Origin of the sequence: Micromonospora echinospora (genome assembly GCF_014203425.1) — a bacterium.
Taxonomy (GTDB): domain Bacteria; phylum Actinomycetota; class Actinomycetes; order Mycobacteriales; family Micromonosporaceae; genus Micromonospora; species Micromonospora echinospora_A.
On record NZ_JACHJC010000001.1, the window covers coordinates 6,217,501 to 6,328,030 of the forward strand.

Genomic DNA, 110,530 nt, shown 5'->3' on the forward strand with positions numbered 1-110,530 from the left:
CCCGGCGTGGTCCCTCCCGGATGACCACCGCCCTGCTGGTCACGGCGGGGGCGATCGCCGGGATAGCCGCGCTGGGCCTGCTCTTCGGGAGCTGACCTCGGTCAGAGCCGGCGGTTGGCCAGGCTGGGCAGCTCGGCGCGGATGGTCTGCAGCTGCTCCAGGTCGATGTCGGTGACCGCCAGTCCCGGGCCGTCGGCGACCTGGCTCAGCACCGTCCCCCACGGATCCACCACCATGCTGCGGCCGAAGCACGTCCGGCCCGGGTCGTGGTCGCCGGTCTGACCCGCCGCCGCCACGAAGCACTGGTTCTCGATCGCCCGCGCCCGCAGCAGCACCTCCCAGTGGTCCCGCCCGGTGTGCATCATGAAGGCCGCCGGCACGACAAGCAGTTCGGCGCCGCCGTCGGTCGCGAGCTGCCGATACAACTCGGGGAACCGCAGGTCGTAACAGATGGACAGGCCCACCCGGAGTCCTTCGACGTCGACCACCACCGGCTTCTCCCCGGGCGCGACCGTTGCCGACTCCCGGTAGGAGACGCGGCCGGGGATCTCCACGTCGTACAGATGGATCTTCCGGTAGGCGGCGGCGAGCGCGCCTTCGCGGTCGAAGACCAGCGAGGTGTTCCAGGTGTGCGCGGGGTCCGGCCCGGCCTCGTGGAACGAGCCGGCGATCACCCACATGCCCAGCCGCCGGGCGGCCTCGGCGAAGAACCGTCCCACCTCGCCGTCGACCGGCTCCGCCGGGGGCATCCGGTCGGCGGGACCGAGGTAGTCGACGTACTCCGGGAGGAGGGCGAGGTCGGCGCCGGCCGCCGCGGCCCTGACCAGCAGGGCCTCGGCGGCGGCGAGGTTCGCCGCCCGGTCGTCGCGGGCGTTGAGCTGGCAGACGGCGACGCGCATGACCCGAGGGTACGGGGCGGAAGCGGGCGGACGACAGGGCTCAGACGCTGGACAGCACGAGCGCGGCGGCGGCGAAGCCGAGTCCGGCCAGTTGCACCGGCCGGAGCCGTTCCCGGTCGACGGCGAGCGCGAGCAGGACGGTGCTCGCCGGGTAGAGCGAGGCGATGGCGGCGACCACGCTCAGGTGACCGCGCCCGGCGGCGGCGAGGAAGAGCGCGTTCGCTGCCGAGTCGAGCAGTCCGGCGGCCGCGGCCCAGCCGAGCACCCGCCGCCCGAGGCGCAGGCGCGTGCCGGTACGCGCGGCGAGCGCGAGGCCGAACGCGACGGAGCTGACGCGTACCGCCAGCACGGGCCACATGCCGGCGCTCTCGTCGGCCTGGCCGAGCAGGGCGAAGAAGACGCCGAAGAGCAGTCCCGCGGCGAGTGCCATGGCCAGGACGCGGCCGGAGACGCGGCGCGCGGCGCCGCGCTCCCCGAGGCTGACCAGCGCGATGGCGACCACGGCGAGCCCGGCGCCGCCCAGCGCCACGGCGCCGGGGGAATGGGCGAGGATCAGGCCGGCGACGATCGGCACGATCGCCGCGGTGATCGCGGTGACCGGCGCGACGACGGCCATGACGCCGGTGGCCAGCGCGCGGTAGAGCAGCATGACGCCGCCCGCGCCCGCCACCCCGGCCAGCAGTCCCCAGCCCAGGTCGAGCGCGCTCGGGGTGCCGGGCACGACGAGTACGAGCACGACCAGCAGTGGAAGGCTGAGCATCTGCGACACGACGGTGACAGCGATCGGGTCGGCCCATCGGGACGCCTTGCCGCCGGAGAAGTCGGCCGTGCCGAACGCGAGCGCCGAGACGGCGGCGAGGACAATGGGGAGCACCCCGCAGTCGTACCACAATAGTGACCGTGAAGGACAGTGTGATGACCGACGCAAGCGGCCGGGTCGGCGCGGTGACCTCAGCGGTCGCCCGCCAGGTACGTGAGTTGCGAGCCGCCCGCGGCTGGTCCTTCGAGGAACTGGCCGGCCGGTCCGGCGTCAGCAAGGGCATGCTCGTGCAGATCGAGGGTGCCCGCACCAACCCGAGCATCGGGACGCTCTGCCGGGTCGCCGACGCGTTCGGCGTCAGCATCGCCCGGCTGCTGGAGCCGGCCGAGGAGAGCACGGTACGGATCAGCGCGGCCGATGACGCGCCGGTGCTGTGGCGCGGCCCGCACGGCGGCCTGGCGCGGCTGCTCAGTGGTCTCGGCGAACCCGACCTGGTCGAGCTGTGGGACTGGCGGATGGAACCCGGCGAGGTGCTGCGCTCCCCCGACCACGCCCACGGCACCCGGGAGATCCTGCACGTGCTCGACGGCGCCGCGACCGTCACCGTCGACGGCGTCGACCACGGGGTACGCACCGGCGAGACTGTCGAGTTCCACGCCGACCGGGAGCACGGCTACCGCACGGCCGGCGACGAGCCGGTACGCCTGATGATGGTGGTGGTCACCCCGTCGGGCGAGTGGGACCGGCGGACCCGCTCACGCGGACCGCGCCCGAGCTGACCCGGGCGCGGTCGCGACGTCGGTCAGGCCGACTTCTCCTCGCGGTCCCGCCGGCGCCGGCCGGTGAACTCGCGGGGCACGATCGTCGGGTTGACGTTCTCCAGCACGACCTCGCGGGTGATCAGCACCCGTGCGGCGTCGGGGTTGCTCGGCACCTCGTACATCACGGAGAGGAGAACCTCTTCCATGATCGCCCGCAGCCCACGGGCGCCGGTGCCGCGGAGCATGGCCTGATCGGCGATGGCCTCCAGCGCGGGCTGCTCGAACTCCAGCTCCACGCCGTCCAGCTCGAACAGGCGCTGGTACTGCCGGACCAGCGCGTTGCGCGGCTCGGTGAGGATCCGCACCAGGGCCGACCGGTCCAGGCTGCGCACGTTGGTGATCACCGGAAGCCGGCCGATGAACTCGGGGATCAGCCCGAACTTCAGCATGTCCTCCGGCATGACCTGGCTGAAGATGTCGTCGGTCGACCGCTCGGAGACCGACCGGAGCCGGGCGCCGAAGCCGGTGCCGCCGGAGCCGGTGCGGGCCTCGATGATCTGATCCAGCCCGGCGAACGCGCCACCGCAGATGAACAGCACGTTCGTGGTGTCGATCTGGATGAACTCCTGGTGCGGGTGCTTGCGCCCGCCCTGCGGCGGCACGTTGGCGACACTGCCTTCGAGCATCTTCAGCAGCGCCTGCTGCACGCCCTCCCCGGAGACGTCACGGGTGATCGAGGGGTTCTCCGACTTACGGGCGATCTTGTCGACCTCGTCGATGTAGATGATGCCCGTCTCGGCGCGCTTGATGTCGTAGTCGGCGGCCTGGATCAGCTTCAGCAGGATGTTCTCGACGTCCTCGCCGACGTAGCCCGCCTCGGTGAGCGCGGTGGCGTCCGCGATCGCGAACGGGACGTTGAGCATCCGGGCGAGCGTCTGCGCCAGGTGGGTCTTGCCGCAGCCGGTCGGGCCGAGCAGCAGGATGTTGGACTTGGCCAGCTCCACCCCGTCGGTGCCGGAGCCCGGGGCGCCGGCGGCCTCGGCCTGGATCCGCTTGTAGTGGTTGTAGACCGCGACGGCGAGCGCCTTCTTGGCCTGCTCCTGACCGACCACGTAGTTGTCGAGGAACTGGCAGATCTCCATCGGCTTGGGAAGCTCTTCCCACTTCACCTCGCCGGACTCGGCCAGCTCCTCTTCGATGATCTCGTTGCAGAGATCGATGCACTCGTCGCAGATGTAGACGCCAGGGCCCGCGATGAGCTTCTTGACCTGCTTCTGCGACTTGCCGCAGAACGAGCATTTCAGTAGGTCGCCGCCGTCACCGATCCGTGCCACCTACGTTCTCCCTGCACTCGTCGGCCGGAACGCCGGCCCTGACCTGCGGACGCCGGAGCGCCCGTCCGTCCTGTCGTTCCACCATGCTGTCGGATCCACCCGATCCGACCGGCGGAGCGGTACAGACCCGACGTTACCCGGTGGCCGGGTTTTCTCCGACCCCCAAAACCGGTGTGTCAGAGGTCGACCGGGAACGATACCCCGACCGACCTCCGACCACACGTGACTCAGCCCGCGGCGTGCGACGCCAGCAGACCCTTCTTACGGCTGGTCAGGATGGTGTCGACCAGCCCGTACTCCTTGGACTCCTCGGCCGTCATGATCTTGTCACGGTCGATGTCCTTGCGGACCTGCTCGATCGGGCGGTTGCAGTGCCGGGACAGCATGTCCTCCAGCTGCGTCCGCATCCGCAGGATCTCCCGCGCCTGGATCTCGATGTCCGAGCCCTGGCCGTAGCCGCCCTCGGTGGCCGGCTGGTGGATGATGATCCGGGAGTTGGGCAGCGCCATCCGCTTACCAGGGGTGCCCGCGGAGAGCAGCACCGCCGCCGCGCTCGCCGCCTGCCCGAGGCAGACGGTCTGGATGTCCGGGCGGACGTACTGCATGGTGTCGTAGATCGCCGTCATGGCGGTGAAGGAGCCACCGGGCGAGTTGATGTACATGATGATGTCGCGGTCCGGGTCGGTGCCCTCCAGCGTCAGCAGCTGGGCCATCACGTCGTTGGCCGACGCGTCGTCCACCTGGACGCCGAGGAAGATGATCCGGTCCTCGAAGAGCTTGTTGTACGGGTTGGACTCCTTCATCCCGTACGACGTGCGCTCGACGAACGACGGCAGGACGTAGCGGTTGTGCACGGCCGCGAACTGGGGCGGCAGGCTCAGGTCGGTCATCGTCAGCTCCTCGGTCAGCTCAGGGTCCCGGCGCCATCCGGAACCTGGGCGGCCCCGATGATCACCTTGTCGATGAAGCCGTAGTCCATGGCCTCCTGGGCGGTGAACCAGCGGTCACGGTCCGAGTCCGCCTCGATCTGGGCCTGGGTCTGGCCGGTGTGGAACGCGACCCGCTCCTGGAACATCCGCTTGGTGTAGAGCATCTGCTCGGCCTGGATCGCGATGTCCGACGCGGTGCCGCCGAGGCCACCCGACGGCTGGTGCATCATGATCCGCGCGTGCGGCAGGGCGTACCGCTTGCCCTTGGTGCCGGCACAGAGCAGCAGCTGGCCCATGGAGGCCGCCATGCCCATCGCCACGGTCGAGACGTCGTTGTCGATGTACTGCATCGTGTCGTAGATCGCCATGCCGGAGTAGACCGAGCCACCCGGCGAGTTGATCCAGAGGAAGATGTCGCGGTCCGGGTCCTCCGCCGCGAGCAGCAGCAGCTGCGCGCAGATGCGGTTGGCCACCTGGTCGTTCACCTCACTGCCCAGGAAGATGATCCGTTCCTTGAGCAACCGGTTGTAGACCGAGTCGTCGAGGTTGCCAATGGAGTCGCCACCGCGGGCCTCGTTCACCCGGAGCGACTTCTTGGGGATGTGCATGTCGGTCATGGCAGCCCTTCGCTCTCCGTACCGTCCTACCCGACACTAACCGCTCAGCCGGGAGGCGTACTCCCGGTCGGGGCACTGTTCGCTCTCAGCGCAGTCACCCGCACGGCGTACCCCGGAAAGGGTTTCGGCCGCCTCCCGGCGCGCAACGCGGGACGGCGGCCGACACCCCCGACGGTCAGTGCTGGTGGTCGTGCTCGGCCTCGTTCTGGGCCCGCAGCGCGTCGAGGGAGACCTCGTTGCCCGCCGAGTCCTTGATCTTGATCTTCTCCATCACCGCGGCGAGCGCCTTGCCCCGGCGGACGTCGCCGAAGACGGCCGCGGCGGCGCCGGAGCGGACCAGCTGGTCGTAGTACTGCTGCGGGGCCATGCCGGCACGCTGCGCGCGGTGCACGATCTCGTGACCGAACTCGTCGTCGGAGACCTGCACGTCCTCGGCGTCGGCGAGGGTGTCCAGCAGGAGCTGAATCTTGACGCCGTCGGTGGCCGCCTCGGTCAGCTCGGTGTCGATCTGCTCCTCGGTCTTCTCCTCCGCCGCGAGGTATTCCTCCAGGGAGGCGCCGATGCGCTCGAGCTGGTCGACCATCGCGGCCTTGCGGCTCTCGACCTCCTCCTTGACGACACCCTCGGGCGCCGGCACCTCGGCGGTGGCCACCATCTGCTCCAGGGCCTTGTCGCGGGCGGCGTAGATCTGCTCGACCTGCTTGTTCCGGGTCACCCGCTCACGCAGGTCGGCGCGCAGCTCGTCGATGGTGTCGAACTCGCTGGCCATCTGCGCGAAGTCGTCGTTGAGCTCGGGGAGCTCCTTCTCCTTGACCGTGCGGACGGTCACCGCCACGTCGGCGTCGCGGCCGGCGTAGTCGCCGCCGACGAGCTGCGTGGTGAAGGTGGTGTCGTCGCCGGCGGCCAGGCCGACGAGCGCCTCGTCCAGACCCGGCAGGAGCTGCTTGCTGCCCACCTCGTGCGAGATGTTGCTCGCCGAGCCGCCCGGGACCTCCTCGCCGTCGACAGTGGCGTTGAGGTCGATCTGCACGAAGTCGCCCTCCTGGGCGGCCCGCTCGACGGTCTTCAGCGTCGCGAACCGCTCGCGCAGGCTGTTGATCTGCTCGTCGATCTCGCTGTCGGCGATCTCGATCTCGTCGACGGTCACCTCGATGGTGGCCGGGTCCGGCAGGGTGATCTCCGGACGGACGTCCACCTCGGCGGTGAAGTTGAGCGAGTCGCCGTCGGCAAACTCGGTGATCTCGACCTCGGGACGGCCGAGCGTCTTCAGGTCGTGCTCCCGGACCGCGGCGAGGATGTTCTGCGGGATGGCCTCCTGCACCGCCTCGTTGAGCACGGTGCCCCGGCCGACCCGCTGGTCGATGACGGCAGCGGGGATCTTGCCCCGGCGGAAGCCGGGAACCTGGACCTGCTGGCCGATCTCCCGGTACGCCTTCTTGAGGCTCGGCTCGAGCTCGACGAACGGCACCTCGATGGCGAGCCGCACGCGCGTCGGGCTCAGAGTCTCGACGGTGCTCTTCACAGGCGTACTCCTTGACGGATCTGGGTGTTGGTTCTGGGGCGTGATTGCGCGCATCGAGTGTAGGCGAGCCGGCCGACGGCATCGGCAGGGCCCGGGCACCGCGCGGAAAAACCGGCGGTTCCCGGGACGACCCGGTCGCGAACGACAGTCGGGGTGGCGGGATTTGAACCCACGGCCCCTCGCTCCCAAAGCGAGTGCGCTACCAAGCTGCGCCACACCCCGTGGCGACGAAGAGTGTATGCCGTCCGGTCCCCCGCGCGGGTGACCGGGGCGCGGCGCGGCGGCCGCCGGGCGGTGGGTGTCGGGCGCCAGTTCGGGGAAGTGGCTGGGTCCGAGGGCCCGGGAAGGCGCCACTTCCCCGAAGTAGTGGCGATCTTGACGGTCGGCGGCGACCGCGGGGTATGCGCTTCGCGACGTCTACCGGGATTGGGTACGCTGTCGGCGCGCCCTGCCGTGGTGGGGCGCACGCGGGCGTAGCTCAATGGTAGAGCTTCAGTCTTCCAAACTGACGGTGCGGGTTCGATTCCCGTCGCCCGCTCCAACAGCCTCCGGCCCAGGTCAGAGGCTGCTTCCCCTGATCCTGGGCCGGTCACTCCCCCCGGGCCATCCGCGGGTCATCAGCTGCTCTGGCCGCATCAGCTCGCGGGTACTCGCGCCAAAGGCTGCGGCGAGGGTGTCGCCGGTGTGCTTGGCGCCTCACCTGTGGGTGTCAGGCGCGGCAGAGGATCTCGCCGTGCAGGATGACGAACCAGCCGTCGTCCGCCGCGGCCCACTCCTGCCAGCCCAGGGAGACGCGGCGCAGATCCTCCTCGGTGGCCATGTCCGAGCTCACGAGCTGCCGGGCCAGGTCTGAGTGCAGGATCCGCTCTGCCCACATTCCGCCCCACCATCGGCGGTCCTCGGGGGTGGCGAAGCACCAGGTACTCGCGGTGGCGGTGACGTGGTCGAAGCCGGCGGCGCGGGCCCAGGAGAGTAGGCGCCGGCCGGCGTCCGGCTCGCCGCGGTTGGCGCGGGCGGCGCGTTGGTACAGGGCCAGCCATTCGTCCAGCACGGGGAGGCTCGGGAACCAGGTGAACGCCGAGTAGTCGCTGTCCCGGGCGGCTACGAGGCCGCCGGGGCGGCAGACCCGCCGCATCTCGCGCAGCGCCTGCACCGGATCGGCCACGTGTTGGAGTACCTGGTGGGCGTGGACGACGTCGAAGGTGTCGTCGTCGAAGTCGAGGGAGTGCACGTCGGCGACCGCGAAGTCGATGTTGTCCTGGCCGCGTGCGGCGGCCTCGGCCTGGGCGAGCTGCAGCGCCTCGGCGCTCATCTCGACGGCGGTGACACGGCCGGGCGTCACCCGGGCGGCGAGGTCGGCGGTGATGGTGCCCGGACCGCAGCCGACGTCGAGTAGTGACGCGCCAGAGGCGAGGTGGGGTAAAAGGTAGGCGGCCGAGTTCTCCGCGGTCCGCCAGCGATGCGACCGCAGCACCGACTCGTGATGCCCGTGTGTATAGACGTTTTCGGCACTCACCATTGCAGCCCAGCCTCCCGGACGACTTCCTGACGGCCCGTTGAGCATAGCTCCATTGTCTCGAAGTATAGGACGATCATCTTGAATAATGGGATGCGGTCGCATCCACTAGCCTGTCGCTGTGGGAACCGACATCTATGGCTTCGTCGAGGTCCGGCACCCCTTCGCGGATGAGGACTGGTACGAGTGGGAGCCGTGGGTGTGCCTGATGCCGATCTCCCCGCTCTACCTGAACGACGACGACGATGCCTTCGCCTGCCTCTTCGGCGTACGGAACTGGCTCCGCTGGGAGCCGGTCGCAGCTGAGCGTGGCCTCCCGGCGGACGTGTCGAGCGCGGTACGTGGCAGCCATGAGAAGGACGGGCGACTGGACTCGGCCGTTCATGGCGCGAGCTGGGTGTCCTGGGCCGAGTTGCGCGACCTCGACATGTCGGTCGTGCCCCTTGCTCGCGGGCTCCTGCGAGTGGAGGATCCGCCGCTGCTGCGCAGGTTCCGGGTGGACGACGAATGGCCCGGCGCGTTCGTCGAGAAGTACGGCGTTCCCCCTGTCGGCGCGTCGCCCGTCGAGGCGTCGCCGGGTCGCTGGGACGCGGGCGGGGTCACCGTCGAGTACGGACCGGTGACGACCCGGCACGACGTGCTCGGGCCGGGCACCGGATGGGAGCACGTGTTCGCCGTCATGCGCGCGCTCGGGCAGCGTTTCGGCGATGACGGCGTGCGCCTGGTGGTGTGGTTCGACTAGGGCCTGTGTCGAAGTCGGTGCCAGGGCTTGAGCCGGCTTGAGGATCTTCGGCGTGTCGGAGATCGAAAGTAGGCGAGGTCTCCGGTAGATGGTTCAGCGACCAAGCAGAACCTGAAAACCGGAGACCTCGTGGACACCCTAGCGGTGACGAGGCGGTTCGACCTGACCGACGTGCAGTGGGCGGTGCTGGAGCCGTTGCTGCCGACGCCGAAGCGGCCGGGTCGACCGTCGTCGTGGAGTAGGCGGCAGTTGATCGATGGGATCCGGTGGCGGATCCGGGTGGGTGCCCCGTGGCGGGACGTGCCACCGCAGTACGGGTCCTGGTCGGCGGTGTATGCCCTGTTCCGACGGTGGCAGCGCGATGGGACCTGGAAGAAGCTGCTCACCGCGTTGCAGACCCTCGCTGATGCGGCCGGGCGGATCACCTGGGACGTGTCCGTGGACTCCACCATCACTCGGGCCCATCAGCACGCTGCCGGAGCGCGGAAAAGGGGGATCTGCAGGTCGAACCGCCTGGCGGGGTCAGCGTCGAGCCGGCAGACCACGCGCTCGGACGGTCCCGCGGTGGGTTGACCACGAAGCTGCATCTGGGCTGCGAGCAGGGACAGAAACCCCTCGCCATCGTGCTGACTGCCGGGCAGCGCGGCGACAGCCCGCAGTTCATCCCGGTCCTGACCGCCATCCGCGTTCCCCGCCTGATCCCCGGCCGGCCGAGAACACGACCGGACCGGGTCCTGGCCGACAAGGCGTACACCTCGAAGGCCAACCGGGCTTACCTGCGCCGGCGGGGCATCGCCGCGACCATCCCGAGCAAGGCCGACCAGGACGCGAACCGGCGGGCAAAGGGATCCAAAGGCGGCCGGCCACCGGCCTTCGACCCGCACATCTACCAGCAACGTCACGCCGTGGAGTGCGGCATCAACCGCCTCAAACGCAACCGAGCCGTGGCCACCCGCTTCGACAAACTCGCCGTCCGCTACGAGGCCACCATCCACCTCGCCGCCATCAACGAGTGGCTGTGACCGACTTCGACACAGGCCCTAGAGCCACAGTGGTTCGACTAGAGCCACCCGCCTGGAGCGACCTGGTCCTCTGCCTGCTCCAGCCAACGCCGGTACCAGCGGGCGAAGCCGAGCGGCCTGCCGTCGTGGTCGTGGAGCGGCCGGAAACCACTGCCCTCGGCGGTGTCGTCCGCCCACATCTGACCCCGAGCCGGGCCGGTCAGGACAAGTGCCTCCCGCAGCGCACAGCCGAGGTGACACAGGTACAGCAGGCCGACCGAGTGTTCCGGCGCGAAGACGACGACGTCGTGCTGTTCCCAGTAGGCGTCCTCGGCCGCGTTGAACTCCTCCTCCGAGGAGTAGTAGTCCTCGTCCGGCGGATCGGGCAGGCCGTCGGCCGGGTTGAACGGCTCGACATGCGGAAAGGGCCGGCCGAGCGTGCTCCGGTCGGTGAGGTCGGCGCCGTCGCCCTCCCACTGCCACAGTCCGTCGAGCCGGCGCATCGGAAAGAGCCCGTAGGCGGGCCCCGCGCCGCCTCGCCCCGCCGCCAGCAGGAAGGACCGGTACTCGCCGGGCAGTTCCACCCCGAGTCGGGTCTCGGCTTCGGCCAGCTCCTCGGCGCTCAGCGGCGGTTCGAGCCGCCAGCAGTGACTCGTGGCGCCGAAGACCTCGCTGGCGCCGGGCGCGGCGGCCAGTCGTGCCAGCCGCTCGCGTACGTCGGACCAGTCAGCGCTCGTCACGCGCGGCACGATACCGGCCCCGCGGTGCCGTCAGCCGGCACCCGGGCTGCCCGCCCGCGCGGCAGGCTTCGCGTCGGCAGCGGGCACGGCCGGCGTCTGTCGCTTCGCGAGAACGATCACGAGCACCAGAAGGAGCACGAGCGAGGCCGGCACCAGTACGGGCGCCAGCGACTGCCAGAGCGGCCACACCGGCTCGGCGAGACCGTCCGTGGCCAGGTCCGTCCAGGTCATCGCGGCGCCCGGGAGCAGGGCGACCGTCACCAGCACGCCCACCAGCCGGGGTACGCGCGGCCGTCGCCGCGCCAACAGCCAGAACAGGGCCGCGCCGGCGGCGGCGCCGAGCAGGGTGCCGGTGATCGTGGCGGCGAGGAACCCGCGGGGCGCGGCCGGTTCCATGCTCAGCCTCGGCCCGTACGCCAGATGGGTGAGCGTGAGCGACATTCCGTCTCTCTCGGCCCGCCAGCCGTCACACGGGGAACCCGGCACGTCCCGGAACTCCTGCCACCCCCGCGTCTCGGCGGCGACCCGCAGCCGCTCGGACAGCGCGCAGTCCGCACCGCCGCCGTACTGGAGTTCGACCTGACTGCTGCCGAGGTCGTCGGGAGCCAGAGCGACGCCGTACCGGTAGCCGAGCGCGGTGATCGAGCCGATCGGCTCGGTCCCGGGGAGCAGTTCCTGGGCCGCGCTCAGCGCCTTGTCGAGGCTGACCGGTACGGCGCCCCGGCCGCCGTACCAGGACCCGGCGGCCAGACCGACAGTGCCGAGCAGCACCGCGCCGAGCAGGACCACCGCGACGTGCCGCAGCCGATGCCGCACCGGCCCACCCCCTGAAGTAGTGCGGCACAGCGTAGCCATCACGCGCCATCCCCGGTGCCCGTCGCGACGAGCGGACGCGCCTCCTAGTAGTGGTCCTCGATCGGCCGGCGCGCCTCGTCGAACAGCGCCGGTCCGTCGTACCGCACCGGGCGCGGCGCCGGGGTGGCCGGCTTGACCTGCTCGAACTGCTCGGTGGACAGCGCGTACACGACCCGGCCGAGGCCGGACGCGTTGATCGCGACTGTGCACATCGGGCAGGGCTGGCAGCTGGTGTACATGGTGGTGGCGACCGCGGCCTCGGGGGCGAGCTGCCGGGCGGCCCAGCGGGCCAGCTTCAGCTCCGGGTGCGCTGTGACGTCCCGTTCGGAGACCACCGTGTTGTGGTCCTCGATCAGGACGGTGCCGTCCGCGCCGACCAGCAGCGACGCGAACGGCCGCTCGCCGGACGCGCCGGCCCGGTCGGCGAGTTCCACGGCACGGCGCAGGAACGCTTCGTCGTCGGGGGTCATCGGATCTCCAGGTGGTCAGTCGGCGGCGATCTGCTCGACGGATCGGGCGGCGACGGCGAGCAGGACCGGGTCGCCGCTGCGGGCGTACGCATCGCTCAGGGTGTCGGTGAATTTGATCGCGTGCGCGTCCCCGGTGTCCAGCGCCCGCGCCATGACCTCGCCGGGTTCCGGCCCGGCGGCCGGCGGGAGGGCACGAGCCTCGGCCGGTGCGTAGGCGGCGGTGACGGCGGCGGTCGCCGCCCAGGCGGCGGCCAGGCTCGGCTGCCACAGCGGCGGCGGCAGGGCCGGCAGGGCACGCAGCACGGCGTTCGGCGCGGTCGCCGCGTGCACGAGCATGACCGGGGCGGCGTACCCGTGCGTGCCGTGCCGGAGCACTGCGGCGTCGACGACCGCCGCGAGCCGGGTGGGCGCGTCGTCGGCCGCGTCGCCGGGCACCGCCGCCGCCACGGCCGGCCACCGGGTCAGGTCGGCCAGTTGCGCCAGGCGGGACCGGATGCCGAACCGCTGATCGGGTACGCGGGGCACCGCGTCGAGCGCGGACCGCGCGTCGGTCGCGGGATACGGCCCGGCGCCCGGCGGCGCGAGCGGCTGCCAGCGGGCGGCCCAGTAGGCGAGCCCGTTGCCGAGTTCGGCCACCCGTGGTCCGGTCTCGGCGTCCAGCAGGGCGCGTACGGCGTGGCCGACCCGGATGACGCCGTGGGTGGCGCCGGCGGCGATGCCCGGCAGCAGTCGTGGCCACCACCGGGCCAGCACGTCGCGCCACGGTTCGCCGGCCAGCTCGCGGTCGAAGAAGTGGAGCCAGTCGCCGGTACGCACCGGGTCGCCGAGCGGGTCGCGCCACTCGGCGGCGGCGATGCGCCGGATGCCACGTGGACGTTCCTCCAGCCGGTCGGCGTACGCGTCGATCCAGCGGTGCACCGCCCGCCCGTGACCGTGGCGGACCAGCGCCTCGGCGGCCATCGGCACGTGGTTGGACAGCCACCCGTCGCGCTCGGGACCGGTGTGGCGTACCCGCTCGTACGCCTCGTCGAGAACAGAGTTCGGCACACCCGGAAGCGTCCGACCTGAAGTCCGGTTGACGTCAAGCGGTGCGGAACCCGAGCGGATCGGACGACGTCGAAGCGGTCATGAGACTTCGTGCCCTGCTTGTCGTCGCACTGGCAGCTCTCGGCCTCGTCGTGGTCATGTCACCGGCCGAACCCGCCTGGGCGTGCTCGTGCGCCGGGTCCACCACCGAACAGGACGACCGCGCCGACAGCACCGTCGTCGGCACCGTCTCGCAGGTGACCGACCGCGGGGTCGGGCTCACCGTCGAGTCCGTCGAGAAGGGCGGCGCCCAGGTCGGGCACACCCTCGCGCTGAGCGTCCGGCCCGGCAGCGCCTCCTGCGGCTACGACTTCCGCCTCGACACCCGGTACCGGGTGAACTCGACGGGCGGCGCCACCGGCCTGTGCGCCGGAATCCGCGAGGTGTCGGCCCCCACGTCGGCCACCACGTCGTCCGTGGCCTCGGCGGAGCGGACGCGGGTCGCCGGCCGGCATGTCCCCGCCACCTGGTGGATCGTCGGCGGCGTGACGGTGGCGGCGCTCGCCGCCGCCGGGCTGGTGGTGGCGGCCAGGCGGCGGACCGGACGCGGACACCCCTGACGGCCGGTCAGGCCAGGCGGCGGCGGATCCGCGCCATGTCCTCCTCGGGCAGCGCGTCGGCCACCAGCAGCCGGGGCAGCAGCTCCGTCTCCAGCGTCGTGGCCCGGAACACCAGCGCCACCGTCACGTCGTGGTCGGGCCGGTGCACGACCTCCACCGGGTCTCCGGCCCCGACGCTGCCCGGCGTGACCACCCGCAGGTACGCCCCGGGCCGTACCTGCTCGGTGAACCGCTTCATCCAGCCGCGCTCGCCCAGCCACCCCTGGAACGTGCCGCAGGGGATGCGCGGGCAGGTGACCTCCAGCACCAGCTCCGGCCCGATCCGCCACCGCTCGCCGATCAGCGCGCCGTTGACGTCCAGCCCGGTGGTGGTCAGGTTCTCGCCGAAGCAGCCGTCGGCGAGCGGTCGGCCCAGCTCGGCCTCCCAGTGGTCCAGGTCCTCCCGCGCGTACGCGTAGACCGCCTGGTCGGTGCCGCCGTGGTGGGCGACGTCGTAGACCCGGTCGCCGGCGAGCCCGACATCGCCGGTGCCCTTCGGTCCGGGCGCGGTGACGGCGACCCGGCCGTCCACGGGCCGCTTGTCGATGCCGGTGGCCCCGATGCCCTTCCACGGGTTCGGTTGCGGTCGGCCCACGTTGACGGAGATCACCCTCATGACGGCGACGGTATGCGGCGCAGGGCCGGACGGGCCAGTCCATTCCCCCGGGCCGGGTGAACGGCGAGGCGGCGTGGCCTGCGTACGATGCGGGCCGGACATCCTCGTCGGGTGGTGGAGGTAGCCGCGAATGGCAGGCCAGCAGGACGGTTTCGCCCTCGGCGTGGACCTCGGCACCTCGAACACGGTTGCGGTGCTGCGCTGGCCGGACGGGCGGACCCGGCCGGTGCTCGTCGACGGCCATCCGATCCTGCCCTCCGGCGTGTACGCCGACGCGGCCGGTCACCTGCACGTCGGGCGGGACGCGCAGCGCCTGGCCCAGGCCGACCCGGCCGCCTACGAGCCGAACCCGAAGCGCCGGGTCGACGAGGAGACCGTCGATCTGGGCGGGCGGGCGTACCGGCCGGCGGAGCTGCTGGCCGCGACGTTGCGCGCGGTCGCGGACGCGGCGGTGGCGGCGGTCGGGATGCTGCCCCCGGCGGTGGTCACGCACCCGGCGGCCTGGACGCCGGCCCGCCGTCGGGTGCTGCACGACGCGCTGGAACTCGCCGGCTGGCCGGCCGCGGCCGAGCACACGCTCGCCGGGCCGATCGCGCCCGGCACCCGCCTGCTGCGCGAGCCGGTGGCCGCGGCGCGTTACTTCACGCAGGTGCTGCGCCGGCCGGTGCCGGTGGGCGGTTCGGTGGCGGTGTTCGACTTCGGCGGCGGCACGCTCGACGTGGCGGTGCTGCGCAACGAGGGCGCCGACCCGTGGGGCGACTCCGGCTTCCAGTTGATCGCCACCGGCGGGATCCCCGACCTCGGCGGGCTCGACCTGGACGCGGCCCTGCTCGGCCGGCTCGGCGAGCTGGTCGGCCCGGCCCATCCGGGCGAGTGGGCCCGGCTGACCGATCCGACGACCACCGCCGAGCGGCGGGACCGCCAGCAGCTGTGGGACAACGTGCGCGGCGCGAAGGAGATGCTGTCCCGGGCCATGGTGGCGCCGGTGGCCGTACCGGGGGTGGAGGCGGCGGTGCCGCTGACCCGGGAGGACTTCGAACGCCTGGCCGCGCCGCTGCTGGCCCGGGCGGTGACGGAGACCCGCGAGGTGACCGCCGCCGCCGGGGTGCGCCCGGAACAACTCAGCGGCCTGTTCCTGGTCGGCGGGTCGACCCGGGTGCCGTTGGTGGCCCGGCTGCTGCACGCCGAGCTGGGCATCGCGCCGACGGTGCTGGAGCAGCCGGAGATGCCGGTCGCCGAGGGCGCGCTCACCGACCTGCCGCTGCCCCGGCGGTCCGGGCGCCCCGCCGTGCCCGCCCAGCTCGCGTCGACCCCACCCGCGCCGGGCGAGGTGGACGCCGCCGACGCGGCCACGGTCCCCGCCGGTCCGCACGGCACGCTGGTCGCCGACGGCCCCGTGCCACAGCCCCCCGCCACCAGGTACGACGGCACGCCACTCGCCGGCCCGGTTCCGCCCCAGCCCACGAGGTACGACCACATGCCGGCCGCCCACGGCCCGGTTCCGCCGTACCCGGGTTACGGCGTACCCGGGCCGTCCGCTCCCCCGCCCGGCGGCGGCCGGCCGTCCGGCGTACCCGGGGCGCCCTTCTCCCCCGCGCCGAACGGTGTCCGGCCCGGCGACGGCCGGCCACGGCGCGGCCGGTGGATCGCGCTCGGCGCGGGTCTCGTGGTCGTCGCCGTGGCGGCGGCGGTGCTGCTCTGGGTGTTCCGGGACCGGCACCCGGCGCTGGACTTCCACACCGCCGAGTTGGTGAAGACGGTGCCCGCCGGTGACACGCGGCCGGGCCAGATGTTCACCGCGACGCTCGGGGAGCGCTCCTACCTGGCCCGTTCGCTGCCCGACGGCCACCTCCACGTGACAGCCGTCGAGGCGGCCACCGGCAGGACGGTCTGGGAGAAGCAGACCGACGCGACCGCGCAGCGGTGGTCGGGGGTCCGGGCGCTGCCCGACGGGCTGCTCGTCCTCGGCGACGCCACCGGCAGCACCCCACGTGTGGTGGCGGTGCTCGACGGCGATTCCGGCACGCAGCGGTGGCGGACCGAGATCGGCCGCGACGACGCGCTGCACCTCGGGCCCGACACGGTGGTCCGGCTGGACCGGGACGGCGAGCGCCTGGTCGGGCTGCGGCTGGACGACGGCCGACAGCGGTGGGAGCGGCGCAACCCGCGCACCGAGTACGGCGACGCGCGCACGAAGGTGTTGCCGGTCGGCACCGGCGCGGCACTGGACGGGCCCGGGAACGCCGAGGGCTCGCCGCTCGTCCCGTGGGCGGGGAAGGCGGACCGGCTCGTGCAGGTCGGCGCGGACCGCTCGGTCCGGGTCCTGGACATGCGTAGCGGCAAGATCCTCAAGGACCGGGGCAACGTGGCCGGCCTCAACGATCCGATGGCCGCCCGCGACGACCGGCTGTACGTGGCGGAGGGCGATCGTGGCCTGCGGCTGATCTCCTACGACCTGGGCAGTCTCGGCACGCCCAGCGTGCTGTACGAGGCGCCGGAGCAGGGCGGCCGGGTGAAGGATCTGGTCACCTGCGGGGAACGTCGCGTGTGCCTGCTGGAGACGCCGGCCGGCGGCGCCGACGGCACCCGGGTGGTGGCGGCGACCGAGGGTGAGGGCACCCGGCAGTGGGCGGCGCCGCGCGCCGAGTCGCTGGTGCCGGTCGGTCAGCACGTGCTGGCCGGGCAGGGCTCGCCGGACGTGGTGACGCTGTTCGCGCCGGACGGCACCGCGGTGCTGCGAAACCGTGACGGGTTCGCGGTCCGGCTGGACGCCGGCAACCTGCTGATCTTCTCCGAGGCGCCGAGCCCGTACGAGGACGACCGGGTCCTCGCCGGGACGGCGGTGGACGGCAAGCCGGTCGAGATGGGGCAGTTGAAGCAGATCCGCAGCGAGTCCTGCTCGTGGAACACCGAGATGCTGGTGTGCGGCGCGGACAAGGAGTTCCGGTTGTACCGGTTCGCCGGCTGACCGGAAGTGAGCTTGACAGCGATCGATGCCTCGACTGGTGTGAACGGCAGAGAGATCGACGTTCGTCAGGAGGCCCCGTGTTCGTCCGACGACGGTGGACCGCGCTCGCCACCACAAGCATCCTGATCGCCGCTGTCCTGACCCATCCCGGCCCCGGCGCCGCCGCGCCGGCCGCCCCCGCGATCACCCTCGCCCCCACCGAAACCGCCCTGGTACGCGTCCAACTGGCCGACCGGGCGCAACTCGATCGCCTCGTCGCCGGCGGCGCGGACCTGGCCAACCGTCCCCGCTCGCGGGACGGCAAGCTGGTCGCCGACCTGGTCCTCACCGGCCGGCAGCTCACCGACCTCACCCGGCAGGGCGCGACCGCCCTGCAGGTGGTGCAGCGGGCCGACGACGGCACCCGGCGGATCGCCGAGAGCCGCCGCGCCGCCGAGGAGCGCACCCGCGCCGGGCTGCGGACGAGCGGCGCCGCCACCGCTGTCGACACGCTCCAGTTCCTCCAGGCGTACTGGTGGACCACCGGCGGGCGGACCTTCCTCCAGGCCCAGGTCGCCACCACCGCCACCGACGACCCGGACGTGGAGATCACCGTCACCTGGCGTACGGCCGACGGCGCCACCGGCTCGTTCCCGCTGTACCGCTTCGAGGACTCGGGCGAGTACCAGTACCACTACGCGCTGCCGCAGCCTGCGCCCAGCCGGCCCGTGCAGTTCACCGCCACCTCCAGCCTGGGCGGGACGAGCCGGCCGGTCACCCCGTCGCTCTGGCCGAACGCCTCGCCGCCGCCGCAGCCGGCCGGCTACCAGAAGGACTTCATCGACGCGTACCTGACGCCGGTGGACATCAAGGCGCGCATCGCCCGGCTCGGCCGCCAGTACCGCGACCTGGTCGACGTCATCGACCTGCCGAACAAGACCCAGGGCTACCGCCGGACCGCCGCCGCGTACCTGGGTGACCCGGCGGCCGCCGCCGTGGTGGTGGAGTCGGTCCGCTTCGGCGACCAGGGCATGAACGGCGTGCAGGTACGCACCGTCGACCCGGGCCGGCCGAACCGGCCGCTGAGCATGCGCTACCGGGACCGGGTGCTCACCATCTCGCTGGCCACCGACCGGGCGGGCAAGGTGACGAGCACCACCGACGACGTCGCCGCCCTGATCAACGCCCCGCAGGGCGCCCGCTTCCGGGCCACCGCGGAGGAGGGCTCGGCCGGGCTGCCGATGCCGGTGGCCGGGCCGGTACGCCTCGACGACGGGTTGCAGGGCACCGAGGTGCCGGCCCGGCCGTGGACGGTGCAGGCGCTGCGGATCGGCAAGCACCGCGACGGCTCCCGGATCGGCGTGCTGGCGTATTCGCAGGAGCACGCCCGCGAGTGGGCCACCCCGCTCGTCACGCTGGAGTTCGCCGAGCGGCTGCTCGCCAACGCCCGGACCGACGCGGCGACCCGCAAGCTGCTGGAGCAGGTGGACGTGTTCGTCATCCCGACGGTGAACCCGGACGGCGCGAACTACTCGTTCCACGACTACAACTTCCAGCGCAAGAACCTGGTCAACCACTGCGCCGGTGAGGCGCGGGACCCGAAGTACCGGAACATGTGGGGCGTCGACCTCAACCGCAACTACACCGTCGGGTCCCTGTTCGACGGGTACGTGGGCGCGAGCACGAACTGCCTGGCCGGCAACTACGCGGGCACGGCGGAGTTGTCCGAGCCGGAGAGCCGCAACGTGATCGACCTGGCCAAGGCCCACCCGAACATCAGGTTCGCGATGAACGTGCACTCCTACGGCGGCTACTTCATGTGGCCGCCCGGGGCGTACAAGGCCGACGGGCGGGTGACGCTGCCGCGCCCGTCGATCGACGAGTCGACGCTGTTCCTGGCCAGCGCCCGGCGCATCGTCGGCGCCATCGCGGCCGAGCGCGGCACCGTCACCTGGCCGTCGCAGACCGGCCCGGTCGCCGACGTGCTCTACTCGGCGGCCGGCAACTCGGCCGACCAGCTCTACTACGAGCTGGGCATCTTCGCCTGGGACTTCGAGGTCGGCAACGACAGGTGGAACGAGGCCACCGGCCAGTGGGAGGGCGTCGGCTTCCAGCCGCCGTTCGACGAGGCACACGGGGAGGCACAGGAGTACGCCGGCGGCCTGGTGGAGATGGTCCGGGTGGCCCGCGACTACGCGGCCCGCAACCCGGTCCGGCGCTGACCGCAGGCGGTCCCCGGCCGACGCGGTCCGGCCGGGGACCGCTTCGGTCCGTCCGGGCGAGGGCGGGTCAGCCCGCGGCGCCGAGGTCGCGGAAGACGGTGAGCGCGCCCGGGTCGTCGATGGTCGCCGGGACCGGCTCGTCGCGCCCCTCGACCAGGCCCCGCATGGTGCGGCGCAGGATCTTCCCGGAGCGGGTCTTCGGCAGCGCCGGCACCACTGTCACCCGGCGGAACGCGGCCACCGGGCCGATCCGCTGCCGGACCAGCGCGACCAGCTCGGCGGCGAGCGCGTCCGGGTCGACGTCGGCGCCGGCCTTGAGCACCACGTACCCGCTGGGCACCTGCCCCTTCAGCGCGTCGGCCACGCCGATCACCGCGCACTCGGCCACCGCCGGGTGCGTCGCCAGGACCTCCTCCATCGCGCCGGTGGACAGGCGGTGCCCGGCCACGTTGATGACGTCGTCGGTGCGGCCCATCACGTACAGGTAGCCGTCCTCGTCGAACCGGCCGCCGTCACCGGTCAGGTAGTGACCGGGGAACGTGGACAGGTAGGAGCGGACGAACCGCTCGTCGTCACCCCAGAGCGTGGGCAGGCAGCCGGGTGGCAGCGGCAGCCGGATGACGATCGAGCCGTCCGTGCCGGGCGGCACGTCCCGGCCCGCGCCGTCGACCACGCGCACGTCGTAGCCGGGCACCGGCACCGTCGGCGACCCCGGCTTGATCGGCAGCGGCTCCAGGCCGCGCGGGTTGGCCGCCACCGGCCAGCCGGTCTCCGTCTGCCACCAGTTGTCGACCACGGGTACGCCGAGCCGCTGCCCCGCCCAGGCCCAGGTGTCCGGGTCCAGCCGTTCACCGGCGAGGAAGAGGGTACGCAGCGCGCTCAGGTCGTACCGGTCGATGTGCTCGCCGTCCGGGTCCTGGCGGCGGATCGCCCGGATGGCGGTGGGCGCGGTGAACAGGGCAGCCACCCGGTGTTCGGCGGCGACCCGCCAGAACGCCCCGGCGTCGGGGGTGCCGACCGGCTTGCCCTCGTAGAGCACAGTGGTCGCGCCGGTGAGCAGCGGTGCGTACACGATGTAGGAGTGGCCGACCACCCAGCCCACGTCGGAGGCGGCCCAGAAGACCTCGCCCGGCTCGATGCCGTAGACGTTGCGCATCGACCAGCGCAACGCCACCGCGTGCCCGCCGTTGTCCCGCACCACGCCCTTGGGCCGGCCGGTGGTGCCGGAGGTGTAGAGGACGTAGAGCGGGTCCGTGGCGGCCACCGGCTCGCACGGCGCCGGTTCCGCGTCCGCCATCACCTCGGCCCAGGTCAGGTCGCGGCCCGGCACCAGCGGGGCGGGCTCCTGCGGGCGCTGCACCACCACGCAGCGCTCCGGCGCGTGCGCGGCCTCGTCCAGCGCGGCGGCCAGGATCGGGTGGTACGGCACCACCCGGTCGGCCTCGATGCCGCAGGAGGTGGCCACCACCACCTTCGGCCGCGCGTCGTCGATCCGGACGGCCAGCTCGTGCGCGGCGAACCCGCCGAAGACCACCGAGTGCACCGCGCCGATCCGGGCGCAAGCCAGCATGGCGATCACCGCCTCCGGGACCATCGCCAGGTAGAGCAGCACCCGGTCGCCCCGGCCGACGCCGAGCCGGCGCAGCGCACCGGCGAACCGGGCCGTCTCGGCGAGCAGTTCGGCGTAGGTGAGCGTGCGGACCGTGCCGGTGACCGGGCTGTCGTGGATCAGCGCGGGCTGGTCGCCCCGCCCGGCGGCGACGTGTCGGTCGAGCGCGTTGTGGCAGGTGTTCAGCACCCCGTCGGGGAACCAGCGGTACAGCGGCGCCGCCTCCTCGTCGAGGATGCGCTCCGGCGGGATGATCCAGTCGATGTCGGCCGCCGCGTCCCGCCAGAAGCCGGCCGGGTCGGCGATGCTCCGCTCGTACGCTGATCGATACGCGCCCATGCCGTCATGCTGCGCGACGGCGGCGCGCCGACACGACGGCCGGACGGGTCCGGTGCGCCGGAAGCACGCCCCGGCTCGGTGAACGGCCGCTCACGGCGGTGGGCGGTACCCGTCGCTGGTCGTTTCCGGCGACCCTGCCGGGGGTAGGGCGGGCACATGGAGACGAACACGAAGGCGTACCTGGTGGGCGGTCCCCGCGACGGCAGCACCCAGGACGCGGACGGAAAGGCCCTGGTGGAGATCGAGATCGACGGGATGATCCACCGCTACATCCGGACCACCAAGCAGCACGGCGACGACGGCGTGGTCTACAACTACGACGGCATGGTGGCGCCCGGTGGCGGCGAGCCCGGCGTCGAGGACCCGGCCGCCCGGGTCGCGTCGCCGAAGGCCGACGAGCAGCGGTGACCGCTCAGCCCAACGGGCGACGGATGAAGCCCGTGGGGCGGGGTAAGGCAACACGGTCCTGGTGGAGAGACGACCGGTGCCGCGGCGTACCGCGGCCGGGCACGCGGGCGGGCGGCGAGATGCCGTCCCGCCCGCGCATCCCAGGACCGACCGGGCAAACCGACTTTGATCAATGACGGCCGTCGACTAGCGTGCGCAGGCGTGAAATCGAACCGGATCTTCCCGATCCTCCTGACCTGTGCCGTGCTGGCCCTCGCCGCGTGCGGCGACGAGAAGCCCTCGACCACGGCCGGGCCGGCGGCCACGTCGGCCTCCGCGGTCCCCTCCACGGCGGCACCCTCGCCGTCGGCGGCCGCCGTGAGCGACAAGGACCTCTGCACCGCCGCAGAAAAGATCAACAAGGACATGCGGACGAAGCTCATGGCCGTCGTTCAGGGAGGCGGCGACCTGACGAAGGAGACCGGCGCGATCCTGACCGAACTCGGCGACCGGGTGACCAAGCTGGCCGGAACCGCCGGCGACGGCGAGGCGGCCATCGCCCTGAAGGAGTTCGGCGCGGAGGCCGGCAAGGCGGGCTCGGCCCCCGACCCGGGCACCGCCGCCGACAACCCCGCCATGGAGAAGGCCAGCAAGGACATCAACGCCGCCTGCAAGACGGCCGGCGCGCCGACCACCTTCTGACGCCGACGTCCCGGGTCGTCCGTCCGGCGCGCGCCGGACGGACGACCGTCGACTAGACGCCTGTCACCCAGTTCCAGGCGGAGACCACCCACTCGGTCTGCTGCAGGTACGCCACCCCCACGCCGACCAGGAACAACGCGGTGACCAGGTGAGCACCCTTCGCGCTGCGGCGCACCCGGCCGAACTGCCGCTCCAGAATCAGCCGCCCGAGCAGCCGGGCCAGCGCGAACAGGCCGACCGCGGTGAGCAGGCTGAGCACGAAAGTGAGCAGCGGCGCGATCAGGTTGCCCCGCCCGGAGATCGCCCAGATGCCCCAGCAGACGAACGCGAACAGGGCCCCGGCGGCGCTCAGCTCCCCGCCCTTGCGGGCCTGGGCGAGGTGCCAGCTCATCGGCCGGCGCGGCGCCGGCTCACCGGCCCAGTCGCCGTGCTGCTCGACAGTCGGGAACTGCTCGGTGCGGGGCGTACGCGGCGTGCGCGGCTGACCGACCGCCGCCACCCCGCGCTGGAACGCGTCCCGCTGCGGGGGCACCGCCCCCGGCTGGGGCGGCACCTCCACGGTGCGCTCGGCCCACGGCTGTGTCTGGTCCGCCATCTTCGTCCTCCCCCTCGACCGATTCCGGCCTCGGTTCCGAGGGTAGCCAGCCCGCAAATAGGGTGCCGACCCCCGTCGCGGTGCGATACACACGTGCCGTGACCGACGTACTGGTATCCCGAGCTGAGGACTTCGACGACATCGCGGCGCTGCTGGCGCTGGCCTTCCACGGCGATCTCGACCCCGACGTGCAGGCGCTCGAACGCCCGATCTTCGAGCCGGACCGGTCGTTACTGGTCCGCGACGGCGGCACGGTCGTGGCAAACGCCGCCGCGTTCAGCCGCGAGCTGGCGGTACCCGGCGCGAACGTGCCGGCCGCCCACGTGACGATGGTCGCGGTCGCGCCGACGCACCGGCGCCGCGGCCTGCTCACCACGCTGATGCGCCGCCAGCTGCGAGACGTCCGCGACGCCGGCCGGGAACCGATCGCGGTGCTCTGGGCCAGCGAGGGCCGCATCTACCCCCGGTTCGGCTACGGGTCGGCGGCCCCCCGGTACGTGCTGTCCGTGGACACCACCGGGCTGCGCCTGCCCGCCCCGACGTCCGCCGAGGGCACGCTGCGACTGGACCGTCCGGACGCGCACCGGGACGAGCTGGCCCGGCTGTACGAGCAGGCGCGCGCCGACCGTCCCGGCTGGTCCCGCCGCGACGAGCGCTGGTGGGCGTACCTGCTGGCGGATCTGAAGGCCCACCGGGGCGGCGCCACCGAACGCCGGGTGCTGCTGCACGAGGGCCCCGGCGGGCTCGACGGGTACGCGCTCTACCGGACGAAGGACAGCTCCTCGGCCACCGGCCCGCAGGCCGAGACGCATGTCGGCGAGGTGGTGGCGCTGACGCCGGAGGCGTACCGGGCGCTGTGGCGGCTGTTGCTCTCGGTCGACCTGACCCGGCGGCTGTCGTTCCCGATCGCGGCAGTGGACGAGCCGCTGCTGCGGCTGGTGGACGAGCCCCGCCAGCTCTCCCCGCAGCTCGCCGACGCGCTCTGGGTACGGGTGGTGGACGTGCCGGCCGCGCTCGCCGCCCGGCGCTACGCCACCGACGTCGACGTGGTGATCGAGGTCACCGACGACCTGCTGAAGGAGAACACCGGCCGCTGGCGGCTGGTCGGCGGGCCCGACGGCGCGCAGTGCACGGCCACCACCGCCCCCGCGGCGCTGGCCTGCGACGTACGCGCTCTCGGCGAGCTGTACCTCGGCGGCGCGAACCCGTCCGCGCTGGCCGCCGCCGGGCACGTCCGGGAACTGGTCCCGCACACCCTGACCGCGCTCACCCCCGCTTTCAGCTGGCACCGCGCCCCCTCCCCCATGGAGGTCTTCTGACCGCCCTCGCGCGCGTGGGAGCGCCGGTGGGTGTGGGGCGGTACGGTCGGGGGATGGGTGAGGCGGAGCGACGGCGGCGACGGCTACGGCATCACGGCGAGGCCGGCGCCCCGGCCGACGGCGCCGACGGCACCGCAGCCAGCACCGCCCCCGTACACGACGACGTGACGCCCCGGTCCCCGCGCGGCGGCCGGCCGGGCGAGCCGGAGCCCCGCGGCCGGCGCGCCGCGCCCGCCGAGGAGGGCGAGCGCGGGCTGCGCGGGCTGGTCGGCTCCGGCTCGTCGCAGGTGAGCGTCACCGCCGCGCTGCGGGCACGGGACGCCGCGCGCCCCAGCGACGACGATCTCGCCGCGGCGGAGGAGCGGGTGGTGCTGATCCGGCGCAACTGGGTGCCCCGCGAGGAGCTGCCCCGCAACGGGCGGTGAGCCCGGCGGCGTCCGGTCAGGCGGGCAGCTCGGGCAGCTTGCGGCTCTGCTCGTAGGCGGCCACCTGCTCGATGCGCCGGCTGTGCCGCGGGTTGCCGGAGAACGGCGTGGTGAGGAACGCCTCCACGAGCGCCGTCGCCTCGTCCAGCGTGTGCTGGCGGGCGCCGATCGCGACAATGTTGGCGTCGTTGTGCTCGCGGGCCAGCTTTGCGGTCTCCACGCTCCAGGCCAGCGCCGCCCGGACGCCGGAGACCTTGTTCGAGGCGATCTGCTCGCCGTTGCCGGAGCCGCCGATCACCACGCCGAGGCTGCCCGGGTCACCGACCACCCGGTCGCCGGTGTGCAGGCAGAACGCCGGGTAGTCGTCGTCCGGGTCGAAGGCGTGCGGACCCACGTCCACCACCTCGTAGCCCTGCTTGGCCAGGTGGTTGGCGAGGTGCACCTTCAACTCGAAACCAGCGTGGTCAGATCCCAGGTAGACGCGCATACCGCGCAGTCTGACAGGCCCGCCTCCTCCGCCGGCGCGCGGGCGGCGGAGGAGGCGGTTCGTCACACGGTCAGTGCGGCAGCTCGGCCACGACCAGGCCGGCGCGCGCCTTCGGGGTGAACCAGGTGCTCTTGCGGGGCATCTTCTCCCGGGCCAGGTTCACCGCGACGAAGTCGTCCACGGTCACCGGCGCGACGAGCACCGCCAGCTCGGCCCGGCCGGCGTCGACCTCGCCGACGAGCCAGCTCGCCGGGTAGTCGCCGCCCACGTACGTGATCCGCTTGTCGCCCGGGTCGAGACCCAGCGCGTCGCGCAGCAGCAGACGCTCGACGAGCGCGTGGTCGAGGTTCTCCAGCCGGCCGGCGCCGACGTGCGGCAGCGTCACCGCGTACCCCCGGCCGCCGAGGTAGAGGTGCACGACGCCGCCGGTCGCAGGCACGTCCACCGGCCCGTCCACCGGGGTGATCTCCGCGCCCGCGGCGCGCAGCCGGTCGAGCAGCTCGTCCGGCGTGGTGGTCAGCTCGCTGACCAGCCGGTTGTAGGGCTGGATGGCGACCGACGCGGGCGTGGTGACCACCGCCAGGAAGCGCGGGAACCCGCCGGTCTGCGCGGCCAGGCTGCGGTGGTTGCCGTCCGCCACCACCAGGTCCCCGCCGCCGGCGAGCGCGGTCAGCTCGTCCTGCGCCGGGCCCGGGCCGAGCAGCCAGATGGCGTGCGTACGACCGGACTGGTCGACGTCGGTCGCGGCGGGCGCCCCGGCCGCATCGGTCGCCGCCGCGAGCGCGGCGTGCAGCTCGTCGCCCTTGCCGGTCTGGAGCAGGAGTACGGGCGAGAGCAGGTGACCGATCGCCTCGGCCAGGGCGACGCGCTCGCGCACCTTGGCGATGAACACGTCCTCGTTGCGGATCACCAGACCCGGCTCGTCGGCGCGGGTGGAGATCTGGTCGGTGTCGACCATCGCCCACAGCCCGTACGCGCTCTCCTCGCCCGGCGCGCTGATGCGGTAGAGCACCACGACCTGCTCGGCCGGGGTGTAGCTGCCGTCCGCCTTCGCCTCTGCGAGGCGGGCCACCGCGTCCGGCAGCGCGTCGAGGAAGGACTTCCCGAGGCTCCCCGGCGCCCGGTGGGGCATCTCGATGCCCAGAGCGCTGTGCGGATTCGCCTCGACGATGGAGGTGATCTCCGCGTCGTCGGCGAACTCGTCGTAGTTCTGCGCGCCGGTGCCGCCAGTGGTGATCCAGGCCCGGGCGATCGGATGCACGACCGTCATGTCCGCTGACGCTACCCGGGCCCCGATCGCCCCCGCCGCCGGACTCACCCGCTTACCACCAGGTGAAAGGAAGGGCCCCCTCTTAACGCCTCCGGTAGAGGAAGGGCCCCTTCTTAACACCGGGAAGGGCGGCTCAGGCTGTGGGGTTACGGTGCCGGCCCGAAGTCGGACGGCGGGCCGGCGCGGCGGGGCGGGAGCCGGCGTTGAGGCGTACCGTCGTCGCACCCGCGACGGCCGGGTGGGCCGCGGCGCCGGTCCGCGACGGCGCCCGCCCGGGCCGGCCGGTCTCGGCCGGCGGCGTCATCCGCGAGGTGGCCACCACCCGGGCCACACCGACCACGATCGGCGGGGCCAGCAGGTCGGCAACCTCGGCCGGGCCGGCCGGCCAGTCGCTCTCGGTCACCGACCAGTACGTCGCACCGGGGTCCTCGGTCGCCTGCTGCGGCGCGTCGTCGGACATGCGGCGGTGCTTAGCCATGGGAACGCCTCCAGGAGCTGCCGTGGTGCGGCCCCGCGCGGGCCGTCGGCTGGGACATCCGGTGAAACGAGCCCCGCACCGGCCCGGTGACGGGCGGCGCGGGGCTCGGGGTGCGGCGTCGCGAGGGCCCGGGGTGTTAAGAAGGGCCCCTTCCTCTACCGGAGGCGTTAAGAGGGGGCCCTTCCTTACACCGCGTCAGTCGAAGATGGGGCCCTGCTCGCGGGTGCGCTTGAGTTCGTAGAACCCGGGGGTGGAGGAGACCAGCAGCACGCCGTCCCAGAGGCGGCCGGCGGCCTCGCCCTTGGGCGCCGGGGTGATCACCGGGCCGAAGAAGGCGACCTGCCCGCCGTCCGGGCCCGGGGCGTGGACCACCGGCGTGCCGACCTCGGTGCCGACCGGCCGCATGCCCGCCTCGTGGCTGGCCCGCAGCGCGTCGTCGTACTGGGTGGACTCGGCGGCGTCGGCGAGCGCCGGGTCCAGACCGATGTCGGTGAGCGCGCCCACCAGCATGTCGCGGCCCAACTCCTCCTTGCCGAGGTGGATCCGGGTGCCCATCGCGGTGTAGAGCTTCGCCAGCGCCTCGGCGCCGTGCGCCTGCTCGACGGCGATGCACACCCGCACCGGACCCCAGCCCTTGACCATCAGGTCCTGGTACTCCTCCGGGAGGTCCCGGCCCTCGTTGAGCACGGACAGGCTCATCACGTGGAACCGGATGTCCACGTCCCGGACCTGCTCGACCTCGAGCAGCCAACGGGAGGTGATCCAGGCCCACGGGCACAGCGGGTCGAACCACATGTCCGCGGTGACACGTTCGGTCACGGTGTCATCCCTTCACGACTTCGTCCGCGCCGGGGACCCGGCACGGTCACCCCCGATCCTCCACCCCCTGCCGTATCGACCGGTACCGGAATGAGAGCGTGACCTCGACCACCGAGAGCGGTCCGTGCATGGAAGACTCGGTTCTCAGCGGACCGTCACGAGCGGGCCGGGAAAGACCGGTGCCGCGGGGCGCGGCGAGACGAGTGGGATGGAGACGAACAGTGCCGGGAGTGCGCAACCTGACCCAGGCCGAGGCGACCGAGCGGGCCCGCCTGCTCGAGGTGACCGGGTACGACATCAGCCTTGACCTGTCGACCGCGGTGCAGCCCACCGGTCGCACGTTCCGCTCGGTGACCGAGGTCCGGTTCCGCTGCGCCGAGCCGGGGGCCACCACCTTCATCGAGGCGGCCGCCGAGTCGGTGCGCTCCGCCACGCTCAACGGCGAGCCGGTCGACCTGTCCGGCTGGTCCGCCGAGAAGGGCCTCACGCTGACCGGCCTGGCCGCCGAGAACGTGCTCGTGGTCGACGCCGACTTCGGCTACTCCAACAGCGGGCAGGGTCTGCACCGCACCGTCGACCCGGTGGACGGCGAGACCTACCTCTACAGCCAGTTCGAGACCGCCGACGCGCAGAAGGTCTACGCCTGCTTCGACCAGCCCGACCTGAAGAGCGTCTACACCTGGCACGCCACGGTGCCGGACCACTGGCGGGTCGTGTCGAACATGCCGGTGGCCCGCGAGGAGGCGGCCGGCGAAGGGCTGAAGACGGTGCACTTCACCGTCTCGGAGCGGATGAGCACGTACATCACCGCGCTCTGCGCCGGGCCGTACCACGAGGTGCGCCGCAGCCACGACGGCATCGACATGGGTTACTTCTGCCGGGCCAGCATGGCCCCGCACATGGACGCCGACGACCTGCACCTGATCACCACGCAGGGCTTCGACTTCTTCCACGAGAAGTTCGGCGTGCGTTACCCGCTGCCCAAGTACGACCAGCTCTGGGTGCCGGACTTCAACGCTGGCGCGATGGAGAACTTCGGCTGCGTCACGCACGCCGAGTCGCACTACATCTTCCGCTCGCAGGTCACCGACTTCGAGTACGAGCAGCGCGCCAACACGATCCTGCACGAGCTGGCGCACATGTGGTTCGGTGACCTGGTCACCATGCGCTGGTGGAACGACCTGTGGCTGAACGAGTCGTTCGCCGAGTGGGCGAGCCACTGGTGCAACACGCACGCCACCCGCTTCACCGACGCCTGGACCACGTTCCTGTCGATCCGCAAGAACTGGGGTTACCGGCAGGACCAGCTCTCCTCCACCCACCCGGTCTACTGCGAGATGCCGGACCTGGAGGCGGTCGAGGTCAACTTCGACGGCATCACGTACGCCAAGGGCGCGAGCGTGCTCAAGCAGCTCGTCGCGTACGTCGGCGAGGAGCCGTTCGTGGCCGGCCTGCGCGCCTACTTCGGCAAGTACGCCTGGGGCAACGCCACCTTCGACGACCTGCTCTCCGAGCTGGAGACGGCCTCAGGCCGGGAGCTGCGCAAGTTCGCCGCCCAGTGGCTGGAGACCGCGCAGGTCAACACGCTGCGCCCGGAGGTGACCATCGGCGCCGACGGCACGTACGAGCGGGTGGTGGTCCGGCAGGAGGCGCCGTCGGACTACCCGACGCTGCGTACCCACCGCATCGGCGTCGGCCTGTACGACCTCACCGACGGCCGGCTGGTGCGCCGGGAGCTGATCGAGACGGACGTGACGGGCGAGCTGACCGAGCTGTCCGCGCTGCACGGCAAGCCGGCCGCGGATGTGCTGCTGCTCAACGACGAGGACCTCACGTACGCCAAGCTGCGGCTGGACGAGCGGTCCATGGCCACCGTGGTGCAGCACATCGCCGGCTTCGACTCGTCGCTGGCCCGGGCGCTGTGCTGGACGGCCGCCTGGGACATGACCCGCGACGCGGAGCTGTCGGCCCGCGACTACGTGGCGCTGGTGCTGGCCGGGCTGACCGCCGAGACCGACATCAACCTGGTCACCGCCACGCTGCGGCAGGCGACCACAGCGCTCACCTTCTACGCCGACCCGGAGTGGGCGCCGACCGGCTGGGCGGACCTGTCCCGTACCGCCCGGACCGCGCTCGCCGCGGCCGAGCCGGGCAGCGGATTCCAGCTCGCCTGGGCCCGCGCGTACGCTTCCTCGGCCCGCTCCGGGGAGGACCTGGCCGTGCTGCGCGGCTGGCTGGACGGCAACGGGGTGCCGGAAGGGCTGACCGTCGACACCGAGCTGCGCTGGGCCGTGCTCCAGTCGCTCGTCGCCAACGGCGCGGCCGGCGCCGCCGACGTGGACGCGGAACTGGCCGCCGACCGTACCGCCAGCGGCGAGCGGGAGGCCGCGTACGCGCACGCGCTGGTGCCGACCGAGGAGAACAAGGCAACCGTGTGGGCGCTGCTCACCGGCCCGGACGCGCTGCCCAACTGGCGCAACCGGGCGCTGCTGCAGGGCTTCACCCACCCGGCGCAGGTCGAGCTGACCGCGCCCTACCGGGAGCGGTACTTCGCCACGGTGGACCAGGTGTGGGCGCAGCGCGACAGCGAGCCGGCGCAGGAGTTCGTGCAGCTCGCCTACCCGGCGTACCTGGTCGAGGAGGACACCGTCGCGGCCACCGACGCGTGGCTGGCCCAGGACGGGCGGCCGGCGTCGCTGCGGCGGCTGGTGGCCGAGGGCCGCGACGGCGTGGTCCGCGCGCTGAAGGCCCGCGAGCGGGACGCCCGCACCGCCTGAGCAGGGGTACGGCGGCCGGGGGCCGGCGTGGGTGGGAGCCCACGCCGGCCGCCGGGCCGAGAACACGGAAAAGCCCGGCCCGCGCGGTGCGCGGGCCGGGCTTCGTCGTGTGCGGGCGGGTCAGCCCTTGCCGGCGTGACTGGCCAGCTGGTCGAGGCCCTGGATGATGCCGCCGGCCAGGTCGCCGCCGCCGAAGGCGGCCACCATGGAGAGCGCGGCCAGCTTCGCGTACGTGTCCGGGATGCGCTTGCGCGCGTACCGGCCGGTGACGACCTCCAGCTGCCGCTGGTTGGGCGACATCGCGATCAGCACCGAGCGGTCGGGCTCGGCGAGCTGGCGGTGCAGCCGCTCGGCGTGCTCCCGGATCGGCTCGTCCAGCCCGCCGACATAGACCGAGAAGACCAGGCCGGTGCCCTGGTCGGCGAGGCGCAGCGCCTCGTCGATGCGGAGCAGCTGACGGGTCGAGAACGGTCCGTCCAGCACGTCGGGCGGGTTGTCCGTCCCCGTCGTGGGCCGCGCTTCACCAACGGTCACTTGCGCCTCCGGTTCCACCGGCCGGCGCCTCCCGGCCGGCCTGCTCCTGCTTGCGGCTGGTCAACGCCGGCGCCTGCGCCCCGGCGGACAGCGCCGTGCCGGCCGAGTCGGCCAGCTGCTCCGGGCGGCTCAGGAACCAGACCGGAGTGAAGTCGAAGGGCCGGCCCGGCCGGTAGCGCTTGGCGCCGCCACCGTTGCCACGGCTGCCCCCGACGGCCGCCAGGCCGGCGATCAGCAGCACCGCGGCGGCCGGGATGCCGACGAAGACCACCAACGTCTCGGTAACAGACAATCCCAACGCCCCCAGGCGGAAAGAGAGACCAGGAATGGTTCGGGTCGGGTGACCGGTCAGGACCGGCCGCGCCGCACCTCACTTGTGATGTTCACGTTAGCGGAGTCGGTGGCCAGCCAGATTGCGGGGTGCTGATCCCATCCGCCACTCGAGTGCTCAAGCTGCGCGGCAGTGGCGACCAATGTCGCGTCGTCGCCGTACCGGCCGGTGAGCAGCACCCCGACCGGCAGGCCGTCGGCGGTCCGTCCGACCGGCAGCGAAACGGACGGATCGCCTGTGACGTTGAAGACCGCGCAGTACGGCGAGAAGCGCCGCTGCCTGTCGAAATCCTCCGCCGGTTCGAGGGCGGCGAGCGCGCCCACCGGCATCCGCGGGGCCGCGAGCGTCGGGCAGAGCAGCAGGTCACAGCCGGCGGTACGGCGCACGCCGAGGCGTACCTGCGCCTGCAGCTCGCCGAGCGCGGCCATCAGCACGGGGACGCCCAGCGCCGCGCCGCGCTCACGCAGGAACCGGGTCAGCGGCAGCAGCTCACCCTCCCGGTCGGGCGGGACCGGCGTGACCGCCAGCGCGTACCAGAGGGTTTCGAACAGCGGCCACGCCTCGGGGCCGAGCGGCGCAGGGACGTCGACCACCTCGTGCCCGGCGTCGGCGAGCAGCGCGGCGGCCCGGTCGACGGCGGCGACGCAGTCCGGGTGGACCGGCTCGTCGGCGAGCATCGGCGTGGTGAAGCGGCCGACGCGCAGCCGGCCGGGTCCGGTGGCGCGGGCGGACCGGGCGACGCCGAGGTAGCCGCCGGCGGGCGCGGCCGGCGGCAGGTACGGCTCGCCGGGCACCGGCCGCGCCAGCACGTCGAGCATCGCGGCCACGTCGGCGACGGTACGGCCGATCGGCCCGTTCACCGGTAGCCCGAAGCCGCCGAAGCCGAGTGGTCCACCGGAGACCATGCCCCGGCTCGACTTGTAGCCGATCAGGCCGCAGAGCGCGGCCGGGATGCGCAGCGAGCCGCCGCCGTCGGAGCCCTGGGCCACCGGCACCAGCCCGGCGGCGACCGCCGCGGCCGCGCCGCCGCTGGACCCGCCCGCGGTGCACGCGAGGTCCCACGGGTTGCGGGCGGGCGGCGCGACGCGCCCTTCGGAGTAGAGCGAGCAGCCCAGTTCGGAGGTGGTGGTCTTGCCGACGCTGACCAGTCCGGCTTCGGCCAGGAGGCGGACCACGTCGGCGTCGACCGGCGGGACGAAGTCGGCGAAGGCGGCCGAGCCGAAGGTGGTGCGTACCCCGGCGGTGAGGGTCAGGTCCTTGATCGCGGTCGGCACCCCGTGCAGGGGATGCCGGTCCGCCGCCGGGACCGCGTCGGCCGCCCGGGCCGCCGTCCGCGCGTGTTCGGCGGTGACCGTGACGAACGCGCCGACGGTGTCGCCGAGCGCCTCGACCCGGCGCAGGTGGTGCTCGACCAGCTCCAGGCTGGACAGCTCGCCCCGGCGGATCGCGGCGGCCTGCTCCAGCGCGGTCAGGTCATGCGGCTGGGCCATGCCGTCCATCCTGCCGGGCCGGTGGCCGGGAGGCCGGGCGACACGTCCGGCGGCCGGCCCATATCCGGGTGACATGACCGGTTCGGGATGGTCCGCCGGGCGGGCGGGACGCGCAGGATGTGCAGATCGACGCAAGTCGATTGAAGGCCGCCCCCACCACCCCGAGGAGCACGCCGTGCACCACGCACCCGGCACACCGGCCCGCCCGTCCCGGCTTCCGCGCGCCCTGCTCGCCGTCGCCCTGGCCGCCGCCGGCCTCGCCGCCCTGCCGGTGACGCCGGCCGGGGCCGGCGACGGCCGGCCGGGGCCGGCGACGGCCGGCCGGCGGCTGCGCTGGCCGCGAACCCCTACGAGCGCGGTCCCGCGCCCACCACCGCCTCCATCGAGGCCACCCGTGGGCCGTTCGCGTTCGCCCAGACCACCGTCTCCGCGTCCAGCGTCAGCGGCTTCCGGGGCGGCACGATCTACTACCCGACCAGCACCGCCGAGGGCACGTTCGGCGCGGTAGCCATCTCCCCCGGCTTCACCGCCGGCCAGTCCGCCGTGGCGTGGCTCGGGCCGCGGCTGGCCTCCCAGGGCTTCGTGGTCATCACCATCGACACCCTCTCCGTCTACGACCAGCCGGCCAGCCGCGGCACCCAGCTCCTGGCCGCGCTCGACTACCTGACCAACACCAGCGCGGTACGCACCCGGATCGACCGCAACCGGCTGGCGGTGATGGGGCACTCGATGGGTGGCGGCGGCAGCCTCTCGGCGGCGAACACCCGGCCCGCGCTCCAGGCGGCGATCCCGCTGACCGGCTGGCACTCGGTGAAGAACTGGTCGTCGGTGCGCGTGCCGACGCTCGTCATCGGCGCGGAGAACGACTCGGTGGCCCCGGTGTCGTCGCACTCGGAGCCGTTCTACACCAGCCTGCCGGCCACCCTGGACAAGGCGTACCTGGAGCTGAACGCCGCGAGCCACTCGGCGCCGACCTCGCCGAACGTGACAGTGGCGAAGTACAGCATCTCCTGGCTCAAGCGGTTCGTCGACGACGACACCCGGTATGACCAGTTCCTCTGCCCGGCGCCCCGGGGCACCGCGATCGAGGAGTACCGGGACACCTGCCCGCACTCCTGAGCAGCGCCGGGTGCGTCCGCCGAGGCGGACGCACCCGGAGTTCGTCAGCGGCCCAGGAAACGCAGCGCGTTGCCGCCGAGCAGCGCGGCCCGCTGCTCGTCGGTGAGGAAGTCCGCCCGGTGCACCACCTGGCCCACCGGCCGCTCCCCCAGCGGATACGGGTAGTCGCTGCCGAGCAGCACCCGCTCGGCGCCCATGGTGTCCACGAGCAGCCGCAGCGCGGCCGGCTCGAAGACCACCGAGTCGACGTGGAACCGGCCCACATACGAGCTGGGCGGCGTGCTCGACGCGCCGCGTACCAGGTCGCCGCGCCGGTGCCAGGCGTTGTCGGCGCGGCCCAGCCAGAACGGGAAACTGCCGCCGCCGTGCGCGAAGCAGATCCGCAGCGTCTCCGGCACCCGGTCGAACACGCCGCCGAGGATCAGCGCCAGCACCGACAGGTGCGTCTCGGCCGGCATCCCGGCCAGCCACCGGGCCATCCACCGGTCCAGGCGGGGGCCGCCGGGCATGTCCCACGGGTGCACGAAGACCGGCGCGCCGACCTCGGCGCAGTGGGTGAGGAACTGCACGATGCCCGCGTCGTCCAGGTCGCGGTCGCCGACGTGGTTGCCGATCTCCACCCCGGCGTGCCCGGCCGCCAGGCAACGGTCCAGCTCGGCGCAGGCCGCGTCCGCGTCCTGCAACGGCACCTGGCAGAACGGCACCAGCCGGTCGCCCCCAGCCGCGGTCACCTCGAGTGTGAGGTCGTTGAAGATCCGGGCCACCTTGACCGCCTGGTCGGCCGGGCGGTCGTAGCTGAAGAAGACCGGGGTGGGCGAGACGACCTGCACGTCCACGCCGTCGGTGGACATGTCGGCGAGCCGGGTCGGCGCGTCCCAGCACTGCGCGCCGATCGGCCGGAACTCCGTCTCCCCCACCATGATCATGGCGGCGCGCTCGGAGTCCACCCGCAGCCAGGGCCAGCCGGACCCGCCGCACGCCGCGGCGAGGTCCGGCCACCCCTTCGGTACGACGTGCGTGTGCACGTCCACGACCGGCACGCGTCAGCCCTTGCCCGGGTGCAGCGCGCCGCAGTTGTCGCAGGTGCGGGCCTTCTCGTCGGCGTAGAACGCGGCGAAGACCGGGGGCAGGTCGGCGGCGATGTCGCGGACCTGCAACTCCACCTCGTGCACCTTCTGGTGGCACTCGGCGCAGTACCACTGGAACTTCTCCAGCGTGCCCTCCTCGCGGACCCGCTCGATCACCATACCGATCGAGCCGGCCTCGGGACGCTGCGGCGAGTGCGGGGTGTTGCGCGGCAGCATCCACATCTGCCCCTCGCGCACGTGCACCGTACGCGGCCCCTCAGGGAGCATCAGGTTGACGTGCATGTTGCCCTTGACCTGGTAGAAGAACTCCTCGTACGGGTCGACGTGGAAGTCCGTGCGCTGGTTCGGGCCGCCCACCACCATGACGATGAAGTCATCGCTGCCGGGCAGCATCTCCTTGTTGCCCACCGGGGGCTTGAGCAGGTGCTGGTTGTCGCCGATCCAGCCGGAGAAGCTGAACGGCTCGGCGATCTCACTCATGGGAACCTCCCGACGGAAGTAGGGCGACGGCCTGCATCTCGATCAGCAGATGCGGGTGCGGAAGCTGGTGTACGGCCACCGTGGTCCGGGTCGGGCCGGTGGCGTCGAAGAACTCGGCCCACACCTGGTTGTAGCCACCGAAGTCGTTCATGTTGACCAGGTAGCTGGTGACCTGCACCAGGTCGGTCAGGTCGGCGCCGACCGTGCGCAGCAGGTCCCGGATGTTCTCGATCACGGCCCGGGTCTGCTCCCGGATGTCGAGGTCGGTGGTGCCGAGCTCGTCCACGGCGACGCCGGCGAACGTGTTGTCCGGCCGGCGCGACGACGTGCCGGACACGTAGACGAACCCGCCGGCCACCTTGACGTGCGGGAACGCGCCCCTCGGCACGGCCTTCCCGGCCACCACGCGGGCGGTCACGGCAGAGCCGCTTTCCGTTCGCGACTGCGGGGCTCGCAAAACCGGCTCACTCCTCGCGCTCACGACAGTGCCTTCAGGGAGGCGGAACCGAGCTTCTCCACCGTGGCGCGCACGTGCGCGCCCGGTCGCAACGGCACCGCTGCGGTGGCCGCGCCGGCCAGGAACACCCAGCCCTTGCGCAGCCGGACGCCGTGCCGGCCGGCCAGCCGCAGGCCCTCGTCCAGGGCGCGACGCGGGTCGCCGAGGATGGCGGCGGTCGAGCCGACCTGCGCCACCCGCCCGTCGATCTCCAGCAGCACGCCGAGGTTGTCCAGCCCGTCCGGCACCGGCGACCAGGGGCCGACCACGAACGCGGCGGCCGAGGTGTTGTCGGCGATCACGTCCGGCAGGGAGAAGGTGAAGTTCGCGTACCGGGAGTCGATCAGCTCGATCGCCGGGGCGACCGCGCGTACCGCCCGGGTGAACGAGCCGACCGGTTCGCCCGGGTCGGGCAGCCGGTCCAGCAGGAACGCCACCTCCGGCTCGACGCGCGGGTGGATGAAGTCGCCGACGTCGACGGCGCCTCCGTCGGGCACCCGCATCACGTCGGTCAGCCGGCCCCAGATCACCTCGTCCACGCCGACCTGGGCCATCTTGGCCTTGCTGGTGAGGCCCATCTTCAGGCCGACCAGCCGCTCGCCCCGGTCGAGGCGGCGCTTCACCAGCGCGGTCTGCACCGCGTACGCGGCGTCCACGTCGAGGCCCGTCTCGGCGGCGAGCTGCGGGATCGCGGTGGCGGTGTCGGCCGCCGCGCCCAGCTTCTCCGCGATGCCGGCGGTGTCCGGCCCGATCATGAGTTCTCCTTAGCGGCCAGGTCCAGTGCCACGTCCACGATCATGTCCTCCTGGCCGCCGACCATCCGGCGACGGCCCAGCTCGACCAGAATCGAGCGGACGTCCACGCCGTACTTGGCCGAGGCACGCTCGGCGTGACGCAGGAAGCTTGAGTAGACGCCCGCGTACCCCAGGGAGAGCGTCTCCCGGTCCACCTGGACCGGCCGGTCCTGCAAAGGGCGGACGAGGTCGTCGGCGGCGTCCATCAGCGCGAACACGTCGCAGCCGTGCTTCCAGCCGTGCAGCTCGGCGACCGCGACGAAGACCTCCAGCGGCGCGTTGCCCGCGCCCGCGCCCATGCCGGCGAGCGACGCGTCCACCCGGACGGTCCGCCCGGACGGCGAACCGAGCGGGCCGTCGCCGAGGATCCGGCCGTGCTCGACCGCCAGCACGCTGTTCGCCACGCCCAGGGACAGGTTGTGGTGCGCGTGGATGCCGATCTGCGTCTGGGGTTCCAGCACCTGCCGGTACGCGTCGACGCGCTGCGCCACGTCCGACATCAGCAGCCGCCCGCCGGAGTCGGTGACGTAGACGCAGTGTGCGCCGTACGACTCCATGAGCTTGGCCTGCGCGGCCAGCCCGGCCGGGTCGTTGAGGTGCGACATCATCAGGAACCCGGAGACGTCCATGTCGTTCTCCCGGGCCCAGGCGATGTGCTGGGCCGAGATGTCCGCCTCGGTGCAGTGCGTGGCGATCCGGACGCTGGTCACGCCCAGCGCCTTCGCCGCCTTCAGGTCGGCGATGGTGCCGATGCCCGGCAGCAGCAGCGTGGTGAGCCGCGCGGTGGTGAGCACCTCGGCGGCGGCGGCGATCCAGTCCGCGTCGGCGGCGGCGCCGTGCCCGTAGTTGACGCTGGAACCGGCCAGGCCGTCGCCGTGCGCCACCTCGACAGCCGCCACGCCGGCCGCGTCGAGCGCGGCGGCGATGGTACGCACCTGGTCGACCGTGTAGCGGTGCCCGATGGCGTGCATGCCGTCGCGCAGCGTCACGTCCTGGATGTAGAGGTCGGTCATCGCGCACTCACCTCCGTCGCGCGCAGCGCCACCAGCCGCTCCGCGGTGCGCAGCGCGGCCGACGTCATGATGTCGAGGTTCCCGGCGTACGCGGGCAGGTAGTGCCCGGCGCCGGAGACCTCCAGGAACACCGACACCTGCAGGCCGGTGAAGTGCCGGCCGAGCACCGGTGCGTACGTGTCCACGCGGTCGAACTGCACGTCCTGCTTGAGCCGGTACCCGGGCACGTACTCCTGCACGGCCTTCACCATGTCGGCCACCGACGCGGCGATCGCGCCCCGGTCGGCGTCGGCGTCCGGGCACAGGCAGTAGACCGTGTCGCGCATCAGCAGCGGCGGGTCGGCCGGGTTCAGCACGATGATGGCCTTGCCGCGTTCGGCGCCGCCGACCACCTCGATCGCCCGCGCGGTGGTCTCGGTGAACTCGTCGATGTTGGCCCGGGTGCCCGGACCGGCCGACTTCGAGGCGATCGAGGCGACGATCTCCCCGTACGCGACGGGAGTGACCCGGCCGACCGCGTGCACGATCGGCACCGTGGCCTGCCCGCCGCAGGTCACCATGTTGACGTTCGGCTCGCCCAGGTGCTCGTCGAGGTTCACCGGCGGCACCACGTACGGGCCGATCGCGGCCGGCGTCAGGTCGACAACGGTGCGCCCGTGCGCCCGCAGCACCTCGTCGTGCCGCTTGTGCGCGCCCGCCGAGGTGGCGTCGAAGACGAGCTGGACGTCCGCGAACTCGGGCAGCGCGACCAGCCCGTCGACACCCTCGGCGGTGGTGGTCACGCCGAGCCGGCGGGCCCGGGCCAGACCGTCCGAGGCCGGGTCGATGCCGGCCATCGCCACCATGTGCAGGCTCTCACTGAGCCGCAGCACCTTGATCATCAGATCGGTGCCGATGTTGCCCGACCCGAGCACCGCCACTCCGACAGTCATGACGTTCCCTCCGTCGAGAAACAGGTACGCACCGAGCCGAGCCCGGAGATGCGCGCCTCGTACGCGGCGCCGGGCGTGACCGGCACCATCGGCCCGAGCGCGCCGGAGAGCACCACGTCACCCGCGCGCAGCGGGTCACCGGCGCGGGCCATCGTGCCGACCAGCCACTGCAACGCGTGCAGCGGATTGCCGAGGCAGGCCGCGCCCGCGCCGACCGAGACCTGCTCCCCGGCGTGCTCCAGCACCATGCCGCACAGCCGCAGGTCCACGTCGGCGAGCCGCCGGGGCGCGGTGCCGAGCACGAACAGCCCGCTGGAGGCGTTGTCCGCCACCGTGTCGACGATGGAGATGTCCCAGTCGGCGATCCGCGAGTCGACGATCTCGATGGCCGGCAGCACGTGGTCCACCGCCCGGATCAGGTCGACTGTGGTGACCCGCTCGTCCGGCAGGTCCGCGCCGAGCACGAAGGCGATCTCCGCCTCCACCCGCGGTTGGAGCAGCCGCCCGATCGGCACCTCGACGCCGTCGCCGACGGCCATGTCGTCGAAGAGCACCCCGAAGTCGGGCTGGAAGACGCCGAAGCTCTCCTGCACGGTTCGCGACGTCAGGCCGATCTTCGCGCCGACGCGGCGGTGCCCCTTGCCCAGCCGCTGTCGGGTGTAGACCTGCTGCACCTGGTACGCGGCCTCGACGTCGCCCTCGGGCAGCAGCCGGCCGCGCAGCGGCGGGCAGGGTTTGCCCTCCTGCCGGGCCACTGCGAGTTCCCGGTTGGCGGCCTCGATGTCCACGGTCATGGCGGTTCCTCGCTTACGTCGCTGGGGATTCCGGCCATTCTGCCCACCGCGCGCGCCCGCGCCAGTCTTCGCGCTCATGCTGAGCCACCCTTCGTTCGCGACTGCGGGGCTCGCAACACCGGCTCACTCCTCGCGCTCACGTCAAGTCCACGCAGACGTTTGTGAGTTCGGAGTAGAAGTCGAGCGAGTGCACGCCGCCCTCGCGGCCGACACCCGACGCCTTCACCCCGCCGAACGGGGTCCGCAGGTCGCGCAGGAACCAGGTGTTCACCCAGACGATGCCCGCGTCGAGCCGGGCGCCGGCCCGGTGCGCCCGGCCCACGTCCCGCGTCCACACCGTCGCGGCCAGGCCGTAGTCGGTGCCGTTGGCGAGCGCGAACGCCTCGTCCTCGTCGTCGAACGGCGCGACGTGCACCACCGGGCCGAAGATCTCCTCCTGGTTGGTGCGGGCGTCCGCGCCGAGCCCGGTGAGCACCGTCGGCTGCACGTACGCCCCGCCGTCGCGGCCGTCGCCGAAGCGCGGCGTGCCGCCGCCCGCGCGGACCTCGGCGCCCTCGGTGCGGGCCAGCGCGTAGTGGCCGAGCACCTTGTCCCGGTGCCCGTGCGAGATCAGCGGCATGTTCGCCGTCGCCTCGTCGTCCGGCCAGCCGTACGCCAGTTCGTCGGCGCGCTTGGCCAGCCGCGCGGTGAACTCCTCGAACACCGGCCGCTGCACGTAGATGCGCTCGGTGCAGAGACAGACCTGGCCGCCGTTGGTGAAGCTGGACCGCACCGAGCCGGCGACCGCCGCGTCCAGGTCGGCGTCGGCGAAGACCAGGCCGGCGTTCTTGCCGCCCAGCTCGAAGCTGACCGCCTTCACCCCGTCGGCGGCGGCGCGCATGATCGCGCTGCCGGTGGCCGACTCGCCGGTGAACGTGATCGCGTCCACGCCCGGGTGGCGGGTCAGGTGCTCGCCGGCCGAGCCCGGGCCGAAGCCGTGCACCAGGTTGAACACGCCGTCGGGCACGCCGGCCGCGGCCATCACCTCGGCCAGCAGCGTGGCCGACGCGGGGGTCTCCTCGCTGGGCTTGACCACCACGGCGTTGCCGCAGGCCAGAGCCGGGGCGACCTTCCAGGTGAGCAGCAGCAGCGGAAGGTTCCACGGCACGATCACGGCGACCACGCCGACCGGCTTGCGGACCGCGTAGTTGAGCGCCCGGCCGCCGGTCGGGGTGACAGTGGTGAACGACTCGGTGGGCGCGGTCGCGACGATCTCGGCGAAGGCGCGGAAGTTGGCCGCGCCGCGCGGGATGTCGAGCGTCCGGGCCTGCGAGATGGCCTTGCCGGTGTCCGCCACCTCGGCGGCCACCAGGTCGTCGAAGCGCCGTTCCAGCTCGTCGGCGACCCGGCGCAGCACCTCGGCCCGTTCCCGCTCACCCATCCGGCCCCACGGGCCGCGCAGCGCCGCCCGGGCGGCCGCGACCGCGTCGTCCACCGTGGACTGCGACGCCTCGACCACCTCGAACACCGGCTCGCCGGTGACCGGGCTGCGCTTGGTGAACCGGGAGCCGGCGTCGACGAACTCGCCGCCGACGAAGTTGCGCAGCAGGCCGGGGCCGTCCGGCGCGTGCCCGGCCATCAGCCGGGGATCCCAGAGCGTCATCGCCGCCGCCCCAGCGCCGCGCGGACCCCACCGGCGAGCAGCGCCACCGCGCCGGCCGCGACCGCGCCGACGACCGCGTACTGCGCGCGCACCCGGCGGCGCACCTGCGCGTACGGGGTGGTGGAGAAGGAGACCAGCTCGTACTGGGAGACGTAGCGGCCGGGCAGGACGCGCTCCAGCGCGTGCTCGACCTGCTTGCGGGTGCGGAACACCGGTGAGGCGACCTTGTCCCGCATCTCCACGAAGTTCGCCAGCGCCATCCGGGCGATCGCCTCCGCGTTGTCCTGCCGGCGGTGCTGGTAGAGCGGCAACGCGGCGGCCCACTCGTCGTCGCACTCGTCCAGGCAGCGGTCCAGCTCGACCACGTCCTCGAACGCGCAGTTCGCGCCCTGGCCGTAGAACGGCACGATGGCGTGCGCGGCGTCGCCGATCAGGCCGACCTTCCCGGCCACCTGCCACGGCGTGCAGCGCACCGTGCCGAGCAGGCCGACCGGGTTGTGCTGGTAGTCGTCGACCAGGTTGGGGGCCAGCGGGACCAGGTCCGGGTAGTGGGTGGCGAAGAACCCCTCGATCGCCGCCGGGCTGCTCAGCGACGCGAAGCTGCGCGTGCCGTGGGTGGGCCAGAACAGCGTGCAGGTGAAGGAGCGGTCCGGGTTCGGCAGCGCGATCATCATCGAGGTGCCGCGCGGCCAGATGTGCAGCGCGCCCGGGTCGAGCGCGAACTCCCCGCCCAGCGGCGGGATGGTCAGCTCCTTGTAGCCGTAGTCGAGGAAGTCGAGGCTCTCGGTCACTCCCCCGTACGCGAGCAGCTGCCCGCGCACCGCGGAGCCGGCGCCGTCGGCGCCGAGGATGACCGAGGCGGCGGCGGTGACCTTGCCCTGCGGGGTCTCGAACGTCATCTCGCCGCCGAGCGGGTCGAGGCCGACCAGCCGGTGGTCGAACGCGACCCGCACGTTCGGCAACGCGGCGGCGGCGTCGAGCAGCGCGTTGTTCAGCGCGCCCCGGCTGATCGAGTTGATCGCCCGGTCCCCGGAGCCGCTGTAGGACTGGAACTCCGGCTCACCCTCGACCGGGTGGATCATGCGGCCGCGCATCGGCAGCGCGTCCGCCATCACCTCGTCCTCCAGGCCGATGCGGCGCAGCGCGTCCAGGCCGCGCTCGGACAGCGCCAGGTTGATCGAGCGGCCCCGCTCGGCGGTGCCGGCACGCGGGTCGGGCCGCCGCTCGTAGAGGGCCACCGGGTAGCCGCGCCGCGCCAGATAGCAGGCCAGCAGGCAGCCGGCCAGTCCGGCGCCGACCACAGCGATCTCGTCGCGCTCCGTCACGTGCCTGCCTTCCGTTCGCGACTGCGGGGCTCGCAGAACCGGCTCACTCCTCGCGCTCACGATCCCTCCTTCTCAAACGTTGCCGCCAGCGCCTCGGCGACCCGCCAGCAGTCGTGGTACGTCGAGTAGAGCGGCACCGGGGCGAACCGGACGATGTCCGGCTCCCGGGCGTCGGCGACGACGCCGTGCTCGTGCCGCAGCCGCTTGGTCAGCTCGTTCGCGCTGCCCACCCAGCCGCCTTCCGTTCGCGACTGCGGGGCTCGCAGACCCGGCTCACTCCTCGCGCTCACGCCGATCCGGACGGAGAGCTGGCAGCCGCGCCGGGCCGGGTCGCGCGGGGTGACCACTGTGAGCGGGCGGCCCGGCGTGACCTCGTCGAGCAGCTGCTCCAGCCAGGCGGTGAGCCGCAGGCTGCGCTCGCGCAGCGCCGCCATGCCGACGGAGTCGAACAGCTCCAGCGAGGTACGCACCGGGCCCATCGCGAAGATCGGCGGGTTGGAGATCTGCCACGCCTCGACGGTGGCCGGCGGCCGGGACACCGGGGTCATCTCGAACCGGGTGGCCGCCTCGGTGCTCCACCAGCCCTCGAAGCGCTGGATGGACGGGTCGCCGAGGTGCCGCTCGTGGACGAAGACGCCGCCAAGCGCGCCCGGGCCGGAGTTGAGGTACTTGTAGGAGCACCAGGCGGCGAAGTCGACGTCCCAGTCGTGCAGCGCCAGCGGGACGTTGCCGGCGGCGTGCGCCAGGTCCCAGCCGACGACGGCGCCCGCGGCCCGCCCGGCGGCGGTGATGGTGGGGATGTCCATCAGCTCGCCGGTCAGGTAGTTCACGCCGCCGAGCATCAGCAGCGCCACGGTGTGGCCCTCGCGGGCCAGGAAGTCCAGCACGTCCTCGGTGCCGAGCGTGTCGGAGCCGGGGCGCGGCTTGAGGCGCACGACAGTGGTGTCCGGGTCCAGGCCGTGGAAGCGGGCCTGGCTGCGCACGGCGTAGCTGTCCGAGGGGAACGCGCTGTCCTCGATGACGATGCGGGTGCGCTCGCCCTCCGGCCGGTAGAAGCTGACCATCAGCAGGTGCAGGTTGACGGTGAGGGAGTTCATCACCACGGTCTCGGCGGGCAGCGCGCCGACCAGGCGGGCGGCCGGCGCGGTCAGCAGCTCGTGGTACGGCAGCCAGGGCCGCTCCGACTCCAGGTGCCCCTCCACGCCCAGGCGCTGCCAGGCGTCCAGGTCGGCGAGGAGCTCGTCCCGGGTGGCCCGGGGCTGCAGGCCGAGCGAGTTGCCGGCCAGGTACGCCGTGTCGGGGTAGCGCCCGCCGTCGGCGGGTGGGATGTGGAACAGGTGCCGGTGTCCCGGGTCGGCGGCGTCGCGGCGGAGGGCTTCGTTCTCGGGGGTGTGCATGCTGTTCTCTCTCGTCACATCGCGGTGCGGGCCGACCACAGCTCCGGGAAGACCACCCGGGCCATGCTGCGCTGCAACCATGCCAGTCCGGCGGAACCGCCGCTGCCGACCTTGGCGCCCATGGTGCGCTGCACGGCCTTGACGTGGTTCCAGCGCCAGTCGCCGAACTCCTCGGCGATCTCGGTCAGCGCGTCGCCGAGCAGGCGCAGGTGGTTCTCCGGGCCGCTGTCGCCGTAGATCCGGACCCAGGCCGCCTCGATCGCCGGGTGCGCCTCGTGCTCGCCGTTCACGTCCCGCTCCAGCAGCTCGGCCGGCACGTCGAAGCCCTTGCGGGCCAGCAGCGCCACCACCTCGTCCCAGAGGCTCGGCGTGGCCAGCGCGGCGGTCAGCTCGTCGTACACGTCGGTCTGCCGGCGGAACGGGCGGATCAGCGCGCGGTCGCGCAGGCCGAGCAGGAATTCCAGCTGCCGGTACATCGCGGACTGGAAGCCGGAGCCCTCGCCGAGCCGGTCGCGGAAGCGGTTGAAGTCGGCCGGGCTCATCCAGCGCAGGCCGTGCCAGGCGCCGTTGAGGCCCTCCAGGTGCAGGGCGGCCCGGCGCAGCGGAGGCAGCGCCTCCCAGATCCGGTCCTCGCGCAGCTCGCGCTTGGCGTGCCGCAGCTCGTGGCAGGTCAGCCCGAAGTACAGCTCCATGATCTGGCTGACCATCAGGAAGGACATTTCGCCCGGGTCGTCGCTGAGCGGCTCCTGGAGCCGGTGCAGGGTGCTGGCCCGTACGTAGGCGTCATACGGCACGCGCTCGGCGAATTCCAGCGTCGGCTCGCCGCCGTTGCGTGCCGCCCGAGCCGCCCGTTCCTGGGGGGTTACCGGGCGCACCGCCGTCGTCTGTTCCACAGTCGTTCTCCGTCCGTGCGCGGGGTAGACGTCATGATCCCGCTGGTGGGCGGCCGAATGGAATGCCTGTTCAACGGCGGTATGGTGGTCTCACCTCGCGAACCGAAACCATCTCGCGTCGCTCCCTTTACGGAAGAAAGGTCCCCGCGTGGACGACATGGACTGGGCGTTGCTGCGTGAGCTCCAGGCCGACGCCCGGCTCTCGTACAGCGAGTTGTCCCGCCGGGTCCACCTCTCCCCGCCCGCTGTGGCCGAACGGGTGCGGCGGCTGGAGGAGTCCGGCGTGATCACCGGCTACCACGCCCACGTCGACCTCCCCCGGGCCGGACGCACAGTGCTCGCCCTGATCCGGATGTCCTGCTACGGCGCGCGCTGCATCCTCAACGACCCCGAGGTCTCCGGCTGGCCGGAGATCATGGAGATCCACCGGATCACCGGGGACGCGTGCAGCATGCTCAAGGTCGCGGCCACGAACATGGGCGAGTTCGAGGAGGTCATCGACCGGCTCGCCCCGTACGGCCAGCCGTCCAGCACGATGGTGCTCTCCACGCCGCTGGCCTGGCATCCCGTGGTGAAGGCGCCTCGTTAGCTTCCCCTGCCCCCCGGGAAAGCAGGCGCCGCTGCCCGTCAGTGGGTCCGGCGCACCGTCGCGCCGGGAGGGGGGAACCATGCGAGGGCTCCTGTCACACCGCGTGCTGTCGTCCGTACTGGGCCTGTTCGGCCTGGTCGCGGCGTTCGTCCTGGCCACCGCGCCACCGGCGCGGGCCGGGGAGAGCGTGTTCATCGAAGTGACGCCGAACAGCGTCCAGGCCGGTTCCCGGGTGAACCTGCGGGCCGGCTGCGACAACAGCAACAACCGCCAGGCCCAGGTCACCTCGGACGCCTTCGGGCGGGTGACGCTGCGACCCGACAACGGCTTCCTCACCGGCTCGGTCACCGTGCCCGGCAACAAGGCGCCCGGCGACTACCCGGTGAACCTGGACTGCTCCAACGGCAACACCGCCTCGACCATGCTCACCGTGCTGAACATGGCGCAGCCGAGCAAGGGACCGGCGACCGGCGGCGGGGGCGCCGCGGGCGGCCGGGGCACGGGCTCGCTGCTGCTGGTCGGCGGCCTGGTGGCGGTAGCCGTGGTGGCCGGCGTGAGCGCCCGCCGCAAGACCGGTAACCGCGTCTGACGAGGCGCCGCAATGGCCCGCTCATCGCGCCGCCGGGACCGCGCCGGCCCGGCGACGGACCGCACCCGCCGCCGCGCCGCCGGCCGCCGGTCGCGGGAGCACGCCGGACGGCTCCGGGCCGCGCTGCGGCTGACGTCCCGGGCCGCACGCCGGTTCGCCCACGTCGCCGGGCACGCCGTCACGGCCAGCGTCACCACCGCCGACCCGCGGTCCGGGCCGGTTCCGGCCCGGACCGCCACGACCACCACCCGCCGGTACGCGCCGAGCCGCCACCCGGGCGTCCCGGTGCTCGTGGTGGCGAGCGTGATGGCGCTGATCGTGGCCATGCTCGGGCTGGAACGGGTGACCGGGGTCAGCGTGCTGCCGGACCGGATCGTCGCCGGCCTGCGCCCGCCGCCGAAGAAGTTCCCGGTGCTGCCGGCCAGCCCACCGACGGGCCTGAGCATCGGCAAGCTCGACCTGCGCGCGCCGGTGCACCGCGTCGGCATCGCGCCGGACGGCAGCATCGACGTGCCGGACGTGGACCGGGCCGGCGAGGTCGGCTGGTACGACCAGGGCCCCACCCCCGGCCAGTACGGCCCGGCCGTGCTCGTCGGGCACGTCGACACCACCACCGGGCCGGCCGTCTTCCACGGGCTGAAGGACCTCGACGACGGCGACCGGATCGAGGTGACCCGCGAGGACCGCTCGGTGGCGGTGTTCGAGGTGACCTCGATCGAGCGGTACGGCAAGGAGAAGCTGCCGGTGGAGGACGTCTACGGCGACTTCAGCCGGCCCAACCTGCGGTTGATCACCTGCGGTGGGCGCTGGGTGGGCGGGGAGACCGGGTACGCGGACAACCTGGTCGTCTACGCCGCGCTGGTCAAGGCGCGCTGAGCGCGCCGGTCAGGCCGCCTCGGACTCGGACTCGCGCAGGTCGAGCCAGTCCGCCCAGCGCGGGTCGGGCGCTCGGTGCCCGAGGACCCGCCAGGCCGCCCCTTTCGGGGCGGCCGGCAGGTGGTGCAGCCGCCAGCCCAGCTCGGCCGGCGTCTTGTCGCCTTTGGTGTGGTTGCACCGCGCGCAGGCGGCGACCACGTTCTCCCAGGCGTGCCGGCCGCCCCGGCTGCGCGGGAAGACGTGGTCGATGGTCTCCGCCGGCCCCCGGCAGTACGCGCACCGCCACCCGTCGCGGGCGAACACGGCCCGCCGGGACAGCCCGACGTGGGTGCGGTAGGGCACCCGGACGTAGCGGGTCAGGCGTACCACCGAGGGCACCGGTAACGCGTTGCGCGCGCTGTGCAGGACGCCCTCGCCGTCGGCCACGCAGATCGCCTTGGCGGAGAGGACGAGGATCGCGGCACGACGCACCGACACGACGCACAGGGGTTCGTAGGTGGCGTTGAGAACGAGCGCACCGGAGCCCGCCGTGGGTCGTATGTCAGGCATCGCGCTCACCCTCCCGGTCCAGCCGCTCCCGCCGCCTGCGCGCCGGAACCGCCCGCGACAGCGCGGAACGACTCCGACGCAGGCCGGATCACCGACGTCCGTTGCGCCAATAGTCCCTGATCGCGCCCTCGATTGCACGCACGAATCTGCAAGCGGCCCGCCGGATCACCCGCATCGGGGCGGTTCGCGCCCGTCGCTCTACGCCGTGCCGACGCCACGCAGGGTGTCGAGCCGGATCCACTGGCCGGCGTGGGCGCCGGAGGCCAGACGGTAGTGCTGGACGCCGTCGAGGGCGGCGCGCAGATTCACAGTCACGGTGTCGCCGACGGCGAGGCCGGCGGTCACCGCCGTCACCTTCCCGGCGTCGTCCAGGGAGTACGCCCTGCCGGGCGCGGCGACGACCACTGCCGAGCGCGGGATGCGGTAGCCGATCGGAGCCGCTCTCCCGACCTGGTACGACCGGCCGGGGATCTCCTTGACCAGGTAACCGCTCAGGCTCCCCTCGCTGATGTCGTACCAGATGCCGGTCTGCCGCATCACCTTGTGCCGTTCCGCGGAGGCCGCTTCGGCAGGCCTGGTCAGGGAGATCCGCTTGCGGTCCAGGACCGTGCCGGCCGCGTCGAACTTGTAGCCGACGTGGTCCCCGGGGGCGAGCCGGATCGTTCCGGACACCCCGTACGTGGGGTGGTCGGAGTAGAACAGGTCCATGATCCCGGCGAAGGTCGGGTCGCCGGTGATCGCGTGCAGCACGGCGTGCTGGATGATGTGCGTCGAGTGGTACATGCCCGCGTCCTTGCGGTGGGTGAGGCAGTACCTGCTCCGCCACTGGCGGGTGCGGACGAGCCGGTGGGCGTCCCGGGCGGTGGTGATCGCCCCCTGGAGCATCTGCCTGGCCCGGGTGTCGCGGCTCAGGCTCCAGTAGTCCCAGAGTCCGAAGGCCGAGAAGATGTGCCCGTTGTAGGTCTGGTCGCCGCGCACCCGCGTCGGGTGGGCGTACTCCTCCAGCCAGAGCAGCCCGTCCTTGACGTAGACCCCCCACGGTTGGCCGGCCACCGGCGGGAGCAGGTAGGACGCGAACGTCGCGTCGGCCGCCTGACGCCAGTGGGTGCGGTCGCCCACGATCTGCGCCAGCCGGACGAACAGGCTCATCGCCTGTCCCTGGGCCATCATCGAGTACCACGGCGTCTCGTAGACGTCGGTGCCGCGGTGCATGGCGTGCCGGAACCGGTACGGGTAGAACCAGCCGTCCCGGCGGACGACCCGCCGGTCGATCAGGCGCTGCGCCTGCGTCATCGCCCGCCGCAGGTACACCTGCTCGCCGGTGACCCGGTAACTCTCCAGCAGGTTGATGCCGTACTGGGCCTGGGCGACGGGATGGTCGTAGAGCTTCCCGGTGAGCAGCGCCATGCGTACGCCGTGCTTGTCGTGCGTGCCCGTGTCGACGATCGGCAGCCGGACGCCGCTGTAGTAGGGCCGCTGCCCCTGCGGCAGGTCGCGGATCTCGAACGGGTCGCTGCGGAACTTGACAGGCGATTCGGCCGACCACCTCGCCGCGCCGGTCGCCACCAGCGGCGCTGCGCCGGCCGCCGCCGCCACCACCGTCAGCACCTGACGACGGGACCAGGATCGGCGGGCGCCTAAGAGCTCCTCCGTCATGTCGCTTTCCCCCTTGCTCCGCCCAACTGCGAGCTGGACGGCCAGTCGCGGGGCCCCCGTGCGGGCCGGGGCGTTCCTGCCGCCCCTCGGTACAACGGAGCAGGAAGGAGGGCGGGTTGCCCGGCCGACGGTGGGTCCGCGCCGGACGGGCGCCGCGCGTGCGGTACGAAAGCACTGTGAATCTCTCCGACCTGATCTCCGCCCTGCTGTCCGCCGTCTCCGACCGGCGGCCGGACTGCCAGGGCAGCAGCTCCTGCGAGTGGGTGTACCGGGTCACCGACTCCGCCTGGTTCGCCGAGAGCAGCTACTGGATCCTGTTCAAGCCGCTGCGGGTGGCGCTGATCCTGCTGCTCGCGGTGGCGACCCGCTGGGCGCTGCACCGGACCATCAACCGGCTGGTGCGGACCACCACCGAGGGCGCGGTGCCGACGATGCTCCGCCCGCTGCGGGAGCGGATTCCCAGCGCCACACCGGACCCGGACCAGTTCGTGCCGGAGCGGCGGCGGCAGCGGGCCGAGGCGATCGGGTCGGTGCTGCGCAGCATGGTCACCGCGTTCGTGTTCGGCATCGCGTTGCTGATGGTGCTCAAGGAGTTCAGCTTCGACCTGGCCCCGCTGCTCGCCAGCGCGGGCATCGCCGGTGTGGCGCTCGGTTTCGGCGCGCAGAGCCTGGTCAAGGACCTGATCGCCGGCCTGTTCATGTTGATCGAGGACCAGTACGGCGTCGGCGACACTGTCGACCTCGGCGAGGCGACAGGCGTGGTGGAGGCGGTGGGACTGCGGGTGACCACGGTCCGTGACGGCCGCGGGGTGCTCTGGTACATCCGCAACGGGGAGATCGTCCGCGTCGGCAACAAGAGCCAGGGCTGGGCCCTGGTCGTGGTCGACCTGCCGATCGGCTTCGCCGGCACCGAGGACGCCACCGCCGTGCTGCGTACCGCGGCGGCGTCGGTGGCGCTGGACCCGGAGCTGGCGCCGAAGATCGTCGAGGCGCCGGAGGTCCTCGGCGTCGAGCAGATCACCGTGGACGGCGCGGTGATCCGTACCGTCGTCAAGACCACCGCGGACGGGCAGTTCGCGGTGGGCCGGGAGCTGCGCCGCCGCCTCGCCGAGGCGCTGGAGAACTCCGGTATCACCGCCCGGATCGCGGCGGCCCGGCTCTTCCCGGGGCTGCCGCCGCAGACGCCGACGCCGTCCGCGGCCGAGGGCACGGGTACCAGCGGACCCACCTGAGTCGCCGGACAAGCCGGACTATTTTCCGGGGGTCGCGCTCCGCGCGGCCCCTCGGGTATCGTCCGTTCGGTTCAGTCGGAGATGCGACGATCAATCCGTTCGCCCTAGCCAGTTGTCAGACGATCGGGCAGAATCCGGTGAACACGCTCCACCGGGGAGCGTGCTCGTGTCCTCGCTGATCGGTTGATCTGACGACGGTTCCCGGTCGGGCCATCACAAGTGGTCGACCAGGAACGATGGAGGCGACGGTGTCCGACGAGCGACCCGCCCAGGAGGGCCCGGCCACCTTCCGCGACGTGTTCGGTCAGCCGGAGTTCCGGGCGCTGTTCGCCGCCAACATCCTCTCCTGGGTCGGCGACTATCTCGCCAAGGCCGCTGTCACCGTGCTCGTGCTGCGCGAGACCGAATCGGTAGCGCTCTCCGCCGCCGCCTTCGCGGTCAGTTATCTGCCCTGGCTGCTCGGTGGCCCGTTGCTCTCCGCGCTCGCCGAGCGGCACCGCTACCGCCGGGTCATGGTGATCTGCGACCTGATCCGGATGGCGCTGATGCTGCTCGTCGCCATGCCGTTCATGCCGGCCTGGTCGATCCTCGCGCTGATCTTCCTGGCCACGCTCGCCAATCCACCGAGCCAGGCGGCGCGCTCGGCGGTGATGCCGCAGATCCTCACCGGCGACCGGCTGGTGGTGGGCCTGTCCGCGTTCACCAGCGCGTCCCAGGCTGCCCAGGTCGTCGGCTACCTGATCGGCGCGACCATCGCCGCGCTGAATCCGAACGCCGCGCTGCTCGTCAACGCGGCGACCTTCGCCCTGTCGGCCCTGCTGGTCCGCGTCGGCGTACGCGACCGGCCGTCGACGATGACCGCGAGGCACCGCAGCCACCTGCTGCGGGAGACCGGCCAGGGCTTCCGGATCGTCTTCGAGCGGCCGGTGCTGCGGGCCATCGCGCTGCTGGTGTTCAGCGCGATGCTGTTCTCGATCGTCCCGGAAGGGCTGGCCGCCGGCTGGGCCGCCGAACGCACCGACGGCGCGATGGACGCCGGTACCGCCCAGGCGGTCATCATGGCCGCCGGTCCGGTCGGGTACGTCCTCGGCGGGCTGATCATCGGACGGCTGGTCGCCCCGGCGCGCCGATTGGCGCTGATGCGGCCGCTGATGGTCATCGCGCCCGCGGTGCTCGTGCCCGCGCTCCTCGACCCGACCCCGTCGGTGGTGGCGCTGCTCGCCGCCGCGTGCGGCTTCGCGGTCGCCGGGCTGGTGCCGGTCGCCAACGGGCTTTTCGTGCAGGCCCTGCCGGACGGCTACCGGGCCCGGGCGTTCGGGGTGATGGCCACCGGCACCCAGGTCATCCAGGGCGCCGCGGTGCTCGCCACCGGCGCCCTCGCCGAACGGTTCTCCGTCCCGTCGGTGGTCGGCGCGTGGAGCGCGGCGGGCGTGCTGCTCATGCTCGTCGCGGCGTTCGCCTGGCCCCGGCCGCGCACCATCGACGCGGCGATCGCGGCCGCCCGCGCCGAGTCGTCCGCGGACCCCCTCGCGCCCACGCACACCGCGCAGGGCCCGGCGGCGGCCGACCGGGGCCGCGAGCACGGTCGGCGCCGGCACGCGGTGACGTGATCCGCGCCGCCCCGCGGGCGGGCGCGGCTGCGGGGCCGTACCTGGCAGGATGGAAGCGTGACTTCCCCAGGCGAGTCGATGACCCTCTTCGAGGCGATCGGTGGTGAACCGGCCTTCCGTAAGCTGGTGGACGAGTTCTATGCCGGCGTCGCCGAGGACCCGGTGCTGCGGCCGATGTACCCGGAGGAGGATCTGGGCCCGGCGGCGGACCGGCTGACCCTCTTCCTCATCCAGTACTGGGGTGGCCCGCACACCTATTCCGAGCAGCGCGGGCACCCCCGGCTGCGGATGCGGCACGCCCCGTTCCGGATCGGCGCCGCCGAGCGGGACGCCTGGCTGCTGCACATGCGCCGGGCGGTGGACGCGCTGGACCTGCCGCCGCAGCTCGCCGCCGCGCTCTGGGACTACCTGGAGCGGGCCGCGTACTTCATGGTGAACGTGATGGAGGACCCGGCCGCCGGCTGAGCCGCCCGGCTCTCAGAGCAGCGCGCCCTCGTCGTGCAGCCAGTCGACGAACGTGGTGGCGACCGCGGCGCCGCAGTCGAGCATCTCGACGAGCAGCGCGTCGTGGGCCCCGGCTCCGAGCGGGACCTGGAGTTCGGCGTAGATCGGGAGCTGGCCGCGCTCGGTCGGGTCGCCGATGTACGCCTTGCAGAAGCGGCGGGTGTGGTTCCACTCGTTCACCACCCGGTACGCCCGGTCGGCCCAGTCCGGCGGGACTGTCGCGTGCGGGCGGGCCCGCATCACCAGGATCTCGTCCTCCGGGCCCTCCAGCGCGACGAGCACGGCGTGCCGCTCCCACATGGCCAGCAGGTTGCCGCCGCCGTCGGCCAGGTAGCGCACGTCCAGCAGGTCGAGCGCGTCGCAGACCCGGCTCAGGGTGACCGGGGCGACAGTGGCCGGCATGTCGGCCAGGGCCGGGCGCTCGGGCACCGGCGCGTCGTCTCCCGGTTGGCGCGGGGTCGGTGGTCCGACCCGGATGGTGTCATCCACTGTGACTCCGCTTCGAGTCTCCGGTTCGCCGCCAGCGGCGGGACCAGGGCGCCATGACCACCACGGCATCGCTCGCGCACCTCACTCCCCAGCGGATCCAATCGCCTACGGTGCGTTGGATCCGAGGAAGGACGGTACCCGGACAGACGGCATGAGGCATCCCCCCAACGACCGCCCCAAACCGGAAGGCCGATGACGGGTCATACGTTCGGACGACCCGGTGTCGGCCTGAGTGCAAGATCGGCGACAGTACGCGACCAGACCGCGCCGAATGGACCGACGAGCCCGACCCACCGGCCCGCGGCCCGCACCTGAACGTCGTCCTCGCCGCTGCCGGCGAAACCCATCCGAACCAGGCCCTGCACCAGCCGCTGCGACACCTCCACCGGCGTCCGCGGGTCCTCGTCCGGCGTCACCACCACCGCGACGTGGTCCAGCAGCGCGTCCCGCAGCACCCGCTGGCCGACCGCCCGACCGGCCACCCCGTGCGTGGCCGCCTCGCGCAGCGTCCCGGCCGCCGCCTCCGCGATCCGGCGCAGCTCCGCGCCGGGCAGCGACTCCACCGCCCGGCTCGCGCCCGGCGGCAACTGCCAGCGCCAGCCGTCGTCCCGGCGTACCGGCAGCGCCGCGCCCCCGGCGGTGAGTTCGGCGAGCAACTCCCCCGCCCCGACGGTGACGTCCCCGGGGGCGTCGCCGGGCACGGTACGGACCACGAGCACCCCCCAGGGCAGCCGCGCCCAGAGGGCCGTACGCCCGGCGCCGGGCACCGGCCGCAGGCGGACCACTGTGGCCGGGTCGAACCGGACCAGCCGGGCCAGGAAGGCGCCCGCGTCGGCCACCCCGGTCAGCCCGTGCCCGGTCGTCATCCGGTCAGCCCCGGCGCGTAGCGGAGCAGGAACGCGCGCTCGTCCGGCGAGATCCGGCGTGGCCGCTGGGCGGCGAGGTCGAACGGCACCAGCACCGACCGGGCGGTGCTGGCCAGCGTGTCGCCGTCGTACAGCTCGTACGCGACCGAGAACGAGGCGTTGCGGATCTCGTCCACCCACAGCTCGATCCGCACGGTCGGGGCCGCCTCCGCGCTGGCCCGGCCGAGCGCGTAGTCGACCGGGCGCAGGTAGTCGACCTCGTGCCGCCGGATGACCACCCCGTCGGCGAACGAGCCCACTCCCCACGCCCGGCCGCCGGCGAACATCATCGCCACCCGGGCCTCCTCGTAGAGCGTGAGGAAGCGGGCGTTGTTGATGTGGCCGTACGCGTCCAGGTCGGACCAGCGCAGCGCGCAGTGGTAGACGAAGCGGTCAGTCACGGGTGAGCTTGCGGTAGGTCACCCGGTGCGGCCGGGCGGCCTCGGCGCCGAGGCGGTCGATCTTGTTCTTCTCGTACGCCTCGAAGTTGCCCTCGAACCAGAACCACTTCGCCGGGTCCTGGTCGTCGCCCTCCCAGGCCAGGATGTGCGTGGCGACCCGGTCCAGGAACATCCGGTCGTGGGAGATGACCACGGCGCAACCGGGGAACTCCAGCAGCGCGTTCTCCAGGCTGGACAGCGTCTCCACGTCCAGGTCGTTCGTCGGCTCGTCGAGCAGGATGACGTTGCCGCCGATCTTCAGCGTCAGCGCCAGGTTGAGCCGGTTGCGCTCGCCGCCGGAGAGCACCTTCGTCGGCTTCTGCTGGTCCGGCCCCTTGAAGCCGAACGCCGCGATGTACGCGCGGGACGGCATCTCGACCTTGCCCACCATGAGGTGGTCCAGCCCGTCGGAGACGACCTCCCAGACCGTCTTGTCGCCGTCCAGACCCTGCCGGTTCTGGTCGACGTACGACAGCGAGACGGTCTCGCCGACCCGGACCGAGCCGCTGGTCGGCTGCTCCAGCCCGACGATCGTCTTGAACAGCGTGGTCTTGCCGACGCCGTTCGGGCCGATGATGCCGACGATGCCGTTGCGGGGCAGCGAGAACGACAGGTTGTCGATCAGCACCCGGTCGCCGAACGCCTTGGTCAGGTTCTGCGCCTCGATGACGGTGTTGCCCAGGCGCGGGCCCGGCGGGATCTGGATCTCCTCGAAGTCCAGCTTCCGGGTCTTCTCCGCCTCGGCGGCCATCTCGTCGTAGCGGTCCAGACGGGCCTTGGACTTGGTCTGCCGCGCCTTGGCGTTCGAGCGGACCCACTCCAGTTCCTCGGAGAGGCGCTTCTTCATCTTGGCGTCGCGGCGTCCCTCGACGGAGAGCCGGGCGGCCTTCTTCTCCAGGTAGGTCGAGTAGTTGCCCTCGTACCCGATGGCCCGGCCGCGGTCCAGCTCCAGGATCCAGCCGGCCACGTTGTCCAGGAAGTACCGGTCGTGGGTGATCGCCAGGACGGTGCCGGCGTACTTGGCCAGGTGCTGCTCCAGCCACTGCACGCTCTCCGCGTCCAGGTGGTTGGTGGGCTCGTCGAGCAGCAGCAGGTCCGGCGCCTCCAGCAGGAGCTTGCACAGCGCCACCCGGCGGCGCTCACCGCCGGAGAGCGTGGTCACGTCGGCGTCCGGCGGCGGGCAGCGCAGCGCGTCCATCGCCAGTTCGAGCTTGGAGTCGATGTCCCACGCGTCGGCGTTGTCCAGGTCCTCCTGGAGCTTGCCCATCTCCTCCATCAGCTCGTCGGAGTAGTCGGTGGCCATCTGCTCGGCGATCGCGTTGAACCGCTCCAGCTTGGCCTTGGTCTCGGCGACCGCCTCCTCGACGTTGCCGAGGACCGTCTTGGCGTCGTTGAGCGGCGGCTCCTGGGCGAGCATGCCGACGGAGTAGCCGGGCATGAGCCGGGCCTCGCCGTTGCTCGGCCGGTCGAGCCCTGCCATGATCTTGAGGAGGCTGGACTTACCGGCGCCGTTCGGACCGACCACACCGATCTTGGCCCCCGGCAGGAAGTTCAGCGTCACGTTGTCGAGCACGACCTTGTCGCCGTGCGCCTTGCGCGCCTTGTCCAGGACGTAGATGAACTGGGCCACGGTGCGGGCTACCTCCGTCGGTTGCGATCGCGGGCTTGTCGGGTGCGGGGCGCGGGCGTCGATCTCCGCCCGCCGCCGCCGGCCGGGAGCCGGCCGCACGCACGCCACCGTCAATCCTGACAGGTACGGACCGCCACGCCCACATCACCCCACCCCAGCGGTACGGCGGCGCGCCTCCTTGCCGACACCGGTACTACTCGTTAACGTCGCCAGTATGACCAAGAAGATCGCCATCAGCGTGCCCGACGACGTGGCCGAACGACTGGCCCAGGAGCCGAACGTCTCCGCGTTCGTCACCGAGAGCGTGCGGCAGCGGATGGCGGGAGAGCGCACCCGGCGCACGCTCCGGCAGGTCGGCTTCCGGCTGTCCGACGGCGGGCTCGCCGACGCGGGCCACGCGCTCGACGCGGCCCAGGCGAAGATCACCCCGGAACTGCGCGCCCGGGCCGCCGCGTTGCTGAACGAGTCGTCACGTGGACGGCAGACCCGTGACTGACCCCGGGCTGGTGCTCGACACCGCCTGCCTGCTGGCCTACTCGGACGGCACCGAGGCGGTCGGGGAGCAGATCGCGTCGGTCGCGGACCGGGGGCAGTCGGTGATCTTGCCGGCGCTGTGTCTCGCCGAGGCGTACCGGCAGGTGGCCGTCGACGGCTGGCGCCTGCTGGACATCCTCGGCGATCTCGACCACGTGGTCGTCACCCCCGTGGCGCACGACATGTGCATGTTCCTCGGCGGCTGGTCGCGCACGCTCCTGAGCATGGACCTCGCCCAGGTGGCGCTGGAGGCCGCACGGGCCACCACACCGATCATGAGCGACCGGCGGGAACTGCTCGGTGAGGTGCTGCCGAAGGAGTGGCCGATCATCGACCTCTGAGCCACCGGTGTCGACAAGATCACGCGGTGGGTTCGGCGGTTCTGGGACGGGTAGGTAACTCCGGCACGGGGCAACAGAGGCCGCAGCTACGCTCAGTACGCTCATCGCGGTGGACCCGTCAGTACCCGGAGGTGGCCGATCGTGACCGTCCGTAGCTCCTTTGTCGTAGTGGCCAACCGCCTGCCGGTCGACGAGGTGAGCACACCCGAAGGGCGGCAGTGGCGGCGCAGCCCGGGCGGGCTGGTCACCGCGCTGCACCCGGTGCTGGCCGAGCACCAGGGCACCTGGGTGGGGTGGGCCGGCGGCACCGGCGCCGCGCCCGAGCCGTTCGACCTGGAGGGCATCCGGCTGCACCCGGTGCCGCTGAGCGCCGAAGAGCTGGAGCGCTACTACGAGGGCCAGTCGAACGCGACGATCTGGCCGCTCTACCACGACGCGGTGGAGACGCCCGCCTACAAGCGGCGCTGGCGTGAGGCGTACCGATTGGTCAACGCCCGGTTCGCGGAGGCCGCCGCCGACGTGGCGGCCGAGGGCGCCACCGTCTGGGTCCAGGACTACCAGCTCCAGCTGGTGCCGGCGATGCTCCGCGAGCTGCGGCCGGACCTGCGGATCGGCTTCTTCCTGCACATCCCGTTCCCGCCGATCGAGCTGTTCATGCAGATGCCGTTCCGCACCGAGATCCTGCGCGGCCTGCTCGGCGCGGACCTCGTCGGTTTCCAGCAGCGGCTGGCGGCGCAGAACTTCGTACGCCTGGCCCGGCACCTGCTCGGCCTGCGCTACGAGGGCCAGATGATCCAGGTCGACGGCCGGCAGGTGAAGGCCGGCGCGTTCCCCATCTCAATCGACACCAAGGAGATGGAGCGACTGGCCGAGGACCCGGCGATCCAGGCCCGCGCCAAGCAGATCCGTGAGGAGCTGGGCAACCCGAAGACCATCATCCTGGGCGTCGACCGGCTCGACTACACCAAGGGCATCGAACTCCGCCTGAAGGCCTTCCGCGAACTCCTTGCTGACGGAAAGTTGACAGTTCCCGACGCGGTTATGGTGCAGGTCGCCACGCCCAGCCGCGAGCGTGTGGAGCACTACCAGGCACTTCGGGTGAAGGTGGAACGCGAGGTTGGCCGGATCAATGGTGAATTCGGCCGGGTCGGCGTGCCTGCAGTGCATTATCTGCATCAGTCGTACAGTCGCTCCGAACTGGCCGCGATGTACGTCGCGGCCGACGTCATGATGGTGACCCCGCTGCGAGACGGAATGAATCTGGTGGCCAAGGAGTACGTCGCATCGCGCGCCGACCAGGGCGGCGCGCTCGTGCTCAGTGAGTTCGCCGGCGCTGCCACGGAGCTGCGCCAGGCGTTCCTGTGTAATCCGCACGACCCGGACGCGGTGAAGGACGCGTTGCTGCGGGCCGTGCATGTCGAAAAGCCCGAAGCCCGCCGCCGGATGCGCGTCATGCAGCGCCATCTGCGCAGCCACGACGTGGGCCACTGGGCCAAGTCGTTCCTCAGCGAGCTCGGCGTCGGAGATACGGAGGCTGCGTGACCTCGCCCGCCCTCGCCGCCGCCCACGGCGGCGTGCTGGATCCCGAACTGCGTGCCGCGATCGGCCGCATCGCCCGGGTTCCGCAGCTTCTGGTCGCCTGCGACTACGACGGCACGCTGGCGCCGATCGTCGAGGACCCGAGCAAGGCCGTGCCGCTGCCGGAGTCGGTGGCCGCGGTACGCGCCCTGGCCTCGCTGCCGCAGACCAGCGTCGCGGTCGTCTCCGGCCGCGCGCTGCGCGACCTGGCCACGCTCTCCCGGCTACCAAGCGAGGTGCACCTCGTCGGCAGCCACGGCTCGGAGTTCGACATCGGATTCGTCGAACGCCTCACACCCGAGCTGATCGCGGTCCGGCACCGGCTCCGCGAGGCGCTGCGGGAGATCGCCGCCGCGCACCCGGGCATCCGCCTGGAGCGCAAGCCCGCGAGCGTCGCCGTGCACACCCGCGGCGTCGACCCGCACGTCGCCGCCCGGGCCGTCGAGGCGGTCCGCAGCGGACCGGCGACCTGGGACGGCGTGACAGTCACCCAGGGCAAGGAAGTCATCGAGCTGTCGGTGGTGGTCACCAACAAGGGCACCGCCGTCGACCAGCTCCGTACCCAGCTCGCCGCCAGCGCGGTGCTGTTCATCGGCGACGACGTCACCGACGAGAACGCCTTCGGCAACCTGGCCGGGCCGGACGTCGGCATCAAGATCGGTCCCGGGGAGACCCGGGCCGACTACCGGGTGGCCCAGCCGATCGAGGCGGCCCGGGCGCTCGGGCTGCTGCTGGAGACGCGGCGGCACTGGCTCTTCGGCGAGCGGGCGGTGCCGATCGAGCGGCACTCGATGCTCGCCAACGGCCGTACCGTCGCGCTCGTCACCCCCGAAGCCAAGATCACCTGGCTGTGCCACCCGAAGCCCGACTCGGCGGCGATCTTCGCCGATCTGGTCGGCGGCAGCCCGGCCGGGCACTTCACGGTCGGCCCGGAGCGCGGCGGCATCCCGCTCGGCCAGCGTTACCGCAGCAACACGATGACCGTGGAGACCCGCTGGTCCGGCCTGACCGTGACCGACTGGCTCGACCTTCCGGTACGGCAGACCACGCCGGACGACCCGGCCGTGGTCAGCGGCGACTCGACACTGGTCCGGGTGCTCAGCGGCACCGGACGGGCCCGCGTCGAGTTCGCGCCACGCCCCGAGTTCGGCCAGGTCGCGGTGCAGCTCCAGCCGCTCGACGACGGCCTGCTGGTGCTCGGCTCCAACGAGCCGGTCGCGCTGCACTCCCCCGGCGTCGAGTGGGAGGTCACAAACGACGCCGGGTACGAGACCGCGAAGGCGGTGGTCGACCTGTCGGCGGCCGGCGGCCAGGTGGTGCTGGAGCTGCGCTTCGGCACGCAGAGCCTGGAGCCGCACCGGCTGCCGGCGCACGAGCGGCAGGCCGCCGCCGAGCAGCCCTGGAAGGACTGGGTGGCCTCGCTGCGGCTGCCCGCCACCGCCCGGGACCTGGTCGCCCGCAGCGCGCTGACGCTGCGCGGGCTCTGCCACGAGCCGACCGGCTCGATCCTCGCCGCGGCCACCACCTCGCTGCCGGAGGAACTGGGTGGTGTCCGCAACTGGGACTACCGCTACTGCTGGCTGCGCGACGCCGCGATGACCGCCCGCGCGCTTGTCGACCTCGGCTCCACCGAGGAGGCCGAAGGGCTGCTGCGCTGGATCGACGGCGTTGTCGAGCGCACCGGCGGGCACCCGGAGCGGCTGCACCCGCTCTACACGGTGGACGGCTTCGAGCTGGGCGCCGAGGCGGTCATCGACACGCTGCCGGGGTATGCCGGCTCCCGGCCGGTACGGGTCGGCAACCTCGCCAACCACCAGCTCCAGCTCGACGTGTTCGGCCCGGTCGCGGACCTGATCGCGGCAGTGGCCGACGCCCGGGGCTCGATCCGCGACGACGAGTGGCGGGTCCTGGAGAACATGGTCGAGGCGGTACGCCGCCGCTGGCACGAGCCCGACCACGGCATCTGGGAGGCCCGCCTCCCACCGCGGCACCACGTCTTCTCCAAGGTCATGCTTTGGATGACAGTGGACCGGGCGCTGCACGTGGTGCGGCGGCACGGCGGCGAGGACCGGCCCGAGTGGGTCGAGCTGCGCGACCGGATCGCCTCGAACGTGCTGGAGCACGGCTGGCACCCGGAGGCCGAGGCGTACAGCGTGGCCTACGGCTACGAGGAGATGGACGCCTCGTCGCTGTGGATCGGCATCTCCGGGCTGCTCGCCGGCGACGACCCGCGCTTCCTCTCCACAGTGCTCAAGATCGAGGCGGAGCTGCGCAGCGGCCCGGTCGTCTACCGGTACCACTGGGACGACGGCCTGCCCGGCCGCGAGGGCGGCTTCCACATCTGCACGTCGTGGCTGATCGAGGCATACCTGCGCACCGGCCGCCGCAGCGATGCCGAGGAGCTGTTCACCCAGATGGTCGACACGGCCGGGCCGACCGGGCTGCTCCCGGAGCAGTACGACCCGCTGGCCGAACGCGGGCTGGGCAACCACCCGCAGGCGTACAGCCACCTGGGCCTGATCCGCTGCGCCCTGCTGCTGGACAACATGCTCAAGCAGTGACCTGACCGAAGCGCCCGGACGGCGGCGGGAGACCCAACGGTCCCCCGCCGCCGTCCCCGCCCCACCCCCCGCCCCGCCTGGTCGGCGATCTTGCACTTGCTGCCCAGATAAATGGGCTGTAACGGGCAACTGACGGGCACCAAGTGCAAGATCGGCGGGGCGGGGCGGGGCGGGGCGGAGGGCGGGCGGGTCAGGCCGGGGTGTGGGGGGTCAGGGCGTGCACGACGTCGCCGACCACGACGATCGCGGGCGGGCGCAGCGCGGCGGCCTCGACGTCGGCGGCGACAGTGGCGAGCGTGCAGCGCAGCGTCCGCTGGCCCGCTGTGGTGCCCTCCTGGATCACCGCGGCCGGGGTGTCCGCCGGCTTGCCGTGCGCGATCAGGGTCGCGGCGATCGCGGCGAGGTTCTTCAGCCCCATCAGGATCACGAGCGTGCCGCGCAGCCCGGCCAGCGCCTCCCAGCGCACCAGCGACGCGGGCGAGTCGGGCGCGACGTGCCCGGAGACCACTGTGAACTCGTGCGCCACTCCCCGGTGGGTCACCGGGACGCCCGCCACCTCGGGCACCGCGACCGCGCTCGTCACCCCGGGCACCACTGTCACCGGCACGCCCGCCTCGGCGCAGGCGAGCAGCTCCTCGCCGCCTCGGCCGAAGACGTACGGGTCGCCGCCCTTGAGCCGCACCACCAACTTGCCGGCCCGCGCCCGGTCCACCAGGATCCGGTTGATCTCCTCCTGGGCGCGCGACGGCCCGTACGGGATCTTGGACGCGTCGACCAGCTCGACGTCGGGGCGCAGCTCGTCCAGGAGCAGTCCGGGCACGAGCCGGTCGGCGACGACCACCTCGGCCTCGGTGAGCAGCCGCCATCCCTTCACGGTGATCAGCTCCGGGTCACCCGGCCCGGCGCCGACCAGCGCGACTCGCCCGCCGGTGTTAACAGGGGGCCCTTCCTCTACCTGAGGCGTTAACGGGGGGCCCTTCCTTGCGAGCAGCTCGCGGACGGCGTCGCGGACGGCCATCGCGCGCCGAGGGTCGCCGCCGCCGAGGACCGCCACCGTGACCGGGCCGTGCCGGGTCACCGCCGGGGTCCACGCGCTCGCCGCCGACCTGTCGTCGGCGCGGACGCAGAAGATCCGCCGCTCGGCCGCGGCGGCGCTGACCGCCGCGGCGGCGGCCCGGTCGTCCACAGCCACCTGGACCAGCCAGGCGCCGTCCAGGTCGCCGGGGGCGAACCGGCGCGGCTCCCAGTGCAGCCGCCCGGCGTCGACGTGCGCGCGCAGCGCCGGGGTCAGCTCGGGCGACACCAGCAGGACGTCCGCGCCGGCGTCGAGCAGCGCCGGCACCCGCCGGGTGGCGACCGCTCCCCCGCCCACGACGACCACGCGCCGCCCGTCCAGCCGCAACCCCAGGGGGTACGGGCTGGGCGACGTCGGTCCGGTCACTTCTCCGCCACCCCGGCGGAGTCGAACGTGGCGACCTCGTGCAGTACCCGTACCGCGCCGGTGACGACCGGCAGGGCCAGCAGCGCCCCGGTGCCCTCGCCGAGCCGGAGCCCCAGGTCGATCAACGGCTCCAGGCCGAGGTGCCGCAGCGCCGCCGTGGCGCCCGGCTCGGCGCTGCGGTGCCCGGCGACCATGGCGCCCACCGCATCCGGCGCGAACGCGGCGGCGGCGAGCGCGGCGCTCACCGCGATCACGCCGTCGAGCAGCACCGGCACCCGGCGGGCGGCGGCGCCCAGGATCAGGCCGGTCAGCGCGGCGTGCTCCAGGCCGCCGACCGCCGCGAGGACGCCCAGCGGGTCGGCCGGGTCGGGCTGGTGCCGGGCCAGCGCGGCGCGCACCACCGCCACCTTGCGGGTGTACGTCTCGTCGTCGACCCCGGTGCCCCGGCCGGTGGCCGCCTCGGCGTCCACGCCGGAGAACGCGGCGATGAGCGTGGCCGACGGGGTGGTGTTGCCGATGCCCATGTCGCCGGTGAGCAGGATGCCCGCCCCGGCGTCGATCAGCTCGCCCGCGACCCGGATGCCGGTCTCGAGCGCCGCGCGGGCCTCGTCCCGGGTCAGCGCGGCGGTGACCGTCATGTCCCGGGTGCCGGCGCGGACGTTCGCGGCCACCAGACGCGGCCCGGCCGGATCGGCGGATTCGGCGCCAGGGACCGGGGTGGCCACGCCGACGTCCACCACCGTGACCGAGGCGCCGGCCTGCCGGGCGAACGCGTTGACCACCGCGCCGCCGGCCAGGAAGTTGGCGATCATCTGGGCGGTGACCTCCTGCGGCCACGGGGTCACGCCCTGGGCGTGCACGCCGTGGTCACCGGCGAAGATCGCCACCGCGGCCGGCTCGGGCAGCGGCGGCGGGCAGGCGCCGGCCAGCCCGGCGAGGCGTACCGAGAGCGGCTCCAGGGCGCCGAGCGAGCCGGCGGGCTTGGTCAGCCGGCCCTGCAACTCGCGCGCCGCCGCCATGGCGGCCTCGTCCAGCGACCGGATCGCCGCGACTGTGGACTCCAGCATCATGCCTCCAGGATCCCTGCCAGCGTCCTGATGAACGCGTCCGTGGTGCCCGGGTCGCGTACCGCGATCCGGAGCCAGTCCGGGCCGAGCCCGGGGAACGTGTCGCCCCGGCGTACCGCCCAGCCGAGCGCGCGCAGCCGCTCCCGCACCTCGGCGGCGCCGGCGAGGTGGATCAGCACGAAGGCGCTGGCCGGGCGCCCCGCCACGCGTACCCCCGGCAGGCCGGACAGGCGGGCCACCAGGTGGTCGCGGTCGGCGGCGAGTTCGGCGGCGATGGCGCGTTCGGCGGCGACGGCGGCCGGCGTGGCGCAGGCGGTGGCGGCGGCGAGCGCCGGGGTGGAGACCGCCCAGAGCGGCTGCGCGGCGGCGAACCGGGCCAGCAGCGCGGCGTCGCCGAGCAGGTAGCCGATCCGCAGCCCGGCCAGGCCCCAGGTCTTGGTGAGGCTGCGCACCACTACGAGGCCGGGCAGGTCGCGGCGGGCGGCGAAGGACTCGGGCTCGCCGTCGACGCCGGGCGCGGCGGTGGTGTCGGCGAACGCCTCGTCGACCACGAGCACCCGACCGGGACGGGCCAGCGCGGCGATCGTGCCCGCCGGGTGCAGGACCGAGGTCGGGTTCGTGGGGTTGCCGATCATGACCAGGTCGGCGTCGTCCGGGACGCGGGCCGGGTCCAGGCGGAAGCCGTCGGCCGGGTCGAGCAGGACGCGGTCCACCCGGTGCCCGGCGGCCCGCAGCGCTGCCTCCGGCTCGGTGAACTGCGGGTGCACCACCACCGGGCGGCGGGCATCGGACAGGGCGCGGGCGATCAGCACGAAGCCTTCGGCGGCCCCGGCGGTGAGAAGTACCTCCTCCGGGGGTCGCCCGTGCCGGTGAGCGACGGCGGCGCGGGCCGGCGCGGGGTCCGGGTACGCGGCCAGGTCGCCCAGCGCGGCGGTGACCGGGTCGGCCAGCCAGTCCGGCATCGGGGCACGGCGCACGTTCACCGCCAGGTCGACCAGGCCGGGCGTGGCCTCGGCGTCTCCGTGGTGGCCCAGGTCGGGCTCGTCGAGCGCGGCGGCGCTCCCGGTCGGTGGTGCGGGCATGTCCGCGATCCTGCCGGGAAGCCGCCGCCCGGGACAGCGCATCAGGGCGTGGGTCGCGTCACGGTCCGCTGGTTTATGAGTTCTTCTCATTTCCGAATCGGAAATGTCATAGCTTGACCGAGTGAGCAATCGTCCCCTTGCTTCCGCTGGCCGTCTCGTTCCCCTTCTCCGCGCCGGGCTGATCGCCGGCATCGTCGTCGCCGCCGCGTTGTACCCGCTGGTCGCCGTCACCGGCCTCGGGGCCAAGGCCACCGCGCACGCGATGGAACAGAAGACGAACATCCTCAAGACCGCGCTGCCGGCCGAGACCTCGTACGTCTACGCGCCGGACGGCCGGACCGTGCTGACCATGTTCTACGAGGAGTACCGGCAGTACACCAAGATCGAGAGCATGTCGCCGAACATCCAGCAGGCGATCGTCGCCGCCGAGGACAACCGCTTCTACCAGCACCACGGCGTCGACCCGAAGGGCGTGGCGCGTGCCTTCGTCTCCAACGCCCGATCCGGCGGCGTCTCCCAGGGCGCCTCGACGATCACCATGCAGTACGTGCGGATGGCGCTTCGGGACAGCGCGACCACGCCCAGGGATGTCCAGGAGGCGACTCAGCAGACCAGCCTGCGCAAGGTCAAGGAGATGCGCATGGCGATGGACATCGAGAAGCACCTGAGCAAGGAACAGATCCTGGAGCGCTACCTCAACTCGGCGTACTTCGGCCACCGCGCCTACGGGATCTACGCCGCCTCGCAGATCTTCTTCTCCAAGACCCCGGCCACGCTCACCCCGGTCGAGGCGGCCACGCTGGCCGGGCTGGTGAAGTCGCCGTCGGAGTACGACCCGATCACCTCCGACCAGAAGGACGCCACCGCCCGGCGCAACTACGTGCTGGACAACATGGCCCGCCTCGGCTACCTGTCGCCGGACGCCGCAACGGCCGCCAAGGGCCAGCCGATCAAGCTGAAGCTGACCGACCCGCCGAACGACTGCGCCGCCATCGACGGCGGGCACCGCAGCTGGGGCTTCTACTGCGACTACCTGAAGAACTGGTGGAGCTCCCAGCCCGCGTTCGGCGAGAACCGGCTGGAACGGATGGACAAGCTGCGCCGGGGCGGCTACCGGATCGTGCTCGCCGTCGACCCGAAGACCCAGGCGGCGGCCGAGAAGAACGTGGGCGCCCAGGACAACACCGGCAGCCCGTTCGCCAACGGCATCGTGGTCGCCGAGCCCGGCACCGGGCGGATCAAGGCGATGGCGGTGAACCGGAACTACTCGCTCGACCTGGCCGAGAACCCGAACAGCTCGAACCCGGAGGCCGGCCCGAAGGTCAAGGCGAACTACCCGAACACTGTGGCGCCACTGCTCGGCGGCGGGACGCTCCCGGGCTACCAGGCCGGTTCGACGTTCAAGATGTTCCCGATGCTCGCCGCGCTCAACGCCGGGATGCCGCTGTCCACCGCGTACGACTCGCCGTACACGTACAAGTCGGCCGTCTACGACGGATGGGCGCCGTCGAACGCCAGCGGCGCGATGACCGGGCGGCAGACCATGTGGTCCGGCTTCGGCAAGTCGGTGAACACGTACTTCGTCCAACTGGAGGAGAAGATCGGCGCGGACGCCGGGGTGCACCTGGCCGAGCAGCTGGGGCTGCGCTGGCGTACCGATGTGGACCGCGACCAGGCGTCACCCGCAAAGGTGAAGAAGTGGGGCGCGTTCACGCTCGGCGTCTCCGACGCCACCCCGCTGGAGATGGCGAACGCCTACGCCGCGATCGCCGCCGACGGGCGCTACTGCGAGGCGATCCCGGTCAACTCGATCATGAACCGGGACGGCACGCCCGCCACGTACACCACACCGGGCGGGGTGCAGCGGGAGGTGGCCAAGCCCCGGTGCCGGCAGGTGGTGAACGCGGACGCGGCCCGGGCCGCCACGGACGCGGCACGCTGCCCGACCGGCGACACCCCGGCCAAGGGGAGCTGCGGCGGCTGGTCGACAGCCGACAGCGTCCGCGGCACCGTGGGGCGGCCGGTCGCCGGCAAGACGGGTACGACGGACAGCACCCGGTCGGCCTGGTTCGTCGGCTACACGCCGGAGCTGGCGGCGGCGAGCTTCATCGCCGACCCGGACAATCCGTTCAACGCGGTGGGCGACGGGCAGTCGCAGATCCCGGTGAACGCGGTGGCGCAGACGCTGCGGGACTCGCTGAAGGGCCAGCCGACCCGCCAGTTCACCCCACCCTCGGACCAGATAGTCGGCTGACCCGCCCTGATCCGCCCGGGGGTGCGCCCGGGTAGTCGATCAAGGAGTTTGCGTCCGGATCGCCTGATCCGCCGACGCGAGCTCCTTGATCGGCGTTGCGGCGGGGGCAGGCCGGCACCTGACAGGTCAGGCCGGCGCGGGCACGGGGGCCAGCGCGGCGGCCACCAACCGGGCCGCGACGCCCGGGTGCGCGGCCCAGTGCGGCACGAGCTGCGAGGCGTGCACGGCCTGCCGGACGAAACCCTCCGGGTTGCCGCCCTCCCAGCGCCAGGCCGGCCGCTCACCGGCACGCGGCGTCAGCACAGCGGCGTGCTGCTTGTGCCCGGTCACCGTCGTACCGGCCGGCGCCACCACGCTGTCCGCGACCGCCGTGGCCGTTCGGTAGCCGACCACCAGGCCGTCCCGGACCGTGCCGACCGCGTCCAGCACGCCGCACATCGGCAGGCCGTCCAGCTCCCGGGCCAGCCAGAGCAGGCCGGCCCCCTCGGCGATCACCGGGCGGCCCGAGCGGGCCAGCTCGGCCACCGCGATGCAGAGGCGGCGGTTGGCGGAGAGCTGCTCCGCGTACGTCTCGGGCAACCCGCCGCCGACGACGAGCGCCCGAGCCCCGGCGGGCAGCGCCTCGTCGCGCAGCGGGTCGAGCGTGACCACCTCGGCGCCGGCGGCGCGCAGCAGCTCGGCGACCTCCGGGTGGCTGTAGGCGCCGGCCGGGCCACCGGCCAGCGCGACCACCGGGCGCTCCGCCGACGCCGGCGGGGCGTCGGCCGGCTCCGGAGACCACGGCTCCACGGTGAGCGCCGGGGCGGACCGGGCCAGCACCAGCAGCCGGTCGAGGTCGACGGTGGCCGCCACCGCCTCCCCGAGCCGGCGCACGCCGCGTTCGGCGTCGGCGTCGCCGCGCACCACTGGACCGGTGCCATGCCGCCGGGCGGGCAGGACGGGGGGCAGCTCGTGCCGGCGCAGCGCGCCGTAGACCGGTACGCCGACGTCGTCGAGCGCCTCGCGCAGCAGCGCCTCGTGCCGGGGCGAGGCCACCCGGTTGAGGATCACGCCGCCCAGCCAGAGTTCGTCGTCGTACGCCCGGAAGCCGTGCACCAGCGCGGCCACCGACTGGCCCATCGCGGCCACGTCCACCACGAGCACCACCGGGCTGCGCAGCGCGGTGGCCACCGCCGCTGTGGATTCGCTCTCCGGCCGCCCGGCGACCGAGTCGTAGAGGCCCATCGTCCCCTGCACCAGGGCGAACCCGGATCCGGCCGCGCCGTGCGCGAAGAGCGGGACGATCCGCTCCGGGCCGACCAGTCTCGGGTCGAGCGTGCGCCCGGGGCGGCCGGCGGCGAGCCCGAGGTACGCCGCGTCCACCTGGTCCGGCCCGACCTTGAAACCGGCCACCGGGAGTTCCCGGTCGGCGAGGGCCGCCAGCAGGCCGAGAGAGACGGCGCCCGTGCCGTGCCCCGAGGAGGGCGCACTCAGCACGACGCGCGGCACGTCGGTCATCATCGACTCCTGATGTGGGTGGTTTCCGCCCGCGTGACCATACCCGCCCGGCCCGGCCCGCGAGGTCCGCGCATACCGCCGTTTCTGGCTGGCGACGGCGAGTGGCATCGCTCATACGGGTAGCCTTGGCCAACGTGTACCGGTTCCTGCTGACCCCGCGCTGGCTCGGCTACCTCGCGCTGACGCTCGTCGCCGCGACGGTGATGGTTTTCCTGGGTAACTGGCAGCTGGACCGCTACCGGGGCCGGACGGCGATCAACGACCGGATCGACGCCGGAGCCACCATGACGCCCGCGCCGCTGCGCGACGCGCTGCCCGCGCCCACCGGCGGCGCGGGTGCCGTCGGTCCCGCTCCGGCCGAGGAGCTGACCTGGAGCCGGGTCACCGCCACCGGCCGGTACGACAGCACGAACACCGTCCTGATCCGCGGCCGGACCGTCGACCGGACGGTCGGCTTCGAGGTGCTCACCCCGCTGGTGCTCGCCGACGGCAGCGCGGTGCTCGTCGACCGGGGCTGGATTCCGCCCGCGCCGGGGGCCGGCGCGACGGTGCAGCCGCAGGTGCCGGCGGCGCCGGACGGCGAGGTGACAGTGACCGGCCGGGTGGTCGCCAGCGAGAGCGGCGGGGGCGGGGTCGGCCGGCGCGACGGGAAGCTGGAGGCCCGGCGCATCGACATCCCCCGCCTGGCCGAGCAGCTCCCCTATCCGGTGACCGGCGGATACGTGCTGCTCGACGGGCAGACGCCGGCCGCCGACCCGGCCTTCCAGGCGGTGCAGATCGGGCACACGAACAACTGGCAGAACTTCGGCTACGTGTGGCAGTGGTGGATCTTCGCGGTGATGAGCCTGTTCGGCTACGGCTGGGTGGCGCGCCGCGAGGCCCGGCGACTCGCCGGGCTGGACAAGCCGGGCGAGCCGGTGGACCGGGCCGCCGAGCCGGCCGCCCCCACGTCCGCCTGAGCAGGACCGGTCAGCCGGTGATTCGGCCGGCGTGGATGGCGCGGACCGCGTCGATGGTGTCCGCCTCGGCGGCCGTCTTGTCGTGGCGATAACGCAGCACGCGGGCGAAGCGCAACGCCATGCCACCCGGGTAGCGGCTGCTGGTCTGCACCCCGTCGAACGCGATCTCGACCACCTGCACCGGCCGGACCCGCACCTCCCAGTCGCCCTTCTCCACTGCGAGCGACAGGAACCGTTCGGTCTGCCAGCGCAGCAGCTCGTCGGTGAGCCCCTTGAACGTCTTGCCGAGCATGACGAACTCGCCGGTCCGCGGGTCGCGGGCGCCGAGGTGCAGGTTCGACAGCCACCCCTCCCGCCGGCCACTGCCCCACTCGACCGCGAGCACCACCAGGTCGAGCGTGTGCCGCGGCTTGACCTTCACCCAGGCCGAGCCGCGCCGGCCGGCGTCGTAGGGCGCGGCCGGATCCTTCACGACCACGCCTTCCTGACCCGCGTCGACAGCCGCCGCGAACGCCGTGGCTGCCTGCTCCGCGTCGTCCACCTCGACCCGGTCGACGAGCAGCGACGCGTCGACCGCGCCGGCCAGGGCCGCCCACCGCTCCCGCCCGGGCGCGTCGATCAGGTCGGCGCCGTCGAGGTGCAGCAGGTCGAAGAAGTACGGCGTGAGCACCGGCTCGCCGGTGCGCTCGGCGGCGGCCAGCACTGCGGGCGCGACCTGCGTCGGCCCGGTGGTGCTGGGCGTTGCGCGCCGGGCCGCCCGGCTGGACGTCTCCTGGAACGGCAGCGGCCGGCCGGCCGCGTCCAGCCCGATCGCCTCACCGTCGAGCACCAGCTCGCGGGCGGGCAGCGCGCGGACGGCGGCCACCACCTGGGGCAGCCGGCCGGTGATCTCGTCCAGGCTGCGGGTGAAGACGGCGATGTCCGGGCCGGAGCGGTGCACCTGGATGCGGATGCCGTCGAGCTTCACGTCGACCGTCGCCGGCACGCCGGTGGCGGTGAGCGCCTCGTCGACCGAGGGCGCGCTCTGCGCCAGCATCGGCGCGAGCGGCCGGCCCACCTGGAGCCCGAACCCGGCCAGCGCCGGAGCGCCGCCGGTGAGCGCCGCGACCGCCACCGCGCGCAGGTCACCGGCGAGCAGCAGGGCACGCCGGACGGCCGCGACCGGTACGTCGGCGGCGCGGGCGACCGCGTCGGCCAGCAGGCCGGCCTGCGCGCCCTGACGCAGCTCGCCCCGGAACAGGCCGGTCAGCAGACGCTGCTCGTCGGCGGTCGCGGCGGCGAACAGACGGCCGACGAGGTCCCGCCGCCGGGCCTGCGAACCGGCCCCGGCGACGCGGGAGATCTCCTCGATCGCCGCGTCGACGGCGGCGACGGTGAGCGTCGGCTCGGCGGCCGGCGGGGGCAGGTCACGAAGGCCGGCCCAGCCGACACCCGTCTGACGCTGGCGCAGCTCACCGGCGAGATAGCCGGCGCCGGCCGGGATCTCGCCCGGCTCCAGCCCTCGCAGCGCAGCAGCCAGCAGCTCCACCTTGGCCCGTCTGCCACTGGTGGCGCCGACCGCGGCCGAGGTAGCCGCCAGCTCCGCGAAACGCACGCCCATATCCTGCCAGCCACCTGCGGCATCGGGGCCGATCCGGCGACCCGGCACACCACAGGGGTGGCCGGGTCACCGGCGGCCGGTCAGGCCGAGACCGGTTCCTCGATCCGCAGGCCGCGGCCGCGCACGCCCTCGGCGACCCGGGTGAGCAGCGCGTCGAGCGTGACCAGCGCGGCGGAGAGCTCGCCGATCTGTTCCTTGAGCGTGTCCTCGGACCACGCGGAGACGTCGACGTCCCCCAGAGCACGGACGGCGGCCTGAAGCCGCTCAATCTCGTCGTTCGTACGCATGTTCGAAAGGCTATAACACCCCGCCCGCCGACACACCACAAACGCCGACATCGGCCCCGAAGTTACGGTTTCGACACCTCAGGCGCGGTTTCCGGCCTCCGCCACCCGGGCCAGCAGCAGCGCCTCGGCCAGGCAGACGCGGGCGAACTCGCCCAGGTGCAGGCTCTCGTTCGGCCCGTGCGCCCGCGCGTGCGGGTCCTCCACGCCGGTGACCAGGATCGCGGCCTGCGGGAACATCTCCTGGAACGTGGCGATGAACGGGATCGACCCGCCCACCCCGATGTCCACCGGGTCGGTGCCGTCCCAGGCCGCCTTGAACGCCGACCGGGCCGCGTCGAACATCGGGCCGGAGGCGTCGATGACGCAGGGCGCGCCGTCGTGCTCCAGTGTCACCGACACCTGCGCGCCCCACGGCGCGTGCCGCTCCAGGTGCGCGGCCAGCGCCGCGTACGCCTTCTTCGGGTCCTCGCCCGGCGCCAGCCGTACGCTCAGCTTCGCCTTCGCCGACGGCACCAGCGCGTTCGGCGCCTCGCCGGTGGCCGGCGCGTCCAGGCCGAGGATCGCCAGCGCCGGCTTGGTCCAGAGCCGGTCGGTGATCCGGCCGGTGCCGAACAGCTCCGCGCCGTCGACCAGGCCGGCCTCGGCGCGGAACCGGTCCTCCGGGTAGTCGACGCTGGCGCCCTCGCGGCCGACCAGCCCGTCCACCGCGACGTCACCGGCCTCGTCGTGCAGCGTGGCGAGCAGCTTCACCAGCGCGGTGAGCGCGTCCGGCACGGCGCCGCCGAACATGCCGCTGTGCACGGCGTGGTCGAGCGTGCGCACCTCCACGAAGCAGTTCACGACGCCGCGCAGCGAGGTGGTCAGCGCCGGTACGCCGACGTCCCAGTTGGTGGAGTCGGCGATGACGATGACGTCCGAGGCCAGGTCGTCGCGGTGCTCGGCGAGCAGCCGCTCCAGCGAGTCCGAGCCGTACTCCTCCTCGCCCTCGATGAACAGCACCACGCCGACCGGGAGCCGGTCGCCGAACGCGCGCAGCGCGGCGACGTGCGCCATGATGCCGGCCTTGTCGTCGGCGGCGCCCCGGCCGTAGAGGCGGCCGTCGCGCTCCACCGGCTCGAACGGGTCCGACTCCCACAGCGACAGGTCGCCGACCGGCTGCACGTCGTGGTGCGCGTACATGAGGACGGTGGGCGCGCCGGGCGGGGCCGCCTTCGTGCCGATCACGGCCGGCTGGCCGCCGGACCGGACGATCCGCGTGTCGAGGCCGCAGCCGCGCAGCAGCTCCGCCACCGCCCCGGCGGAACGCTCCACGTGCGAGTGGTCGAAGCCCTCGAAGGCGATGCCCGGGATGCGGACGAGTCGCTCGAGGTCGGCACGGACGCCGGGAAGTTCCCGCTCGACGGCGGCGCGCACCTCGGACTCGGAGAGGATCGGAGTGGTCATGAGCGGAATCGTATGCTGGCCTTACGCCGTCACGTCGCCCGAGCCCGATCGCCGCCCCACCCGCACGTAGTAGCGGTCCGCGTCGTGCGGCAGGGCGGGCGCCCCGTCGACCACCAGGTCCACCGCCGCCGCGGTGCCGTCGGCGGCGAAGTGCGCCCGCTCCCCCTCGTGCCAGCGGCGCAGCTCCGGCAGGATCTGCGCGCCGTCGCGGGCCAGCGCCCGGCGCAACCGCAGCTCGGCCGGCGCGGTGACGAGCACCGACAGGGTCAGCTCGGGGCGCACCGCGGCGCGAGCGGCGCTCACCCCCTCCACGATCAGCACCGGACCGGCCGGCACCGGCACCACCCGGTCCAGGAAGCTCCGGCGCACCCAGCTGTACCGGCGGTAGCCGCCCGCCCGGCCCGCCCGCACCGGGCCGAGCACCTGCTCCTCCAGCCGGGCCCAGAACGTGAGCTGGTCGTCCCAGCCGTCGAGCAGGTCGTCGGTGTGCACAAGCGGCGGGCGCACGCCGCCCGCACGCTCCGCGAGCGCGTCCGCGAGGCGCGTCGCAAACACGCTCTTGCCCGCGCCGCTGGGCCCGTCGACTGCGACCAGCCGGGTACGCCCCAACCGAGCCGGCCCGGTCAGCACCCGGCGGGCCAACCCGGCGTACGCCTCGATCAGGGCCACGTTCACCCGACCGACGCTAACGTTCCCCCGTCCGCTGGAACCTGCGACCCGGGCGGACCGTTTCGGCGAGCGGCGGCGCGGGCCGCTGGGCATCATCGGGGGGTGCTCCATGACGTGATGTGTCCGGGCGTCGACGCCCTCCTGGAACAGGCCCGCGCCGGTCTCCGCCGGCTCACTCCGCACGAGACCGTCGAGGCGGTCCGAGGCGGCGCGCTGCTTATCGACACGCGTACCGAGGCGCAGCGCCGCGAGGAGGGTGAGCTGCCCGGCGCGATCGTCATCGACCGCACGGTGCTGGAGTGGCGGCTCGACCCGGCGAGCGCCTGGCGCATTCCCGAGGCCACCGGGTACGACCGCGAGATCGTCGTGGTGTGCCGGGAGGGGTACAGCTCAAGTCTGGCAGCCGCCAGCCTTCAGACGCTGGGGCTGCGGCAGGCCACCGACATGATCGGCGGGGTGCAGGGCTGGCGGGAGGCCGGGCTGCCGATGTCCGACCGCCCGGCCGACGTGCGCTACTGAACCGCGCGCTCCACGGCCACCAGGCGCTCCTCGGACGCCGGGCGGTCGTCGGACGCCGGTCGCTCCTCGGACGCCGGGCGCGCCGGCTGGCTCGGGGCGGCGTCTTAACGCGGTGGTGCGCCGGGTGGCACGAACGGCAGTCCGGGCGGCGGGCCGGACTCGATCAGCCGCCACAGCGCGTCCGTGTCGAGGTGTTGCTCCACCAGGTCGCCCAGCAGATCGAGCGTCCGCTCCCGGGCCGCCGCGAAGGACGTGTCGGGCGCGACCTTGAAGCCGGTGCGTCCGGCCGCCTCCGCGACCTCGGTCAGGAACCGGCGGCGGAACGCGTCCGAGGAGAAGGCGCCGTGCCAGTGCGTGCCGTACACGGCGCCGAGGCGCGCGCCCTCGCCGGTGCCGTCGGCGTAGCGCAGCAGCGGCGCGAGACCCGGGTCGGCGGCCGAGACCCGGCCGTGGTGGATCTCGTAGCCGTGCACCGGCACGTCCCCGGCGGCGGCGCCCTCGGCCCGGCGGACCGTCTTGCGCGGCTCGAAGGTGATCTCGACGGGCAGCAGTCCGAGGCCGGGCACTGTGCCCCGGCGGCTCTCCACCGGGTCGTGGATCGCCCGGCCGAGCATCTGGAACCCGCCGCAGATGCCGAGCAGCGGCCGTCCGGCGGCGGCGTGTGCCAGTACCGCGTCGGCCAGGCCGGTCTCCCGCAGCCAGGCCAGGTCGGCGACCGTCGACTTGGTGCCGGGGAGCACCACGAGGTCGGCGGCGGCCAGTTCGGCCGGCTCGACGGTGAGGCGTACCCGCACCCCCGGCTCGGTGGCGAGGGCCTCGACGTCGGTGGCATTGCTGATCCGGGGTAGCCGCACCACCGCGACGTCGAGCCAGTCGGTGCCCCGGGGCGCGGGCGGACGGCCGAGCACCCGCCCGTAAGCGAGCGAGTCCTCCGCGTCCAGCCACAGGTCCAGCGCCCAGGGCACCACCCCGTACGTGGGACGGCCGGTGACCTGGCGCAGCATGTCCAGCCCTGGCTGCAGAAGCCCGCGGTCGCCCCGGAACTTGTTCACGACAAACCCCGCCACCAGTGCCTGGTCGGCCGCGTCGAGCAGGGCGACGGTGCCGAACATCGAGGCGAACACGCCACCCCGGTCGATGTCGCCGACCACGATCGTCGGCAGCCCGGCCTGTCGCGCAAGCCCCATGTTGACGTAGTCGCCGTCGCGCAGGTTGATCTCGGCCGGGCTGCCCGCGCCCTCGCAGATCACCACGTCGTACTCCTCGCGCAGCTCGGTCAGCGTCGCGTACGCGGTGGTGGCGAGCCGGGACCGCACCTCGTGGTAGTTGCCGGCGGTGACCGTGTCGACCGCCTCGCCGAGCAGCACCACCTGGCTGGCGTGGTCGCTGCCCGGCTTGAGCAGCACCGGGTTGAACCGCAGGTCGGCGTCGAGCCCGCAGGCGGCGGCCTGCATCGCCTGGGCCCGGCCCAGCTCTCCGCCGCGCCCGTCCGGCCCGACCACGACGGCCGAGTTGTTGGACATGTTCTGCGCCTTGAACGGCGCGACCCGGACGCCGCGGCGGCGCAGCCAGCGGCAGATGCCGGCGGTGAGCACGCTCTTGCCGGCGTCGGAGGTGGTGCCGGCGACCAGCAGCCCGCCGCTCACCGCCCGCTCTCCCTGTGCCCGTGCGCCTGGCCCCCGCTCCACGCCTCGGCCGCCCGACCCGGGACGCGAGCCGCCCGACCCCGGACGCGAGCCGCCGGAGCGGAGTCCCGAGCCGCTCGGCCGAGGACGCCCAGCGCGGCCCGTCCGGCCGCTCCGGCCAGGCGCCCGACGGTCACCGGGTAGAGCGCGGCCAGGCCGAGCGCGGCCACGCCGACAGCGCCGGAGATCCGGGCGGCCCGCTTCAGGTGCCGCGCCTCGGGGCGGGGACCGTCACCGAGGAACGGCCGGGTCTCGGCGCGGCCGAAGTAGATGTTGCGCCCGCCGAGCCGGACGCCGAGCGCGCCCGCCATGGCCGCCTCGCACTGACCGGCGTTCGGGCTCGGGTGGTCGGCCCGGTCCCGCCGCCACACCTGCCAGGCGGCGGCGCGGTCCCCGTGCACGGCCGGCGCGACCGCCACCGTGAGCAACCCGGTCAACCGGGACGGCACCAGGTTCAGCACGTCGTCCAGCCGGGCCGCCGGGCTGCCGAAGCGGGCGTACCGGGGCGAGCGGTGGCCGACCATCGCGTCGAGCGTGTTGGCCGCCCGGTAGCCGAGCAGGCCGGGCAGGCCCGCGACCGCGCCCCAGACCAGCGGGGCGACCACGGCGTCCGAGGTGTTCTCGGCGACCGACTCGACTGTGGCACGGGCGAGTTCGGACTCGTCCAGGGCGGACGGGTCCCGCCCGCAGAGGTTGCCGAGGCGGGCCCGGGCGGCGGGCAGGTCGGCACGGCCCAGCGCCCGTGCCATCACCCTGGACTCGTGCCGCAGCGTGCGCCCACCCAGCACCGTCCAGGTGCCGGCCGCGACCAGCGCGGCCCGGGCCACCGGATGACGGCGGGTGGCCAGCGCGGCGGCGGCGCCGAGCAGGACCGGCGCGCCGACCGCCAACGCCGTGAACGCCGCGCCCGCCGACCGGTCGGGGCGGTAGAGCCGCTGTTCCAGCGCACCGGCCGCCCGGCCGAAGCCGGCCACCGGATGCCACCGGCGGGGGTCACCAAGCAGCGCGTCGAGCGCGTAGCCCGCCACCAGTCCGGTCGCGTTCGCCATGGCGGTCGCCTGCCGCACCCGTCACCACCTCCGGCCGGCCAGCCTAGTCGTACCGCGGGGTGGTGACGCCGATGTCACCACCCCGCGCCCCCGTTGCACCGGGCGTCAGGCGGGCACCGGGGTGCGCCGCCGCCCGCGACGGCCCGAGGCGGCCCCGCCGCTCGGCCCGGAGCCGTTCGGCCCGGAGGCCGCCGGCCCGGACGCGGACGGCTCGGAGTCGGCCGGGTCGTCCCCGCCCGAAGTCTCGGCCAGTTCGTCGTCCTCGTCCGGGACCGGCTCGTCGTCCCCCTCGGCGGACAGTTCGTCGGCCGCGCCCCGCTCGCCGGGCCGGTCGTCGAACGGGTCGGGCTCGCCCACCCGCTCGACGGTGCCGACCAGTCCGACCCGGCCGCCGCCGTACTCCGGGGGCGGGAAGTCGTCGTCGAAGGGCCGGTCGTCGAAGGTGGCCGGGGCCTGCCCGTCGGGCACCGGCTCGGTCGTCTCGCCGTGCACCCGCTGCTCGGCCTCCGCGTCCTCGACAGTGCTGGTGGCCGCACGGGGCTGGTTGCGCAGGAACCGGGCCCGGCCGCGGGACAGGTCATGCCCGACGGCGACCGCCTCCAGCTCGTAGAGCGTGCGGTGGGTGCCGGACTCGTCGGTCCAGTCCCGGGTGTAGAGGCGGCCGGCGACGATCACCGGGTCGCCCACCGCCACCGAGGACGCGACTCCCTCGGCCATGCGGCGCCAGCAATTCACCCGTACTCGCAGGCTGTTGCCGTCGACCCAGCGGCCGCTGTCGCGGTCGAGCCGGCGGGCGGTCGAGGCGACCTTGAAGTTGGCCACCAGCGTTCCGCTCTGGGTGGTCCGGCGCCACTCCGGCGCGGTCAGCACATTGCCGACGATCGTGACGTACGTATCGAACATCGCCCCTCCCAGGGATCGACTTGTCCCGGTGAGCGTCGTCCGGCCGCCTCGCCCGGACCACCCGCCCACCCCGTGCCTGTGGACGACGGACCGCCCTGTGGAAAACCCCCTGATCAAGGTCCCGATCTGCTAGGCCGACCGGCCCTACGCGCTTGACCTGCGGCGACGCATGATCGAGTGGAGCCGGCAGGGCAGGCGTTCCGGAATCACGCCGGTTGGGTAAGTACTTGATCAACCGAGAGAAAGGGAGCTCCGATGCTTCTCCGAGACGTCCGCGAGGCAGCGCGATGAGCGCCGTGGCGAACCCCGCGACCGTGGCCGAGTGCCTGCGGGTCGGTGCCGGGTTCTCCCAGGGCGACCGCAACTGGATCGCCGAGCAGTTCGCGACCCTGGACACCCGGCTCGCCGGCTTCCACGCCGACGCCACCGAGCTGGAGGTGTCCGTCAAGGATCGCGAGGCCCGGGGCCAGAAGGTGACCCTGGAGTGCTGGATCGCCGGTCGGCAGAAGATCGTCACCACCTCGACCGAGGAGGATCTGCACGCCGCGCTCAACGACGTCCGGGACGACCTGCGCCGCAAGCTCAACGACGCGAAGACCCGGCAGGAGCCGCGCAACAACAAGCACCTGCGCGCCGTTGACCAGCCCGAGGTCGCCCCGTTGCAGGACGCCGAGCGCGAGGACGCCGAAACCGCCTGAAGTCCGGCACGGCCCGCCCGCACGGTGCCGGCGGGCGGGCCGTCCCTGCGCTGAGGCGTTGTTAACAAGGGGCCCTTCCTCTACCGGATGCGTTAACAAGGGGCCCCTCCTTACAACCCGGCACCCCTACCGCCGGGTAGCGCGGCGGCGTACCGTCGCGGTCGTGGAACCGGACGTGCTGGGCGCCCCCTACGAGCGGCGGACGATCGACCTGGGCACCGACGACGAGGGGCCGGTGGTCGCGACCCTGGTGCGGCGGCGCGCCGACCGCCCGACCGGGCGCGCCGTGCTCTACGTGCACGGCTTCGTCGACTACTTCTTCCAGACCCACGTGGCCGACTTCTTCGCCGAGCGTGGCTGGGACTTCTACGCGCTCGACCTGCGCAAGTACGGCCGTAGCCTGCTCCCGCACCAGACCCCGAACTTCTGCCGCGACCTGAGCGACTACTTCCCCGAGCTGGACGCCGCCGCCGAGATCATCCGCGCCGAGGAGGGCCACGACACCCTGCTCGCCATGGGCCACTCGACCGGCGGCCTGATCATCTCGCTCTGGGCGCACGACCGCCGCGACGCCGACCTGGTCGACGGGATCGTGCTCAACAGCCCCTTCTTCGACATCAACGCGCCCTGGATGGTCCGCCGGCCCCTCGCGGCCGCCGTCTCCCGACTGGGCCGCAGGGCGCCGCAGCGTGTCCTGCCGTTCGGCCTGGGCACGGTGTACGGCGAGAGCCTGCACGCCGACCACCGGGGCGAGTGGCGGTACGACCTGGCCTGGAAGCCGCTGGCCGGGTTCCCGGTCCGGGCCGGCTGGATCAGCGCGATCCGGGCCGGTCAGCGCCGGCTGCGGGCCGGGCTGGACATCCCGGTGCCGGTGCTGCTCGCCTGCTCCACGCGCAGCTTTCGGGGTACCAAGTGGCACGACAGCGCCACCGGCGCCGACGCGGTGCTCGACGTCGAGCACATGGTGCGCTGGGCGCCCCGCCTCGGCCACCACGTCACGCTGGCCCGCTTCGACGGCGGGCTGCACGACCTCACGCTGTCCAGTCCTGGCGTACGCGAGAAGGTCTTCGCGGAGGTCGGACGGTGGGCGGAGGGATTCCTCCGCGCCGGTCCGACCGAGCCGGAGCCCACGACGCCGCCGTCACCGCGGCGGCCGGCCGACGCGACCGCAGAGGGCTGATGCGATCGGCCTCCCCGGTCGGCTCAGTCGGTGACCACCGCCGCGAGCGCGGCGCGGATCCGGTCGAACGTGGCGACCGGGTGCCCGCCCGCGCGCGACGGCAGCACCACGCCCAGGCAGTGCAGCGCCGGTCCGCCGTCCGGCCCGGCCTCGACCGCGAACACCGGCGCGCCCACGTACCCGGCGGGCAGCTCCGTGGTGACCCGCACCTCGCCGCCGTCCCGGGCGACCCGCTCGACCACCGCTTCCAGTGGCCGCGACCCGTCCTCGCCCGCGCCCAGGGCCAGCACGAACGCCGAGGCGGGCGCCGCGCCGATCCGGGCGACCGAGTCGGCCGGCGCGGCCACCGCCTCGGTGACCTGCTGGGTACGCCAGCGCCAACCCCGGTCGTCGGCCCAGCCGTGCAGCCCGCCGGTCGGCATCGCGGCGAGCCCCAGCTCCGGCAGGTGCAGCCAGTGGTCGGCGAAACCGGGCAGCTCGATCGGCTCGTCCGCCCCCTCGGCCGGGTCGGTGACGCTCGGCCGCAGCCCGATCTCCCCGTACTCCCGCTCGGTGAGCGTGTCGGCGGTGAGCAGCCACTCGTGCGCGATCTCCCCGTCGTCGGTGGTGCCGACCAGCTCGCTGTAGAAGAAGGCGGTGCCGAGGACGCCGGCCGGCGCGCCCGGCCCGTCCGAGCCGGTGAGGGGAAGGATCGCCCGTCCGAGGAGCTGGCACAGCTCGAAGACGATCTCGTTCTCGGTTTCCTGGTCGAGCAGCATCCGACGAGGGTACGGATCGCGCCCCGCCCGGCCCGCGCCGGACCGCCGGAACTGTGGTGCCGGTCCGGGCCCCCGCGTGGGACGCTGAAGGGCGGAACGGACGCGCCGACCCGTACCCCCGGGCGGGCGGGGAGCGGCGGTACCCTCTTGGCGCGACGACCGTCGGCGCGCGCCCGTAGCTCAGCGGATAGAGCAGGGGACTTCTAATCCCAAGGCCGCAGGTTCGAATCCTGCCGGGCGCACCCTTCCCACGTCAGGTCAGCGGCTTCTCAGTGCCGGTCGAGAAGATCACCATGGTCTCCGTACGGCCATTCGTACAGCCAAGTCAGCCGAAAAGGCGCTTCGCGGGCTCGTCGACAGCTGCCCGCTCGATCTCCCGGCAGAACTTGGGCGTAGGTGTTCATCGTCAACCCGATCTGGCTGTGACCAAGCACCTTCGTCACCGTCCAAGGCGAAGCATCCGATACGAGCAGGCCGGTCACGCAGTTTCGACAGGGCGAGCAGAAGGTTCAGGAATCGGCATTCGGCAGATGGCCCGGATTCACCTCGTCCGATCACACGGCGACGCCTTCTTCCCGGGTGGCGGGGACAGTGACTCGCCGGAGCAGGACGTGGCAGATCGGGTACAGCAGGGCGCCGTCGAGGTAGTGGCAGAACATCGCGCCGAGGTATGACGGGCCGCCCCAGGCGTTGCGGGGGAAGTTCGGGTCCAGCCCGGCGAAGACCTGCAGTCCGATGCGCCAGGCCATGTACACCTCCAGCAGTACGAGGAAGGCGACGGCCAGGCAGCGCAGCAAAGCCGGAACGCCGGCCCCGGACCGGAATGTGGCTCCGATCCGTGCTGCCATCGGACGTCCGAGCGGCACGAAGATCACTTTCCAGCCGAGCGGGCTACGGCGGGATGCCACCGCGAACCAGACGGTCACGACCGCGAGGACGCCGAGATGCGGCAGCCACGCCTCAGTGCCCGCGATCTGTGGTTCGAGCGTGTCGGATCGGTGGAGGTACCTCGCGACTCCGCTGGCCAGTCCGGCTATCACGGAAACGGTCGCGGTGACGACGGCGGGACGGGACAGCTGCAGCCGGTGGTTTGTCATGACTGGAACATTGCGCCACATCGACCGGCCCGGGCGTCGCTCTCCAGCATGATCCGGGGCCTCCCTCGGAGGCGGCACCGTCATTCTCGCGCATGACGCCTTCGTCGATACGTTTCGCTAACGTGGTCCACATGCGACTGGGCCGGAGCGATCTGCCATGGCCCGATCTGCTGGACATCGCTCTGGCCGTCGGGTCGTTCGGACTGTTCACTCTCCCGGTCCTGCTCCGCGGTTCGGGACATGGGCCGACGGCGGCGATCCTGGTCCTCGGCACCGCCGCGGCCGTGCCGCTGGCGGCGCGCCGGGCCGTCCCGGTACCGGTGCTCGTGACGGTGTCGCTGGTCCTCGCCGTGGCAGCGCTGGCCGATGTCGGCTTCACGGTGTTCCACAGCAACGCGGGCCCAGCGTTGGGGATCGCGGTGCTGACCGCGGCCGATCGGCTTCCGCGCCAGGTGTCGCTGCGGGCCAGCGTGGCCGCGGTCGGGCTGGTCACCACGGCGGAATTGACCGCGATGCAGTTGCACCCGGCCACCGGGCAGAACGCGATCCAACTGGTTCTCGCCATTCCAGCCTGGTTGGTGGGATACGCGTTCGGTACCCGTCGACAGGCGGAGCGTCGGCTGCGCGCGGAGACGGCGGATCGGGCCCGGGAGACGGAGCGCCGGGTCCGCGCCGAGGAACGGGTCCGGGTGTCGGCGGACGTCCACGACATCGTGTCGCACACGCTGAGCATGATCGCGGTCCGATCGGGCGTGGCACGGGTGGTGCTCGAACAGCGGCCGGAGGAGGCGCTGGCCGCACTGTCGGCGATCGAGACGGCCAGCCGCAGCGCTTTGGACGAGTTACGAGCGGTGTTGCACTCGTTGCGGGACGCTCCGGGGGATCCGTTGGGCACGGCGGGTGCGCTGACGGCCGGCCCGGCCGTCGATCGACCGACACTCGCACACATCCGGTCGCTCGTCGACAATCTCCGCGATGACGGCTTCCCGATCACGCTCACACTGTCCGAAACGGCCGGCGCACCACCACCGGTCGAGGAGTCGGCCTACCGTGTCGTGCAGGAGGCGCTGACGAATGTGGTCCGTCACGCCGGCCGGGTGACAACATCCGTCGAGGTCACCAGCGGCCCGGACGGACTCAGCATCTCGGTGCTCAACGCCGCCCCCGTCGCCGGTCCGTACGGGGCCGGGCCGGGCAGCGGACACGGCCTGGCCGGGATGCGGGACCGTGTCGCGTTGCACGAGGGCACCGTCACGGCCGATCCATGTCCGGACGGTGGCTACGCAGTGCGCGTTCAGTTCCCACTACGATCGACGAGCCGGACGACACACGCTGACCGCAGCGAGGGGAAGCGCCGTGGCTGAACCGGCGGTCGGCGCCGACGGCACTACCGAGCCGATCCGTGTCCTGGTCGTGGACGACGAGGCGCTGGTACGAGCTGGATTCCGGGTGCTCCTGGAAACCTCACCGGGGCTCACGGTGGTCGGCGAGGCATCCGACGGTGCCGCGGCGGTCCGGCAGAGCCGTGCACTTCGGCCGGACGTCCTGCTCATGGACATCCGCATGCCGGTCATGGACGGCCTTGAGGCCACCCGGCACATCGCCGACGACGACAGCATCGACGCCCGTGTGCTGATAGTCACGACCTTCGGGGAGGACGAGCACGTCTTCGCCGCGCTGCGTGCCGGAGCAAGCGGTTTCGTACTCAAGGACACCCCTCCGGAAGACCTGCTCAGCGCCATCCGCATCATCGCCGATGGTGAGGCGCTGCTGACCCCACGGGTGACCACCCGACTGGTCGCGGAGTTCGTGCGAAGCACGTCCGGCCACGCCTTGGCAACCGCACCGGGAGCGCTCGACGAACTGACCGAGCGCGAACGGGAAGTGCTGGTTCAGGTTGCGGTCGGCCGGTCGAACGCGGAGATCGCCGAACACTTCACCGTCAGCCTCAACACGGTGAAGACCCACGTGAGCCGACTGCTGTTCAAATTGTCGGCCCGTGATCGAGCCCAGCTCGTCGTGTGCGCCTACGAGGTCGGTTTGGTGGTGCCGGGAAGGTGAGAGGATGCCGTCGTAATGTGGCAGACCGACACCGTCACTTGAGCGGGAATCAGTTACCGGATGATCCGCATCGGCCGCCGCAGTGCACACCTGGTACGAGAGCGTGTTCGGCACTGGACCCGCCGATGCGCTCCGGTCCATACACGATGCCGTGGCCACCTGGCCCGAAACCGCTACTTGCGTCGCCGTGCGTCTCGACTGTGCCGAGACACTGCACGTCTGTGCCCCGCTGGGGTTGGACGACCTGCTCGATGGTGTATGGCGGCGCAATCCACGAAGGATCACAGTCGAGCTTTCACGAGCGCGTCTCTCGCGCCATGGCCCCAGCAGACGATGGCGGCAAGTCAAGGTCGTTCCGCCGTAGTCGTACAGCCATCGGTAAAGCGAGGTCGACCCACCAACACCGCCCCTGCCCGACAGCGACGGACGGGCTGTAGAGGAGGACGGCTCCCGACCAGCCCGCTCCGATCTTCTTCTGATCCCAAGGCGCGACCCCGTACGGCTGTGGCCGCAGCAACGACCGTCAGTAGCAGTCTTCGGGTCTCGCCAGGGCAGTGCCTGAACCGCCGCCGGTAGCTCGGAGGACGATCTGCCGGGCTGCTTGGGCGGGCGTGAGGTGCGTGGTGTCAACGACCTCGGCCTCGGCGTGCAGCCACGTGCGGGCCGCCTCGGCGTAGGGCTCGAGGTACTTGAGGCGGAACGGGGAGGGGACGGGATGTTCCCTCTCGATTCGCCTGCGGAGGGTGTCCCGGTCGGCGTGGAGGACGAAGTGCCTTACCGGTATGGCGTGTTGGGCGAGGTCCTCGCTGATCTCGCGCCAGTACTGCTCCACCAGGACGGTCATGGGCATCACCAGCGTGCCGCCGGTGTAGTCGAGCACGCGGCGGGCGGTCTCGACGACGAGATGCCGCCATGGCGGCCAGTGCTGGAAGTTGTCCGTCGCGGGCAACCCCGGCGTGATGTCCATGAGGACTTCGCCGACCTTCTCGGCGTCGAACACCCGGGATTCCGGGATCAGTTGTTGCACGAGCGCACTGGTCGTCGTCTTGCCCGCGCCGTGGGTGCCGTTGATCCATATGATCACGGGGCACGTTAACGCGGGTGAGTAACCGGGCGGCGTTGACCTGTCCCTCGGCTGAACGTCGGACAGGTGATCGCTTGGCGTGGACCACTACGCTTCGCACCAGAACGGTGGGACTCGACTCTCCACCTCCCGGGCTCTTGGAGGTAGTGGTGCCGGTCGTGCTCGGGCCATACCCGCTGTGTCCGACGTGCCAGAAGACGAACGGCGGCCTCATCGCCGCTCGGCACCGCCAGATTCACCTCCGGGCGCACGGCACGGAGGCGTGTGTCGATGCGGGTCTTGCCGGACTCATGGCCAGCCTCTGGGCTGTCTGCGACACGCGAAGCTGTTGCGAGAACGACCGCGGGCGGGCGTACGTCGTACCGACCGCGGATACCTGTGATGCAGCAGAACACCTGCTGACCAAGCTCGGACTGCGCCCGACGAATCTCGACGGGACCATCTATTTCCACAGGCCCAGCTCATTTCGACTGGATCCATGACGAGCGTCCTCCCAGCGACTACCGTTCCCTGATGGCCGTCTCGTCGTACGTGGCCCGGCTGCGGGCGGTGATCGGCCACGAGTTGATCCAGATGCCCTCGGTGTCGGTCGTGGTCGTCGACGACCGAGCACGGGTCCTGCTGGTACGTCATGCCGAGGACGGGAACGGGTGGGCGGTGCCCGGCGGCGCGGTCGACATCGGAGAGTCCCCGGCCCAGGCGGCCGTGCGTGAGATCCGCGAGGAAATCGGCGTTCGCATCAGCCGGCCACGGCTGCTGGACTTGCTCGGCGGCCCCGACTACGAGGTGACCTACCCGAACGGCGACCGCGTCGCCTACGTCACCGCGGTCTACCAGGCGACCATCGCCGACGGAGAGCCGATCCCCGACCACGAGGAGATCAGCGAACTGGACTGGTTCACCCCATCGCAGCTAGCCGGTGCCGATCTCAACCGCTTCTCCCGGGCTCTGCTGCGGGCCACCGGTCACCTCGCCGGTTGACGGCGACCGCTTCGCGCAGGCCACTCCGCCGCCGACGGTCGACAGAAAGGCAGCTTCCCGGTCAGTCCGGTCGGCGGTTGGCGTCCGCCCACTCCGCGTCGTTCCAGAGCGCGGGGACCGCGCCGACCGGCTGGAACCGGATATGCGGATCGTTGCTCTGGACGAGACACATGAGACGGCGGCCGATCAGGCTTGCGCTTCGGGAGTGATGCGCCATCGTGTCCAGCACGATCTGGGCGGACCGCGGGCAGTGCGTGGCGAACGTGTCGTAGCCGGTGAACACGAGGACGAGGCCGGCCGCCTCGGGCGTCCACCCGTACTCCTGGCTCAAGCGCCGGAAGGCGGCCGGTAGGCCGATCAGGCCGCCGTCAGCGCCGCCAGGGCACGGTCCATCGCGGCGTTGAACTCCTCCGGCGTCAGCGTCAGCCGGGACTTGACGTCCCGGCTCCACTGGTCGGCCAGCACCTCGGCGGCACCTGCCTCGACGCCGTCGAGCGCCGCGTCGGCTAGGTCGGACGGCGCGATCTTGTCCACGGGCCAGCCCGCTGACATGTCGGTGTCGGCCAGGCCGAGGTGTACCGCCGTCACGAGCGTGCCCTGCTCGGCGAGTTCCAGGCGTACGCCGTTCGTCATGGCCCAGGCGGCGGCCTTGGTCAGGTGGTACGCGCCGGCGCCCCTGGTCCCGAACCACGACATGGCGGAGAGGACGTTCACGATCGCGCCCCCGCCGTTGCGGGCCAGCGCCGGCGCGAACTCCCGGATCATTGCCAGGTGGCCGAGCACGTTGGTCTCCACCTCGTGTCGGACCGCCTCCAGCGAACCGGTCACCAGGTCGGTTCCGGTCTGGATGCCCGCGTTGTTGACGAGCAGCGTGACGTCCGGGGCGGCCTCGGCGACGGCCCGCACGGATGTGGCAGTGGTGATGTCGAGCGGCAGCACCTCGACCCCGGGCAGGTCGACGGTCTCCGGCCGGCGGGCGGTCGCGTAGACCTTGCGGGCGCCGCGTTCGAGCAGGCGCTGGGCGAAGGCGCGGCCCAGGCCGCGGTTGGCTCCGGTGACGAGGGCTACCGAGTTGTTGATGTCCATGCCCGGTACGCTAAAACCTGACGTTGACGTCAGAGACAAGTGCTGTTCGCCCGGACCGGAGTGAGAGGAGTCACCGTGCCCGTCACCGAGACCGCGCCCGAGCCGCTGATCCGCATCGGCGAGGTGGCGCGCGGCGCCGGTGTCTCGGTGCGCGCCGTGCGCTACTACGAGGAGCAGGGGCTTCTCGCCCCCAGGCGCAGCCCGTCCGGCCAGCGCCTCTACCGGCCGGACACGGTCACGCTGGTTCGCTTCATCCAGCAGATGTACGCCGCCGGCCTGACCAGCAGCCGGATCGCGGAACTCCTGCCGTGCTGGGACTCCGGACACACCGACCCCAGGCAGCGGGCCATGCTTCGCGCCGAGCGCGAGCGCATCCAGGCCAAGGTCGACGAGCTCCGGGCCGCCCTGGACCGCCTCGACGAGGTCATCGCGATCACCGACAACCACCCGTAGGCGGAGGCCCAGGCCTAGGAGTCCGCGGGTTCGGCGCCGCTGCATTCGCCGGTCGCCGACTGAAGCGGTAGGTCCCGGCTCGCACAGCGACCGAGGCTGCCACCGCCGCGTGGACGGCGACCCAGAGCCCTATGGCCGCCGGGTGCCAGGGCCGCAGGTGATCCCGGACCAAGCTCCCGGCGTCCGGGTCGCCGCTCCAGTTGTAGGCCGCCGGACTGAACCGGTATTCGAACCAGACCACTGCGGTGACGAGAACCGTCGCCAGCACCGCGCGGACGAACGGTTCGGTGCGGCCCTCCCGCACCAGATGATCTCCGGGTACGAACATCAGCACCAGGACCAGATTGATCAGAGCAAAGAAGCCGACCACGGCCATCGCACCGCTGGAGTAGCTGGAGACGAAGATCGGCAGAGTCCGGTCGCCGGGATCGAGGTCGGCGGAGGCGGCAGACGTGGTGCCGGCCACGCCCACCCACCACAGCAGCGGACCGACAAACACCATGAGGATCAGCAGGACCCATCGACCACTTGCCATCGCGGCAGCCTAGCGAGCATGTTCGGCGCCGGGTGTCCCTGATTGTCTCGTCGGAGCGCCCTGTCCGCCCGGGGCGGTGCGAGGGCGTGCTACGTCTCGTCCCGTTGTCAGCGAGCTCCGCTAGCTCAACTGGCAGAGCAGCGGACTCTCAAGACGGCTGTCGGCCCTCGGTCTCGCTGTGGGCGCGCAGTGCGCCGACGACCGCCAGCCCCACGCCGCCGAGAGCGACAGCCGTCTCCACCGCCGAGGACACCTGCAGGGCGCCTCCCGCCGAAGCGCCCACGCTCACCATGATTCCCGGTTGCAGGAAGGCGTCCTCGGCGGGCTTGACCAGGGTCCACCAGCTCGTCCATGTGGCGGCGAGGTCCGAGCAGATCCGCACGGCGACCAGCGACAGCAGGACCATCCCCGCCGGGAGAAGCCCGCGTCGGTCGCCCCGCCGTCCGGACCATGCGAGCACCCCGGCGGTCACGAGCGCGGCGAGCAACGCCGGCCACACCGCCGCGAACAGGTCGGGCAGCGGCGGCTCGCCGGGCGTCAGCGCCACGCGCGACACGCACCAGGCGAGCACGGCGACCGCCAGGGCCGTCGTCACCACACCCCGCCGCCCGCCGCGTGCCGGCAACGCCGACACGGCAGCCCACAGCAGGAGTACGCCGAGAGCCAGGCCCCCGGCTGTCAGCCGCTGCCGGTCCATGCCGTCCTGCCAGCTCTCCAGCAGGTACGCCCGCCCCGCAGCCTGCCCTCGTGCCGGCTCACCCGCGTCCGCCGCCTGTTCCCCGTGCCAGCGCAGGTTCGCCACCGTCACCAGGGCGAACAGCCCGGCGCCGGCGGCGACACCCCACCTCACCCGGGGAGCACCGGAGGCGGTGAGCGCGTGCCCGCACAAGGCCGCCAGCGTGGCCACTGCCCACAGAAGCGACGCCTCCCGCATGGCGAGCAGTGCCGCCCCGACCGACAGCAGGGCGGCCACGACCGCGGCGACTCGCAGACCCGCAGACAGCGTCATGCCGGTCATCGTGCCGTTCCGGCGAGCAGCCATCGCTGGACGGGCACCTCCAGCAGCACCCGGTCCCCGTCCGTCGTGACCGGCTGCCGGATGTCCCATCCCCCGTACTTCTCCGCGAACGCCGCGACGATCCCGGGCGGGAGGCCGGCGCGGTGTACGCGCGCCTCGCCCTCCGCGACTACCGGGTGGACGCCGTCCTCCAGGGCGAGCGAGACGCGGGGGTCGGCCGACACGTTGCGGGCCTTGACACTGCGCCCCTCGCAGCCGATCCACCAGACGCCGTCGGCGTAGACGAACCACACGGGCGTGACGTGCGGTGAGCCGTCACGGCGCAGCGTGCAGAGCCAGACGTTGCGCTCGCGGGCGAGCCGGTCCTCGACGGCCGGCGGGAGCGGTGTGGTGGGAGGTGAGGTCATGCGACAAGTGGATCAGGCGTGGCGCGGAGGCTCGCCGCCGGGCCGGACGGATTGTTCCCGTCGCGCCGCGTGCCGCGCCTGCAACCCGACGGCGCCGATCAGCGTCACCACGAGCACGGCGGCAGCCTGCCAGGCCCGGTCGGCGCGCCCGTCGGAGCAGCTCCGGTTCGCCATGTCCAGGTAGTAGGCCCGGTCCGGGTAGTCGGGGACGTCCCGCCAGTGGCTGAGATCCATCACGAGCGCGTTGCCGCAACTGGTGTTCTTCTCGTGGTCGCCGGGGCCGATCCGCACCGGCATCAGCAGCAGGAAGGCGATCACGACTGCGCCGAGCAGCGCCACCAGGAACGGGCCGAGCCCCAGGCCGCGCGGAGACTCCCCCGTCATGCCGCGCAGTATGCCCGAACCATGAACGCCCCACCGCCCCGCAACCGGCTCACTCGCAGATCCGCCACTCCCCGTCCTCCTTGACCATCGGGAACGACTGGGTCACGTTGGTGCCGGTCGACGGCGTGAAGCGGATGGTCGTCGAACCGCTCACCCGCCCGTTGTTGTTCGACACGTTCAGCCCGGTGATGTCGTAGCCGGTGAACTCCGGCTGGGAGGACTGCTGCTGGGCGAATTCGGCCTCGCTGACCCGGTCGCGCACGGAGGAGCAGAGCTGCCGGTACGCGGTGGGGTAGTCCCGGTCGACGATCGCCTCGGCATAGGTCTGCACAGTGGACCGGGCCGGGCCGGTGGCTTCCTGTACGACCCGGAAGAGGAAGAAGCCGCCGAGCACACCGCCGGAGCAACAGATCGCCAGCACCACGCCGAGCACGATGAACAGGGTTCGCTTGGACTTCTTCGGCGGCACCATGGCCGGCTGGTATGCCATACCCCGCAGGGTAGAAAACGCGAGCAACGGTAAACCGGATGCCGTGGCTCCGCTTCTCGGCGACCATCGACTGATGTCCGCACACCGTCCGCCCGAGCCGGACGTCCGGCGCTACTACACCGATGTCTACGTCGAGGCGGACCGGCTGGAACGGTCACCGCAGGGCCGGCTGGAGGCACGGCGTACCCGTGATCTGCTCGCCCGGCTGCTGCCCGCCGCGCCGGCCGACGTGCTGGACGTCGGCGGCGGCCCGGGAGCATATGCCGGCCCGCTCGCCGCGGCCGGCTACCGGGTGCACCTGATCGACCTGGTGCCCGCGCACGTGGCGGCGGCGCGGGCCGCGTACCCGCTGGTCACCGCGTCGGTGGGCGATGCCCGCGCGTTGCCGCTGCCGGACGCGGCGACGGACGCGACGCTGCTGCTCGGCCCGCTCTACCACCTGCCGCTACGGTCCGACCGGGTGGCCGCGCTGCGGGAGGCGGCCCGGGTGACCCGGCCCGGCGGGCCGGTCGTGGCGGCGGCGATCAGCCGCAACGCCGCCCTGATCGACCTGACCGCGCAGGGCCGGGTGGACGAGCACAACCGGCGGTTGCTGCGCGCCGAGTACGAGACCGGGGTGAACGATCCGCGGACCGGTTTCACCACCGCGTTCTTCCACCGGCCGGAGGAACTGGTCGCCGAGTTCGTCGCGGCCGGACTGCACACACCCGAGGTGTACGGGGTGGAGGGTCCACTCTGGCCGCTGCTCGACGCGCTCGGCACCGAGTCGCACGAGCCGCTGTTCGAGAACGCGGTGACCTGCGCCGAGACGTTCGAGCGGGACGCCTCGATCCTCGGCGCCAGCGGTCACCTGCTCGCCACCGCGCGCCGCTGAACCCCTGCCGCTTCACGGCGGAGCGAAACTCGTCAAGCACCAAGGGTGACCAGTTCCGACAAACCGTGTTATTCTCCGGCGTCAATCTATGCCGTGCGGACCCGGCCGGGTCGCTGCCGGAAGGACATCTCCCCGATGCCGGTCGCTGCCGCCATGCCCCTGCCCGGGTCTCCCCCGGCCCGTCCGGCGGGCGAGGCGTTCGCCCTCATCTTCACGACGTTCCCTGCCCTTCTGCGGCTCACCTGCGGCCTGGTCGGCGCGGTGGTCGCGCTGTCGGTGCGGACGCCGCCGGTGCGGGTGGCGCTGCTGATCCCCGCTGTCGTCGTGCTCACCGCCTGGTCGGTCTGGTACGCGTGGCGGGCGTTCCGGCACGGCATCGACGGCCCGTTGGTGGCCGGCGACGTCGCGCTGACCACCGCCGCCGCGTTCGCCGTCCCGTGGCTGGTCGCGCCGGAGGTGCTGCCGGGCGAGGCGAGCTGGATCGCGGTACTCGCCAGCTCCACGGTGATCAACGCGCAGGCCACCGCCCCGGCGCGCTGGTCGGTGCCGGCCGGGCTGCTGGTCACCGCCGCGTACGTCACCGGGGCCACGCTGGCCGGCAACCCGGTCGAGGCGCGGGCGCACGCCGGCACGCTGCTGGTGCAGACCGGAAGCACGGCGGTGATGACAGCGGTGATGCGCCGCCGGATCGGCCGCGCCGACGCCGCGTTCGCCGGCTACCAGCGGTTGTCCCACGAGGCGGTGGTGGCGCGCGCCGCCCGCGAGGCCGAACGGCGGCACAACCGCGACCTGCACGACACCGTCCTGGGCACGCTCACCATGGTCGGTCTCGGCGCGGTCCCCGACTCGGCGACGCTGCGGGAGCGGTGCGCGCACGATCTGCGTACCCTCACCGCCCTGGCCGGCGCGCGGTCCGCGGGCGCGGCCGGCGAGACCGACCTGGACGAACGGCTGCGCGAGGTGCTCGCCGGGATGCCCGGGCCGGCGGTGACCGCGACGCTTGCGCCGTGCCGGCTGCCGGCGGAGGTCGCCACGGCGCTCGCGGACAGCGCCGCCGCCGCGCTCGCGAACGTGGCGCGGCACGCGCCGGGCGCGGCTGCCTCGCTGCGCCTGGCCCGTGAGGGCTCCGCCGTCGTGGTCGAGGTGGCCGACGACGGTCCGGGCTTCGATCCCGCCACGGTCCCGGCCCACCGGTACGGGCTGCGCGAGTCGATCCACGGGCGGATGGCCACTGTGGGCGGACGCGCGGTGGTGGCTTCTGCCCCTGGCGCGGGCACCCGGATTCGGCTGGAGTGGTCCGATGGCGACTGAGTCGGGTACGGCGCTGACCGCCGACTCCGTGCTGCGCCCGCTGCCCCGGCCGCGGGTGGCGACGCGCCCAGCGCCGGCCACGGCCCCGCCGGAGGCGCACGCGGTGGCCGACGCGTCCGACGGGGGCGCGCGGATCGCCGCGATCGTCATCGCGGCGGCCTGGCACCTGGCGGTCGCGCTGCCGGCCGTGTTGCGGGCCGGACCGGGAATGGCGGCCCCGGCCGTGGTGGCGGCGGGCTGGCTGGTGACCGCGCTGGTCGGAGTCGGGACCGGCGTACGGCTGCTGCGCGGCGGACTGCCCCCGGCCCGGCCGCTGGCAGTGGTGCTGCTGGTGGTCGACGCGGCGGTCGTCGCGGGCGCCGGCGAGCGCTTCCTGTTCAGCACCGCCAACTGGGTGTGGGGCGGCCTGGCCTGGTTCTTCCTGCTGGCGCTCTGGCAGCGGTCGGTGCGCTGGCTGCTGGTCATGCTCGCCGCGCACGGCGCGACAGCGATGACGGCGGTGGTGCTGTACGGCGCGACCGCGCCGGCCGATCTGAGCCGGGCCACGATGTACGTTTACGGCACCTCCACCCTGCCGGTGGCGGTCTTCGTCGGCGCGGCGGCGATCACCGCGCAGGCCCGCGACCGGGCGGCCACCGCGGCGGCGGCGCTGGCCGTGGCGGCGGAGCGGGAGGCGGCCGAGCGGGCCCGCACCGAGCGCCAGGAACGGCTGGCTCTGGTCAGTGGTACCGCCGAGGAGGTGCTCGCCGAACTGGCGGCGGGCGACGCCGACCCGGCCGATCCGGCGGTGCGGCGGCGGGCGGTGCTGGCCGCCGCCCGGCTGCGCCGGCTCATCGCCGAGTCGGACGACGTGCCCGACGCGCTGCTGCACGAGCTGCGCGCGGCGGCCGACCTGGCCGAGCGCAACGGGCTGCCGATCGACCTGGTCGCGGTCGGCATGCCACCGGAGCTGCCGGTGGAGATCCGGCGAGGGCTGGCCGACCCGCTGACGGCGGCGCTCGCCGCGGCCGAGGGCTGGGCCCGGCTGACGGTGGTCGCGGGACCGGACGAGGTGGTGGTCAGCCTGGTGACACCGGATCACGACGGCCCGGACGAGACAACGACCGGTGGGGGTGGGCCGGTGGAACACCTGCACGAGCGGGACGGGGAGATCAGATGGACGCAGACCCGCTGGCGGCGGACGTGAACGCCGGGTGGCCGATCAGGGTGGCGATCGTGGACGACCACCCGGTGGTGATCGACGGGGTGCGTGCCTGGCTGGCCGGCGAGCCGCGGTTGCGGGTGGTGGCCACCGGCGACGACCCGGACGAGGTGCTGCGGGCCGCTCCCGACGCCGAGGTGGTGCTCCTCGACCTGCGCCTGCACGGCCGGATGGTGCTGGACAAGCTGGCCGAGCTGAGCGCGGCCGGGCGCCGGGTGGTGGTCTACTCCGAGCACAGCGACCCGCCGACCATGCTGGCCGCGCTGGACGCGGGCGCGGTGGCGTTCCTGGCCAAGCACGAGGGACGCGAGCACTGTGTGGGAACCGTGCTGGCGGCGGCGCACGACCGGCCGTACGTGCCGCCCGCGCTGGCCGGCGCGATGGTCGGCGACGCCCGTCCGGATCGTCCGGCCCTGTCGGACAAGGAGCGTGAGGCGCTGCTGTTGTGGTTCCAGTCGATGTCGAAGGCGTCGGTGGCGCGCCGGATGCAGATCAGCGAGCACACAGTGAAGCAGTACGTCGACCGAGCGCGGATCAAGTACACCCGAGCGGGGCGTCCGGCCGCCACGAAGGCGGCTCTGCTTGCCCGGGCGATCGAGGACGGACTCGTCCGACCGGAAGATATCGGCATCTACCGGTCGCAGGCGTCGGCCGACCGGCCGACCCCCTAACAGGTGTCATGACAATCACCCTACGAATCCGGCAGGCTCCCTGATACCGCCAACCGTCACCGGGAGGTCGTACCGTGCCGGAGGACGCCGCACCATTCTTCGTCGGGCCGCATCGGTTCGACGCCGACGCCGACCCGACCCGTCCCGTGCTCGACCGGCGTTACGCGCTGGTGCCCGAGCCGGGTGAACGCCTGCTCGGGAACCATCTGCTGCGGGTCGCCGGTCACCTGCTGGGCCCCACCGAGGACGTCCGCTGCTGGGCGCTGCCCACGCCGGCGACGATCACCGTGACCGACCGCCGCCTGGTGTACGTCTGCAGTGGCTCCGAGTTGTCAGTGGTCCCCGGGCGGGACAGCCGGACGGGTGCCCGGCACCGGCGTCCGGTCCGGCTGTCCCGCCTGGTCAGCGGTCAGATCCGCTGGCAGTGGCCATCCCGGCTGGAACTGGCCGACCTCGGAGACGGCACGGCCGAGTTGCGCGTGGTCTGCGATGCGCTGCGCACCATCCGGCAGCCGGCGCTGGCACTGAGCGGCCCGGTCGGGCCGGTCGCCGGGCTGGCCCGGCAGGTACGCCGCTCGGTGGCCGGATACCGCCTGGCCAACCCCGATCTGGTCGACCTCTCCCCGCCGGAGCGGGACGCGCTCTCCACCCGGGTCGCCGCCTCCCCCGGGCCGATGCTCGGCACTGTGACGCTGCCGGGCTCGCTGCCGGTGGAGTTCCTGTCCCGCGACGACTACTACCGTCCGCCGGTGGCCGAGGTGTCGCCGTGGGCACGGTCGGACGTCCCGGCCCGCGACCAGCCCGGCTCCGCCTGCTGACGCGCGCGGCCGCGCGGTCAGGAGGCGCTGCGGGTGCGCCGCTCGGACCGGTCCAGCTCGACGGCCTCCTCCGGGGTGGGCGCGCTGCCGCCCAGGTGCGCCGGCTGCCACCAGGCGTCGTCCGGGCCGGACGGCTGGTCCGGGTACTCCCGCTGGGCCCGGTCGACAAGCGCCGACAGGCGGGTACGCAGGTCGGCGGTCATGACCGTGGCGTCCGGGTAGGCGGCCGGGTCCATCGGCTCGCCGACGATGATGGTGATCGGCGTGTGCCGGCGGGTGAGCGTGCGCGGGCGGCCCTTGGTCCACAGTCGCTGCGTGCCCCAGAGCGCCACCGGCAGCAACGGCACGCCGGCCTCCTGCGACATCCGGGCCGCGCCGTTCTTGAGGTCCTTGACGGTGAAGGAGCGGCTGATCGTCGCCTCCGGGAAGACGCCGACCACCTCGCCGCGGCGCAGCGCGCCGACAGCGCTGGCGTACGAGCCGGCGCCGGCGGAGCGGTTGACCGGGATGTGCTTCATGCCGCGCATCAGCGGGCCGGACACGCTGTGCCGGAAGACGCTGTCCTTGGCCATGAACCGGACCAGCCGCTTGGCCGGGTGCGCGCCGTAGCCGCAGAAGATGAAGTCGAGGTAGCTCACGTGGTTGGACGCGAGCACCGCCCCTCCGCTGCGCGGCACGTGGTCGCTGCCGGACACGTCCAGGCGCAGGTCGAGCAGGCGGAACATCGTCTTCGCGGCGGTGATCACGGGTGGGTACACGAGTTCCGGCATGGCGAAACTTTACCCCGGGTAGGTTACGCGACCGTAGGGGCGATCTGCCCTCGGCAGACCGGGCTCGCGCACCGGGCCGGGTGCGGCGACGATGGCGCCATGACCGAACGCGCTGTCCTGCTCTGGATCCACGGCGGAGGCTGGCGCGCCCGCGCCGAGGAGGACGGCGCGGCGCTCGCGTCCCTCGGGCTGCGCGTGGTCGAGGCCACCTACCGGTTCTCCCACCAGGCACGCTGGCCGGCCCAGCTCGACGACATACGCGAAGCCGCGCGCGCCGCCCGGACCGGGGCGGACGACCTGCGGCTGCTGGTGGGCGGCGATTCGGCGGGCGGGATGCTGGCCCTTCAGCTCGCCCTGCGCGGGGTGGACCGGCCCGGCGATGTGGCGGGCGTGCTCGCGTACTGGGCGCCCGTCGACCCGCTCGACCCGGAGCAGCGGCGCGGGCGTGCCCCCGGCGACGACCCGTGGGCCGACCTGCTGGGCCACCCGCCGGCCGCGGGCGACCCGGCCACCACCGACGCGACAGTGGCCACCCACCTGGGCTCCGGCGTGCCGGTGCTGCTGGTCCAGGGCCGCGACGACGTCGCGGTGCCGGCCGCCCAGTCGATCGAGCTGACCGCCCGGCTGCTCGCCGCCGGCCACCCGGTACACCTGTGGCTCACAGACGGCGGTCACGCGCTCGACCTGGACCGGCCCGACCTGCGCGCGGTGGCCGCCGCGTTCCTGGACAGTGTCCTGCCCGCCGTCGCGGGCGACTAGGTTCGAGGCATGCCCGACCTCGCCGCGATCGTCATCCACTGCCGCGACCCCTACCTGCTCGCGCCGTTCTGGAGCGCGGTCACCGGGTTGCCGGTGGTCGAGGAGGACCGGGTCAAGCTCGCCGAGGGCACGCTCGACCCGGCCGAGGCGGTGCTGCTGCGCGACCCGCACGGCCGCCGGCCGGACCTGTGGATCAGCCCCGCCGCCGAGCTGCCAGAGCCCGGCCGGATCCACCTCGACCTGGTCGGCGACGCCGAGGAGCGGGCCGCCGTGCTGGAGGCGGGCGCGACAGTGGTGCGCGAGCTGCCGCGCTGGACCGTGCTGGCCGACCCGGAGGGCAACGAGTTCTGCCTGCTGCCGCCGAACGAGGCGCACAGCGCGCCGCCTCCCGGGCACTGACTCAGTCGGCCAGTTCGTCGTCGAGGTTGAGCCGGCCCCGCGCGAACGCGTCCAGCCGGCCCCAGCGGCCCGGGATGTCCAGCAACTCGATGCGTCCCATGCCCACCGGCAGGCCCGGATCCACAGCCAGGTGCCCCTCGTGCGGCTCCAGGCCCAGCATGGTGCGGATCAGCAACAGCGGGGCGCCGGTGGACCACGCCTGCGGACTGCACGCGGTCGGGTACTCCACCGGGAACTTCGTCAGCTCCCGCTGGTAGCCGCCGAACGCCTCCGGCAGGCGGCCGTCGAAGTAGGTGGCCGCGTCGAGGATGCCGTTGGCCACGGTGGCCGCCTCCTCGGTGAAGCCGTACCGGCGCAGGCCCCACGCGACGAACGAGTTGTCGAACGGCCAGATCGTGCCGTTGTGGTAGCCGATCGGGTTGTAGCGGACCTCGCCCTCGGCCAGCGTCCGCACCCCCCAGCCGGACCAGAGCCGGGGCCCCACCAGATGCTCGGCGATCTGCGGCGCCCGTTCCTCGTCGACGATCCCGCTCCACAGCAGGTGACCGATGTTGGAGCTGAGCACGTCGCACTGGCGCCCGTCCGGGTCCAGCGCGAGCGCGTAGAAGCCGCGGTCGGCTACCCACCAGTCCTGGTTGAAGCGCCGCTTCAGCTCCGCGGCCTCGCGTTCGAGCTGATCGGCATACGTGTGGTCGCCCCAGAACTCCCGGGCCAGGCGGGCCGCGCGCACCTTCGCGTCGTACGCGTACCCCTGCACCTCACAGGTGGCCCGGGGAAACGGCGGCAGCGTGCCGTCGGCGTACGAGATGGAGTCCCACGAGTCCTTCCAGCACTGGTTCTCCAGGCCGGTGTCGGTGTTGCGCCGCTCGTACCAGATGTAGCCGTTGCCGATCAGGTCGGCGTACTTGTCGATCCACTTCAGCGCGGCCCGGCACTCCACTTCCAGCTCCTTGACCAGCGCGCCGTCGCCGCTCCACCGCTCGTACTCGTCGAGCAGCACCACGAACAGCGGGGTCGCGTCCACCGAGCCGTAGTACGGCGAGTGCGGCTGCTCCTCGAACGCGGCGGTCTCGCCGTAGCGCATCTCGTGCAGGATGCGCCCGGGGTCCTCGTCCCGGAAGTCGTCGAACCGGGTGCCCTGGAGCGCGGCGAGGATCCGCAGCGTGGTCTTCGACAGCTCCGGCGCGAACGGCAGCACCTGAAGACAGGTGAGGATGCTGTCCCGGCCGAACATGGTCATGAACCACGGCAGGCCGGCGGCCGGCAGCGTCTGCCCGCCGAGCGACAGCGGCGAGAAGCGCAGCGCCGCGAGGTCGACCAGGCTCCGCCGGTAGGTCGCGGCAAGCTCTTCGTGCTCGCTGTTCAGCTTCGGCGCCCGGCTGATCCACTCCTCCAGGTCCTGCTGGAGCGCGAGCCGCTCGACGCCGTGCGCGCGCAGCCCGATCCGCAGGTCCCGGCCGCCGGGACCGATGGCGAACGTCTGCACGTCGATGACGGCGTCCCACTGCTCGTTGGGTTCCAGCCGCAGGCTCCAGGCGAAGCCGCGTTTGTCGTAGCGGGCCGGCTGGTTGGCGGAGACGACGGTCTCGCGCCGGAAGTTGCCCCGCCGGTAGCCCAGGCGCAGCCGGTCCGACTCGGCCTCGGCGTACAGCTCGCCCTTCTTGTTCAGGATCTCGTCCTTGATCTGGAAGAGGTCGGCGAAGTCGGACCCGGCGTCCATCCGGATCTCCAGGTCCACTGCCTTCTCGTCGTGGTTGAGGATGGTCAGCGTCTCCCGGAAGCTGCCGCCCACCGCCCGCTCCCGGATCACCGACAGCTTCGCGTCGATGTAGTGCGTGGCCACGCCGGGCACCAGGAAGAACCGGGCCTCGTAGTACTGCAGGTCGTCGTAGGACAGCGAGTTGAGCCGCTCGCCGTTGACTGTGAGCACCCACTTCGACAGGTAGCGCGTGTCGAGCGAGAAGAGACCCGTCGGCTCGTTCGGCGCGGCCTCGATGTCGCCGGTGTCCTCGCTGACCACGAAGGTGTTGCCGTCCAGGATGCGGACGATGTTTGCCCCGGGCATCAGGCATCCCTCCCACCGAACGTGTGACGTGGTCCCCGGGAATCCGGCGGACCGGGGAAGACCCGCTCGACCTGCAACACCAGCCGCAGGTCGCCGACGACTGTCATGTCGCCGCGCAGCAGCGCCGCGATGGCGTTCTCCTCGCCGCCGACCAGCTCGGCGAAGAGGCGGGGCTCGGTGCCGACCACGGTGTCCGCCTCGCCGTCCTCCTGCCGGACCCGCAGGTTGCCCCGGTCGATCTCCAGCAGCCAGTGCGTGGTGTGCGGGCCCTCGTGCAGGTCGAAGCGAAGCGTTCCGGATGTCTTGACCAACAAGGGCTCGAACCCCCGCCGGTCCAGGTCCTCGAAGAATCTTGTGGCCATGTCCACCACCGGGCGACTCCTCCCGCGATCTGCGGTCTTCCGTCCGAGATGCGGTGTGCCCACCCGTTCCGCGGTCAACCTCGCCCGATCCGGGTGAGCGCGGCGTCGCGGGCGTGACGCGAAGACGCCGGCCCCCGAACCGGGGGCCGGCGTCACCGCGTCGGACAGGTCAGTTGTTGGGGTCGTCGGCGCTGATGTCCGCGAGCACCGACTGGGGTTCGCGCTCGACCGCCAGGTCACCCATGGAGATCAGGCCGACCAGCCGGCCGTCGTCGACCACCGGGAGCCGGCGGACCGCGTACGTGCGCATCAGGTCGGCGGCGGCCACCACGTCGTCGTACTGGCTCACCGTCACCACGTCCTTGCTGGTGATCTGGTTGAGCCGGGTGGCGGTGGGGTCCATGTCCTCAGCCACGCCCCGCACCGTGATGTCCCGGTCCGTGACGATTCCAACCACGTTGCCGTCGTCGGTCACCACCACGTCGCCGATGGCGCTGTCGCGCATCTCCTGCGCCGCGGCGATGAGCGTGTCGTTGCCGTCCATCGTCACCAACCGGGTCGTCATGAACTCTCCGACCGTTGTCATGGTGCTCCCCTCTCGGTGTCGGCACGGCGGTCTACCCGCCGCCCGAGGCGGGGTAACGCGGGGGCGGCCACGACGACGACCGGCCTCAGCGCTCGGCGGCGACCAGCTCGGCGAGTTGCACGGCGTTCAGCGCCGCGCCCTTGCGCAGGTTGTCGTTCGCGCAGAACAGCGCGAGCCCGTACTCGACGGTCTCGTCGGCGCGGATCCGCCCGACGTACGTCGGATCCTGGCCGGCCGCCTCCAGCGGGGTGGGCACGTCGCGCAGCGCCACACCCGGCGCGCCGTCGAGCAGCTCGCGGGCCCGGGCCGGGGTGATCGGGCGGGCGAACCGGGCGTTGATCTGCAACGAGTGGCCGGTGAAGACCGGGACCCGCACGCAGGTGCCGGAGACCTTCAGCCCGGGGATCTCCAGGATCTTGCGGCTCTCGTTGCGCAGCTTCTGTTCCTCGTCGGTCTCGTCGGAGCCGTCGTCGACGATCGAGCCGGCCAGCGGGAGCACGTTGAAGGCGATCGGGCGGGCGAACGAGCGCGGCGCCGGGAACTCGACGGACGAGCCGTCGAACGCGAGCCCGGTGGCGTCCTCGGCCACCTTGCGGACCTGCTCGTCCAGCTCCGCCACGCCGGCCAGGCCCGCGCCGGACACCGCCTGGTAGGTGGCGACCACCAGGCTGACCAGCTCGGCCTCGGCGTGCAGCGGGCGCAGCACCGGCATCGCGGCCATCGTGGTGCAGTTGGGGTTCGCCACGATGCCCTTCGGGCGGTCGGCGATCGCGTGCGGGTTGACCTCGGCGACCACCAGCGGCACCTGCGGGTCCATCCGGAACGCCGACGAGTTGTCGATCACCACGGCGCCGGTCTCGGCGACCCGGGGAGCCAGCTCCTTCGCGGTGCCCTTGCCCGCCGAGAAGAGCACGATGTCCAGGCCGCGGTAGTCCGCGGTGGCCGCGTCCTCGACTGTGACCTCGCCGTCGCGCCAGGGCAGCGTGCGCCCGGCCGACCGGGCCGAGGCGAACAGGCGCACCTGCTCCGCCGGGAACTCGCGCTCCGCCAGCACCTGCCGCATGACGCCACCGACCTGGCCGGTGGCTCCCACAATGCCGATCCTCATGCCCGCGAGGCTACCCAGCCGGGCGGCGACGATGGGAAACGTTTCCCACCGCGCGGATGCGGGGCGACGGGAATCACAGGCCCGCCGCCCCGTCCGGTCAGGTGTGGTCGGCCACCTCGCCGAGACCGCTGGCGACCAGCTCGTCCCGGATGACCGCCGCGTCCCCCTCGATCACCATGGTCAGCGACTCCGGGTGCAGGTAGGTGGCGGCCGCGGCGGAGACGTCCTCGACGGTCGCCGCGAGCAGTTGCTCCCGCAGCCGCGCGTGGTAGTCGTCCGGCAGGTCGTGCACGACGAGCGTGGTCAGGGCCGCGGCGATCGCCCGCGGACTCTGCAACTCGACCGAGAGCTGCCCGGCCCGCCAGGAACGCGCCACCTCCAGCTCCTCCTCGGTCACCCCGGTCAGCTGGGTACGCGAGATCTCGCCCACCGACTCGACGAGCGCCGGCGCGGTCACCGCGGTCTGCACGCCGGAGCTGACCGCGAACCGCCCGAAGCGCCGGGACGAGGCGAAGTCGCCCCGGATCCCGTACGTGTAGCCGCGTACCTCGCGGATCAGGTGGTTGAGCCGGGACGTGAACGCGCCGCCGAGCACGGTGCCGGCCAGCGTCATCGGCACGTGGTCCGGGTGGGCGCGGTGCGGGGACGGGTGACCGAGCCGCAGCGTCGACTGCACGGAGCCGGGCCGGTCGACCAGGATGATCCGGCGCTGCCCGGCCAGCGGCACGTCGATCGGGCCGCCGCGTTCCACCGGGCCCCCGCCGGCGCCGGCGAACGCGGTGGCGGCGAGCGCATCCAGGTCGATCCGTTCCAGGTCACCGGCGACGACGAGCGTGCCGGGGCGGATGAACCACTCGGAGTGGAAGACCGTGACGTCGTCCACCTCCAGCGCGGCCACGCTGCCCGGGTCGCCGTAGAGCGGGCGGCCCCACCGGTGCTGCGCGCCGAACAGCTCGGCCCGCAGCACCGCGTCGGCCCGCGGGCCCGGGTTGGCCCAGTCCATCCGCAGCGCGGTCGCCTCGTCGTCGCGTACGCGCAGCACGTCGGCCGGGTCGAGCCGGGGCGTCCGGACCGCCTCGGCCAGCAGCTCCACGGCGGCGGTCAGCCGGTCCACCGGCACCTGCACGCTCACCTGGAACGAGTCCCAGTCGAGCCCGGTCGCCAGCTCGGTGCCGAGCGCCTCGATGGCCAGCGCGTACGCGGTGGCGTCCCGCTGCGCGGTGCCCTCCTCCAGGGCCTTGGCCAGCACCGCGCCGAGCCCTTCCTTGCCGACCGGCTCGCGGCCCGCGCCGCCGTCGAGCAGCAGCAACGCGACGGCGAGGTTCTGCCCGGGCAGGTGCGCGGCGACCACCTGGCCGCCGGCCGCCGTCCGCCGGACCACCTGCGGGAACCGGTAGGCGCGCGCGGCGCCGGGGCCGGGACGGGTGGCGATCAGCGACATCACTTCTCCTCGGGCAGGTAGGTCAGGATCACCCGGTCGGCGGCGCCGAGCAGCTCGGCGGCCTGCTCGGCGATCTGCTCGGCGGTCACCGCGAGCCAGGCCGGCAGCCGGTCGGCCGCGCGGGCCGGGTCGCCGAACTGGGTGGCGTAGCGGCCGAGCGTGTCCGCCCGCCCGTCCACGGTGGACATCTGCCGCCACCACATGGTGCTCAGCAGCGCCTTGGCCCGGTCCAGCTCGGCGGCGGTCACCGGCACTGTCGCCAGCTCGTCGACCACCTCGGCCAGCCCGTCGCGCAGCCGCTCGGCGCTCACCCCGGGGCGGGCCGTGGCGGTGGCGATCAGCGGGGCGGGCGCGTGCGCCAGGTCCACCCCGTACGCGCCGACCAGGTCCGGCTGGGCGATCCGCTCACCGTCGGCCAGGCGCTGGTAGAGGCGGCTGCCCCGGCCGCTGCCGAGGACGGTGCCCAGCACCGTTGTCACGTCGTACCCCTGGCTGCCGAACGGGTGGGTGCGGTGCGCGACGTAGACGCGGGGGGCGGGCACGTCGGCGGTGACCGTCTCCACCGCCGGGCGACCGGTGGCCGGCACGGTGCGGCCGTCCGGCGCGGCCGGGATGTCGGCGCGCGCGTCGAGGCCGCCGAAGTACTTGTCGGCGAGCGCGAACACCTCCGCGGCGGTGGTGTCGCCGACCACGGTGAGGACGGCGTTGTTCGGCGCGTAGTACGTGCTGTGGAACTCCTGGAAGGTGGCCAGGTCGGCGGCGTTCAGGTCGGCCATCGACCCGATCGTCGCGTGGTGGTACGGGTGCCCCGGCGGGTAGAGCAGCGGCAGCAGCCGCAACCAGGCGTCGCCGTACGGCACGTTCTCGTAGCGCTGCCGCCGCTCGTTCTTCACCACGTCACGCTGGTTGTCGAGCGTCTCCTGGGTCAGCGCCGGCACCAGCCCGCCCATCCGGTCGGCCTCCAGCCAGAGCGCCAACTCCAGGTGCTCGGCCGGGACCGTCTCGAAGTAGTTGGTCCGGTCCGGGTTGGTGGTCGCGTTGAGCGAGCCGCCCGCGCCCTGGATCAGCTTCATGTGCTCGGTCTTCGCCACGTTCACCGAGCCCTCGAACATGAGGTGCTCGAAGAGGTGGGCGAAGCCGGTCTGTCCCGCCGGCTCATGGCGGGAGCCCACGTCGTACCAGAGGTTGACCGCCACGGCCGGGGCGGTGCGGTCCTCGCTCACCACCACGCGCAGGCCGTTGTCCAGTCGGGTCGTCTCGATCGGCCAGGGGAAACCGCTGTCGGGCATGGGACGACGCTATCCGATCTCGGAGGCGGAAAGGTGACACGCGCGCCGGAGCATCGTCGGTGCGCGCCGGGGTACCCGTGCGGGCATGGCCGCCACCACACCGTCCGCCGTCGAGCGCGCCGCCGCCGCGCTGGCCCGGCTCCGGCACGCCCGGCTGCTGCACCCGGCCGGGCGCACGTTCGGCGGCGAGGCCCGGATCTGGGGTACGCCGGGACCGCCGGCCGGGGTTCCGCTGCTCGACTCACCGGGCCGGTGGCCGGCCACGATCCGCCTGTCCAAGGGTGTGCCGACGCCGGGCGGCTGGCCGGACGTGCTGGGCGTGGCGGTGCGGCTGCACCGCGAACCGGAGCCGCCGGTGGACCTGCTGTTCAGTTCCAGCGGCGCCGCGCCGGTGCTGCGGAACCTGCCGCTGCCCCGGCGGCGCTTCACCGGGACGTACACGTCGATCATGCCGTTCCGGGCCGGCGGGCGGCGGCTGTTCCTGGCCGTGCTGGCCGACCCGGAGTCACCCGACCTGGGTCGCGGCCTGGCCGAGGCCGGCGCGGCGGTCGCGGCCGACGAGCCCCGGCTGGTGCTGGCGGCGGCCTCGGCGGTGGGCCGGTGGCGGCCGTTCGGCGAGGTACGCCTCGACGAGCGCGGCGCCGCCGAGGACGCCGCGCTCGCGTTCGATCCGATCGGCAACGTGCCGCCGGGGTTGCGCCTGGCCGGCCCGCTGGCCCGGTTGCGGGACGACAGTTACCGGGGTTCCCGCCGGGCCCGGGGCGCGACGCTCAGTCGGGCGGCTCGACGGGGGTGACGGTCTGCTCGGAGGTGCGGTGCTCCAGCACCGTGTCGGGGGCGGCGTTCTGGTCCGCCTCGCGGATGTCGGACTCGGTGAGGATCGCGTCGGCCTGCGCCTCGGCGTCGTCGCTGCCCGCCGCCGCCTCCTCCGGCAGCAGGTGCGCTCGGGACTCGATCCGTTCCTGGTCACTGGGGTCATGGCTGGTGGTCATGCCGATCACATACCCCGCGTTCCGCACTTCGGAACGACAGCGGGCTTTCCGGCGCGCGTCGGGTACGCTGACCGACGTGACGCGGTCGTATCGATGGTTTAGGCAGCCGGCTGGAGGAGCCGGTGACTCGACCATGAGCTGACGTCACTTACCTCTTCGAGCCGGCCGGGCAGGGATTCTTTCCCTGCCCTTTCGTATGCGAGCAGCCGGCTCGATCCCCCGGACCCGGCACGGGGGCACGGTCGGCGGAAGGAATCCCCACCGTGACCACGTCCCAGGACGCCCATCGGGTCATCGACCAGCGCATCGACCGTGTGGTGCCGCTGACCACCCCGGCCCTGCTGCACCACCACCTGCCACTGGACACCCCGCTGGCCGAGGCCGTCGTGGCGGGCCGGCGTGCCGTCGGCCGGGTGCTGGACCGCGCCGACGACCGGTTGCTCGTCGTCGTCGGCCCCTGCTCCGTGCACGACCCGGCCGCCGCCCTGGAGTACGCGGGCCGGCTGCGCGAGGCCGCCGCGCGGGTCGCCGACGACCTGCTCGTGGTGATGCGCGTCTACTTCGAGAAGCCGCGCTCGACGGTGGGCTGGAAGGGCCTGATCAACGACCCGGCGCTGGACGGCTCCGGCGACGTGAACACCGGTCTGCGTACCGCGCGGGCGCTCCTGCTCGACGTGCTGCGCCTGGGTCTGCCGGTGGGCTGCGAGTTCCTCGACCCGATCACCCCGCAGTACATCGCCGACACGGTGGCCTGGGGCGCGATCGGCGCGCGGACGGTGGAGAGCCAGGTGCACCGGCAGCTCGCCTCCGGGCTGTCCATGCCGATCGGCATGAAGAACCGCCCCGACGGCAGCATCGCCACGGCCGTGGACGCGATCCGGGCGGCCGGTGTGCCGCACGTCTTCCCCGGCATCGACGTCTCCGGCACCCCGGCGATCATGCACACCCAGGGCAACGCGGACGGGCACCTGGTGCTGCGGGGCGGGGGCGGCCGGCCGAACTACGACGCGGAGTCGGTGGCCGGGGCACTGGACCTGCTGCGGGCCGCGGGTCTGCCGGAGCGGGTGGTGGTCGACGCCAGCCACGCCAACAGCGGCAAGGACCACCGCAACCAGCCGCTGGTCGCGGCGGACGTGGCGGCCCAGCTCGCCGCCGGTCAGCGCGGGATCGTCGGCATCATGCTGGAGAGCTTCCTGACGCCCGGCCGGCAGGACCTGGACCCGACCCGGGAACTGGCGTACGGCCAGTCGGTCACCGACGCCTGCATCGGCTGGGACAGCACGGCCGAGGTGCTGGAGCACCTGGCGCAGGCCGTCCAGGCCCGCCGGGCCACGCTTGCGGCACGGGCCTGAGCGGGGTTGGGGCGAGTTTGACCGGTTCGGCGCCGGGTAGGTGGTCGGCGTGACCGATGACGCGCCCGTGACCGAGCAGCCGGACACCCGGCCGCTCGACGACCTGCTCGACGACATCTACCACGGCCAGGAGCGGATCACTCAGGCGGACATCTACCGCCGGGCGGTGGCCGCCGAACTCCCCGCGGAGCTGCTCACCCGGATCGCCGCGCTCCCCCAGGGCGAGTACGCGGCGGACGAGGCGGCCGATCTGCTGGGCGGCACGGTCGCCTGAGCCCCCGCCGACGAGAGGACGCGACATGACCGACCGCAACCCCGACCATGAGCACCTGGCGGCGCTCGGCCAGCCTCCGGAGGGCGTCGACACGCTCCCGGAGCCGGACTTCGCCAACGAGCACGACCAGACCGCTGTGGACCGGGAGGTCATCACCGGGGAGGACGAGGACGAGCGGGAGCCGGAGGCGTCGCGAGGCTGGGCCGGCGAGGACCACGGCACCACCCCCACCTGACGGTGGGAGACACGGGAAAAGGGGGCCGGCTCGCCGGCCCCCTTTCGTGTCCGTGGGTCACGCCTCGTGGCGCTCGCCCTCGGCCGCCTGCTGGGCGACCGCGTACCCCATCTGGAGGAAGTCGGAGGCGGCCACCGCGGTCAGCGCGGTGGCGACCAGCCGGGTCAGCCGGGGCGCCAGCACCAGGCCGCCGGTGAGCCCGGTGGCCACCCAGACCGCCAGGCAGAACGGGCAGCTGACCAGCTCGCCGAGCGCGTGCCGGGTGGGGCTGCCCTCGTCGCGGACCTGCTCCATCACCTCGCCGCTGCCGATCGGGTGGTCGTAGCGGGTGAACGGCGCCCGCAGCGGACTGGTGATCGCGTCCTTGGACAGCAGCCGGCTGAGCTTGTGCGTGGCGATCGAGAGCAGCACCACGTCCGCCGGCGTGGGCCGCTCAGGCACCGGCCGGCCGGTCGCCCGGACCAGGCCGACGAGCGCGGCGGTCACGCCCGCGTACGTGCCCATCGCCTTCAGGTAGCCCTCCAGCGGCCGGTGCTCGTGCGGCGCGTACGCCTGGCGCAGGCGCGCCACCTTCTGCTTCAGGCCACTCCCGGTCAACCCGGCCTCCTCGTGCTCGTCGTGCGGGCCGGGCTCATCCGGCGGTCAGGTTGTCGGCCACCTCGCGGTCGAGGTTGGCCAGGATCTCGTCGGCCAGGTCGTGGTCCGGGCCGGCCAGGTCGAGCCGCACCCGGGCGCCGCCCGCGCCGGCCGGCTCCACGTCGATCTCGGCGGACCAGTCCGCGGCGCTCCACCGGGCCCGCATGTCGTCGGCGTCGACGACCTCGACCCGGCACGTGCCGGAGTTGCGGAGCCGCTCGGGCAGCCAGGCCGAGGAGCGGTCCGGGTCGGTCGCGGTGTTGAACACCACCTCCGGTGGCGCGGACATGCCGCGCTCGGCGTGGCTGGCCATCAGGCGTCCCGCAACCGGCTCGGGTCGACCTCCCGGCCGGGGTGCCGGGCCAGGTACTCGGTCTCCAGTTCGGCGGTGCGCCGCAGGTGGTTGGCGAGCGCCGAGTCGGTGGCGTGGCGCAGCGTGTCCAGCCGGGTGCGGTGCAGGCTCTGCATCTCCCGGACCAGGTCCTCGTCGCCCAACTCCACCGGGTCCACCCCGAGCTGCTCGCCGTCGACGGTGCGGGCGTGGTCGCCGTCCCACTCCGCGACCCGCTGTTCCGGGCTCGCGTCCCGGCGTACCGATTCGGTCATCGTCGCCCCCTCGTCTCGTTCGGGTTGGCACCTGTTCGGATGCCCAGCGGGCGTGCCACCAAACCACCGCCCGCGCTACGACGCCGTGTCGGAGACGCCCGGCGGCCCCGGTACTCTCGTGGGCATGAATCGGCTCTGGACACCGGCGTGGATCGTCCGCCACGTGGCCATGGTCGTGCTGGTGGCGGGTTGCCTCGGGCTGGGCTGGTGGCAGGTCACCCGCGCCGCCGGGGGGAACGCGATCAGCTTCGGTTACGCGATCGAGTGGCCGGTCTTCGCCGGCTTCGTGATCTTCGTCTGGTGGCGTGAGGTCCGGCAGGCGCTCCGCGGCAAGCCGGCGGACGACGCGCAGCAGCCGGGCGATCCGGCGCCGTCGGCCGCCGCCGGCCCCGAGCCGGTCGACGCCGTCCCGGCGGTACGCCGTCCGGTGCGCGTCGTGCGGGTGCCGGCCGCCCCGGCGGACGGGGCGGACGACGCCGAGCTGGCCGCGTACAACCGCTATCTATCCTGGTTGAACGCCAATCCGGGCGCCCGGCCCGGCGACTATCCCGGCTGAGGCCGGTGCGGAAGGACGGACGACGGTGGGCGGAGCCCTTACCCGGTACCGCGTGATCGCCTGGATCGTGGGCGTGGCGCTCGTGGTGCTGGTCCTGATCGGCATGCCGCTGAAGTACGGCTTCGACAACCCGAGCGTGGTGGGCGTGGTCGGGGTGGCGCACGGCTGGCTGTACATGCTCTATCTGGCGCTCACGTTCGACCTGTCCCGCCGGGCCGAGTGGCCGCTGAAGCGGATGCTGCTGGTGATGCTCGCCGGCACCGTGCCGTTCGTCTCGTTCTACGCCGAGCGGCGGGTGAGCCAGTGGGTGGCGGCCGAGCAGCGGCCGCGTACCCCGGAGCCGGTCGCGGGCTGAGCGCCGCTCACCGCGGCGGCCTCCACGGCTCGGCCGGCGGCGGGTCGGCCCAGCCACCCATGCGCGCCACCTCACGGGCGCGGCGCAGCGCCCGGCTGACCTGACCGAACTGCCGCTCGTCGTCGCTGCTGAACAGCAACACCTCGGTGCCGCGGACGCGTCCCCACAGCTCGTGCGCCGGGGGCCGCCAGCGGTCGCCGATCAGCACGAGCAGCAGCGGCACCAGCCCGACCCCGCCGAGCATGAGGTACGCCCCGGCGGTGAGCCGGTGCAGGCCGCCGGTGAAGCCGAGCAGCACCCCGACCGCGGCGATCATCGCGGCGGACACGACGACCGCGCGGATCGCGAGCCGGTCGTGCGGGCCGCGGTCGGTCCGCACCTGGGTGATCTCGGCCACCGGCCAGGTGTTGCGGCCGACGGTGAAGCGCTCGGCGGTGACGACGATGCCGGGCCGGGCGTAGAGCAGCTTCGGCGTGGCCGGTCGGGGCGGCTGGGTGGCGGAGCGGTCGGTCTGCACGGCGGCCTCCCGGGGACGCGGATCCCGTGCGGGAATCCCGGTTCCGGGCTTCATTGTGTTGCGGGTCCGCCACCTGACCTCGGGTTTTCGGCGGTCGACCGCCGGGCCTGCTCCGGGTGGCCCGCCGGAAAGAGAGAGCGATTTCAGCCTTTGTCATGACTTTGCGTGGCGGTGGCTGACGACATCCGCCCAGAACGACCAATGGGGCGAGCCACGCCATCTACGCAGACACCCCGAACCCGGGTACGGCCGGTCGGCGAGGTGGGCACGGACGGTCAGACGCATCATCGTCACTTTCCGCCACTTTGCCAACTTTCGCCCCTGCTTGAACTCCCGGCTACTCCGATCACGGGTTAGGTTGTGCAGGTCGGCCCGGTCGACAGCCATCCGCCCGGATGGCCCCGGGCCGGTGTCGCCGGGTCGCGAACGCGCCCGGCGACCGGTGGGAGAGGAGCTTTCCGCTCTTGTCGTCCTTACGGATGCTGCTCCGCTCGCTGGCGGTGGCCGGCCTCTCGGCCGCGCTGCTCGCCCCGGCGCAGGTGGCTCGGGCCGAGCCCACCCCCGCCGAGCTGACGAAGCAGATCGAGAAGTCCTCGACTGAGCTGGAGCGAATCGTCGAGTCCTACAACAAGCTCAACGAGGACATCAAGGCCAACAAGGCCACCGCGGCCAAGTTGGAGGCCCGGATCGGGCCGTTGCAGGAACAGGCCGAGCGCAGCCGCGCCGAGGTGGGCGTGCTGGCGGCGACGGCGTACAAGACCGGCGGCATGCGTACCGCCGCGGCCCTGCTGGACCCGGGCGGCCAGGCCACGCTGCCGGAGCGGCTGGGCACCCTGGACCAGCTCACCCGCCAGCGCCAGCGCACCCTCTCCAGCTTCACCGCCGACCAGCAGCGGCTGATCGACCAGAAGATCCGGCTGGACACCACGCTCGCCCGCGAGGCCGCGCAGGCCAAGCAGCTCAAGACCGCGAAGACGCGGATCGAGGGAGACCTGGCCGGCCTCTACGAGATGCGGCGCAGGGCGTACGGGCGGGCCACCGAGGCGCCCGGCAACGCCGGCTCGGCGGGCAAGCCCCCGGCCGTCTCCGGTGACGCCGGCAAGGCCGTGCGGTACGCCTACGGCGCGGTCGGCAAGCCCTACGGCTACGGCCAGGACGGCCCCGGCAGTTACGACTGCTCGGGTCTCACGCTCGCGGCGTGGCGGGTGGCCGGGAAGTCGCTGCCGCACAGCGCGGCGAGACAGTGGAGCGCCACCAAGCGGATCAGCCGCAGCGAGCTGCAACCGGGCGACCTGGTGTTCTACTCCGGGCTCGGGCACGTGGCGCTCTACGTCGGCAACGGCCAGATCATCGACGCGCCGAGCGCCGGACGCAACGTCAGCAAACGCGGTATGAACATCATGTCGATCGCCGGCTACGGCCGGGTCTGATC

General features: G+C 72.9%; 115 protein-coding genes, 3 tRNA genes and 3 pseudogenes (1 of these 121 cut by a window edge). 49 read left to right on the forward strand and 72 right to left on the reverse strand.

Annotated elements, in window-relative coordinates; all coding sequences use genetic code 11:
- A protein-coding gene (locus FHU28_RS27900) for a hypothetical protein (RefSeq protein ID WP_184687601.1) crosses the window boundary here: on the forward strand, nt 1-95 show its 3' portion. It extends 127 nt beyond the left edge of the window; 95 of the gene's 222 nt are visible here — the last part of the coding sequence; the start codon falls outside the window, past its left edge; it ends in the stop codon at nt 93-95.
- A gap of 6 nt (nt 96-101) precedes the next feature.
- Here the strand turns inward: FHU28_RS27900 and FHU28_RS27905 are convergent, their stop codons facing one another.
- Both FHU28_RS27905 and FHU28_RS33150 read right to left on the reverse strand, forming a co-directional pair.
- Complete coding sequence (locus FHU28_RS27905; protein ID WP_184687603.1) at nt 102-899, reverse strand: carbon-nitrogen hydrolase family protein; 798 nt, start codon at nt 897-899, stop codon at nt 102-104.
- 40 nt (nt 900-939) lie between these two features.
- Nucleotides 940-1,773 carry an EamA family transporter gene (locus tag FHU28_RS33150; RefSeq protein WP_184687605.1) on the reverse strand — a complete coding sequence of 278 codons (834 nt, stop codon included), beginning with the start codon at nt 1,771-1,773 and terminating at the stop codon, nt 940-942.
- 41 nt (nt 1,774-1,814) lie between these two features.
- Between FHU28_RS33150 and FHU28_RS27915 the strand changes: the two genes are divergently transcribed.
- Nucleotides 1,815-2,438: a helix-turn-helix domain-containing protein gene (locus tag FHU28_RS27915; RefSeq protein WP_184687607.1), complete on the forward strand. Its 624-nt coding sequence runs from the start codon at nt 1,815-1,817 to the stop codon at nt 2,436-2,438.
- Nucleotides 2,439-2,461: 23 nt separating this feature from the next.
- On the opposite strand, the gene clpX is transcribed toward FHU28_RS27915, so the two are convergent.
- The 5 genes from clpX to FHU28_RS27940 form a co-directional block, all read right to left on the reverse strand.
- The gene (gene clpX / locus FHU28_RS27920) at nt 2,462-3,754 is read right to left on the reverse strand and encodes an ATP-dependent Clp protease ATP-binding subunit ClpX (RefSeq protein WP_184687609.1); all 1,293 of its coding nucleotides are present in this window, start codon (nt 3,752-3,754) and stop codon (nt 2,462-2,464) included.
- A gap of 227 nt (nt 3,755-3,981) precedes the next feature.
- Complete coding sequence (locus FHU28_RS27925; protein ID WP_013288034.1) at nt 3,982-4,644, reverse strand: ATP-dependent Clp protease proteolytic subunit; 663 nt, start codon at nt 4,642-4,644, stop codon at nt 3,982-3,984.
- A gap of 14 nt (nt 4,645-4,658) precedes the next feature.
- The gene (locus tag FHU28_RS27930; protein WP_184687611.1) at nt 4,659-5,300 is read right to left on the reverse strand and encodes an ATP-dependent Clp protease proteolytic subunit; all 642 of its coding nucleotides are present in this window, start codon (nt 5,298-5,300) and stop codon (nt 4,659-4,661) included.
- A 175-nt stretch (nt 5,301-5,475) separates the two neighbouring features.
- The gene (gene tig / locus FHU28_RS27935) at nt 5,476-6,822 is read right to left on the reverse strand and encodes a trigger factor (RefSeq protein ID WP_184687614.1); all 1,347 of its coding nucleotides are present in this window, start codon (nt 6,820-6,822) and stop codon (nt 5,476-5,478) included.
- A 148-nt stretch (nt 6,823-6,970) separates the two neighbouring features.
- Nucleotides 6,971-7,044 (reverse strand) — tRNA-Pro (locus FHU28_RS27940).
- A gap of 245 nt (nt 7,045-7,289) precedes the next feature.
- Here FHU28_RS27940 and FHU28_RS27945 point away from each other — a divergent pair.
- Nucleotides 7,290-7,363 (forward strand) — tRNA-Gly (locus tag FHU28_RS27945).
- Between the two features lie 168 nt (nt 7,364-7,531).
- Here FHU28_RS27945 and FHU28_RS27950 read toward each other — a convergent pair.
- The gene (locus FHU28_RS27950) at nt 7,532-8,341 is read right to left on the reverse strand and encodes a methyltransferase domain-containing protein (RefSeq protein WP_184687617.1); all 810 of its coding nucleotides are present in this window, start codon (nt 8,339-8,341) and stop codon (nt 7,532-7,534) included.
- 118 nt (nt 8,342-8,459) lie between these two features.
- Between FHU28_RS27950 and FHU28_RS27955 the strand changes: the two genes are divergently transcribed.
- Complete coding sequence (locus tag FHU28_RS27955) at nt 8,460-9,080, forward strand: hypothetical protein (RefSeq protein WP_184687620.1); 621 nt, start codon at nt 8,460-8,462, stop codon at nt 9,078-9,080.
- A 144-nt stretch (nt 9,081-9,224) separates the two neighbouring features.
- Nucleotides 9,225-10,102, forward strand: a protein-coding gene (locus tag FHU28_RS27960) for an IS5 family transposase (RefSeq protein WP_376700838.1) whose coding sequence is annotated in 2 segments (ribosomal slippage) — nt 9,225-9,590 and nt 9,593-10,102 — 876 coding nt in all. Because the reading frame shifts where the segments join, the coding sequence is not laid out codon by codon here.
- A gap of 38 nt (nt 10,103-10,140) precedes the next feature.
- Here FHU28_RS27960 and FHU28_RS27965 read toward each other — a convergent pair.
- The 4 genes from FHU28_RS27965 to FHU28_RS27980 form a co-directional block, all read right to left on the reverse strand.
- The gene (locus tag FHU28_RS27965) at nt 10,141-10,821 is read right to left on the reverse strand and encodes an SMI1/KNR4 family protein (protein ID WP_184687625.1); all 681 of its coding nucleotides are present in this window, start codon (nt 10,819-10,821) and stop codon (nt 10,141-10,143) included.
- A gap of 30 nt (nt 10,822-10,851) precedes the next feature.
- On the reverse strand, nt 10,852-11,637 hold the full coding sequence (locus tag FHU28_RS27970; RefSeq protein WP_184687627.1) for a hypothetical protein: 786 nt from the start codon (nt 11,635-11,637) through the stop codon (nt 10,852-10,854).
- A gap of 83 nt (nt 11,638-11,720) precedes the next feature.
- Nucleotides 11,721-12,146 (reverse strand): nucleoside deaminase, encoded by a 426-nt coding sequence (locus FHU28_RS27975; protein WP_043328949.1) that lies wholly within the window; start codon nt 12,144-12,146, stop codon nt 11,721-11,723.
- A 15-nt stretch (nt 12,147-12,161) separates the two neighbouring features.
- Complete coding sequence (locus tag FHU28_RS27980; protein ID WP_311773666.1) at nt 12,162-13,193, reverse strand: questin oxidase family protein; 1,032 nt, start codon at nt 13,191-13,193, stop codon at nt 12,162-12,164.
- 80 nt (nt 13,194-13,273) lie between these two features.
- Between FHU28_RS27980 and FHU28_RS27985 the strand changes: the two genes are divergently transcribed.
- Nucleotides 13,274-13,792 carry a hypothetical protein gene (locus tag FHU28_RS27985; RefSeq protein ID WP_184687629.1) on the forward strand — a complete coding sequence of 173 codons (519 nt, stop codon included), beginning with the start codon at nt 13,274-13,276 and terminating at the stop codon, nt 13,790-13,792.
- A 7-nt stretch (nt 13,793-13,799) separates the two neighbouring features.
- Here FHU28_RS27985 and FHU28_RS27990 read toward each other — a convergent pair whose 3' ends face one another.
- Nucleotides 13,800-14,447, reverse strand: a complete 648-nt coding sequence (locus tag FHU28_RS27990; protein WP_184687631.1) for an MOSC domain-containing protein — start codon at nt 14,445-14,447, stop codon at nt 13,800-13,802.
- Between the two features lie 130 nt (nt 14,448-14,577).
- Here FHU28_RS27990 and FHU28_RS27995 point away from each other — a divergent pair, with 130 nt between their 5' ends.
- Both FHU28_RS27995 and FHU28_RS28000 read left to right on the forward strand, forming a co-directional pair.
- The gene (locus tag FHU28_RS27995) at nt 14,578-17,415 is read left to right on the forward strand and encodes an Hsp70 family protein (protein WP_184687633.1); all 2,838 of its coding nucleotides are present in this window, start codon (nt 14,578-14,580) and stop codon (nt 17,413-17,415) included.
- 77 nt (nt 17,416-17,492) lie between these two features.
- Nucleotides 17,493-19,616 (forward strand): M14 family zinc carboxypeptidase, encoded by a 2,124-nt coding sequence (locus FHU28_RS28000; protein WP_184687635.1) that lies wholly within the window; start codon nt 17,493-17,495, stop codon nt 19,614-19,616.
- 67 nt (nt 19,617-19,683) lie between these two features.
- Here the strand turns inward: FHU28_RS28000 and FHU28_RS28005 are convergent, their stop codons facing one another.
- Nucleotides 19,684-21,564 carry a propionyl-CoA synthetase gene (locus tag FHU28_RS28005; protein WP_184687638.1) on the reverse strand — a complete coding sequence of 627 codons (1,881 nt, stop codon included), beginning with the start codon at nt 21,562-21,564 and terminating at the stop codon, nt 19,684-19,686.
- A gap of 156 nt (nt 21,565-21,720) precedes the next feature.
- Here FHU28_RS28005 and FHU28_RS28010 point away from each other — a divergent pair, with 156 nt between their 5' ends.
- Both FHU28_RS28010 and FHU28_RS28015 read left to right on the forward strand, forming a co-directional pair.
- Nucleotides 21,721-21,972: a hypothetical protein gene (locus FHU28_RS28010; RefSeq protein ID WP_116508050.1), complete on the forward strand. Its 252-nt coding sequence runs from the start codon at nt 21,721-21,723 to the stop codon at nt 21,970-21,972.
- 165 nt (nt 21,973-22,137) lie between these two features.
- Entirely contained in the window at nt 22,138-22,653 is a 516-nt protein-coding gene (locus FHU28_RS28015; protein ID WP_221453311.1) for a hypothetical protein, read from the forward strand.
- A 52-nt stretch (nt 22,654-22,705) separates the two neighbouring features.
- Here FHU28_RS28015 and FHU28_RS28020 read toward each other — a convergent pair whose 3' ends face one another.
- Nucleotides 22,706-23,248 (reverse strand): hypothetical protein, encoded by a 543-nt coding sequence (locus FHU28_RS28020; RefSeq protein WP_184687641.1) that lies wholly within the window; start codon nt 23,246-23,248, stop codon nt 22,706-22,708.
- 98 nt (nt 23,249-23,346) lie between these two features.
- Between FHU28_RS28020 and FHU28_RS28025 the strand changes: the two genes are divergently transcribed.
- Both FHU28_RS28025 and FHU28_RS28030 read left to right on the forward strand, forming a co-directional pair.
- Nucleotides 23,347-24,567 (forward strand): GNAT family N-acetyltransferase, encoded by a 1,221-nt coding sequence (locus FHU28_RS28025; protein WP_311773667.1) that lies wholly within the window; start codon nt 23,347-23,349, stop codon nt 24,565-24,567.
- A gap of 53 nt (nt 24,568-24,620) precedes the next feature.
- Nucleotides 24,621-24,992, forward strand: a complete 372-nt coding sequence (locus FHU28_RS28030) for a hypothetical protein (protein WP_184687646.1) — start codon at nt 24,621-24,623, stop codon at nt 24,990-24,992.
- 16 nt (nt 24,993-25,008) lie between these two features.
- Here the strand turns inward: FHU28_RS28030 and FHU28_RS28035 are convergent, their stop codons facing one another.
- The 4 genes from FHU28_RS28035 to FHU28_RS28050 all read right to left on the reverse strand — a co-directional run bounded on the left by FHU28_RS28035 (nt 25,009) and on the right by FHU28_RS28050 (nt 28,046).
- Complete coding sequence (locus FHU28_RS28035) at nt 25,009-25,479, reverse strand: ribose-5-phosphate isomerase (RefSeq protein WP_184687648.1); 471 nt, start codon at nt 25,477-25,479, stop codon at nt 25,009-25,011.
- 70 nt (nt 25,480-25,549) lie between these two features.
- On the reverse strand, nt 25,550-26,749 hold the full coding sequence (locus tag FHU28_RS28040) for a DUF1015 family protein (RefSeq protein WP_184687650.1): 1,200 nt from the start codon (nt 26,747-26,749) through the stop codon (nt 25,550-25,552).
- A gap of 133 nt (nt 26,750-26,882) precedes the next feature.
- Nucleotides 26,883-27,209: a hypothetical protein gene (locus FHU28_RS28045; RefSeq protein WP_260413166.1), complete on the reverse strand. Its 327-nt coding sequence runs from the start codon at nt 27,207-27,209 to the stop codon at nt 26,883-26,885.
- Nucleotides 27,210-27,422: 213 nt separating this feature from the next.
- Nucleotides 27,423-28,046 (reverse strand): mycothiol-dependent nitroreductase Rv2466c family protein, encoded by a 624-nt coding sequence (locus FHU28_RS28050; RefSeq protein WP_184687654.1) that lies wholly within the window; start codon nt 28,044-28,046, stop codon nt 27,423-27,425.
- A gap of 230 nt (nt 28,047-28,276) precedes the next feature.
- On the opposite strand from FHU28_RS28050, the gene pepN reads away from it, so the two are divergent.
- On the forward strand, nt 28,277-30,823 hold the full coding sequence (gene pepN, locus FHU28_RS28055; protein ID WP_184687656.1) for an aminopeptidase N: 2,547 nt from the start codon (nt 28,277-28,279) through the stop codon (nt 30,821-30,823).
- 120 nt (nt 30,824-30,943) lie between these two features.
- Here the strand turns inward: pepN and FHU28_RS28060 are convergent, their stop codons facing one another.
- The 3 genes from FHU28_RS28060 to FHU28_RS28070 are packed head-to-tail and all read right to left on the reverse strand — an operon-like array spanning nt 30,944 to nt 33,178.
- Nucleotides 30,944-31,357 (reverse strand): DUF5130 family protein, encoded by a 414-nt coding sequence (locus tag FHU28_RS28060; protein ID WP_184687659.1) that lies wholly within the window; start codon nt 31,355-31,357, stop codon nt 30,944-30,946.
- Nucleotides 31,344-31,655 (reverse strand): aa3-type cytochrome oxidase subunit CtaJ, encoded by a 312-nt coding sequence (gene ctaJ, locus FHU28_RS28065; protein ID WP_452298813.1) that lies wholly within the window; start codon nt 31,653-31,655, stop codon nt 31,344-31,346. The genes FHU28_RS28060 and ctaJ overlap by 14 nt, the downstream gene beginning before the upstream one ends.
- A gap of 50 nt (nt 31,656-31,705) precedes the next feature.
- Nucleotides 31,706-33,178 (reverse strand): amidase, encoded by a 1,473-nt coding sequence (locus FHU28_RS28070; protein ID WP_184687661.1) that lies wholly within the window; start codon nt 33,176-33,178, stop codon nt 31,706-31,708.
- A gap of 175 nt (nt 33,179-33,353) precedes the next feature.
- Between FHU28_RS28070 and FHU28_RS28075 the strand changes: the two are divergent.
- Nucleotides 33,354-34,297, forward strand: a pseudogene (locus FHU28_RS28075) (poly(ethylene terephthalate) hydrolase family protein).
- Between the two features lie 44 nt (nt 34,298-34,341).
- Here FHU28_RS28075 and FHU28_RS28080 read toward each other — a convergent pair.
- The 11 genes from FHU28_RS28080 to FHU28_RS28130 all read right to left on the reverse strand — a co-directional run bounded on the left by FHU28_RS28080 (nt 34,342) and on the right by FHU28_RS28130 (nt 45,151).
- On the reverse strand, nt 34,342-35,337 hold the full coding sequence (locus FHU28_RS28080) for an amidohydrolase family protein (RefSeq protein WP_184687663.1): 996 nt from the start codon (nt 35,335-35,337) through the stop codon (nt 34,342-34,344).
- A gap of 3 nt (nt 35,338-35,340) precedes the next feature.
- Nucleotides 35,341-35,865: a 3-hydroxyanthranilate 3,4-dioxygenase gene (locus tag FHU28_RS28085; protein ID WP_184687665.1), complete on the reverse strand. Its 525-nt coding sequence runs from the start codon at nt 35,863-35,865 to the stop codon at nt 35,341-35,343.
- Nucleotides 35,858-36,283: a RidA family protein gene (locus FHU28_RS28090; protein ID WP_184687667.1), complete on the reverse strand. Its 426-nt coding sequence runs from the start codon at nt 36,281-36,283 to the stop codon at nt 35,858-35,860. Before FHU28_RS28090 ends, FHU28_RS28085 begins: the two co-directional genes overlap by 8 nt.
- A 59-nt stretch (nt 36,284-36,342) precedes the next feature.
- Nucleotides 36,343-37,116: a 2-keto-4-pentenoate hydratase gene (locus FHU28_RS28095; protein ID WP_184687669.1), complete on the reverse strand. Its 774-nt coding sequence runs from the start codon at nt 37,114-37,116 to the stop codon at nt 36,343-36,345.
- Complete coding sequence (gene dmpG, locus FHU28_RS28100; RefSeq protein ID WP_184687671.1) at nt 37,113-38,168, reverse strand: 4-hydroxy-2-oxovalerate aldolase; 1,056 nt, start codon at nt 38,166-38,168, stop codon at nt 37,113-37,115. The genes FHU28_RS28095 and dmpG overlap by 4 nt, the downstream gene beginning before the upstream one ends.
- A complete protein-coding gene (locus FHU28_RS28105; RefSeq protein ID WP_184687673.1) occupies nt 38,165-39,100 on the reverse strand; it encodes an acetaldehyde dehydrogenase (acetylating) in 936 nt (311 codons plus the stop codon). The genes dmpG and FHU28_RS28105 overlap by 4 nt, the downstream gene beginning before the upstream one ends.
- Nucleotides 39,097-39,894, reverse strand: coding sequence for a 2-keto-4-pentenoate hydratase (locus FHU28_RS28110; RefSeq protein WP_184687681.1), 798 nt, complete (start codon nt 39,892-39,894; stop codon nt 39,097-39,099). Before FHU28_RS28110 ends, FHU28_RS28105 begins: the two co-directional genes overlap by 4 nt.
- 136 nt (nt 39,895-40,030) lie before the next feature.
- The gene (locus tag FHU28_RS28115) at nt 40,031-41,512 is read right to left on the reverse strand and encodes a 2-hydroxymuconic semialdehyde dehydrogenase (protein ID WP_184689993.1); all 1,482 of its coding nucleotides are present in this window, start codon (nt 41,510-41,512) and stop codon (nt 40,031-40,033) included.
- A gap of 20 nt (nt 41,513-41,532) precedes the next feature.
- On the reverse strand, nt 41,533-42,861 hold the full coding sequence (locus tag FHU28_RS28120; RefSeq protein WP_184687683.1) for an FAD-dependent oxidoreductase: 1,329 nt from the start codon (nt 42,859-42,861) through the stop codon (nt 41,533-41,535).
- A 56-nt stretch (nt 42,862-42,917) separates the two neighbouring features.
- Entirely contained in the window at nt 42,918-44,258 is a 1,341-nt protein-coding gene (kynU, locus tag FHU28_RS28125) for a kynureninase (protein ID WP_184687686.1), read from the reverse strand.
- Between the two features lie 14 nt (nt 44,259-44,272).
- Complete coding sequence (locus FHU28_RS28130; RefSeq protein WP_184687689.1) at nt 44,273-45,151, reverse strand: tryptophan 2,3-dioxygenase; 879 nt, start codon at nt 45,149-45,151, stop codon at nt 44,273-44,275.
- 148 nt (nt 45,152-45,299) lie between these two features.
- Here FHU28_RS28130 and FHU28_RS28135 point away from each other — a divergent pair, with 148 nt between their 5' ends.
- From FHU28_RS28135 to FHU28_RS28145, 3 genes are all read left to right on the forward strand, one after another.
- Nucleotides 45,300-45,740 carry an Lrp/AsnC family transcriptional regulator gene (locus tag FHU28_RS28135; protein WP_184687692.1) on the forward strand — a complete coding sequence of 147 codons (441 nt, stop codon included), beginning with the start codon at nt 45,300-45,302 and terminating at the stop codon, nt 45,738-45,740.
- A gap of 79 nt (nt 45,741-45,819) precedes the next feature.
- Nucleotides 45,820-46,329, forward strand: a complete 510-nt coding sequence (locus FHU28_RS28140; protein ID WP_184687694.1) for a hypothetical protein — start codon at nt 45,820-45,822, stop codon at nt 46,327-46,329.
- Between the two features lie 12 nt (nt 46,330-46,341).
- Complete coding sequence (locus FHU28_RS28145; RefSeq protein ID WP_184687697.1) at nt 46,342-47,205, forward strand: class F sortase; 864 nt, start codon at nt 46,342-46,344, stop codon at nt 47,203-47,205.
- Between the two features lie 9 nt (nt 47,206-47,214).
- Here FHU28_RS28145 and FHU28_RS28150 read toward each other — a convergent pair whose 3' ends face one another.
- Together FHU28_RS28150 and FHU28_RS28155 are read right to left on the reverse strand one after the other, a co-directional pair.
- The gene (locus tag FHU28_RS28150; RefSeq protein WP_184687700.1) at nt 47,215-47,754 is read right to left on the reverse strand and encodes an HNH endonuclease; all 540 of its coding nucleotides are present in this window, start codon (nt 47,752-47,754) and stop codon (nt 47,215-47,217) included.
- A 198-nt stretch (nt 47,755-47,952) separates the two neighbouring features.
- On the reverse strand, nt 47,953-49,410 hold the full coding sequence (locus FHU28_RS28155) for a D-glucuronyl C5-epimerase family protein (protein WP_184687702.1): 1,458 nt from the start codon (nt 49,408-49,410) through the stop codon (nt 47,953-47,955).
- A 176-nt stretch (nt 49,411-49,586) separates the two neighbouring features.
- Here FHU28_RS28155 and FHU28_RS28160 point away from each other — a divergent pair, with 176 nt between their 5' ends.
- The 3 genes from FHU28_RS28160 to FHU28_RS28170 all read left to right on the forward strand — a co-directional run bounded on the left by FHU28_RS28160 (nt 49,587) and on the right by FHU28_RS28170 (nt 52,717).
- Nucleotides 49,587-50,642 (forward strand): mechanosensitive ion channel family protein, encoded by a 1,056-nt coding sequence (locus FHU28_RS28160; RefSeq protein WP_311773668.1) that lies wholly within the window; start codon nt 49,587-49,589, stop codon nt 50,640-50,642.
- Between the two features lie 236 nt (nt 50,643-50,878).
- Nucleotides 50,879-52,252, forward strand: a complete 1,374-nt coding sequence (locus FHU28_RS28165; protein WP_184687707.1) for an MFS transporter — start codon at nt 50,879-50,881, stop codon at nt 52,250-52,252.
- A 78-nt stretch (nt 52,253-52,330) separates the two neighbouring features.
- Complete coding sequence (locus FHU28_RS28170) at nt 52,331-52,717, forward strand: globin (RefSeq protein WP_184689995.1); 387 nt, start codon at nt 52,331-52,333, stop codon at nt 52,715-52,717.
- Between the two features lie 12 nt (nt 52,718-52,729).
- On the opposite strand, the gene FHU28_RS28175 is transcribed toward FHU28_RS28170, so the two are convergent.
- From FHU28_RS28175 to ettA, 4 genes are all read right to left on the reverse strand, one after another.
- Nucleotides 52,730-53,314, reverse strand: coding sequence for a type III secretion system chaperone family protein (locus tag FHU28_RS28175; protein WP_184687709.1), 585 nt, complete (start codon nt 53,312-53,314; stop codon nt 52,730-52,732).
- A 131-nt stretch (nt 53,315-53,445) separates the two neighbouring features.
- Nucleotides 53,446-54,111, reverse strand: coding sequence for a DUF8185 domain-containing protein (locus FHU28_RS28180; RefSeq protein WP_184687711.1), 666 nt, complete (start codon nt 54,109-54,111; stop codon nt 53,446-53,448).
- A complete protein-coding gene (locus FHU28_RS28185) occupies nt 54,108-54,551 on the reverse strand; it encodes an acyl-CoA thioesterase (RefSeq protein ID WP_184687713.1) in 444 nt (147 codons plus the stop codon). The genes FHU28_RS28180 and FHU28_RS28185 overlap by 4 nt, the downstream gene beginning before the upstream one ends.
- A complete protein-coding gene (gene ettA, locus FHU28_RS28190; protein ID WP_184687715.1) occupies nt 54,544-56,220 on the reverse strand; it encodes an energy-dependent translational throttle protein EttA in 1,677 nt (558 codons plus the stop codon). Before ettA ends, FHU28_RS28185 begins: the two co-directional genes overlap by 8 nt.
- A gap of 214 nt (nt 56,221-56,434) precedes the next feature.
- On the opposite strand from ettA, the gene FHU28_RS28195 reads away from it, so the two are divergent.
- The 4 genes from FHU28_RS28195 (at nt 56,435) to otsB (ending at nt 61,234) form a co-directional block, all read left to right on the forward strand.
- Nucleotides 56,435-56,716 (forward strand): hypothetical protein, encoded by a 282-nt coding sequence (locus FHU28_RS28195; RefSeq protein WP_221453314.1) that lies wholly within the window; start codon nt 56,435-56,437, stop codon nt 56,714-56,716.
- Nucleotides 56,694-57,095 carry a hypothetical protein gene (locus FHU28_RS28200; protein ID WP_184687717.1) on the forward strand — a complete coding sequence of 134 codons (402 nt, stop codon included), beginning with the start codon at nt 56,694-56,696 and terminating at the stop codon, nt 57,093-57,095. The genes FHU28_RS28195 and FHU28_RS28200 overlap by 23 nt, the downstream gene beginning before the upstream one ends.
- Before the next feature lie 141 nt (nt 57,096-57,236).
- Nucleotides 57,237-58,637, forward strand: coding sequence for an alpha,alpha-trehalose-phosphate synthase (UDP-forming) (locus FHU28_RS28205; protein WP_043328887.1), 1,401 nt, complete (start codon nt 57,237-57,239; stop codon nt 58,635-58,637).
- Complete coding sequence (gene otsB / locus FHU28_RS28210) at nt 58,634-61,234, forward strand: trehalose-phosphatase (protein ID WP_184687726.1); 2,601 nt, start codon at nt 58,634-58,636, stop codon at nt 61,232-61,234. Before FHU28_RS28205 ends, otsB begins: the two co-directional genes overlap by 4 nt.
- A 190-nt stretch (nt 61,235-61,424) precedes the next feature.
- On the opposite strand, the gene cobA is transcribed toward otsB, so the two are convergent.
- The 3 genes from cobA to cobC are packed head-to-tail and all read right to left on the reverse strand — an operon-like array spanning nt 61,425 to nt 64,824.
- A complete protein-coding gene (gene cobA / locus FHU28_RS28215; protein WP_184687728.1) occupies nt 61,425-62,675 on the reverse strand; it encodes a uroporphyrinogen-III C-methyltransferase in 1,251 nt (416 codons plus the stop codon).
- A complete protein-coding gene (cobT, locus tag FHU28_RS28220; protein ID WP_184690000.1) occupies nt 62,672-63,742 on the reverse strand; it encodes a nicotinate-nucleotide--dimethylbenzimidazole phosphoribosyltransferase in 1,071 nt (356 codons plus the stop codon). Before cobT ends, cobA begins: the two co-directional genes overlap by 4 nt.
- Nucleotides 63,742-64,824 (reverse strand): Rv2231c family histidinol phosphate aminotransferase CobC, encoded by a 1,083-nt coding sequence (gene cobC, locus FHU28_RS28225; protein WP_184687731.1) that lies wholly within the window; start codon nt 64,822-64,824, stop codon nt 63,742-63,744. The genes cobT and cobC overlap by 1 nt, the downstream gene beginning before the upstream one ends.
- Nucleotides 64,825-64,945: 121 nt before the next feature.
- Between cobC and FHU28_RS28230 the strand changes: the two genes are divergently transcribed.
- Nucleotides 64,946-67,078: a transglycosylase domain-containing protein gene (locus FHU28_RS28230; RefSeq protein ID WP_184687733.1), complete on the forward strand. Its 2,133-nt coding sequence runs from the start codon at nt 64,946-64,948 to the stop codon at nt 67,076-67,078.
- A gap of 126 nt (nt 67,079-67,204) precedes the next feature.
- Here the strand turns inward: FHU28_RS28230 and FHU28_RS28235 are convergent, their stop codons facing one another.
- Nucleotides 67,205-68,575 (reverse strand): cobyrinic acid a,c-diamide synthase CobB, encoded by a 1,371-nt coding sequence (locus FHU28_RS28235; protein WP_184687735.1) that lies wholly within the window; start codon nt 68,573-68,575, stop codon nt 67,205-67,207.
- Between the two features lie 134 nt (nt 68,576-68,709).
- Between FHU28_RS28235 and FHU28_RS28240 the strand changes: the two genes are divergently transcribed.
- Complete coding sequence (locus FHU28_RS28240) at nt 68,710-69,534, forward strand: SURF1 family cytochrome oxidase biogenesis protein (protein ID WP_184687737.1); 825 nt, start codon at nt 68,710-68,712, stop codon at nt 69,532-69,534.
- A 10-nt stretch (nt 69,535-69,544) separates the two neighbouring features.
- Here FHU28_RS28240 and FHU28_RS28245 read toward each other — a convergent pair whose 3' ends face one another.
- The 4 genes and pseudogenes from FHU28_RS28245 to FHU28_RS28260 all read right to left on the reverse strand — a co-directional run.
- Entirely contained in the window at nt 69,545-71,128 is a 1,584-nt protein-coding gene (locus FHU28_RS28245) for an ATP-dependent DNA ligase (RefSeq protein WP_376700841.1), read from the reverse strand.
- An 86-nt stretch (nt 71,129-71,214) separates the two neighbouring features.
- Nucleotides 71,215-71,421: a hypothetical protein gene (locus FHU28_RS28250; protein ID WP_073830643.1), complete on the reverse strand. Its 207-nt coding sequence runs from the start codon at nt 71,419-71,421 to the stop codon at nt 71,215-71,217.
- Nucleotides 71,422-71,499: 78 nt separating this feature from the next.
- Nucleotides 71,500-72,864 (reverse strand): dipeptidase, encoded by a 1,365-nt coding sequence (locus tag FHU28_RS28255; protein ID WP_184687741.1) that lies wholly within the window; start codon nt 72,862-72,864, stop codon nt 71,500-71,502.
- Nucleotides 72,842-73,629, reverse strand: a pseudogene (locus tag FHU28_RS28260) (uridine kinase family protein); the annotation flags it as partial. The pseudogene FHU28_RS28260 and the gene FHU28_RS28255, both read right to left, overlap by 23 nt.
- 21 nt (nt 73,630-73,650) lie before the next feature.
- Between FHU28_RS28260 and FHU28_RS28265 the strand changes: the two are divergent.
- Nucleotides 73,651-74,052, forward strand: coding sequence for a rhodanese-like domain-containing protein (locus FHU28_RS28265; RefSeq protein WP_013288093.1), 402 nt, complete (start codon nt 73,651-73,653; stop codon nt 74,050-74,052).
- 104 nt (nt 74,053-74,156) lie between these two features.
- On the opposite strand, the gene FHU28_RS28270 is transcribed toward FHU28_RS28265, so the two are convergent.
- The 3 genes and pseudogenes from FHU28_RS28270 to ssb form a co-directional block, all read right to left on the reverse strand.
- A complete protein-coding gene (locus FHU28_RS28270) occupies nt 74,157-75,698 on the reverse strand; it encodes a cobyric acid synthase (RefSeq protein WP_184687747.1) in 1,542 nt (513 codons plus the stop codon).
- Between the two features lie 122 nt (nt 75,699-75,820).
- Nucleotides 75,821-76,804, reverse strand: a pseudogene (locus tag FHU28_RS28275) (cobalamin biosynthesis protein); the annotation flags it as partial.
- Nucleotides 76,805-76,891: 87 nt separating this feature from the next.
- Nucleotides 76,892-77,689: a single-stranded DNA-binding protein gene (gene ssb / locus FHU28_RS28280; RefSeq protein ID WP_184687750.1), complete on the reverse strand. Its 798-nt coding sequence runs from the start codon at nt 77,687-77,689 to the stop codon at nt 76,892-76,894.
- Nucleotides 77,690-77,976: 287 nt separating this feature from the next.
- Between ssb and FHU28_RS28285 the strand changes: the two genes are divergently transcribed.
- Both FHU28_RS28285 and FHU28_RS28290 read left to right on the forward strand, forming a co-directional pair.
- Complete coding sequence (locus FHU28_RS28285) at nt 77,977-78,387, forward strand: HPF/RaiA family ribosome-associated protein (protein WP_184687753.1); 411 nt, start codon at nt 77,977-77,979, stop codon at nt 78,385-78,387.
- A gap of 163 nt (nt 78,388-78,550) precedes the next feature.
- Entirely contained in the window at nt 78,551-79,567 is a 1,017-nt protein-coding gene (locus FHU28_RS28290) for an alpha/beta hydrolase (protein ID WP_184687756.1), read from the forward strand.
- 23 nt (nt 79,568-79,590) lie between these two features.
- Here FHU28_RS28290 and FHU28_RS28295 read toward each other — a convergent pair whose 3' ends face one another.
- Nucleotides 79,591-80,325: a hypothetical protein gene (locus tag FHU28_RS28295; protein ID WP_184687758.1), complete on the reverse strand. Its 735-nt coding sequence runs from the start codon at nt 80,323-80,325 to the stop codon at nt 79,591-79,593.
- 169 nt (nt 80,326-80,494) lie between these two features.
- On the opposite strand from FHU28_RS28295, the gene FHU28_RS28300 reads away from it, so the two are divergent.
- A tRNA-Arg gene (locus FHU28_RS28300) sits at nt 80,495-80,567 on the forward strand.
- A 312-nt stretch (nt 80,568-80,879) separates the two neighbouring features.
- Here FHU28_RS28300 and FHU28_RS28305 read toward each other — a convergent pair.
- Nucleotides 80,880-81,173: a hypothetical protein gene (locus FHU28_RS28305; protein WP_184687761.1), complete on the reverse strand. Its 294-nt coding sequence runs from the start codon at nt 81,171-81,173 to the stop codon at nt 80,880-80,882.
- Nucleotides 81,174-81,553: 380 nt separating this feature from the next.
- Here FHU28_RS28305 and FHU28_RS28310 point away from each other — a divergent pair, with 380 nt between their 5' ends.
- From FHU28_RS28310 to FHU28_RS28320, 3 genes are all read left to right on the forward strand, one after another.
- Complete coding sequence (locus tag FHU28_RS28310) at nt 81,554-82,786, forward strand: sensor histidine kinase (RefSeq protein WP_184687763.1); 1,233 nt, start codon at nt 81,554-81,556, stop codon at nt 82,784-82,786.
- A complete protein-coding gene (locus tag FHU28_RS28315; RefSeq protein ID WP_184687765.1) occupies nt 82,779-83,483 on the forward strand; it encodes a response regulator in 705 nt (234 codons plus the stop codon). The genes FHU28_RS28310 and FHU28_RS28315 overlap by 8 nt, the downstream gene beginning before the upstream one ends.
- Nucleotides 83,484-83,565: 82 nt before the next feature.
- On the forward strand, nt 83,566-83,847 hold the full coding sequence (locus FHU28_RS28320; RefSeq protein ID WP_184687768.1) for a nucleotidyltransferase family protein: 282 nt from the start codon (nt 83,566-83,568) through the stop codon (nt 83,845-83,847).
- Between the two features lie 159 nt (nt 83,848-84,006).
- On the opposite strand, the gene FHU28_RS28325 is transcribed toward FHU28_RS28320, so the two are convergent.
- Nucleotides 84,007-84,567 (reverse strand): P-loop nucleotide/nucleoside kinase family protein, encoded by a 561-nt coding sequence (locus FHU28_RS28325; protein WP_184687771.1) that lies wholly within the window; start codon nt 84,565-84,567, stop codon nt 84,007-84,009.
- A gap of 513 nt (nt 84,568-85,080) precedes the next feature.
- Between FHU28_RS28325 and FHU28_RS28330 the strand changes: the two genes are divergently transcribed.
- The gene (locus FHU28_RS28330) at nt 85,081-85,548 is read left to right on the forward strand and encodes an NUDIX domain-containing protein (RefSeq protein WP_184687773.1); all 468 of its coding nucleotides are present in this window, start codon (nt 85,081-85,083) and stop codon (nt 85,546-85,548) included.
- 61 nt (nt 85,549-85,609) lie between these two features.
- On the opposite strand, the gene FHU28_RS28335 is transcribed toward FHU28_RS28330, so the two are convergent.
- Nucleotides 85,610-85,879 carry a hypothetical protein gene (locus FHU28_RS28335; RefSeq protein ID WP_221453316.1) on the reverse strand — a complete coding sequence of 90 codons (270 nt, stop codon included), beginning with the start codon at nt 85,877-85,879 and terminating at the stop codon, nt 85,610-85,612.
- A gap of 26 nt (nt 85,880-85,905) precedes the next feature.
- A complete protein-coding gene (locus tag FHU28_RS28340) occupies nt 85,906-86,634 on the reverse strand; it encodes an SDR family oxidoreductase (protein ID WP_184687775.1) in 729 nt (242 codons plus the stop codon).
- Nucleotides 86,635-86,709: 75 nt separating this feature from the next.
- Between FHU28_RS28340 and FHU28_RS28345 the strand changes: the two genes are divergently transcribed.
- Nucleotides 86,710-87,087, forward strand: a complete 378-nt coding sequence (locus FHU28_RS28345; protein ID WP_184687777.1) for a MerR family transcriptional regulator — start codon at nt 86,710-86,712, stop codon at nt 87,085-87,087.
- Here the strand turns inward: FHU28_RS28345 and FHU28_RS28350 are convergent.
- From FHU28_RS28350 to FHU28_RS28370, 5 genes are all read right to left on the reverse strand, one after another.
- On the reverse strand, nt 87,068-87,622 hold the full coding sequence (locus FHU28_RS28350) for a hypothetical protein (RefSeq protein WP_184687779.1): 555 nt from the start codon (nt 87,620-87,622) through the stop codon (nt 87,068-87,070). The genes FHU28_RS28345 and FHU28_RS28350 overlap by 20 nt on opposite strands.
- A gap of 148 nt (nt 87,623-87,770) precedes the next feature.
- On the reverse strand, nt 87,771-88,631 hold the full coding sequence (locus FHU28_RS28355; RefSeq protein WP_184687781.1) for an aminopeptidase: 861 nt from the start codon (nt 88,629-88,631) through the stop codon (nt 87,771-87,773).
- A 5-nt stretch (nt 88,632-88,636) separates the two neighbouring features.
- Complete coding sequence (locus tag FHU28_RS28360) at nt 88,637-89,047, reverse strand: pyridoxamine 5'-phosphate oxidase family protein (protein ID WP_184687783.1); 411 nt, start codon at nt 89,045-89,047, stop codon at nt 88,637-88,639.
- A gap of 12 nt (nt 89,048-89,059) precedes the next feature.
- Nucleotides 89,060-89,431: a hypothetical protein gene (locus FHU28_RS28365; protein ID WP_184687785.1), complete on the reverse strand. Its 372-nt coding sequence runs from the start codon at nt 89,429-89,431 to the stop codon at nt 89,060-89,062.
- 49 nt (nt 89,432-89,480) lie between these two features.
- Nucleotides 89,481-89,921, reverse strand: a complete 441-nt coding sequence (locus FHU28_RS28370) for an Rv0361 family membrane protein (protein WP_184687787.1) — start codon at nt 89,919-89,921, stop codon at nt 89,481-89,483.
- A 73-nt stretch (nt 89,922-89,994) separates the two neighbouring features.
- Between FHU28_RS28370 and FHU28_RS28375 the strand changes: the two genes are divergently transcribed.
- The 5 genes from FHU28_RS28375 to FHU28_RS28395 all read left to right on the forward strand — a co-directional run bounded on the left by FHU28_RS28375 (nt 89,995) and on the right by FHU28_RS28395 (nt 94,796).
- Entirely contained in the window at nt 89,995-90,795 is an 801-nt protein-coding gene (locus FHU28_RS28375; RefSeq protein WP_184687789.1) for a class I SAM-dependent methyltransferase, read from the forward strand.
- Between the two features lie 135 nt (nt 90,796-90,930).
- A complete protein-coding gene (locus FHU28_RS28380) occupies nt 90,931-92,106 on the forward strand; it encodes a sensor histidine kinase (protein WP_184687791.1) in 1,176 nt (391 codons plus the stop codon).
- On the forward strand, nt 92,096-93,292 hold the full coding sequence (locus tag FHU28_RS28385; RefSeq protein WP_260413174.1) for a hypothetical protein: 1,197 nt from the start codon (nt 92,096-92,098) through the stop codon (nt 93,290-93,292). Before FHU28_RS28380 ends, FHU28_RS28385 begins: the two co-directional genes overlap by 11 nt.
- Nucleotides 93,262-93,978, forward strand: coding sequence for a response regulator transcription factor (locus tag FHU28_RS28390; protein ID WP_184687793.1), 717 nt, complete (start codon nt 93,262-93,264; stop codon nt 93,976-93,978). Before FHU28_RS28385 ends, FHU28_RS28390 begins: the two co-directional genes overlap by 31 nt.
- A gap of 74 nt (nt 93,979-94,052) precedes the next feature.
- Nucleotides 94,053-94,796, forward strand: a complete 744-nt coding sequence (locus tag FHU28_RS28395) for a hypothetical protein (RefSeq protein ID WP_184687795.1) — start codon at nt 94,053-94,055, stop codon at nt 94,794-94,796.
- A gap of 17 nt (nt 94,797-94,813) precedes the next feature.
- Here the strand turns inward: FHU28_RS28395 and FHU28_RS28400 are convergent, their stop codons facing one another.
- Complete coding sequence (locus tag FHU28_RS28400) at nt 94,814-95,566, reverse strand: lysophospholipid acyltransferase family protein (RefSeq protein WP_184687797.1); 753 nt, start codon at nt 95,564-95,566, stop codon at nt 94,814-94,816.
- A 99-nt stretch (nt 95,567-95,665) separates the two neighbouring features.
- On the opposite strand from FHU28_RS28400, the gene FHU28_RS28405 reads away from it, so the two are divergent.
- Nucleotides 95,666-96,325, forward strand: a complete 660-nt coding sequence (locus tag FHU28_RS28405) for an alpha/beta hydrolase (RefSeq protein ID WP_184687800.1) — start codon at nt 95,666-95,668, stop codon at nt 96,323-96,325.
- Between the two features lie 9 nt (nt 96,326-96,334).
- Nucleotides 96,335-96,724, forward strand: a complete 390-nt coding sequence (locus tag FHU28_RS28410; protein ID WP_184687802.1) for a VOC family protein — start codon at nt 96,335-96,337, stop codon at nt 96,722-96,724.
- Nucleotide 96,725: 1 nt separating this feature from the next.
- On the opposite strand, the gene FHU28_RS28415 is transcribed toward FHU28_RS28410, so the two are convergent.
- From FHU28_RS28415 to FHU28_RS28440, 6 genes are all read right to left on the reverse strand, one after another.
- Nucleotides 96,726-98,789: an amylo-alpha-1,6-glucosidase gene (locus FHU28_RS28415; RefSeq protein WP_184687804.1), complete on the reverse strand. Its 2,064-nt coding sequence runs from the start codon at nt 98,787-98,789 to the stop codon at nt 96,726-96,728.
- Entirely contained in the window at nt 98,789-99,160 is a 372-nt protein-coding gene (locus tag FHU28_RS28420) for an SCP2 sterol-binding domain-containing protein (RefSeq protein ID WP_184687806.1), read from the reverse strand. Before FHU28_RS28420 ends, FHU28_RS28415 begins: the two co-directional genes overlap by 1 nt.
- 160 nt (nt 99,161-99,320) lie before the next feature.
- Nucleotides 99,321-99,737: a CBS domain-containing protein gene (locus tag FHU28_RS28425; RefSeq protein WP_184687808.1), complete on the reverse strand. Its 417-nt coding sequence runs from the start codon at nt 99,735-99,737 to the stop codon at nt 99,321-99,323.
- Nucleotides 99,738-99,822: 85 nt separating this feature from the next.
- Nucleotides 99,823-100,845 (reverse strand): aspartate-semialdehyde dehydrogenase, encoded by a 1,023-nt coding sequence (locus tag FHU28_RS28430; RefSeq protein ID WP_184687810.1) that lies wholly within the window; start codon nt 100,843-100,845, stop codon nt 99,823-99,825.
- A gap of 97 nt (nt 100,846-100,942) precedes the next feature.
- Complete coding sequence (locus FHU28_RS28435; protein WP_184687812.1) at nt 100,943-102,286, reverse strand: M16 family metallopeptidase; 1,344 nt, start codon at nt 102,284-102,286, stop codon at nt 100,943-100,945.
- Nucleotides 102,286-103,575, reverse strand: a complete 1,290-nt coding sequence (locus tag FHU28_RS28440; RefSeq protein ID WP_184687814.1) for a M16 family metallopeptidase — start codon at nt 103,573-103,575, stop codon at nt 102,286-102,288. The genes FHU28_RS28435 and FHU28_RS28440 overlap by 1 nt, the downstream gene beginning before the upstream one ends.
- Before the next feature lie 85 nt (nt 103,576-103,660).
- On the opposite strand from FHU28_RS28440, the gene FHU28_RS28445 reads away from it, so the two are divergent.
- Nucleotides 103,661-104,371, forward strand: coding sequence for a phosphodiesterase (locus tag FHU28_RS28445; protein WP_184687816.1), 711 nt, complete (start codon nt 103,661-103,663; stop codon nt 104,369-104,371).
- On the opposite strand, the gene FHU28_RS28450 is transcribed toward FHU28_RS28445, so the two are convergent.
- Complete coding sequence (locus tag FHU28_RS28450; RefSeq protein ID WP_013288141.1) at nt 104,346-104,567, reverse strand: hypothetical protein; 222 nt, start codon at nt 104,565-104,567, stop codon at nt 104,346-104,348. The two genes, FHU28_RS28445 and FHU28_RS28450, sit on opposite strands and share 26 nt — an antisense overlap.
- A 254-nt stretch (nt 104,568-104,821) precedes the next feature.
- Here FHU28_RS28450 and FHU28_RS28455 point away from each other — a divergent pair, with 254 nt between their 5' ends.
- Genes FHU28_RS28455 through FHU28_RS28465 form a run of 3 tightly spaced genes read left to right on the forward strand, consistent with a single transcriptional unit; the run spans nt 104,822 to nt 106,428 of the window.
- Nucleotides 104,822-105,919 (forward strand): 3-deoxy-7-phosphoheptulonate synthase, encoded by a 1,098-nt coding sequence (locus FHU28_RS28455; RefSeq protein WP_184690006.1) that lies wholly within the window; start codon nt 104,822-104,824, stop codon nt 105,917-105,919.
- Nucleotides 105,920-105,959: 40 nt separating this feature from the next.
- Complete coding sequence (locus FHU28_RS28460; RefSeq protein WP_018786980.1) at nt 105,960-106,193, forward strand: hypothetical protein; 234 nt, start codon at nt 105,960-105,962, stop codon at nt 106,191-106,193.
- Between the two features lie 25 nt (nt 106,194-106,218).
- On the forward strand, nt 106,219-106,428 hold the full coding sequence (locus FHU28_RS28465; RefSeq protein WP_184687818.1) for a hypothetical protein: 210 nt from the start codon (nt 106,219-106,221) through the stop codon (nt 106,426-106,428).
- Between the two features lie 57 nt (nt 106,429-106,485).
- Here the strand turns inward: FHU28_RS28465 and FHU28_RS28470 are convergent, their stop codons facing one another.
- The 3 genes from FHU28_RS28470 to FHU28_RS28480 are packed head-to-tail and all read right to left on the reverse strand — an operon-like array spanning nt 106,486 to nt 107,670.
- A complete protein-coding gene (locus FHU28_RS28470; RefSeq protein WP_184687821.1) occupies nt 106,486-107,025 on the reverse strand; it encodes a DUF1360 domain-containing protein in 540 nt (179 codons plus the stop codon).
- 34 nt (nt 107,026-107,059) lie between these two features.
- Nucleotides 107,060-107,377 carry an SRPBCC family protein gene (locus FHU28_RS28475; protein ID WP_030502250.1) on the reverse strand — a complete coding sequence of 106 codons (318 nt, stop codon included), beginning with the start codon at nt 107,375-107,377 and terminating at the stop codon, nt 107,060-107,062.
- Nucleotides 107,377-107,670: a DUF6158 family protein gene (locus FHU28_RS28480; protein WP_030502251.1), complete on the reverse strand. Its 294-nt coding sequence runs from the start codon at nt 107,668-107,670 to the stop codon at nt 107,377-107,379. The genes FHU28_RS28475 and FHU28_RS28480 overlap by 1 nt, the downstream gene beginning before the upstream one ends.
- 124 nt (nt 107,671-107,794) lie before the next feature.
- On the opposite strand from FHU28_RS28480, the gene FHU28_RS28485 reads away from it, so the two are divergent.
- Nucleotides 107,795-108,226 carry a hypothetical protein gene (locus tag FHU28_RS28485; RefSeq protein WP_184687824.1) on the forward strand — a complete coding sequence of 144 codons (432 nt, stop codon included), beginning with the start codon at nt 107,795-107,797 and terminating at the stop codon, nt 108,224-108,226.
- Between the two features lie 25 nt (nt 108,227-108,251).
- Nucleotides 108,252-108,581: a DUF3817 domain-containing protein gene (locus tag FHU28_RS28490; RefSeq protein WP_184687826.1), complete on the forward strand. Its 330-nt coding sequence runs from the start codon at nt 108,252-108,254 to the stop codon at nt 108,579-108,581.
- A 7-nt stretch (nt 108,582-108,588) separates the two neighbouring features.
- Here FHU28_RS28490 and FHU28_RS28495 read toward each other — a convergent pair whose 3' ends face one another.
- Nucleotides 108,589-109,098: a DUF6232 family protein gene (locus FHU28_RS28495; protein WP_184687828.1), complete on the reverse strand. Its 510-nt coding sequence runs from the start codon at nt 109,096-109,098 to the stop codon at nt 108,589-108,591.
- Nucleotides 109,099-109,562: 464 nt separating this feature from the next.
- Here FHU28_RS28495 and FHU28_RS28500 point away from each other — a divergent pair, with 464 nt between their 5' ends.
- Complete coding sequence (locus tag FHU28_RS28500; protein WP_184687831.1) at nt 109,563-110,528, forward strand: C40 family peptidase; 966 nt, start codon at nt 109,563-109,565, stop codon at nt 110,526-110,528.
- The last annotated feature ends 2 nt before the right edge of the window (nt 110,529-110,530 follow it).

Bases quoted from the DNA above. Each gene is read 5' to 3' on its own strand.
- FHU28_RS27905 (WP_184687603.1), bottom strand. From the start codon at position 899: ATGCGCGTCGCCGTCTGCCAGCTCAACGCCCGCGACGACCGGGCGGCG.
- FHU28_RS27915 (WP_184687607.1), top strand. From the start codon at position 1,815: ATGACCGACGCAAGCGGCCGGGTCGGCGCGGTGACCTCAGCGGTCGCC.
- FHU28_RS27925 (WP_013288034.1), bottom strand. From the start codon at position 4,644: ATGACCGACCTGAGCCTGCCGCCCCAGTTCGCGGCCGTGCACAACCGC.
- FHU28_RS27930 (WP_184687611.1), bottom strand. From the start codon at position 5,300: ATGACCGACATGCACATCCCCAAGAAGTCGCTCCGGGTGAACGAGGCC.
- FHU28_RS27950 (WP_184687617.1), bottom strand. From the start codon at position 8,341: ATGGTGAGTGCCGAAAACGTCTATACACACGGGCATCACGAGTCGGTG.
- FHU28_RS27975 (WP_043328949.1), bottom strand. From the start codon at position 12,146: ATGACCCCCGACGACGAAGCGTTCCTGCGCCGTGCCGTGGAACTCGCC.
- FHU28_RS27985 (WP_184687629.1), top strand. From the start codon at position 13,274: ATGAGACTTCGTGCCCTGCTTGTCGTCGCACTGGCAGCTCTCGGCCTC.
- FHU28_RS27990 (WP_184687631.1), bottom strand. From the start codon at position 14,447: ATGAGGGTGATCTCCGTCAACGTGGGCCGACCGCAACCGAACCCGTGG.
- FHU28_RS27995 (WP_184687633.1), top strand. From the start codon at position 14,578: ATGGCAGGCCAGCAGGACGGTTTCGCCCTCGGCGTGGACCTCGGCACC.
- FHU28_RS28005 (WP_184687638.1), bottom strand. From the start codon at position 21,564: ATGGGCGCGTATCGATCAGCGTACGAGCGGAGCATCGCCGACCCGGCC.
- FHU28_RS28010 (WP_116508050.1), top strand. From the start codon at position 21,721: ATGGAGACGAACACGAAGGCGTACCTGGTGGGCGGTCCCCGCGACGGC.
- FHU28_RS28020 (WP_184687641.1), bottom strand. From the start codon at position 23,248: ATGGCGGACCAGACACAGCCGTGGGCCGAGCGCACCGTGGAGGTGCCG.
- FHU28_RS28030 (WP_184687646.1), top strand. From the start codon at position 24,621: ATGGGTGAGGCGGAGCGACGGCGGCGACGGCTACGGCATCACGGCGAG.
- FHU28_RS28035 (WP_184687648.1), bottom strand. From the start codon at position 25,479: ATGCGCGTCTACCTGGGATCTGACCACGCTGGTTTCGAGTTGAAGGTG.
- FHU28_RS28040 (WP_184687650.1), bottom strand. From the start codon at position 26,749: ATGACGGTCGTGCATCCGATCGCCCGGGCCTGGATCACCACTGGCGGC.
- FHU28_RS28045 (WP_260413166.1), bottom strand. From the start codon at position 27,209: ATGTCCGACGACGCGCCGCAGCAGGCGACCGAGGACCCCGGTGCGACG.
- FHU28_RS28070 (WP_184687661.1), bottom strand. From the start codon at position 33,178: ATGGCCCAGCCGCATGACCTGACCGCGCTGGAGCAGGCCGCCGCGATC.
- FHU28_RS28085 (WP_184687665.1), bottom strand. From the start codon at position 35,865: ATGAGTGAGATCGCCGAGCCGTTCAGCTTCTCCGGCTGGATCGGCGAC.
- FHU28_RS28095 (WP_184687669.1), bottom strand. From the start codon at position 37,116: ATGATCGGGCCGGACACCGCCGGCATCGCGGAGAAGCTGGGCGCGGCG.
- dmpG (WP_184687671.1), bottom strand. From the start codon at position 38,168: ATGACCGACCTCTACATCCAGGACGTGACGCTGCGCGACGGCATGCAC.
- FHU28_RS28105 (WP_184687673.1), bottom strand. From the start codon at position 39,100: ATGACTGTCGGAGTGGCGGTGCTCGGGTCGGGCAACATCGGCACCGAT.
- FHU28_RS28110 (WP_184687681.1), bottom strand. From the start codon at position 39,894: ATGACCGTGGACATCGAGGCCGCCAACCGGGAACTCGCAGTGGCCCGG.
- FHU28_RS28115 (WP_184689993.1), bottom strand. From the start codon at position 41,512: ATGGCCGGGCACGCGCCGGACGGCCCCGGCCTGCTGCGCAACTTCGTC.
- kynU (WP_184687686.1), bottom strand. From the start codon at position 44,258: ATGCACACCCCCGAGAACGAAGCCCTCCGCCGCGACGCCGCCGACCCG.
- FHU28_RS28140 (WP_184687694.1), top strand. From the start codon at position 45,820: ATGCGAGGGCTCCTGTCACACCGCGTGCTGTCGTCCGTACTGGGCCTG.
- FHU28_RS28145 (WP_184687697.1), top strand. From the start codon at position 46,342: ATGGCCCGCTCATCGCGCCGCCGGGACCGCGCCGGCCCGGCGACGGAC.
- FHU28_RS28150 (WP_184687700.1), bottom strand. From the start codon at position 47,754: ATGCCTGACATACGACCCACGGCGGGCTCCGGTGCGCTCGTTCTCAAC.
- FHU28_RS28155 (WP_184687702.1), bottom strand. From the start codon at position 49,410: ATGACGGAGGAGCTCTTAGGCGCCCGCCGATCCTGGTCCCGTCGTCAG.
- FHU28_RS28165 (WP_184687707.1), top strand. From the start codon at position 50,879: ATGGAGGCGACGGTGTCCGACGAGCGACCCGCCCAGGAGGGCCCGGCC.
- FHU28_RS28170 (WP_184689995.1), top strand. From the start codon at position 52,331: ATGACCCTCTTCGAGGCGATCGGTGGTGAACCGGCCTTCCGTAAGCTG.
- FHU28_RS28175 (WP_184687709.1), bottom strand. From the start codon at position 53,314: ATGCCGTGGTGGTCATGGCGCCCTGGTCCCGCCGCTGGCGGCGAACCG.
- FHU28_RS28180 (WP_184687711.1), bottom strand. From the start codon at position 54,111: ATGACGACCGGGCACGGGCTGACCGGGGTGGCCGACGCGGGCGCCTTC.
- FHU28_RS28195 (WP_221453314.1), top strand. From the start codon at position 56,435: ATGACCAAGAAGATCGCCATCAGCGTGCCCGACGACGTGGCCGAACGA.
- cobT (WP_184690000.1), bottom strand. From the start codon at position 63,742: ATGCTGGAGTCCACAGTCGCGGCGATCCGGTCGCTGGACGAGGCCGCC.
- cobC (WP_184687731.1), bottom strand. From the start codon at position 64,824: ATGCCCGCACCACCGACCGGGAGCGCCGCCGCGCTCGACGAGCCCGAC.
- FHU28_RS28235 (WP_184687735.1), bottom strand. From the start codon at position 68,575: ATGACCGACGTGCCGCGCGTCGTGCTGAGTGCGCCCTCCTCGGGGCAC.
- FHU28_RS28250 (WP_073830643.1), bottom strand. From the start codon at position 71,421: ATGCGTACGAACGACGAGATTGAGCGGCTTCAGGCCGCCGTCCGTGCT.
- FHU28_RS28255 (WP_184687741.1), bottom strand. From the start codon at position 72,864: ATGACCACTCCGATCCTCTCCGAGTCCGAGGTGCGCGCCGCCGTCGAG.
- FHU28_RS28265 (WP_013288093.1), top strand. From the start codon at position 73,651: ATGTGTCCGGGCGTCGACGCCCTCCTGGAACAGGCCCGCGCCGGTCTC.
- ssb (WP_184687750.1), bottom strand. From the start codon at position 77,689: ATGTTCGATACGTACGTCACGATCGTCGGCAATGTGCTGACCGCGCCG.
- FHU28_RS28285 (WP_184687753.1), top strand. From the start codon at position 77,977: ATGAGCGCCGTGGCGAACCCCGCGACCGTGGCCGAGTGCCTGCGGGTC.
- FHU28_RS28295 (WP_184687758.1), bottom strand. From the start codon at position 80,325: ATGCTGCTCGACCAGGAAACCGAGAACGAGATCGTCTTCGAGCTGTGC.
- FHU28_RS28305 (WP_184687761.1), bottom strand. From the start codon at position 81,173: ATGGCAGCACGGATCGGAGCCACATTCCGGTCCGGGGCCGGCGTTCCG.
- FHU28_RS28310 (WP_184687763.1), top strand. From the start codon at position 81,554: ATGCGACTGGGCCGGAGCGATCTGCCATGGCCCGATCTGCTGGACATC.
- FHU28_RS28330 (WP_184687773.1), top strand. From the start codon at position 85,081: ATGGCCGTCTCGTCGTACGTGGCCCGGCTGCGGGCGGTGATCGGCCAC.
- FHU28_RS28340 (WP_184687775.1), bottom strand. From the start codon at position 86,634: ATGGACATCAACAACTCGGTAGCCCTCGTCACCGGAGCCAACCGCGGC.
- FHU28_RS28350 (WP_184687779.1), bottom strand. From the start codon at position 87,622: ATGGCAAGTGGTCGATGGGTCCTGCTGATCCTCATGGTGTTTGTCGGT.
- FHU28_RS28355 (WP_184687781.1), bottom strand. From the start codon at position 88,631: ATGACGCTGTCTGCGGGTCTGCGAGTCGCCGCGGTCGTGGCCGCCCTG.
- FHU28_RS28360 (WP_184687783.1), bottom strand. From the start codon at position 89,047: ATGACCTCACCTCCCACCACACCGCTCCCGCCGGCCGTCGAGGACCGG.
- FHU28_RS28365 (WP_184687785.1), bottom strand. From the start codon at position 89,431: ATGACGGGGGAGTCTCCGCGCGGCCTGGGGCTCGGCCCGTTCCTGGTG.
- FHU28_RS28370 (WP_184687787.1), bottom strand. From the start codon at position 89,921: ATGGCATACCAGCCGGCCATGGTGCCGCCGAAGAAGTCCAAGCGAACC.
- FHU28_RS28375 (WP_184687789.1), top strand. From the start codon at position 89,995: ATGTCCGCACACCGTCCGCCCGAGCCGGACGTCCGGCGCTACTACACC.
- FHU28_RS28380 (WP_184687791.1), top strand. From the start codon at position 90,931: ATGCCGGTCGCTGCCGCCATGCCCCTGCCCGGGTCTCCCCCGGCCCGT.
- FHU28_RS28385 (WP_260413174.1), top strand. From the start codon at position 92,096: ATGGCGACTGAGTCGGGTACGGCGCTGACCGCCGACTCCGTGCTGCGC.
- FHU28_RS28390 (WP_184687793.1), top strand. From the start codon at position 93,262: ATGGACGCAGACCCGCTGGCGGCGGACGTGAACGCCGGGTGGCCGATC.
- FHU28_RS28400 (WP_184687797.1), bottom strand. From the start codon at position 95,566: ATGCCGGAACTCGTGTACCCACCCGTGATCACCGCCGCGAAGACGATG.
- FHU28_RS28405 (WP_184687800.1), top strand. From the start codon at position 95,666: ATGACCGAACGCGCTGTCCTGCTCTGGATCCACGGCGGAGGCTGGCGC.
- FHU28_RS28410 (WP_184687802.1), top strand. From the start codon at position 96,335: ATGCCCGACCTCGCCGCGATCGTCATCCACTGCCGCGACCCCTACCTG.
- FHU28_RS28415 (WP_184687804.1), bottom strand. From the start codon at position 98,789: ATGCCCGGGGCAAACATCGTCCGCATCCTGGACGGCAACACCTTCGTG.
- FHU28_RS28425 (WP_184687808.1), bottom strand. From the start codon at position 99,737: ATGACAACGGTCGGAGAGTTCATGACGACCCGGTTGGTGACGATGGAC.
- FHU28_RS28430 (WP_184687810.1), bottom strand. From the start codon at position 100,845: ATGAGGATCGGCATTGTGGGAGCCACCGGCCAGGTCGGTGGCGTCATG.
- FHU28_RS28435 (WP_184687812.1), bottom strand. From the start codon at position 102,286: ATGTCGCTGATCGCCACCCGTCCCGGCCCCGGCGCCGCGCGCGCCTAC.
- FHU28_RS28440 (WP_184687814.1), bottom strand. From the start codon at position 103,575: ATGCCCGACAGCGGTTTCCCCTGGCCGATCGAGACGACCCGACTGGAC.
- FHU28_RS28445 (WP_184687816.1), top strand. From the start codon at position 103,661: ATGGCCGCCACCACACCGTCCGCCGTCGAGCGCGCCGCCGCCGCGCTG.
- FHU28_RS28450 (WP_013288141.1), bottom strand. From the start codon at position 104,567: ATGACCACCAGCCATGACCCCAGTGACCAGGAACGGATCGAGTCCCGA.
- FHU28_RS28465 (WP_184687818.1), top strand. From the start codon at position 106,219: ATGACCGACCGCAACCCCGACCATGAGCACCTGGCGGCGCTCGGCCAG.
- FHU28_RS28475 (WP_030502250.1), bottom strand. From the start codon at position 107,377: ATGGCCAGCCACGCCGAGCGCGGCATGTCCGCGCCACCGGAGGTGGTG.
- FHU28_RS28480 (WP_030502251.1), bottom strand. From the start codon at position 107,670: ATGACCGAATCGGTACGCCGGGACGCGAGCCCGGAACAGCGGGTCGCG.
- FHU28_RS28485 (WP_184687824.1), top strand. From the start codon at position 107,795: ATGAATCGGCTCTGGACACCGGCGTGGATCGTCCGCCACGTGGCCATG.